Source organism: Propionispira arboris (genome assembly GCF_900109225.1).
In the GTDB taxonomy this organism is placed as follows: domain Bacteria; phylum Bacillota; class Negativicutes; order Selenomonadales; family Selenomonadaceae; genus Propionispira; species Propionispira arboris.
The window spans coordinates 57,672-162,816 of the sequence record NZ_FNZK01000008.1 but is presented as its reverse complement, the minus strand read 5'-3'; the positions used below and the strand labels follow the sequence as shown (position 1 = coordinate 162,816).

Below are 105,145 nucleotides of genomic sequence, written 5' to 3'. Positions count from 1 at the left end.
TAACCTGGAAAGTATTCAAGGAGCGCTTCTTCGTATGAATCGCTCCATTCAATCCGAAGGTACTTTTGGCATCATGAAAAATAACCGCTGGTACAAAAGAATCGTTCGAAAAGGCATGGAACAAGTACGTTTAGAGATTTTCCTGGTTTCTATCGGGCATAATCTTTATAAATACCACAATAAAAGACTACGTTTGAAGAAAGCCGCATAAACTGTAGAAAAACAGTTTTTATGGGGAAAGGGGTTGTGTACCCTTTTTAAGGTAATTGCCCGCTTGTTTACTCAATATGCATAGAAAAAGAGGATGTGGACAAAATGATTTCTCATTTTGTCACATCCCCTTTTTTTGTATAGAGATCATCCAGACTATTTTTTAAGCCAACTTACTTTGGCTATCTTCTTGATTTTTTTCTTTTTCTTTCATAATCTTATAAATCACCCCAAGCACCATAAACCATACCGGCGTTACAAAGAGAGCTACCCTTGTTTCTTCATTGAATGCCAATACAACAAGCACAAAAGCAAAAAAAGCTAAGATAATATAGTTGATGACGGGATAGAGCGGCATTTTGAATTTACTTTTAGCCGCAAGCGCTGGATTCTTTTTACGATATTTCAAATGGCAGATAACAATCATTGCCCATATAAAAATAAAGCAAAAGGTTGATATACTCGTAATGAGGACAAATACACCTTCCGGCATAATATAGTTCAAAATAACAGAAATCAAAATAACAATCGCTGAAAAAATTGTTGCATTCGCCGGCACATGATTCACAGTTAAATTTCTCATGGCTGCTGGTGCATTATTTTCTTTAGCCAATGAATAAACCATGCGGCTCGTGCTGAAAATACCGCTGTTACAAGCCGACGCCGCGGATGTCAGTACAACAAAATTTACAATCGTTGCGGCAGCGCCAATTCCGACTGCAGCAAAGACCTGGACAAAAGGGCTTTTATCCGGACTGATTGAATTCCATGGATAAATACTCATAATAACAAAAAGTGCTCCAATATAGAAAAGAATAATACGAATTGGAATATTGTTAATCGCTTGTGGAACAACATGTTCTGGATTTTCCGTTTCCCCAGCTGTTAAACCTACTAATTCAATCCCTGTAAACGCAAATACAACCATTTGAAACGAAAGAACAAAACCACCCGCCCCGTTTGGGAACCAGCCGCCATGAGTCCAAAGATTTGTAAAGCTCGATACCCCAACATCGGTAGAAAACACTTTAAAAACCATAATGAGACCGATTGCAATGAGAGATACAATCGCTATAACCTTAATCAAGGCAAACCAAAATTCCATTTCACCAAACAATTTTACGGCAGTCAGGTTCATGAGCAGTAAAATGATCAAAATGATCAAACTTGGTACCCATTGAGCGATATCAGGAAACCAATATTGTATGTAAAGCCCCGCCGCTGTTACATCAGCCATTGCCAGGGAAATCCAGCAAAACCAATAAGTCCAGCCCGTAATGAATGCCGCCCCATTGCCCAAATATTCACGAACAAAATCGACAAAAGAACGATACTGTAAATTAGAGAGCAACAGTTCTCCCAAGGCACGCATAACAAAAAAGCAAATTACCCCGGTTATCATATACGCAAATAAAATAGATGGACCTGCCAAATGAATGGACCTGCCTGAACCTAGAAATAATCCCGTACCAATGGCACCGCCAATCGCCAATAATTGTACATGACGATTTTTTAATCCTCTCGATAAATTTTCATTTTCTGCCATATATAGATTCCACCTTTCGAAATATTACCATTTTAGCTTTTTATAGCTACCCATAAAAAGCTTTATAATTCCGTTATAAATTTACAGTTAAACTACCCACATACTTCCCTCCATACATGAATGGAGACCTCTCGCAAAAATACAGAAAGAGGCCAAATATATAAATTTGGCCTCAAAAAATACAACAATTCATTTGCTCTGTCCTTTTACCTGAGAGATTCACTAATTTATTAAAATCAGCTTGCTCCTTCGGTGCTCTATTGAGGCTCTCCAGAGTTTCGTCCAATAACGGTCCTTTTGCCTGAAAGCATAACATCTTCGGCGGATTCTAAAATCGCTCTCCCATTATCTTCATACGAAATTCAATATTCAATTTGTGATATACTCACATACTTTATCATCCGTTTTAAGAAATGTCAACTTCAAACAGCTACCTGTGCCTTTTCTTTATGAGCTAAAGACACGAACCCGCCACCTAAAATCGTCGATTTGTACCATAGTAACAAATCAATCTTTTTCACTTCACCACTATCAAATACTTTTACAAAAGCCGCACTACCCTTTTCTTCATAAGAAATGGCTACAACCGTTACCCAATGCCATGAATCGAGATTTTCGACTTTTCCATTCGATAAATTCAAAAAAGCAACTGGCATATCCTGAACCAATGCATCCTCAATAAAATGAATAAGTTGCTTGATGGGCGGTCGTGAAGAAGGCACTGCTGCCACCTCAAATCGCGAAAAATCAAAAGCTAAACCCTTCGCATCAATATAATCTGCCATCAATTTACAAAAAAGCTTGCTCGACGAGATGCCTCGCACTGTCGGGGTGACATACCGCCAGCTTTCTTCCATACGCTTCAGCCAATTTTCTTTTGGCATTTTATCTTGATCCGTATTCGTCAAATAAAACATAATATTGCAAGCCACGGATGGTCCACAACCAGAGGCACGCTGCCACTGTGTTTTATACCAATCCTGGTCGCAACCATAATAAGACATTTTACTGGATTCATCTATGACCAATAGCGAATCTGGATTTAAAATCGATTTTGTAATCATATATTGCACCACCTTTTTTCTCTATAAGTTGCATTAAATATTCTATATGGCAATCGTTTCTTTACAAACCCTGCTCAATTTTATATTCTTTATAACCACCCGAAAGATTATATACCTTGGAAAAACCCAGGTTGATTAATACATTTTGCGCCGCATTCCCCGTTACACCTTTATTACAATGAACTACTATACCCTGATCTTTGGCAAACTGTCCTGCCTGATGTTTAATCTCCGCTAATGGTATATTGATAGCACCATCAATATGACCTTTAGCAAAATCTTTATTACTTCTCACATCAATGACGGTATAAGACTCCCGATCGTTCATAAGCATCTTGGCTGTAATAATTTTGCGACCACGCCGCAAAGCATTATCTAATATCATGCCTGTATAAATCACCGGATCTTTGGTCGTAGCAAACGGCGGTGCATACGCCAGATCCAGATGTGCCAAATCGCCGACTTTCGCCCCAAATGTAATAGCCGTCACAAATACATCCAGCCGTTTATCTACACCTTTTTTACCAATAATCTGCACACCCAGTAGCTTTTGCGTTTTCCTGTCGGCGACTGCCTTAATGATTAGTTCTGAACTTCCGGCAAAATACTCAGTCTGATTTGGTTTTATATTATGAATAACTTCTACATCATAGCTGGCTTTTTTAGCGGCTGTTTCTGTATAGCCTGTTTGACCACAGCTTAAATCAAAAACTTGTACAATACCAGTACCTAATACGCCACGAAATGTCAAATCACCACCGGTAATAACATCACCAGCAATCCGGCCCATTTTGTTTGCCGTTGACCCCATTGGTCGATAACACGGTGTGCCATCAATCAGTAAATAACTTTCCGCACAATCTCCCACCGCATAAATACCTGCAATTGAAGTTTCCATTCGTGCATCAACCGCAATGGCTCCCGTAACACCAAGTTTTATACCCGCTTTTTGAGCAAGTTCTACCGCTGGTTTAACACCAACTGAAAGAACGACTAAATCTGCTGGCAATATGCGACCACGATCCGTCCGCACTGTTTTAGTCAATGCATCAATCACCTGCACTCTTTCATCGGTAAATACCTGAACCTGATGTTCCTGTAATTCCTGTTTTATGCGAATCGACATTTCATCATCATAAGATGGCATAACTTTTGGCAGCGCCTCAACAACCGTAACATTCATACCTTTTCGACTCAAGTTTTCAGCGACTTCAAGTCCGATGAAACCACTACCAACGACTACCGCGGTCTTTGGCTTTTTATCTTGGATATATGTTTTGATTTTATCGGCACTCACAATATTTCGCAAATAAAATACATGATCAGCATCTTTACCCTCAATCGGCGGAGATACAGCATTCGCTCCTGTCGCTAAAACTAAAACATCATATTCATCTGAAAAAACTGCACCCGTCTGTAAATTTTCAACCTGCAATGTTTGCTCTTTTACATCTAAGCTCAAAACTTCATGCCCCGTAAAAATATCAATTGCAAAGCGTTTTTTAAACCAAAGCGGATCTCGGGGACTTAGCTGACCTCTTTCAATATAGTCTTCACCAATATAATAAGGCAGTCCACAAGCGGAATATGAAATATCTTGGTCTTTTTCATAAATGACAATCTCAGCATCTAAATTATTGCGGCGCGCTTTCGCCGCAACTGATGTTCCTGCCGCCACAGATCCTATAATAATAATCCTCATTTTAATATCACTCCCTCATATACTAAATTGCTTGTGTTTGACTTCATAACGATCACAAAAATCGGCTTTACCCATTCGCCATTTTTCCTGATTTTCTAAATCCTGCTGATAGAGACTCAAGTTTCGCAAAGTATCATAAATCAAATGATCAATAAATTTTAAATCTGTCGTTTTTAGCAAAGAATAATATGCCCACTGTGCATATTTTCGATCGGTGATCAATCCCGCATTTTTCAAATAAATTAAATGACGCGAAGCCTTCGCCTGTGAAATCTGCAAAGTTTCCATCACGTCGCAAACGCAAAGTTCTTGTTCATATAATAAATTCAAAATTCGCAGTCGCGTTTCATCCGATAATGCTTTTAAAACATCTACTAAATTTTCCATCCGCACACCTCATTGTAGTATAAGCGTATAATCGCTTATACGATTATACGCTTATACTACAATATTTATCATCACAAAGTCAACAAAAAACATCCAAACCAACCGAGAAGCTTACCGATTCACTAAAATAGAAAACGAAGCAGTAGAAAAATATCATAAAATGAACTATAATAGTACTAATGAATTTTTAATTATTATTAAATAAGAATGATTGTAAAAGAGGATACGCTATGAATTTTAACAAAAATCAACTAGAAGAAAGTCATCAATTTGAAATGATCATTGCCAAATATATCAACCACTTCATTCGGGCCCTGCATGTTCTATTTAGCATCGCACTCATGATCACAGTTATACTCACACTTGTCATTTTTGCCACTGATATCTATAATATTTTTTTCAATGGCAATTTAGCTACAGGTACAATCCATGCATTGGGTTCACTTTTAGTTTTGTGGACATTATCTGAACTGCTGCATTCCGAGGTGCGCTCTCTTATGGGAGAACGAATACAAGTTTCCATTTTTATTGAAGTTGCCATCGCGGCATTTGTTCGTAAACTACTGGTCATCAGCACAGAAGGCGTACCTTTGATGGACGCCAGTGTGTACTTAGTCAGCCTGTTAGTACTTGGTATCGTCTATTGGATTTTACACACGCCAAATTCGACTAAAAAGCTTCTTAAAACTCCTGCCAATTAAAGAAGAATGTATATAATAAACGCTCTGTAATTGAAACATTTACAGAGCGTTTATTTTTATGAAGAATAATTTTTCATTCCAAATATCTGCTATAATAAAAGAACAAAAAGTATTGGATTCGCATCACAAATAAAAGGAGGGTCCTTACCATGAAAAAAGTTATGTGTATGATTCTTATGCTGATGTTTTTACAAATCACGACTATAACACAAGCCGCTTCGCTCGATATTCCATCTGGTGCCGGCGGCTTTAACTGGGGAACAGATATCACCCTAATGCCCAGCCTTGAGCTTACTGACATTCCTAATGATTCTGGCATCAGCACCTACACGGTTCTTGATGTATACGCCTATCAATATGATGATTACCTCCCAAACAAGATGATTCCCCCATATGTCGAAATCAAAGGACTATCCTCCACAGGCTATGTAGCAATGTTCATGAGTCATTTAGCTATAGCAGACTTTGCAACGATACAGACTTATTTGACGAATCTTTATGGGCCGCCAAGTATTGTTCAAACGAAAAATCATACGACTTGTACCTGGATTGGCAAACATACAATACTATCACTTTATACAGCCACTGACCAATCCTTTGACATCAGCATTTTGTATAATTAAAAAGCAGCCACAAGACTCTTCAATCTAAGAATCCTGTGGCTGTTTTTATGTATCATTTTTTAACTATAATTGCATACATTTCTGAATTAAGTTCAAACTGTTCAACATTCTGAAACCCAGCCTGTTCGAGTACAGTAGCTAAAGCCTTACCATCAATTCGATGTTCCAGCGGTGGTCCCATTTTACTATTTTCCTGCCTAGTCCATTCAATAATGTAAAAATGCCCCCCGATTTGTAGAATCCGTTTCACTTCCTGAAAAAAAGCAATTGGGTCATCTGCTTCATGAACAACCAAGCAAGCCAAGGCGCGCTCTACCGCTGCATCCGGCAAAATAAAATCAGTTTCCTTCGTCTCAATGAATTCTATATTCTTGAAATTTTTCTCTTTGGCTTTAGCCCTGGCTATTTCAAGCATTTCTGGCATAATATCTAAAGCATAGACCTTCCCTTGCGTACCTACTACGCGAGCCGCCGATAACGTAAAATAGCCCGTGCCGCAACCAATATCGGCAATGCTGTCGCCTTCCGCTAAACCAAACCGCGACAAAGTTTCTTCCGGCGGCAGAAGTTTACGACGTTCGGGATTATCCAATTTATGCTGATTGGCTGGATTAAATTTATGGACCATATCATATCATTCCTTTAAGTTCTTTTAAAATAATTTAAAATTCCCCTAACTTCAAACAAGAATATCATATCACCTCTGGCACGCTATAGCCATACAATCCTTTGATTTTCTTTTATTTAGCAAGCGTATTTGCATACATGGTTTTCAATAAAGCAATTAGCTCCTGTTGCTGTGATTGTGATAAAGCAGCCAATGTTTGTTCACGATGCTTTGCTACAATCTGAATCAAGTCTGGATACTGCTCAAGGGCTATTGCCGTCAAATATATATTTTTCTCCCTTTTATCCGTACCTACCTTGCGTTCAATAAAACCTTTTTTTTCTAATTTAACGAGACTTTTTGAAATAGCTGCTGGTTCAATATTCAAATAACTTGATAAAGCAACTTGTGACATATTGCCCTTTTCTTTAATCATTTTAAGAATCGTCCACTCGGAACTGAAAATCCCGTACTCACCTAGCAAATAATTTAAATTTTTTGATATAGCACGTGTCGTTTGATAAAGTTGATGCATCAATCGATCCGATGTTTCTAAATTTTGCGTTTGCTCTACTGGTTGAATAATAATCACTCCCTCTTGTCTAATTTATAACAGACAAGCAAACAGAATGCAATTTTTTTGCAAAATCAATCCATATTTTCTTCCACTTCGACCACCGCTTGTTTTTTTGGTTTCAATAACCACTGCAAAATAAATAGAATCAAAAACAATACCATTGCCCCTGCCGAATACTTATACATATTGATAAAACCAACATCACCCGCAATCGCACCAAGACCAATCGCCCCCGCGCTCGTTCCCACATCCAACATATTATAAAAAGTAGCACTCGCTCCACTGCGGCGGCTTGGTCTGACTAAATTCAGCATCCAAGTCATTAATGCCGGAAGCAAAAATCCACCCCCAAGTCCATATAAAACCGCAGCACTAAGCAGCATAGTCAACGTTGTCGTCTGAATCAGGACTAACAATGCCGCAAATAACAAAACAGCCCCTGGCAGTATAATCCAGGCAGCACCTTTGCTATCAAAAATACGACCGCCAATTGGTCGTGAAATAAACACGCATAAAGTTCCCACGATAAAAAAATATCCGGCATTTGGTATCTGTGCTTCATGTGCCAACATCGCAATAAAGGTATTGATACTCCCGTAGCTAATCCCAAACAGCATCGTAAGTAAAGCTGGTATCCCCGTTCCTTTTTCAAACAGCTTATCCAGTAATGATATATTGACGACTGATTTTTTTTCATCGGGTACAAATTTGGGCACCGTACATAATTTTGTTCCCAAAATAGCCAATCCTGAAGCCAAAGCCGCAATCAAAAACATCGGCACAAAACCATAATCTGTAATCAACAGCACCCCGGCTGCCGGTGCTAAAGCCATGGCAGCGGTACTTCCCAAGCCAAAATAGCCGATACCTTCCCCGCGCCGCGAAGCTGGTATAATATCAGCGGCAATAACCGCCGAAAAAGTCGTTGTCAACCCAAAACCAAATCCATGCAAAACGCGCAAAGCAATCATTTCATTAACCGAATTAAAGAGCGCGTAACCAATTGTACAAAAGACTGATATACCCAGTCCCAAATACAAGCAATTTTTCTTTCCTACCGTACTAACCCCTAAATCCGTAAACAATCGAATAAAAATAGCTGAAAAACCAAAAACACCCGTGATAATGCCAATTTCTGCTCCAGTTGCTCCATTTGCTGCAGCGTAAAGCGGCAATGTCGGCAGTAAAATATGAAATCCACCAAATAATAATGCATTCGAACATACCAAAGCGATGAAATTTTTTGTCCATAAATTTATCTTTTCCATTTATTTCTCCTTTAACTAAGCTTTTTAAGCTTCCCTTGTTAATAATTAACTAGTTAACTATTAAATTATCATTCGACAAAAAACACATACGCAGGAAGCTGCACTCTGCTAATATTTTTTATGCTCTACTAAATAAATAGTTAACTAGTTAAGTAATGTATTTGATTATACTGCAAAAGAAATAAGCTGTCAACGACTGACGATCCTGTCTCATTGTAATGAATCGCGTCAAAAAATAAAATGAGCCCTTTTCTAAAAAGAAAAGCTCATTTTATACAAAAACCACAAATAGGCCTGCTCAAACTTCCCGATAAGCATTTTTCAACAAAAGAATTTCTGCCTGGTAACCAGATAATTCATTCGGTGTTTCCAAAAAAAATGGCAGATGTCGGCACTGCGGATGATTGATTAAAGCAAAAATTGCTTGCTCGCCAATTGATCCCTGTCCAATTTTTTCATGTCGATCTTTATGGCTGGCAAACGGATTCTTACTATCATTCAAATGAATTGCCTTGAGTTTATCCAGACCAATGATTCGATCAAATTTTTCAAGTACACCATCTAAATCATTCACAAGATCATATCCGGCATCATAGACATGACAGGTATCAAGGCAAACTCCCAGCTTGTCACTGTATTGAACCCGATCCATAATTTCGCGTAATTCTTCAAACCGGCTGCCAACTTCGCTTCCTTTCCCCGCCATGGTTTCAAGCAGCACCATCGTCTTCAGCTCCACCGTCAAAGTTTGATTGAGCATTTCTGAAATCAACTTGATACCAGCTTCTATTCCTTGCCCAATATGACTTCCTGGATGAAAGTTATAGAAACTATTGGGAATCTGTTCCATTCTCTGCAAATCATCTGCGAACATCCTCCAGGCAAATTGCCGGGTCGCTTCACTTGCCGAACACGCATTTAATGTATAAGGTGCATGTGCCAAAATCGTGGCGAATTGATTAGCTTTCGCCAATTCTTTAAATTGTTGCAAATCCTCCAAATCAAGAGCTTTGGCCTTCCCGCCGCGAGGATTACGAGTAAAAAACTGGAAGGTGTTACCACCTATCTGCAGCGCTTCCTCTCCCATATGTTTAAAACCTTTTGCCACCGACAAATGACAACCTATCTTCATCAAAAAGCTTTCCCTCCTGCTCTCCTATATAAATTGCATTATATATAATATATTCTGCATTTATTATAACAAATTCAACCGCAAATCTACTGGTTTATGATAAAATAAATATACTATTCTTTTTAACATCGGACGAACGTCATTACATTTGGCGATTTAAATCATACTGAAGGTGGTATTTCATGCGTAAATTTATCAGAACCCTCATTATCATCCTGATTCTTGCTTCTTTAGGAAGTTTTGCTTATCGCAGCTCCTACGACAACCGTTCCGCCAGCAATCTGTCAGCCTACTGCAATATTGATTTCCGCAGTATCATTGATCCATCCACAAACAAGATCAGTCAAGTAACTTTGTCGCTGCTTGATTTTAGATTCTCAAAACAGCCACTCGAAAGTTTTTGTCGAATTGACATTGATGGGAAAGAATACCAGCTTGATGCCTTCGAAACAGCATCGCAAGCACCTACTTATTCCCTCCAAGATTTCAGTAATGTGAATAGCTTCAAATATACCAACCATCTAATCGTCGACTTCCCACCGCAAATCCAAAAAGAAATTGCGGCAGCAAAACAAATAAAAATATCCTTCCAGTACAAAGGCAATCCCACCCCCATTGAGCTTCCCCTTAGTGATGTAGATTTAACCTATTGGAAAAAACAATTACTCTTATTATAAAAAACAAAAAACCGTACCAGCGAAAAACTGCTACGGTTTTTTTAGTGCCCACAACCAATATTTATCCATGTAAATGAACTAATTCAATCTGATTTTACTCTCTTCTTAATAAGTAATCTAAAATCAAACTTTATTCTGTATTGATCCTGTGCAATTACCAACTTTATCCTGACCATTTCATTCTTTATTCCCTAATTACTAAACAATGCACTATAATTCAATTGTAAAATCATTGTAATGTTTGTGTTACAACTCTTTTAATATTTCCTTAATTCCATCTGCCATAGCTGCCAGGATCAGATAACAAGAGACCGATCCAGTGTCAAGTACGCCTCTGCTTCTTTCACCTAGTCTGCTTGAGCGACCATATCTAGCGACCATATCTTTTGTTGACTCGCTGCCTTGTTTTGCAGCGGCTTTCATTTTGTCCAGTGCGACAACAAAATCTACGCCTAACACCACATCTGTTTTTAGACTTTTTAATGTTGGAAAAAGCGTATCGACCAAGGTTTTATCGCCAGCTCTCGCTTCAACAATTTCCATAAGTCCATTATACCCAGCTTCCAAAATCTTACTAAAATCCTCCAATGATATCGTTTCCAAATTTTCGCCAGCTTCAGCCATTCCTATAAAAACAGTTCCATAAATTGGTCCCATAGACCCGCCGATTTCATTCATAAGAAGCATTCCCAGATTTTTCAGTCCATCCGTGAAGCTAAAATCATTCTTACAATATCTTTTTTCGAAGAGCGAAAACCCTTTATTCATATTCATCCCATGATCTCCGTCACCGATAAGCCCATCCAGATCACCCAAATACACTTTATTTTCCTGAATAGTTTTTACCATTTTAAGCAAAATGATTTTGCCTTTTTTATTTTCAAATACATTCATCATCTTTACCCCTATTTCTGCTTGAGCCCCATAGTGTAAGCTGGCATATCAATAAGTTTTTTTAATTCTTGATCTAATTTCATTATAGTCAAAGTAGCTCCCTTCATCTCAAGTGATGTAAAGTAGTTACCCACATAAGCTTTATAAATTATAATATTTTTTGTCTTAATGAGTTTTTCGATTTCATTGTATAAAACATAGAGTTCCATGACTGGCGTAGCACCAAGACCAGATACAAGAACAACGACCTCATCCTGTTCTTTAAACGGATAGTCTGGTATAACAATATTGATCATTTTTTCAGCAATTTCCTTCGCTGTTTTCAATGAACATATCTCCATCCCTGGTTCCCCATGATGACCAATACCCATTTCCATCATACCTGGTTTTATTTCGAAATTAGGATGTCCCGCTGCTGGTAAAGTACAAGGAGAAAGACCAATTCCTACACTTCGCGTTGAATCGATCGCCTTTTGCGCTGCCGCTATCACTTCATCTAAATTGCCACCCTGTGCCGCTTTAGCACCACCTATTTTCCACATCAAGATTTCGCCTGCTACCCCCCGGCGCTTTTCTCTCTGGTTCTTTGGGGCAGAAGCAACATCGTCATTCGCTATAACACTTTTTATTGTTATGCCCTGTTTTATAGCCATTTTTATAGCCATTTTTACATTCATATTATCACCTGAATAATTTCCATATAAACAGGCGACGCCTTTTTTCTGATCTACGGCTTTCGCCGCATCTAAAAAAGCCATTGCAGTCGGTGACGAAAAGACCTCCCCTACTGCAACTGCATCACACATATTTTTTCCGACATAACCAATAAAAGCAGGTTTATGACCACTGCCACCTCCGGTGATAATACCCACCTTATCCTTCGGAATATTTTTTGCTTTGATTACTCGGTTATTCTCCGTTGCTTCCACGATGTCTTTATGTGTCTTCAAAAAACCGGATATCATTTCATCGACAATGTTATCAGGATCATTTAATATTCTCTGCACCATATTTCCTCCTCTCCTTTAAATTTTACCTGATAGTTCAAGCTCCTACTTGCTTAGCAATTTTCTTCAAATTAGCCAAACCTTTAATTGCTAATTCCTCGCCAGTATCTGCAAATTTTCGCCAAATTGCACATTGCGCATTTAATTCTTCAAATCCGGGATCAAAAGATTCAATTACACACGGTCCTGTATAACCTATTTTTTTTAATGCTGTAAAAAATTCCGCAAACGGCACAAGTCCTGTACCTGGAATTCCCCTATTATTTTCACAAACATGTACATAGCCCAAGTATTCTTTTCCACAAGTTTCTACAGCTTCAGTATAGCTTGTCTCTTCTCTAATCATATGGAAACAGTCCAAATGTACCCCCATATTTCCAGTTCCTACTGCTTTGCAATATCTTACACCATCTTCTGCCGTATTGATAAAATGCGTCTCAAAACGGTTGACGGGCTCTACGCAAATTTTCATTTTAGGATGTACTTGAATAGCATATTCAGCAATTTCGCGCATAGCACTTACTGAATGATTCCATTCTTCTTCTGTACGCGGCTTTCCTGTAAGGCAGCCCCAACCCGCATAGTTTACACCACCAAGAATTTCAGACCCAATTAGCTTATTTATATCGACCAGCCGCTTCAATGACTCAATCCCTTTTCTCCGTACTGCAGGATCAGATGAAATAAGGCTATTTTCTGCATTTAGGGTTGTCGACGTTACAGGTTTGAGTTTTGTCTTTTTTAATTCTGCTATTACTTGTTCTGTAGGAAACGTTTCTGGATGAGCAATAGCAAAATCAATTGCCTCAAATCCCAATTTTTCACTTTTTTCTATAATCCACAAATCTTTTTCAGTAAATACTTCCGTCCAAATAAATGTATCTACTCCTATTTGCATATTCATTCCTCCTTATATGATAAAAGCATAGCCATGTGATATAAGTTTTTTCAAAGCTCATACTACATGGCAGGTACTTAAAATAAGTAAATTTTAAAATTGGACATATTTCTTATAATCATCAAAAACCAAATATTGAATAGGTTCATCCTCCTCTACATGTGGAACCCAAGGTGTTTTATCATAAAAATGATTATCAAGATTATCATCGTTTGCCTTCGATACTTCAAATACAGCGATATCACCAGTCCCCGCAATACCCTTCCACGAATGATATTGACGCGGCAAAAGAGTAACGCTTTGCCCTGGTTCAAGCGTTATTTTAGAACCAGCCTTAACCGTTATTTGTTTACCATCTAAAGTAACCGTAACATCGGTTTTAGCAAAATCTTCTTTTTCATCGGAGTTATACAATGTAATCTCCAATGTGCCACCACCACGATTAATGATATCTTCCATCTTTGAATAATGGAAATGATATGGTAACATCTGCCCATCCAGGACAAATAATAATTTTTCGCAATAAACCTTTGAATATGTCTCAGGATCTGACTGACTGCCATTTCTAAAAGTAAAGATTCCCAATCCACATTTATTGTAATCACCTTTACCAAAATCAGTAATGCCCCATCCTAACATCGTATCTACAAGCTCACGTTCATCTTTCGTTAAATTCTTCCAATTTTCCGATGAGTAGAATGCAAATGGTGGTAATGGAATCTTAAAGTCCCGCACTTTTTGTATAATATATGCAATACTATGGTTAATTTCTGACCGTTTCATAAAAAAATCCCCCTAAAATTTATGATTAAATTAATGAAAATGTATAGGTTGTCTGACTATCATAGGGCTTGTCAGGATAAACAATAATCAGCCCCGGTTTATCACTATGGATTCTATCTGGCAGTGCTTGCGTTTCCAGAGTTATCGCACCATAGCGACGTGCTTCTCCGTTTTCCAGCTGTACAGTTGGATCGACATTGTTACATGTATAAACAACGACGGCTTCTTCCGTAGTTCTTACGCTGATTTCTATCCGACTTTTTAAAGAATAACACCTAATTTCATCTTTTCCCTTTTTATTTAACTGAAACGCATGGTCATATCCTCCTCCAACCAGCGAAAGTTGTGAATGACCTGTAGAAAAATATGTTCCGATCTCTCTGGGAAACAAAAAATCAAAAGCAGGATCTGTTTTAGCATAAAGATATTTTCCTGTAGCCATTGTTTCTTTATCGACTTCCAGAGCTTGATCCGCATCAATATATAATAGATGTTTGTCAATCGTATCATCATCATCAAGATGAAAATAGCTGTGATTTGTCATATTACATAAGCTAATTTCATCAGATTCAACATGATAGTTTATAGTCCATGTGTTTCGATCATCTAAAGTATAACTAACACAAACTATCAAATTGCCCGGATAACCGTCATGAGCCTTTTCGTTGCGAGTAAAAATAATATGGTCTCTTCCATTCTCACTCTTTGTTTGTACATTCCAAAATTGATGATAAAAGCCGTTTTCTCCACCATGAAGATGCTGATTTCCATCATTTTTTTCAAAAATACATTTTTTGCCATTTGGTAAAATACATTCCGCATTTTTTATTCTGCCCGCAACACGGCCTATAGTCGCTCCTAAAAACATTGGATTTTTTTCATACATTTCAAAGTCTTTATAGCTGAGTACACAATTTTTCTTTTTTTTGTTTTTATCCATAAAAAGAATTTCTTTTACTACACAGCCATAGTTTAATGCTGTTAATGACATGCCATTTTGATTTGTCAAAGTATATGCATATACATCTTTCCCTTTAAATTGTCCAATCTTCTGATTCGTTATCAATCCGTTTCACCACTTTTACTATTTTTACTACTCGGCAAAATAGTTAGAACTTTTACCAATAGAGTTAAACAATTGCATTTTCTGTCTAACTACATGCTTAGTAGCTTCAATACATTTTGGATAAATCTGATTAGGTTCACGCAATTCTTGATTTTTTAATACTTCACGACACTTTACATAAAATGCATGCTTAATATCGCTGGAAATATTAATTTTTTGGATGCCTATCGTAACCGCTTGTGCGATTTCATTGTCTGGATTCGCTGAACCTCCATGAAGAACAAGCGGTGAATCCGTACGTTCTACAATGTCTCGTAAAATATTCATTTGCAGCGCAGGCTTAAACCCTTTTGGATAAATACCATGTGCCGTGCCGATTGCAACGGCCAAAGAGTCAGCACCTGTTTTTTCAATAAAATTTACGGCCTGTTCCGGGTTTGTATAAATTACTTTCGTCGCACCACCTTCAATAGAGTTGCCTGTATCGCCAATCGTTCCAAGTTCTCCTTCAACCGCTACACCAATTGGATGCATCAAATCAACAACTTGCTTAACTAAAGCAATATTTTTCTCATATGGTAGTTTTGAACCATCAATCATTACCGAATTAAAGCCAGCATGTACCGCCCGTTCCACATCTGCAAGCGACCCACCATGATCCAGATGCAAAACGAAGGGAATTGGACTTCTATGAATTTTTTCCAATACATAAGCAATAAATTCATTGGTAATAAATTGCAGCTCATCTGGATGAATTGCAATGATTGCCGGTGTTTGCGTAGCTTCTGCTTCTTCAACCACAGCACGCATGAGCATGCTGGAAGAAACATTAAATGCCCCTACCGCAAAATGACCTTTTTTGGCAACCTTAAGCATTTTTGACATAGATATTAACATAATTAAAATCCCCTTTCGGATTTCACATAAGAAGAGACCAGCTCCATTCTTTATATGAAATCACTATATAATAATATTGAATATTGATTAACCCGAAATCTTAACATTTGATAAATTCAATTCCTGCTCATCGTCATTTTCTTTTGTTACCGGTTTTCTCTTTAGCAAAAGGCAAATTATAGAAAATACCAATGAACCAATAAGCAGTGCTGCAACCCAAAGTCCCGGATGATTTTGCCCTGGAAGCGTAAAGAATCCTCCCCAAACAATGGGGTTAGTGCAATCCCAATAGAATACCAGTGCTCCATTTACCGCAGCACCAATCGCTGTACAAATTGTAATTCGTATTAAATCATTAAGAATAATCGGGTAAGATCCTTCTGTAATTTGGCAGCATCCCATAATAAATGCACTTTTCAAAGCATTGGCTTCTTCATCAGAAAATATGTCGCGTTTAAACAGCCGACTCAAAAAATAACAAATAGTAAGACCTAATGGTGCAATCATGGAAGCAGAAATCAAAGCATTCATCGGCGTCGTGTAGCCTTCTGAAACTAAACCTAAGCAAAAAACAAATACAACCTTATTAATTGGTCCACCATAATCAACAGCTGACAATATACCAACAACAATTCCAAGTACAATGATAGAGCCGCCCTGCATGCTAGTGAGCGTATAACCTATGAAATCCTGTAAAGCATGAATTGGAATTCCCACCACATAGCGCATAAGAAGCGCAACGATTAATGTCGTAAGAAACGGCAGTATAAGCATTGGTTTAATTCCTTCAAACCAAGCAGGCAGCCTAATTGCATTTTTAAGATAATTTGCTAAATAGCCTGTCATAAACCCTGCAAAAAGCCCACCTAAAAATCCATAACCATATTCCTTACATAAGATACCAAGTAAAAACCCTGGTACAATACCTGCTCTATCAGCTATAGCATAAGAGATAAACATCGAAATAAATACCGCTAAAAGGCCTAATCCATCTCCACCTAACGTAAATAAAACATCTGCGACCGACATACTTCCATTAAAATCCTTGATGCCCTGTCCTCCACTAATGTTACCGATAACCATCAGCATACCAGAACAACAAACAAATGGAATCAAATAAGATATTGCTGTCATTAGATTTTTCTTTATATTTAGATTTTTCAAAATAATATCATCCTTTCAACTTTTCTTACTAAACTAAGCTTTAATATTCTCTTCAATATGCTTAATCAAATTTCCGGCTGAATGAATTACTACCTCTGTGGAAACCTCGACTATTTTTTTTCCTGCAAAACGATCACGTCCTTTAATCGATGTATCTACTGCTAAAATAACCACATCTGATATTTTTATCTGTTCAGCAGTAAGTTCATCTTCTGTGCCAATCTGTCCCTGCGTTTCTATATGAATTGTATGGCCTCTTTTCTCAGCAGCCTTTGTCAGTTTTTCTTTGGCAATATACGTGTGAGCAATTCCCGCAACACATGCCGCAATTCCAATAATATTCATGGTTTCATCTGTCCTTTCCTACTTTTTTAGTCTGCAACTTCTAAACATTTGATCATACGAATCCAGGTATAAGCATACGTATTGCTCCTTTCATTTTTTACTGTATTTTATTGGATAGTAAATAAATCACTTCGCCCTTATCATTTGTAGTAAGTAATTTATCAAATATCTCTTCATCCGATAACGCAATTGCAACTTGTGACAACAACTTTAAGTGCACTGTAGTTTTGTCAACATTTCTTACTGCAAATAAAATAACTACATGCACCGGTAAATTATCATAAGATTCCCATATCAAATCATTCTTGGTCCTTCCAACTGCAATTGATGTAACATTGACTGCATCCGACTTACCATGTGGAATAGCAATATGATTGCCTAAACCAGTCTTTCCTTCCGCTTCGCGGTTATAAACATCTTTTATAAAGGCATCTTCATCTTTCACATTCCCAGCTTTGTATAGTAAATCCGTAAGTTCCTTTATAGCTTCATCTTTCGTATTTGCTTGCATGTTTAGATTAATTAAATTTTTATTCAAAATTGTTTCAATGTTCATAATTCATTCCTCCTAAATTAGATTTAAAGCTTGCTTTACTTTGACTGCATCGATTGTATTAAATATAGAACTCACAAGAATGGACGGAATATTCTGTTTTTCAAGTTTTACCGTAGTAAGAATAATATCAACCTGATGGGGGCTAAATTTTTGTACTCTGCTTGCCGAAACAATATCAACAATTTTCCAGTCGGGAAAGGTGCGTTTTACACGTGCCGCCAATAAATGTGATGTTCCGACACCGCTGGAGCAAACAATTACAACTCGCTTCTGTTGCGCTTTTTTTTCTAAAGCAGACTGAAAATATACTACGATATAACTTATTTCGTTATCGCTTAAATTTCGAAAAGCAAGCTTTAAGTTTTGTTTTTCCAAGGCTTGTTTTACTGCCTTGAATACTTGGGGGAAATCTCTTTTTATATCATCTTTAAGGGGATTCGAAATAAATATTTTACTTTCTATACGTTTTGTAAGCGGTCTAATATGAAGCAATAATGCCTGTTGTAAACTAAAATCATTTGAAAAATCGTTTTTCACTTCCGTCGACACGCGTTTTAATAAATCCTTCACAAAGCCTTTCTCTTCATCATTATTTTCTTCCAATTTTAATGGATTATTGTCATTTTCAGGATCTATACGTGATGAATAAAAATACTGGTAAATGTAAAAAAATTCATTTGTAGGTATGGTATGATTCATATACTTTCCTATTTCCTGAACAACCATCGATGTGCAATTAAATATAACTTTATCTTTATAATTTCCATTCTCGTCATTTCCCTTATTTACCGTATGTTCATTATTTTCCAAACGCTTAATAAGAATTAAAACATGTGTAAATATATTGATATAATATGGATCCTTTATTTTGCCGCATAAAATCTGTTCTACACGATCCAGCAATAATTTAACAAAACTTATATCCTTATGTGAAAAAAACGTATATAAATCATGATCCATTGCTGTATCTGTATTCTCATATAGCAGGGGCTGTGCACTATTCATCGGAAATTGATTAAACATTTGCATCAACAGGTTACGAATGTTATACTCACTGCCATCTATATGAGTTCCATTGTGTGATCGTACAAGAGATAAGCTATATTGTTTCAACTCAGCTTCTATAATGCTTAAATCATTTACAATTGATGCATTGCTAATGAAATAAATCTCAGCTAATTTATTGATTGATGTTTCTATTGGTGCCTGTAACAATAACAAAATCATAATATTTCTGCGCCTCATCTCAACATCAATACCAAAAAAACCTGCCTGCTGTTTGGACAAACCCAAAACAGTGTTTATGTCACTAATAGGATCTATACAATACCCTTTACCACGCTTGTACTGCACTATACTTTGGCAGCCAAATTTATACCTTATTGATTGCAAATCACGATGTATTGTTTTATCAGAAACATTCAATATTTCTGATAATTCAATACTAGTGAGATAACCATTGACCTTTAATAAGGCTGTCAAAATTTTTTTCTCACGTGTCGACAAGAATTCTTGTACCATATTTATATCCTCCATATACGATATGCCGACTATATGCTCTTTCTAACTTACAAGGTTATTATAATTTATTTTTAAAATTTCAGAAATACTAAACCATGTCTAATATAAGGGACATTTTAGTATGCAAGTGTGCTAGATATATACCCATTTAATGCTAAAATTTTTGTATCACGCGTTAAAAAAAAACACCATAAATTTTTAGCTAGAATATTTTCCCTCGTTATTTTCTATTTTTAGGTAAAAAAATATGTTGGAATAAGTAATTTGTTTTTTACTTATCCCAACATTTATTATCAAAACTTTGCTCTCTTTATTTAGATTTAGAAAGTCCCCATGGACAAACTAAAATACAATGACCACAGGCACTCTTTCGACCATATTCCATAAAAAATCCACTGCGTTTTAAATTGCATAATTTATAATCGATAAGATCTTCCCGGGTTAGACCAGGTTTCCAGTCAATTCCATAAAGTGCTTGATCTGGACAAGCTTTTATGCAGACCTGACAATCCCCGCAAAAACTTTTTTTTATGGGTTTTGCACAAGTCAAAAAAGGATAATCCAAAAGAATTGCCCCCAGGCGAACCCTTGGTCCAAATTTTTTTGTAACTAAAACATCACTTTTCCCAATCCAGCCAAGTCCAGCATGGACAGCCGCTTCTTTAAATGAAAAAGGGACCCGAAGGTTTATTTCATCATTTTGCACCGCTGCAGGCACATAATTTTTTATTTGATATGAGTCCAATAAAATTTTTAAACTGCCGATTTTTTTATTCAGATTTCTGGTTGTTTCAAGTAATATAGTATTATATTTTTCTTCGTCATATTCCGCTTCCGTTAAAAAATAACTATATCTTTGCGCTATCACAATTGCACATGAAAAATCATTTTTATAATCAGAATAAGCTATATCTGCAACAGACCAAACCGCATCCGCCTTGCATGAAACAATCTCACTAATTTTAGCGCGAATGCTCATAAATACATCCTTCCTCTCCAACTTGCAAATATCTCTCTTTACTCCGACTTCAGTCCATACCCAATATTCCCACTTCCAAGGAAATTGTTGGGACTTTAGTCTTTTAATAATATGATACATCATATTGCAAAAAAGTAAAAGCCTTTATTTTTCCAATTCTTTTGGAATATCATATTTTCTAACGTTTAAAATAATGATTTCGAGCATAAAAAAATAGACAAGATGCTTAAATACAACTTGTCTATTGTGTACTACATTTATCAAATAGTTAATTAGTCCCATCTTATTGTTTCGGACATAATTTCCCTATAAACTCCCCGACATCTTTTGCCTGATTGAGCTGCTGAACAGCATCTTTATTTTTGAGACTAAAAAATAAATCATTGATCGTAGCAACATCATCTTTTTTAACAGCAGGCAGACAGATCATCGTAACGAAATGGTCAAAAGAATCCCAGACAATTGGTTTTTTCAGCCGAATAAAAACAATCGCAGTTTCTTTAACAAAAGCTGGCAATCCATGGGGAATGCCTACACCATTTTTAAAAATAGTACTGCCCATTTCTTCACGAGCAAACAATGAGGTGATAAATTCATTTTTTATATAACCACGATTAAACAAGAGACTGCCGATTGTTTCCAGCAAACATTTTTTATCCGCATATTCCTGGTCGAGAAAAATTAACTCAGCCTTCAAAAAAGACTTTAATGTATTGCTTTGATACTGCCGGACCAGACAATCTAGAAATTGTTTTTTATCTGAACTAAAACCACTCTCAAACGGGATAAAATTCACGCCATTAATGTGTGGATTGATGGTTCCAACCGCAGCAATAATATTATATTGCTGCTTTATTTTATTGATCTGAAGTGTAAAGTCTTCATCCATAATCCCTAATAATAAAATTTTTAATTTAGGATAATATTCTATTAACAGCTCTTTTATTTTAACCGCAACACCATGACCCGTCAAGCACAGACAAAGCAGCAACGATGGTTTATTGGACTCATTAACCGATAACATCGGATAAGAATATCTTGTACTTACAATGTCATAGTAAATATCATCTAACGTTTCTTCAGCATTTTGATCCGCTATATAAATTTTCCGAACCGCTTCCATAACCGAAACCATATCAACGCGATCAATCGTTCTGGTCTTAATCCCCGTTCGTTTGGTTACAATGTCGCCAACGTTTACCAAAGACCCCATATCAACAAAAAACAAGATACCACTATCACTTTTAATCGTTTGGGCAATATTGATGACTTTTTCAAAAATTTCAATAGGATTTGTATTAAATGGCATATCAATCGCAATTGGAAAATCTACCCCCATCAGTTGATTAACAACTGCAATCATTTCCGAAGCAACTTTCCCATGACACACTGTAATGATGGCAACTTTATTTTTTTTATCGGTAATCTGTAACAGCTCTTTGATATACATGGCAATAAAACCGATTTCCCCATCTGGAATTATCACATTTTCCTTTTGTTCAATCGTTCGAACCAAATGCCTCGCTAAATCATATTCGTGAGCAAAATTTTCTTTAATATACACAAGGTTTGGATTAATTATTTCCTGTCCATATTTAATACGCTTCACAGCTTCACTAAGATGAATAGCCAAATAAATTAATACTTTTTTATTGATTTCGATAGCAGCATGCACTTGTGTTATTTCATCAAAAAAGGATTTGATCGTCTGACTGATATTTTCGCCCACTAAATATTTCAATTCATCAAGCGATAATAATTGATTTTCGGCATGACCTTCGGATCGAATCAAATCAAATTTATTTAAAACAAAAGTCCACATGATTTTTTCGATTTCACCCGGATCAATCCCCATTTTTTTGAGTTCATAATATTTCAATTCTACTTTTTTGTAAATATCTTCAAAAATCGGATAGGTATGACTGACCTTAGCCGCTGTTATATGCGGCACAAAGAGCATATCTTGAAAGACAATCGAACGGCTGTGTTGGTTATCCGTTCCCTGATTGTTCTGAAACAAAGTGTTATAAATGAGTTCATTAAAATCGATATGAATTTCCGTCTTATCACTATTCATTTTTTCAACATAAGCATTGGCACAGGTAACTTGAATTTCACTCCGCAGCTGCCCAACATTACCTTGGTATTCTTTGAGAACAAAGGCCGACAATATTTTATTTTTTACTAATATTTTGCATTGAGTTCTATTTGCTTCTTCCTGAAAAAAGTCATAAACTAACTGGGCTTTTTCTTGAATGGATCGGTTACGCAAATTCGGGAGTTCAATAATCATGGGAATACGTCTGCGAAAGGTTAACAATAAAGATGATTCGATATTTTCCGTTGTGGCACCAATAAAATAAACGGAGGCTTCGTGTTCTACATTTGTTTCCCCTAACCGTCTAAATTTTCCTTTGTCCAAAATAGAAAACAACATTTCTTGTCCTTTTGCGGGAAGGCGATGAATTTCATCCAAAAATAAAACACCACCCTGTGCTGCATCTACCATACCTTCTGTATTTTGATCAGCTCCCGTGAAAGCACCTTTTTTATAACCATATAAAATAGAAAGTAAGAGCTGTGGATTATCTGCATAATCAGCGCAGTTCAACGATACAAAGGGAGCATCTTCTTTAAGTACTTTTTTATTCAAAGCGTATTGATACATGCACTCGGCAAAAAGTGATTTTCCAGTTCCGCTTTCGCCTACAATCAAAGTTGGCAAACCAGCTGGTGGGTATAAGATCGCAGCTTTTGCCTGTTGAATATTTTTAACCAAACTATAATCAAAACCTACTAGTTTCGAAAAATCCTGTTTGGGATCTTCTACTGTCAATTCTTTAACTGTTTCGACGACCAGTTCACTTGTTTTTTCATCGGCTAAAATACTTGTTGTGTATTTTCTCGACAAATCAATTCCTTGCATTGAAAAATTCATGATAATTTGTGAAATCGTAATTTCCGGATTTTTTTCCTGCATCTTCAAAATTGCGTCTTGGATATTTTTCTTTTTCCGTTCCCGCGAATTGATGATGCGTAAAGATTTTCTGGTCTCGGTAACAGTTTCGCGCAAAATAGACAGAGTATTGGCAATTTTTTCATCAGATAAAGGCTCAAATGGTTTTTCATTTAGAATCAACTTTTTTATTTCTTCTTTATTGTTCTTTACCATTTGTATATCCTCCTTTCGACGAGTTTTGTAAATCAGCCTACAGTAAAAAGGGAATATGCTTACCGTTTAGATTTAGCATATTCCCTCTCTATTATTTACAACACTATAACGGTCAAACCCGAGCGGCTGAGCCAAACAACTGCATATAATAGCCGAGTTTTTCACGGTAACCACGAAGCATATCATCCAGACTAGAGAACATACTTGTTTTTGCAGACTCGGCAAAAGCTGCTTTCGCCGCGGCAAGCCCTGCTTGGTCCAAATCGGTATATAAATTCAATTTTCGAATTCCTAATTTAATTGCTTTTTGCAAATTTTCATCCCCTGTACCTGAGCAGCCATGCAAAACAAGCGGCACAGGTACAATTTCATTAAGCTGTTTTAACAAATCGAAATGCAACTCGGGTGTACCTGCATATTGTCCGTGCGAAGTTCCGACCGCTACAGCCAAACAGTCTACATCCGTTGCCTGAACAAATTTCTTAGCTTCTTCCGTATTGGTAAGACCGATATTCTTTGTTTCTTCATATTCCGTGCCTTTTCCAACATGACCTAATTCGGCTTCGACACTAATATCCAGCGAATGAGCAAATTTTACAATTTCCCGTACTTCAAACACATTTTGTTCAAACGATGCCATGGAGCGATCTACCATAAGTGATGTAAAGCCTGCTCTTACAGCTTTAACCGCATCCACAAATTCCTGTCCATGATCCAGATGAACAACGACCGGAACAGCTGCCCGTGCAGCCAATGGCACGGCAACCTCACCAAACGCAAGAATGTCTGCCATCTCCGGATATAGAGCTAAAATAACAGGAGAATGCTTTTCCTCTGCGGCAGCAATAACGGCTTTGATTGTCGATTCATTCCATGCATTTGCCGCTGGAACACCATAACCTTTTTTCTTTGCATCATATAATATTTCCTTCATATTTACAAGCATTTTCCGTCTCATCCTCCCAAAGTTTTAATTTGCTTTCCTTATTTGTTCAATTGGTCGATATTAAAACAATGATCTTTTTTACCAGTTTGGAAAAATGGTCCCATCATTTCTTCAAGTAGTTCTGCTGATCCCGTGGAAAGATCCGTTCTTTGTCCTGCCAAATGCGGCGTTATAATAACATTGTCCAGTTGTGTGAGCGGGCTGGTTTTTGGCAATGGTTCTGTGTAGTATACGTCCAAAGCCGCACCCGCGATTTTTTTCTTTTGCAAAACATCGATGAGCGCTTCTTCATCAATGATTTCTCCACGAGCTATATTTATAAAGTATGCCGTTGGTTTCATCATTTCAAATAATTTTTTGCTAATGAGACCTTTATTTACGGCAAGCGGTGGTACATGAATCGATACAAAATCACATTGCGTAAAAATTTCCTCTAGTTTTTCTGCCTTGCTGTATTTTTGTATTAGTGCCGCTTCAACAAACGGATCGTACACGACCACTTTCATACCAAGCGCTGCCGCTTTTTCGGCGACACGTTTACCGATTTTGCCAAAGCCAACCAAGCCGAATTTTTTATTTTTGAAGGTCAACCCACGGAATGTTGTAAACTCATCCCATATTGGTGTTTTGCGATTGATGTCTTCATCCCATTTGCCAGACTTCACATAACGATCAGCTCTTAAGATATTACGTCCGAGCATAAGGGTAAACGCCATCGTTAAATCGGATACAGGCTCCACTGAGCGTCCTGGTGCATTGAAAAAATAAATGCCTTTATCCGTAGCCGCTTTGATGTTAACGCTTACTGCATCCGAGCGACAGCAGCCAATCGCGATTAAATTTTTACCGGCTTCAATAACCTGTTTTGTAACCGGTGCGGTATGCACTACAAGCAGGTTGACATCGGCGATGCGATCAATCAAATCCTGCGGTTTCCCACAATATTCGGTAATACTGTCGTCACCAATATTTTCACTGCGGTCACGGCTCATTGGTTTATCCATTATTACATCAAAAGAATCAATTTCGTAGTCATAGCCTTGCAGCATTCTTTTCGTCACCGTTACCAAGTCTTCTGTATGAACCCATTCATCACCAACTACAAGCACTTTAATTTTTTTATCTTTTTCCATTTTTTTACCCCTTTCAATGATAAAATACCTGACGAAAAATTTTTATTCACATAAAATTTCTGTTGCTAAAACATTGTAGGCTTCTTGTTCTGATTTTGACTGATAAAGCCGTATGATATTCTCTTCAATTTTGCAAAAATTCACTATATTTCGCAAGTAGTTTAAATGGGCATTTTCTTTTTTGAGAGCAAGCAAAAATACGACACCTACATCAATTTCCGAATCCGCATTGCCCATTTCATGAAAGGCAACCTGATTTTTGGATATACCCATGATAATTGCCGGCCGCTTCACATTTTCAGCCTGCGAATGTGGGACAGCAACACCAATCGGTTTGGTAGCCAGACCAGTCGGATAGAGCTCCTCGCGTTCAAGCGTAGCTGATTGATACTGCTCCGTTACATACCCTTTTTCTAACAAATATGCCGATAAGGAACGAATTATATCTTCCCGATTCTTCATATTTTCCAAAATAACAGCATGATAATAGACTTCCGTTGTTTGTTGATCCATCGTGATCCTCCTTCTACACGCAATATGCTGCTAAAATTTAAAAACCAAAAACTACTGAAAAGAGTTTATATACCAAAACCAATGCTGGTGTACCTGCGGCATCCCAGTTTGAAATCATCCCTTTGCTGGCTTCATATCCCATTGACCCTGCCAATGCCGTCATTGGTGATGCCATTAAGGTCGCGCCCCAGCAAAACAGGCAGACAATAAAGCACAAAATAATAATATTATGCAGGATATTTCCGCCCGTAATCGCGTTCACAGCAGCACTTTCCCATAAAACAATAATCAAACTGACAGAAGCAATCATTTGATTTCCTGGAAGCAGTAAAGAAATTAATAACGCAATCGGATACATAATAAGAGTTGTAGGAATGACGGCGGCATGCCCGATAACGGTTGAACAATCTAAGGCAATTCGGACATCATCACGTTTTAACTTGCTCACCAAAATACTTCGGGATGCTTTAATGATTGGAAACCAGCCTTCTACCAAAATAGCAGCCATACGAGGAAGTAAGAGAAAGGCTGCGGCCATTTTTACGCCTAAAAGTAACGAAGGCATTAGACCGATTTGGCTGAATAATCCGACTAGTGTACCCAGCGTAGCTCCCATGACGGTACTTTCCCCAAATACGCCAAATTTTTCCTGAATGGTTTCCGCATCGAAATGAATATCTTTAATAATCGGTGTACGGCGTAAAACCCATTCTAAAGGAATTGCAATACAAGCCTGAAAAGAAAAATGTGTACCATGCGGCCAAGATCCGCCTGGAGGAAAATTATTGATCTTCTCGATATAAGGCGCCGCAATATCCGCTGCTTTTACATCGATAATCAAAAACACAACCACCGCTAACGTAGCCAGCCAAAAGCTCCCTGAAACAACACCGACGAATCCAGCCAGCAGCATCGCCCGCCATGTATTAAAAACATCGACGTAGATGGTCTGCGTAAACCGGATCGATACCAGCAATACATTGACAATCAAAAAGACAAATACGCCAAAGTATCCATAAGTATTACCAAAAGCATAACCAACAGAGCCCCAGCCTATATCAATAATGTTTTTGTCCAAGCCATAAACAAGAACGATATTTGTGATTGGTTTTACCATTGCCTCCTGAATTAAATTAACAACCATAAACAAACCGGTTAAACCAATGGATACTTTCAATGCACCAAGAATCGCTTTTTTAACTGTAACTTGGACCAATAGCGACACGATTAGAATAATTCCTATGATTGTAACCGTAGAATCAAATTTAAAAAAAGCCGATAAAACATCTGTAATTGAAGTAATAAAATCCATTTGTGAATTCGCCTCCTCAAAATATAGTAAAATCTCTTATATTCTGGGGGTACTATTTAAAATCATAGCCACTATTTTTATTAAATTAACACCCCCGGACTCCTTATGCCTGTTTTATCTTGTTTACCGTATCAACAATTTCATCCAGAGCTTTTTTTGCTGCTTTATCATCGAGCATAATCCCCAATGCTCTGATCATCGGAATGTCATAGCTTGATTTGATTTCTACCGTTGTCACAAGCAGATCCGCATCATTAATAGCTTCTTCCAAATCACTTACACGGCAAAGATTCACGTTCACCTGTTTGAGTCCCTCTGCTTTAATTCGATCTTCAATTTCTTCTTTTAAATAATTCGAAGTACAAATCCCCGCACCACAGCAACATAAAATCGTAACTTTTTCTTGCATCTTTCTCACCCCCACTTTATAAAACTTGGTCTACGCTCTTAAATATATGCAAGTCCTATGCCAATTACAAAAAGATCTTTTTCACCCCTGCTATTGCTGGAATTTTTACCGACAATCTTTTTGTAGGTTCAAATGATCGAATATTCACCTTACACTGGAGTATCCATTTCTTACAAAACAACGTCTGCATCAAAAAAGGCATGCCCATAAAGCGGCATGCCTTCTCCCTGTAATTGTACGTTTTAATGCACTCCATCTTGAACCTCATGAATCTTATGATTATCAATCAGCCATTTTTCTTGATAAGATCGTCTGGCAGCCCAGCCAACTTCTTTGATATACCAGCCATTGACAGAAGCACCCACTAAAGCCCCTAATGCCGGAATAACCTGCAAGGCTTTCCGCTTTGTCAAATTGATTCCTAATTGATTTGCTAAAACTTTCGTAGTAAGAAGAGTCGTTTGCCCGCCAAACTGCTGCTTAACCAATTGATCGAATGTGTTATTCATAACATGAATTTGGATGTTCCGCAGCACTGCGAGAGCAGCCTGCTTTTCTTGAATCGAATTTGATCCCGAAGCTGACATGATTCCGAAAATAAACTCCTGATCACCTTTTGTTTTCGCTTCATACCCATAACACAAACCTATTTTATGGATTGTTCTAAGCGCCAGCGTGATAATAGCTGGTACATCGGCAGCTATTCCAATCGCACCGGCAGCTCCTGTCAGGCCGCCTTCCCCGCCGGCCATACCAATTCCCCAATTATGAACCTCATTCGCCAGTCGGTCAGACAAGGCAAGATCTTTTTGTTTAAGCTCTGAAATACTGCGGACACCTGCATCTCTTTTCAGATCACTTTCATCCGCTAATAATTTACCAATAAGGTTTGCAAAATCTAAAGCCCCTTTTATGGCAGCTTGCGGAATCATTTTTTCAGCAATCCAAGTTACCGGTTTTAAAACGGTGCTCGTAACATGATTTGCCATGCCAGGAGACTCTTTTTTCCATTGTTCGATCAATGACAGCTGTTCTTGTTCGTAAAAGCTTAGTGGATTAAAATCAGCTTCCATTTCAGCACCCCATCCATTCTCAAAATTTACCAAGCATAAGAAATAGTAGAAAAGCCTATCCTGTATACATCAATGATAACAGGACAGGCTTTTCCTCGTGATGCAGCTAAAAATAATGATTCTTAATTTTACATTTTATTTGCAGTGACAAGCAATGCACTGAATGAATCAATAAAATATTGCTGGCTGTCGATTCGTTTTGCATGTCCCATTCGTTTTCTATAAGTTCCATCATTTTGCAGCTGTCGACCTTTTACAGTGTCCATTAACATAATTTTAAGGGTTGCATAAATTTTTCGTTTCACTTGTTTGTCAAAAATCGGGCAGGCAATTTCAACTCGATGTTCTGTATTACGTGTCATTAAATCCGCTGAGGATATGTACATTCGCATATTTACCCCAACGCCAAAACAAAAAATCCTTGAATGTTCTAAAAAACGTCCTACAATACTAATTACTGTAACGTTTTCCGTCTTATTTAAAACGTTCGGCAACAAACAGCAAATTCCTCTTACAATCAATTTAACTTTCACGCCAGCTTGCGCCGCCAAAACTAATTGCTCAATGAGATCACGATCTGTCAGGGAATTCATCTTAAGCAAAATAGAACTTTTTTTACCCGATTGTGCTTTTTGCATTTCCTGGTTGATCAATCCGATAATTTGCTGCTTCAAATTTACCGGTGCAACAAGCAATGTATCATAATTACCATTCAAATTGGCAATACACATGTTTTTAAAAAAAGTTACCGCATCTTTGCCAATTTCCTGGTTGGCCGTGATCAGGGCGAGATCCGTATAGATCGCAGCGGTCTGGGCATTATAATTTCCCGTACCAATCTGCGTAATATATTGTACTTTTTCTGCTTCATAACGTGTAATCAGACAAATTTTAGAATGAATTTTATAGCCCGTGAACCCATAAAGAATATTACAGCCTGCTTCGCTCAAATTTTCGGCCCAGTTCATGTTGTTCTGCTCATCAAATCTAGCCCGAACTTCCATTACGACTGTAACCTCTTTCCCCATTTCAGCCGCAATAATCAAATAATTCATCAATTTTGCCTTATGATTTCCCATGCGATAAATCGTAATTTTTATGGAAACTACTTTTTCATCGTATGCTGCTTCTTTAATCAATCGCAAAAACAGGTCAAAATTTTGATACGGATATTCAAGCAAAACATCTTTATGCAAGACATAATCTAACATGCGCATATTAACATCGACCTCGCAAATAGGACTTGGCTTAAATTTTTTATACTGCAAATCCTGTTGCTGCTGATAGGTGAATTTATCCCCTAACGAAAACACATATGACAAACTAATCGGCGTCTTTGTCTTATAAATTTGTATTGGATCAATATGAAGCCTATTACAAAGATACGTAATCATCAGGGAATCTCCCATCGTTTCCATTTCTAAACGAACAGGTTCAAGCCGCAGACGTTTTTTTAGCGTTTTTTTAACATGGTGCAGATAATCCTCGCCTACTTCACTTGCTTCATCATCAGGACTGATATCAGCATTGCGTGTCACACAAATAATCGACTTATCGATGACAGAATACATATCAAATATCTTCGCTACAAAAGCCAGCATAATTTCTGCCACTAATATATAGCGAATTTTTTCACCTGGCAAAAAAATCAATCTTGGCAGTGAAACTGGCACGGGAATAATCCCTAACGTCGCCTTACGATTATGCTTTAAAAGTACAGCAATATGAAGCAGCTGATTAGTTAAATGTGGAAAGGGATGCTGAAAATCAATAATTTGCGGTGACAATAAAGGTGCAATATAATTTTCAAAGTATTTCTCCATCTCAGATTGTTCAGCCGCTGTCAATTGATTCATTTTCAGTCTTTCAATGTTGGCTGTGCGCAATTCTTCTTCAATCGTGGCAAAAACAAGATCCCGTTTCGCATACAGCTTTTCTGTTGCCACAAAGATTTTATCTAGTTGTTCCCGGGGTGTCAACAAACTCTTATTATCACGATTTTCCCTTTTAAGTAAAGTTAAATCAAATAAGCTGCCCACCCGAATCATAAAAAACTCATCAAGATTATTCGTAAAAATTGCCACAAACTTCAGCCGTTCATATAAGGGTACCTGTTCATCGGCAGCCTCATCTAAAACACGTTCATTAAAATTCAGCCATGATAACTCACGGTTTTGTGTATAACTAATATCAGGATTCTTTTGATTGACCATCTTGTACCTCTGCAACGATTTTTTCCTGTTCTATTTTTTCCGGTTTCGTTTTATCTGCCATTTCTTTTGCTATTTTGGGTGCTCGAGGCGTTTTGGCGGCTTTCGGCATTTTACGAACTTTTTGAGCATCAGTTGGTTGACTTGCGGGTTCCCCTTTTGCTTGCCCTTTTGTTTTGTTGGTTGGAATTGATTTATCGGAAGTTTTCTTTGGGAAAATTATATTTTTATATAAATATCCTTCGCGCACACCTGATTTACTAACCACAATCGTTTCGCTTTTAAAATATTTTATCAACGTATGTAATATAATCATGCCCGGCAAAATCGTTTCAATCCGATCTGGTACTGTTTTTAATAAAATATTTAAGGTTTCACTCGAAATCAGATCGTCTTCTTCATCATTTTCTAAAAGTTTAATCATTTTTTTTACATTTGGTGCTTTAATTTCATCCGTATCCAAAGGTAAATTAAATAGATAATTGTTAATCTTCCCCGCTGCACGAATCGATCCGCCTACACCACAAACAAAAGCTTGTTTGGCTGAATCCAGATCCGTAATTTTTGACAATTCCGCCAAAACGGCTTCTTTTATCGCTTTTCTTTCACTTTTATTTGGTAATAAATAATGAACATATTGCCCGTATGCATTTAATGAACCAATTGGCAGACTCACGGCATTGACGATCAAGCCATCTTCATATAAAACCAGCTCTGTGCTCGCACCACCGATATCGAGCAATAAACCGGTTTTGGTCTGTGTTGCATGTGTGGCTCCAATAAAATCAAGTGTAGCCTCTTCCGTCCCCGAAAGAACTGTAACGACTACACCTGTTTTTTTCGTAATTTGTTCAATAGCTGCAGCACTATTCGAAATATTGCGCAAAGCAGCCGTTGCAAAAGCTGATACATTCGTAATATGGAATGCATCTAGTAAAACTTTAAATTCATCTAAGACCTCACAAGTTTTATCGATACCAACTTGTGTCATTTCTTCATTTTTAACATAAGCGGCCAGACCAGCTGTATATTTTTTATTCAATAAGATTGTTAATTGATCTTCATCCACTTTATATATAGCTAAACGGATAGAATTTGAACCAATATCAATAATTGCATGAACCATAACGAACCACTCCATCTATTCATATTTTCTACAACTAAACTGCATGTCCCTTAAATGTAATAAACCTTCGCTTATGTGCACAGAAACTCCTGCACTATATTTTAGTATATTTTTGGTGGAGTTATGTTAAATTGCCGTTAATTTTCTGTTAATTCTTTTATTTTACTAGAAACTAAAAAATATAAATCAGACCAACGCCCCCAGAACCATTATCCTGCCGCAATGAGCAGTCTATTAGCGAGTCTGACTATACAAGTAAGTAATGTACTATTATTTAATATTGCATTACTTACTGTATATGATATATTATACATAAGTGCTATACAATTGCTATATAATACACAAATGTTTTGTACAATATATTTAAAAATATTTTATACAAAGGAGTGATTTGATGAATGATTTAACTGCAATCATTGCTAATAATCTTGCTGAAATTCGCCACCAACGGAAATTAAGTCTAGATAAATTATCAGAAGTTTCTGGCGTTAGCAAAGCACTGCTTGGACAAATTGAACGATCCGAATCCAACCCTACCGTCAATACCTTATGGAAAATAGCCTCCGGTCTGCAAATCCCTTTTAACCGACTCATCGCCATCAATAAGTCAGCAGTCGAAGTCATTCGCCTTTGCGAAATCGAATCTGTTATTGATGCGGATGGCATGACGATATTCCCCCAATTTTCTTTTAACCAGGACAAACATATTGAAATATTTTTCGTCACACTAGCACCACACTGCCAGCATAGTTCCGATCCCCACGATGTGAATTCTGAAGAATATATATTTGTCATTGCCGGAATTTTGGAAATAACACTGAGTGATCAAATATATGAGCTAAATCCAGGGGATGCCATCCGTTTCCAAAGTGATCAACCTCATTCCTATCGTAATGTAACGGATAGTGTCGTGAAATTTCAAAATTATTATCAACTAGCTAGCGGGGGACAAGGTTTTCGTACAAAATAACCAAACTCCATAAAAAGAAAAAACCTACCCTGGCCATCTCTATATAATGCATTAAAAAAATTCAGCTTATCAGGCTGCCATATAGAATATTTAATGCAACTTATATAAAACGTGACCTTGATAGGTTTTTTTTATAGATTTTTATCCTCAACGCTTATCTAAAACATGTCGTAATTTCGGTGCGATAAGCATAGCAACAATTAACCCAATACCTGAAGTAATAACTGAACTAGGGCTGTTGCCAAGAGCCACTGTAACACTGCCAAGCACTGCCCACCAAGCAAGAATATAACCTCCTAATGTACAAAAGGATGCCAAAACCATACCAAGTACAGCCTTAAAAATCCAGCGATCACCGGAAATCATTTCTGGCCACAAACCTCTGGCCATCATCCCCACAGTAAAACCTGCAGCACCTTTAATAAAAAAAGACCAAATTGTATAGGGAGAAAATCCCATTAACAAATCAAAAAAGGCAGACCCGATGGCTGCTGCCAGTCCGGCATAAACACCGCCAAACAAAATTCCCGTAATAAAAATTGCTGCTGTTCCTAAATGTACCATCCCGCCTGTAGGAAGCGGAATCTTAATCGATGTAGCCAGTACGCATACTGCTGCCAACATTCCGATCATAATTAAATCACGTGTCGTTAATTTTCGCTTATTCACCATCACGTAAGCCTCCAAAGTCTATTTATTAGTTGGTATGAATCATTTCCAGCCAACTATAACTTACTATCATAAAATCGTAAGATATCTATTTATTATAGCGGGAAGTTCCACACTAAGCAATCGCTTTTCCATTTCAAATGGAACGATTAAGAAAAATCAACGCTCTATACTGTAATATTTACACAAGAAAGTATGAAAAAACAGCAAAACTCACATTGCAAAAAAGTTGAATTTGCTCTAAAATGAATTTAAATGAATAGTTGTTAAGCATCGAGGCTGTTGGAAACAAGAATATTGTTTTCAATGGTCTTTTTCTGTTACAAAATATACTCATATATATTTCAAGGAGGCTGTTTTATGCGTATTAAAATCTTAAATATCGATCGCTGCGGTTTAGTTTTTGATATTTCCCGAGTATTATTTGAGTATCAATTAAACATCCTGTATATGCAGGTAGAAAAAAATGTAATTCACCTTGAAACAAAAGCTATTTCCCCTGAAAGTGAATTACTCGTCCTTGAGGCCATTCGGCAAATCGCATCCATCACTGATGTCCTTCCCTTGAATGATGCCTCGGCTAAAAATAAAACAACCAAGTCTACTGTTATCTTCGATGAAATCTTACACGCCAGTACAACCATGCAACAGGCAATCACTATGGCAAAACGTTGTGCAGTTACTGAATCCACGGTTTTGATCCGCGGTGAAACCGGTACAGGCAAAGAACTATTTGCCAAAGCATTACATGCTGGATCACCACGAGCTGCAAAAAGTTTTTTGGCCCTAAATTGTGCCGCCCTCCCCGAAAATTTACTAGAAAGTGAATTGTTCGGCTATGAAGATGGTGCTTTTACTGGAGCCAGTCGTGGTGGCAAGGCCGGACTTTTTGAATTGAGTAATGGTGGAACCTTATTTTTAGATGAAATCGGTGAAATTTCACCCCATGTACAGGCAAAATTGCTCCGGGTCCTACAAGAACACAAAATCCGTCGAATCGGCAGTAAAAAAGAAATTTCCTTAGATGTCCGTATCATCGCTGCAACAAATCAGGATTTGGAGAAAATGCTGCATGATGGCAGGTTTCGTGCCGACTTATATTATCGTTTAAATGTTGTCCCACTCTTTTTACCACCGTTAAGAGAACGTCGTGAAGATATTTCAATATTAGTTCCTGCTTTTTTACAACAATACGCCAAACGCTTAAATCGTGATACCTTGACCATCTCCAGCGAAGCCATGACTGCTTTAATGCAATATGACTGGCCCGGCAATATTCGTGAACTGGAAAACCGTATTGAAAGAGCTGTCAATCTAGTCGAAGGTCGTTGTATACAAACAGAAGATATTGTAATGGATTCTAAAAAGCCATTTTCCCCCATAGTCACCGAATGTGCCGAAAGCAAAAAAACATTGCGAGAAATACTCGACGAAACCGAGAAAAAAATTCTCTGCCAGGCACTCTGCCATTATCATACATCCCGCAAACTGGCACGTGCTCTAGGAATATCACATACGGGAGTCCTCCAAAAGCTCCATAAATACGGTCTTGATTTCGCTAGCTCGCAAGCCTAAAAGTTAAGAATTACAAAAAAGCCCATCTATGAATAATTTTCACAGATGGGCTTTTCACGATGCATAGCAAAACTACATTTTCTCAGATTCACAAGTCTCTGGTCTTTTATATTCTACCTTGTGATAACTATCCCGTGGCATAAACAAAGCTACTACTGCTAAAAGCAATAAGATAACAGCCATAAAGTTATAGGCATCGCGATAGGCAAGCAAACTTGCCTGTAAGGCAACCTGCTGATAGATCTTTGCCAAGGCAGCATGTTGTGCAGCATCAAAAGTCATCAGGGAAGGCACTCCCATTTGCATAAACTGATGCGTATAAGCTGCCAGTGTAGATTGAAAAACCGTACTTGCCGAGTTCAAATGATCCACCAGATAAGATTGTTCAATTTGCTGACTTTGAATCAGTTTATTGGTTACTATAGCAATCCCGACACTTCCGCCAAGATTTCTCATAAGAGCAATAATCGCTGAGGCATTGCTGCTGTGCTCCTCCGTAATTTTTGAAAAAGCCATCGTACTGGCTGGTACAAATAAAAAGGGTAGCCCAACAATCTGCAAAATACGTACCCACATAAACGTATTATAATCCGTTTGCGGGGTTACCATTCCCGTAGCCCACATACCGCCAGCCGTCAACAGCATGCCAAAGGAAATGAGGTATTTTCCCTGAATGCGATTGACCAAGCGGCCGACAACCGGCATCATCAATAAAGTAGCCAGCCCACTAGGCGAAAGTACAAGCCCTGATAAAGTTGCATCATAGCCAAAATTAGCCTGAACCTCCATTGGCAAAAGCATAGCACTCGAATAAAGAGCAAATCCAACAAAAAATATCATGATACATGGCATCGTAAAGCTTGGAATTTTAAATAACTTCAATTCAATAATCGGATGTTTTTGCCGTAAAATCCAAATCACCGATGCGATTAAACTCACAATAGAAATGGCCGCAAAAATTAGAATAAAATTACTCGAAAACCAATCCTCTTGCTGCCCTTTATCTAATACAACCTGCAGTGTACCAAGCCCGAGTGCAATGAGACCTAATCCGATATAATCCACAGATTCCACTTTCTGCTTTTTAGCACTTGGCGGATCTTGAACCAGTGCCTTTACCAAAAACAAGGCTAGCATACCAACTGGAATATTGATAAAAAATATCCAACGCCAACTAAAATTATCGGTGATATAGCCGCCTGTAACAGGTCCTAAAATCGGTGCCAGTACAGTTGTAATACCAGTGATAGCAAAAGCCATTCCCAGTTTTTCCGGTGGAAAACTGTCTTTGATAATTGCCTGTTGACTCGGCTGCAACCCGCCCCCAGCCAAACCTTGCAACATACGAAACACAATGAGCATTGGCAGAGACGTCGCAATACCACACAAAAACGAAGTGATGGTAAATCCTAATATACATAACAAAAAGAAATTCTTCCGACCAAAAACACTCGACAGCCATCCCGATAATGGTAAAATAATCCCATTCGCCACAAGATAAGAAGTTAAAACCCAAGTGCTTTCCTCAGATGTTGCTCCCAGAGATCCCGATATATGCGACAAGGCAACATTGGCAATCGTTGTATCCAATACTTCCATAAAAGCAGCCAAACTAACTGCACCAGCAATTAGCATCGGACTTCTGCTTTTGGAAGTAACTGCCTCAGACATGATTGGTTCCTGTATGGACAACTGGAACAACGGACATGCCCGGTCCCAGTAATGTCATGATATCTTCTGAAAGTTGGTCAAATGTAATTTTCACCGGCACACGTTGTACGGTTTTAACAAAATTTCCCGTTGCATTTTCAGCAGGAAAAAGCGAAAAATGTGCCCCCGTACCCGCTTGAAAGCTATCCAGGCGTCCATGCAATTTTATATTTGGAAAAGCATCAACTTCAATATCAACTGTATCGCCCGGACGCATATCCGCCAGTTGATTTTCTTTAAAATTGGCAGTTACCCAAAGTTCACTGCCAACAAGAGATCCTAGCTGTGTACCAGCCTCTACATAACTACCTACCTCAACACTTCGTTTGGCGATTCTTCCATCCATTGGTGCAAAGATCTTTGTATTAGCAAGATCATTTTCCGCCTGTTCTAAATCCGTTTGGGCCTGCTGCACTTGTGATTGTAACTGTTCTACTGTATTTTGCGATGCCGCAATAGCACTTGGTGCCGAATTTGCTGAGGTCAGCGTTGCTCGCATATGATCCAAGACCCCGTGCAGAGACTTTTCGTTGGCTGCTGCTTGATCAAATTGTTGTTGCGAACAAGCGCCTACTGCCAGCAGTGTTTCCATTCGTTGGCGATCTGCCAATGCTTTTTCCCAATCAGCCTGAGCTGAAACTACTTGAGAATTTGCCGCATCAATAGCCGCAGGTTCAGTAACTGCTGTTTTCGCAGAATTATTTTGTGCATTGGTAGCAGCATATTTTGCCGCTGCCAATGTCGCTTGTGCCCGTTTCACTTTTATTTCATAATCTGTTGGATCAATTTCCATTAATAAATCACCGGCTTTGACTACTTGATTGTCCTGCACAGCAATGGACTTGATATAACCTTGAACTTTTGGACTCAAGAGCACCGTTCTACCATCAATAGCAGCATCGTCCGTTGAAATTTCTTGATGGTGCTGGTAAAAATAAAATACTCCTCCACCCAAAACTAAAAACCCAATAAGAATAATACCCATTAATTTTATATTTTTTTTCATATCTTGTCCTTTCTTACACCTGCATGTTGTAAGAGCATCCACAATGTTTACCTGGTAAACATTGTGGATGCTCAAATTTATTTCATTTTATCAATGTAACTTTCTATGTCGTGCATGATGTCTTTAAATTGTTGACACTCTTTTTCGGGCATCACGTCAAATTTTTGAATAATATTTTGATCCAACTCTTCATGAAATGCTGCATGTGCCTGAAAAGCAATTTCACCTTTATCCGTCAGGTTAAATAAAACCATTTTTTTATTTTCCATTGCCTGATAGCGATAAATCATATCTTTGTGTAGAAGCTTACGAATAATCTTCGGCACTGCACCTTTTGTAATATCCAGTTTATTAGCAATTTCGGTGACACAAATACCTGGCTGTCTGCCAATGACATCAATCATATGAATCTCCGAAGAATACAACAAATCATCCGTGCCAAATGGTCGTGGCTGTGCCATTAAAATTGATGATTTATGAATAATTCTATGTAATATGTTAAAAATCTGTTCACTTTGTCGCATCGCAGAAAGCTCCTTCTATTGCTTTACGTATTTGAGATTTTTATTATATACCTGGTAAACTATAAAGTCAACGAAAAAGCATCTCCTCCATGTTTTTACATTTTGAAGATGCTTAATGTAAGCAAATTTTATTTGGCGGAAGACTTTTTCTGCCATATATTGTCTAAAGCGAAAAGATGACTACCCGAAATAATCAAGGCAATGGCAACCGCCAATAACATAACTTCTGATTCATAGCCACCAATAAAACCTTTATCCAGTTTCACGGTAAATATGGCACCAAGCATCACGGCACTAATACCAGCCGCTGCTAGTCTCGTCAAAAACCCCAAAAGTAAGAACAACCCACCACCGGTTTCAATCGCGGTTACAAAGTAAGGTAAAAATGGCGGTAAACCAAGCGATCCAAAAAATTGGGCAATCCCATCAAAGCCAGAAATTTTTTGTAAACCATGGGCAAAAAATGTAATTCCTAAAATCAAACGCAAGAGCAGCATACTCCATTCATTATATTTATTTGTCATAAGAAACACCTCTTTTTTTTATTTATAAAATTTAAATTACTTTTTATAATCTAGTTACTTTATGTAACATATAATACAATACCATACTTACTTTTGTCAAGTAAGTATGGTAAAATAAAATTAGGAGTTGAATATATTATGATTAAATTTTCATTATGTCCTCGTTATGAAATTGCTTTTGAATTATTAGGCAAAAAATGGACAGGACTCATCATCCGCTCGCTCTTAGATGGTCCAAAACGTTTCTCTGCTTTATCAGAAATCATTCCACATATGAGTGCCAAAGTTTTGGCGGATCGGTTTAAAGAATTAGAACGTTTAGGCATTATTGTCCGCAATGTCTATCCTGAAACACCCGTAAGGATTGAGTATTGCCTCACGGAAAAAGGAAAAGCGCTGCAACCCGCACTAGATGAAATCCAAAAATGGGCAGAAAATTGGATCACTTTAGATCCACCTTAATATTTGTAAAAAAAATTCCTATTCGCTACATGAAAACTTCATGTCAGTCGAATAGGAATTTTTTCGTACTATATAAAATAGAAATACACCTCACAAAAATTCTGACTTTTGTCTTTCAAAGCCTGACGCAAGAAGCTTTTTTTCCAGCCAACACCAAGAACGTTTACTGAAGATAGCCGGTATCCCTTGTGCTTTCGCTACGGCTTTCGCTCGTCTTGCTGTGCCATGGTTCACACAGTCCGTAAGAATAACCACCAGTCCTGCTGTCTGGGGAATGGCAATTTTTTGATCCAATGTTGCACGACCACTTACATGGCTGATTTTCGCTGCACTATACGTCGCTAAATTTTTCTCAATATTACCTAGATGATCCGCACCAATTACCATAATATTCAACATCGCTTATCCCTCCTATTCTTATAAAAGATCCTGCTTTATGAAAACGAAAAAGACTAAGCGTATTCCGTAAGAACACGTTTAGTCTTCAGTTATACTGATCAACTATTAGATTTAGTATATTACATAGTATGTCACCTTGTCAACATGGTTTTTCCGGAAATATTTATCCCGTAAAATTCACAAAGGCACCAGAGCATCTTTAGATATGAAATTTTGTCAAAGTTTCTTCCAGCTTTTGTGCTAAAGTGGCCAGCCCCTGGCTTGATGTAGAAATTTCTGCAATAGCCGCCGACTGTTCTTCCATCGCGGAGGTAACAGTTTGACTATGTTCGGAAGTATTGCGGCTAAATGTATCAATTTCACGCATCAATCCAACAATTTGTTGACTTCCTGTCGCCATTTGTTGAATCGAATTGGACGTTTCTTTCACTTGTAAGGTAACCTGCTGAATCAGCTGCTCAATTTCTTTAAATGTTTTACCAGCCGTTGTCACAACTTCTGTCCCAAGATTGACTTCTTTCGTACCTGTATTCATTGCGCTTACAGCCTGTGCTGTTTCGTTTTGTATCTCACCAATCAATATTTCAATCTGCTTTGAAGCCTGTTGTGATTGTTCAGCTAGTTTTCTTACTTCTTCAGCTACAACAGCAAAACCACGTCCCTGTTCGCCAGCACGAGCTGCTTCAATCGCTGCATTTAATGCCAATAGATTGGTTTGACTGGCAATTCCGCTGATTGTATCAATAATTTGCCCTACTTCTTTAGAACGATCTCCCAAATTTGTGACAACCTTTGCCGATTCATACACCGTATTTTCAATATTCTTCATTTGGGTAATGGCCGTATCAATTGCCTTACTGCCATTTTGCGCAGCCAATGTTGTCTCATTCGACATTTCTGTTACTTTTTGTGAATTATTGGCTACTTGTTGAATATTTGTTGAAATCTGTTCAACTGCTACCGTGGTTCTTTTTACAGAAGTGACTTCCTTTTCACTTTCATTCGCAACCTCAAGCGATGCCGCCGAAACCTGACTGGCTGCCTGGGCTGAATATTCCGCATTTGCATTGAGCTCTTCCGCCGCGGCAGAAACCGCTTTGGCATTATCTTCAATCTGATGGATTAATCCTTTAAGGTTTCCGACCATCGCCCGAAAAGAATTCGCCAATTGCCCCACTTCATCATCTGTATTCATGGTAATTTCATGACTCAAATCGCCTTGCGCCACACGCTCAGCTTCTGCGGCCAAATCTTTAATCGGCGTAATCAAGCGGCGCCGAATCATCACTAAACCGATAAAGCCAAATACTGCCCCTAAAACCAAAGCAGTAAGCCCCGTAGAATAAATAACCGTCGTCCGTAGTTTACCAATTGTTTCCAGTGCTTCTTCTTTCTTTTGCTCTGATAAAATAGACCACCCTGTATTTCCTACAGGCGTATACGATATATAAAGATTCTCATTTCCGTCTTTGCTGTCAAAAACTTTCTTTTCTCCTGCTTTAATAATTGGCAAAATGGCTTCATTATCAAACGGATCATGTTTTTTCCCTTTCGCTTCATCACGACTATCCGTTAGATAAAAAAAATTTTTATCAAGAACAATACCTTTGCCTGTATTACCATCATTGAGCTGTTGCGCCAATGTCGTAACATTTTCCAGTTTCAAATTTCCGAGCACATAACCAACTGTTGTTCCATTTTTATCCATGACCGGAGCAACAATTGGTGCGGTTGCCTGGTTGGTAAAAGCAGAAACATATGTATCCGAAATCAATGGTTTCTTTTGTGTTGAAACATCTCGCCACCACTGCCGGTCCGTAAAATCTTTTTTACCGCCAAAATCTGTATATGGAAATGTCTGCCCATCCACAAAACCTTTTTCGTCTGCCCAGAGGACTAATTCAAACATGCCCGTACCTTCATAAATCGACTTTAAAACTTCAATGCGATCTTGAGGATTTTTTCCTGCTTGAAAAACAGGATTTTTAGCGGCTGAAGCAATCACAGCCACCCCATCCGTAAGATATTGATCCAGTTTATCAGCGGCTTGACCAACTTGATATTGTTTTGCTGTAGCATTTTCTGCTTCTAAAGCTTCCGCTGCCTTAAAATAAGACCCGATTCCAACTAGAATTCCTGGCACAAAAGCAATCAATAAGATAACTGTAACCAAACTTTTTTCCACGCTTTTTGTCTTACGAAAATTTTTTAACATAAAATACGCCCCCCGTAACTCACCTGCCTTATCGCTTCAAAACAAGCCTCCTTCTTTTGAATTTTTATAAAATTATACTATATATTCCAAAAATTCTGTCTAATATCTACCAATAAAAACCAATTTACGAAAATAATTTTGATATGATACGACAAAATTCCCATTATACATTATTTATTTTTCTACAAAACAAGAAAATTTCCTGCTTATAAATAGTAAATATTAAAAAGTTTTTGTCCTCCATTAAAACTTTCACGTTAGTATTTAGTATCTGCCACAGCGAAATGTAAAACAGCCACAGAGTCGTTGCAAAAGATTCTTGCCGCAACGGCTTTATGGCTGTTTCTGTTATATTTTTTCGTGATCAGGCTGCTGAACTTGCACTCGTTCCTGCCAGCATAACTGAATGTTGATGAGAATTCCCAACGATAAAATACCAGTAATCAATATCACAACACCAGTCCAGCCTCGCCACAACAAAAAGCTGCCGCCAGTGGCTCCTAAGATGCTAGATCCAATATAATAAAAAAGTAAATATAACGCCGATGCCTGCGAACGGTTTGTTGTTACGGATTTTGCCACCCAGCTGCTCGCCACAGAATGAGCTCCGAAAAACCCGAACGTAAAGACCGCTAACCCCACTGCTTTCGTATAAATACTGACTGCTAAAGTCAAAGAAGCGCCAAGCAGCATGCAGCATAAGCCAATACCCAAAATCATCCCATTTCCATAACGGTCTGCCAGATTCCCCATAAAAGTGGAACTAAACGTTCCGATTAAGTAAACAAAAAACAAACAGCCGACAACCGTCTGGCTAAAATTATAGGGTGGTGCCATAAGTGGATAGCTGATGTAATTATATAAAGCCACAAAAGACCCCATAATAATAAAACCAATGCTGTATAGCGAAACTAATCTTTTATTGCTCAAATGACTTTTAAGTGAAACGATCATATGGGAAAAAGACTGTTGCCTTACGGTAAAATGTTTAGATTCCGGTAGATTCAAAAAAAACCAGCCGCTAATGAGCAAACTAAGTACACTTAAAAACGCAATCGCAACCTGCCAATAAAAAAAATCCGTAAGAACGCTTGTAAGCAATCTTCCCAGCAATCCCCCCACTGAATTTCCGCTCACATAGATTCCCATAACCAGTCCCACATGACCAGGCTCAAATTCTTCGTTAATATAAGCCATCGCAATAGCCGGAAAACCAGCTAGCATAATACCCGCAAGCGTTCGCATCAACAATAAGAAATAAAAATTTGGCATCAGCACCGATAAAAACGTGCAAAAACTCGCTCCAGTAAGCGCAATTGTCATAATAAATTTTCTGCCTTTTTTATCGGATAGCCATGACATAAACAGCATTGAAATGGCGAGTCCTGCGGTTGCAACAGAAACCGTCAGACTCGCCTGTGCTGGTGAAATCATAAATTCCTGCGAAAAAATCGGTATCAGCGGCTGTACGCAATACAATAAAGCAAATGTAACAAAACTCCCTAAAAATAAAGCAATATTCGTTTTCCAGTATTGCCGACTATTTGTTACAATATATTGACTCATTTACTTATCATCTTCAATCCATAATTTATATTTACTATACTATCAGCTAATCATTAATATTTCAAATGCATTATCTGTATAAAATTGATGTCCATTGGTTATGAGTATTCTTTATCATTGCGTAAATTATTGCAAAGTTTCACCTGTTTCATCATAGCCTGTAATCAGATCGTAAAAAAAATATTATTCAAATTGTATCAATACAATCCTTGTTTACACATTGACAGTCTGTCTTTTCCTCCCTAAAATAAAAACAGTATCCGCAAAACAATAGTATGTCTTTAGGAGGAAAGTGAATTATGTTAAAACAAAAACGCGTAGCCGCTATTCATGATATTTCTTGTTTCGGTAAATGCTCTTTGACCGTGGCATTACCGATTATCTCAGCAGCCGGTGTGGAATGCAGTGTTATTCCAACTGCAGTATTATCAACCCACACAGGTGGATTTACCGGATTTACATATCGAGATTTAACAACGGATGTTCAACCCATTGCTGATCATTGGAAAACGTTAAACATAGAATTTGATTCAATCTATACCGGTTATTTAGGCTCTTTTGAACAACTAGAACTTGTTTCCACTTTTTTTGATGATTTCAAAAATGACCATAGTCTCATTTTAGTAGACCCTGTAATGGCAGATAATGGCGTTTTGTATCAGTCTTTTCCAAAAACTTTTCCTGCCGGCATGAAAAAACTATGTTCAAAAGCTGACGTTATTGTACCAAATATTACAGAAGCTGTTTTAATGTTGAATGAAGACTATAAAGAAGGTCCTTATACGAAAGAATATATTGAAAATCTATTGAAAAAACTGGCAAAAATCGGACCAAAGCAAGTTGTATTAACCGGTGTTTATTTTGATGATACTGCACTGGGTGCAGCGACTTACGATAGTGAAACGGGTGTAATCAGTTATGCTTTAGCAGAGCGAGTTGAAGGATATTATCACGGAACGGGCGACATCTTTGGCAGTGCCTTATTATCAGGACTCTTGAATGATATTCCACTCGCCAAGGCTGCACAAATTGCCGTAGACTTTACTGTGAAAAGTATTGCCTGGACAAAAGAAGCCGGGACAGACCTTCGTTTTGGCGTTAATTTTGAAACCAATATCCCGTCTTTAACTCAAGCATTAGGGTTAAAATAAAATAAATTTGAGAAAAGGTCAGTTCACTCTATCAATAGTGAATTGACCTTTTTATTCGCAACCAGCTTTTCTTCCAATAAATCTTCTTTATTTAGTATTTTTGTCTATTGTCAGAATACATAGTGAACATTATTGTATTGACTTTTTACAATAAAAATATTATAGTTGGATTTATTACAATAGATAGGTTTTACATGGCACAAAAAATATAACGTTAGGTGGTATAAATGATGAACATTGAAACGAAATATGGTTCCTTACTGGATATCTGTGCACCAAGCTATTATAAAGCAGGTCAGCTTGAAAGCTGTATCGTACAGCAAAAAACTACAATTCATACCGCCTATGGTGATCTTGTTCCGCAATATCATTATGATGATGTTCGTCATAAACACATTCCGTCCGTTATTTTCTATCCAGATGGCACACTAAAAAATATCGCTTTAGATCAAATAACAAAAATAAAAACGCCGCTGGGTATTTTCCCTGCCGAATTGCTTTTATTTCATCCCAATGGTACGCTAAAAAAACTATTTCCCTTAAATGGAAAATTATCTGCCTACTGGAGTGAAGAAATGGAAAGCGAATTAACCCGACCGCTCAAATTTAACTTTGCTTTTGGTGCCTTCATAAAAAAAATTATCAGTTTAACATTCTATAATGACAGCAAACTCAAAAGCTTAACCTTGTTCCCTGGTGAAACGGTAACGCTTACCACGGCCTTAGGTACGTTTGTCGTCAAAACTGGCTTCTCACTTTATCCTGATGGAACGTTAAAATCAATTGAACCGGCAAAACCATCAAAAATCAAAACTCCAATCGGTGAGGTTCGTGCGTTTGATCCTTTAAGCATCGGCATTCACGCAGATACGAATTCACTTGAATTCACTGAAAATCATCAATTAAAAAAATTAAAAACATTAAATCAAATTGATGTATTCAATGCGAACGGCGATAAAATCGATACATTTTCACCACTAAAAAAACGCAGTGAACTGGATGATGATATTTATTTTTCGGTTCCACTATCCTTGGAATTCAAAGATGGCTGTTTGCATATTGAGCATCAGCTAAAACACTCTTATAAACTAGCAAACCATACCTTCGCTATTTCCGCTTAAAAATATTTCAAAGTCCTGCGCATCCTTCTATATGGGTGTTGCAGGACTTTTTTGCTGTTTTAAGTTCAGTTGACAATATTTTCATTAATGCTATAATATAATAAAGTTAATACATATTTAACATATATGTATTAACTTTATTATGTTATGATTGCAGCAAGGAGAAACAATGATTGAATTAAAAAATATACAAAAAATATTTTATAAAAATAGCAGTGAAATTCAAGCTTTAAAAAACATCAATTTAAAAATCAACGAAGGTGATATTTTTGGTGTAATCGGCTTTAGCGGTGCCGGAAAAAGCACCTTGATCCGCATGGTAAATTATCTGGAACAACCCACCTTCGGTGAAGTTATCGTAAACGACCAGAACCTTTCTAACTTATCACCCCAAAAACTTCGTTTGCTGCGCAAGCAAATCGGGATGATCTTTCAGCATTTTAATCTGCTGGAGTCAAAGACAGTTTTTGAAAATGTTTCTATTCCACTTTTATTGGAGGGAACGGATAAAAACACCATCTATACACGGATTACAGAACTGCTTAATTTTGTCGGTCTTGCCAGCAAGGCAGATGCCTATCCAGATGAACTATCGGGCGGACAAAAGCAGCGTGTCGGCATTGCCAGAGCCTTAGCAACAAACCCATTTATTCTCTTATGTGATGAAGCAACCTCGGCACTTGATCCACAAACGACAGGCTCCATTTTACAACTATTAAAAGAAATCAATAAAAAATACAAGATTACGATTTTAATCATCACCCATGAAATGAATGTTATTCGAGAAATCTGTAATCGTGTTGCTGTTATGGAAAAAGGTGAAATTATCGAAGAAGGTTCTTTGCTTGATATTTTTGAAAACCCACAGCAACAAACAACCAAAAATTTCATTCGTACAATCGTACATGATGAAATTCCACCAGTAATATTAAACACACTTGATTTCAGCAATAAAAATAAACTGGTCTTAAAACTAAAATTCATTGGTGAAAATTCTCAGCAGGCTTTATTAAGTGAAGCTTGTTATCAATATAGTGTACAGCCCAATATTTTATTTGCAAATGTAACGGAATTGCAGGGTGATATATTAGGGCATTTAACAGTTGAATTAAATGGTACCCCAGAAAACATTGAGAAAACACATCAATATTTATTACAAAAAAACGTAGGAATCGAGGTGGTAGAAAATGGCAACCATAACAACTGCACAAATAATCAAAGCGATTCTTGAAACACTACAAATGGTTAGCATCTCCCTGCTGCTCGGGGCTCTCGGCGGAATACCCCTGGGTGTTTTATTAGTTTTGACAAAAGCAGGCGGCATACGTAAAAACACATTTATGTTTCGCTCTTTGAACAATTTGGTCAACATCGTACGTTCCTTGCCTTTTATCATTTTATTGGTAGCTATCGTGCCCTTCACAAAATTGATTGTTGGTACATCAATTGGGACAAAAGCTGCTATTGTTCCTTTGATTATCTATATCATTCCTTTTATTGCTCGCTTAGTGGAAAATTCTTTGTTAGAAGTCAATCAAGGGATCATCGAAGCTGCCCAAGCCATGGGAGCAACTACGATACAAATCATTCGTTATTTTTTGCTTCCCGAAGCTTTAGGATCTATCATATTATCATTAACTACTGCCACAATCGGTTTAATCGGTGCTACCGCAATGGCTGGAACCATTGGTGGCGGCGGAATTGGCGACATTGCTATTTCCTATGGATATCAACGTTTTAACACAGAAGTTATTGTGTTCACTGTATTTATTTTAATTATTTTTGTCCAGTGTATTCAAAATTTCGGCAACCATTTGGCACAAAAAGCCAGAAGACATTAATTACAAAAACAAACGAAAGCAGGTTATTTTTATGAAAAGATTTTTTACCGGATTATTACTGATAACATTACTATTTACCATACTGGGCTGTGGAGATTCCAATCAAGCCGAAAACACAAAAGAAAAAAAAGAAATCACCATTGGTGTATCGCCGGGTCCTTATAATGAACTTTTTGATAAAGCCATCAAACCAATCTTAGAAAAAAAAGGTTATACCGTCAAATCTATTGATTTTTCCGATTTATTGCAATCTGAAGTAGCTCTTTCTGAAGGCAGCGTTGATTTAAATGTAGCACAACATACGGCCTATGCTGACAATTACAACAAAGAAAAAGGCGGGAAATTAACACCTATCGTGCCAATCCCAACTGTGCCAGCTGCCATTTTCTCCAACAAATACAAATCTTTAGATCAGGTTGCCCCAGGTCAAAAAGTCGGAATTCCGATGGACCCTTCCAATGCAGCCAGAGCATTCAGACTTCTGGCAAAAGCAGGGTGGATTACACTGAATGATGCGGCAAATCCAACAACATTAACTAAAAATGACATCAAAGATAATATTCATAACATTGAAATCATGGAAATGGATTCCGCACAACTGCCTCGTTCACTCGATGATTTAGATTTTGCTGTCATTCCGGGCAGTATTGTCTATTCAGCTAAAATGGATGCGGCAAAAGGATTATTACAAGAAAATGTTAGTCGCGAATTGGAACTGGTTGTCGTCGTCGACGAAAAAAATAAAGATTCCCAATGGGCAAAAGATATCGTAGCTGCTTACAAATCAGCAGAATTTAAAGACTATATGAAAGAAAACAACAAAAACAACTACTGGTTTATTCCTGAAGAATTAAAATAAAATTGCCGAGATAAAGGAAATGATGCCATATGGATAAAATAGAAGAAAAAATTCTTAAAATTATTGATGAACACAGACAACAAATCATTGATTTTGCGGAAGATATTTATCAACATCCTGAACTAGGCTATAAAGAAACAAGAACTGCCAGTAAGGTTTTTGACCTCCTGCAAAAAAACACCGCAAAAGCAGAAAAAAGTCTTGCCATCACTGGCGTAAAAGCTTATTTGAAAGACCCGCAAGAAAATGAAATTAACCTAGCTTTAATTGGGGAACTTGATGCCGTATCTTCACCACATCACGCTTATGCTGACAAAACAACCGGTGCCTGTCATGCTTGTGGTCACCATTGTCAATTAGCCGGAATGATTGGTGCAGCGCTTGCATTAACGGATGAAGAAATTAAAAATTCACTGGCGGGAAATGTTACATTTTTCGCCGTGCCTTCGGAAGAATATGGTGAAGTTGAATTCAAACTTAACTTAAAAGAAAAAACCCTGATTAAATATGGCGGTGGAAAATCAGAACTGCTTCGAATCGGTGCTTTCAATGATATTGATATCGCCATAACCCATCATTCCAGACCTGGCACCGCTGACGTGGTTGTCGGTGATCGCCTTAGTAATGGTTTCGTTTCAAAAGTAATTCGCTACAAAGGACGCGCCGCTCATGCCGCAGCCAATCCGCATCTAGGTGTCAATGCACTAAATGCCGCAGCATTAGGGCTAAACGCCTTAGCGATGCAGCGGGAAACCTTTCAAGATAAAGATATGGTAAGAGTGCATACCATTCTTACGAAAGGCGGCAGCCTCGTTAATGTGATTCCTGAAGAAGTGGTCATCGAAAGCCTCGTACGCGCTAACAATGTCCAAGCAATCGAAGATGCCAGCCAAAAAACGGATCGGGCTTTTGAAGCAGGTGCTCTGGCGTTGGGTGCTAATCTCGAAATCTATACTTCACCGGGATATTTACCAACCATTCCGCGAGCACCGTCCAGTGATATTTTAGACATTGCCAAAATGATTTTACCGCAGGGATCAATACGTACCGCCCAGCCTCATGAATCCAGTGCTGGCTCAAGTGATGTTGGTGATTTAACACACGTAATGCCAGTCTTAACGTTTGAAACAGGCGGTGTCAGCGGCGATCTCCATTCAAAAGACTTTAAAATTATCAACAAAGATATCGCCTATATTGCTACCGCAAAAATCATGGCATTAACCGCCTATCGTTTATTAAAAGAAAATGGAGAAAAAGCAAAAAACATCAAAAAAGATTTCAAACCAATCTTCAGCATCGAAGAATATAAAAAACATATGGACCAATTCGAAAGTGTTTTAAAGAAAAATTTCTCAAATTAACAAAATTCTTAATAAATCTTATATAATTGTATTGCAGACTATTATATGAAAAAGGAGCGATATGATGAAAGCAAAAAATTATTTTTTCTGTATGACGACTATCTTGGCTCTGACAATCTTCACCTTCACCGGGACCTCTGCCCAAGCAAGTAACAAGGTAATTTCCTATCCACCAGACTATAACCTTACCAGCGAAGGTGCATCCGCTTATAATGGAATCGGCAATGTAAAGCACTCACCTTACTATTCAGTTCTAGATTTTTATGATCTAAAGTCTACAAAAAACTTAACTATTTTAAGCAATTATAAAACCTATCAGCAAACGACTGAAATAAGCTGCGGTCCATCTGCTGCTTTAACGGTACTATACCATTTTGGCAACACGACTTGGGATGAGAAAAAACTAATGGCTAGTATGGATACAAAACCAGCCATTGGCACCGATACCGCTGGCATGGTTAAATTTTTCAAACAAATTGGCTGGAATGTTTCATCCAGTCTTGATCAGCCTAAATTTTCAAACCCGCAGGATGTAAAAAATTTCATTTTGAAAAATCTCAAAAACAATACACCTATTATGGTTGAAAATATTGAATGGGGCGGACATTGGCGTGTCATTATTGGCTATGATACAATGGGAACTGATACGATAGCCGATGATGTACTGATTTTAGCGGACTCTTATGATACAGCTGATCACCAGCAAGACGGCTATACAATTAATCCGGCTGAAAAGTTTTTTTACATGTGGTTTGATGCCCATATGCTGCCACAAGGTCAACAAGATCAACAATGGGTTGTTGCAAGTCCTCAATAAAACTCTGATAAATATTTATTTTTCGATAATCACATACAAAAGAATGTCTATGACTCAAAGCGTAGACATTCTTTTTTAGTTCACACAAAAAAGCTGCGTCATAATAAAACGCAGCTTTTGATTGCTCTTTATATAATTTATTCACTGGCTGTTTTCCCTAATCCAGCTAATTTAATACTTAACCAGCCAAAAACTAAACCCAAGAAATTTGCTCCGGTAATCCACAGTACTGCATACCCCAAATTATATACATATACAGTTTGCACTGGAAAAGATGCAGCATAATAACCGGCAAACATACAAGAATAAGAATTAAACGATGCCAAGGAGCAATCGAGTCCCTTGATTTTCAATGTCAGCATCAATAAAAACACTGTGATAAATACGGCAAAGATCATTGCCCCCAACGGTGATAACATGCCGCTCAAACTATCGATCAGGACAATTGCCAGCACCGCCAGCATAGAACCAGCAAGCATCGGTGGTATTGCCTGTTTAAAACCAGCAACCGTTGCCCCTAATGTGAAATACCAAGCCCAGCCAATAAACAAAGCCCAAATAGGCAAACCAGCTAAAGCACCTAAACAAGACAGAGCTGCCAATACAGCCACCGATATATCTAAAGAATTAATTTTCTTCATAGGTCACCGCCTTATTCTAAATTTCCCACTATAAAGTAGAATGCAAACTTCACCTGACTGTCTATTACATACTCTTATCCAGCGCAGCAAGTTCAACGCCCGCCCCTTCCAATGCCTGTCGAACTGCTTTGGCTACAGAAACAGCATTCGGTGCATCTCCGTGGATACATATAGTACGCCCTTCTACTGGGATCAGATCTCCAGCGACGGTATCGATTTTGTGATCGCATACTGCTCGCAAAGCTCGTGCAGCCACTTCCTGTGGTGATCTTTCTTTTTTAATTCTTTCTAAAATCCAGTTTCCCTCAGCATCATAGCCCAAATCAATCAAGATTTCTGGTGCCGTTTTCAAACCTCGCTTTTGTGCACGTTTTAACGCTTCGCAGCCCGTATGCAGCATAATATACAAATCTTTATTATACAATTCCACGGTGTCGAGAAAAGCATCAATATATATTTCCTGTTCACCAACCATACGATATAAAATCCCATGCGGCTTTATATGTTGTAATTTCATATTGTGTATCTTCAAAAAAGCATCGATCGCTCCTAATTGATATAAAATATCACTTTTCAGTTCCTCTACCGATATATTGATCTGCCTGCGACCAAACCCCTGCCGATCATTTAACCCCACATGCGCGCCAACAGCAACGTTATATTTTTTCGCCCAGGCAATCGTTCGTTCCATCACCAGTGGATCACCTGCATGAAACCCTGTAGCAATATTCGCTGAGCTTACCCAGGGCATTAGGGCTTCATCATCACCCAAAATATAGCGACCAAAGCTTTCGCCCATATCGACATTTACATCAATTTTCATCGGGACTGCCTCCTTCAACTCAATTTTGCCTGTGCCAAACAATGTTCTTTACTCAGAAAAGCCGTATTGATATCACCTGCGACAAATTTGGGATGATTTAATATTGCCAAATCGGCACGAATGGTTGTTTTAATTCCCTCTACAACAAAAGACATTAAGCCTGTTTTTAAAATTTCAATCGCTGCCTCTCGATCCGCGCCCCAGCTGATTACCTTCGCAAACAAAGGATCATAATATGGTGGTACATTTCCACCCTCTTCAGCCACGGAATCAATTCGCAAACTGGTATTTATGATTGTATCTGGTAAAGATAGTTTCCTGATTATCCCGGGAGACGGCATGAATGTCTCTGGATCTTCGGCATAAATGCGGCACTCAATCGCATGTCCACAAAAACTGACATCCTGTTGCTGCATCGCCAATTTCTCACCAGCAGCAATGCGAATTTGCTGTTCAACAATATCGATCTTAGTAATATATTCAGTAACAGGATGTTCCACCTGGAGCCGAGCATTAATTTCCATAAAATAATAAGATCCCTCTATATCTCTAAGATATTCAATGGTGCCGGCACCCGTATAACGCATTGTCTGAATTAATTTTTTTGTATAGGCAAACAATCTTTGCCGCTCCGTTTCACTAACAACCACCGATGGTGATTCTTCAATGATTTTCTGATAACGCCTTTGGATTGAACACTCTCGTTCCCCCAAACAAATTACCTGCTGATCCTGATCCGCCAAGAATTGTACTTCAATATGCCTTGCTCGCTCAATGACTTTTTCTACATACACATCCCCCGAAGCAAATGCCATCACACCGACCCGCTGCAAACTATCCAGCATCGCTTGCATTTTTTTTGAATCCTGTATTTCATCAATGCGTTGGATGCCCTTGCCGCCACCGCCCTTATCGAGCTTCAGCATCAGTGGAACCCCCACGGATTCAGCAATATTATAAATATCACGAATCGTTTCAATCGGCTGAATCGTTCCCGGTGTAACCGGCAAGTCCAATTCACTGGCCAGTTTACGACAGTAGCATTTTGATTCGATATTTTCCAAAACCTTAGGATCCGGACCAATCCAGATTGCTCCAGATGCTACAACAGCTTTTGCAAAACCAGCGTTTTCCGATAAAAATCCATACCCGGGATGAACCGCATCTGCTTTCGATTTTTTCAGTACAGTTACTATAGATTCAATATTTAAATAACTTTTTATTGGACTTGGTGCCCCAATGCAATAACTCTCATTCGCCTGTTTAACATAAGAAGCATCTTTATCAGCTTCTGAATATACAACAACCGTTGCAATCCCCATAAGATTGCAGGTCTTTATAATTCGACTTACGATTTCACCACGATTTGCTATCAGTATTTTTTTTATCATAAACGCATTTCCGCCTCTCTATCTAGTAATTATTTAAACTTCCAGAAGGATCATCGGCGTATCAACGTCCATTTCATCCCATTCACCAACGAGAATTTTCTTCACCGTACCACGTTTTCCGGTTGGGCAGCTAATTTCTATTTTCATGCAGTTAATAACTGCTAATTCTTGTCCCTCTGTTACGCTTTCACCTTCCACTACCACAACTCTTGCAACCAATCCTGGCATCGGCGCTTTTAATGTATATTCCATTTTTCATTCCTCCATTGCCTTTTTTTCATTACATATTATCTGTTTGTAATAACAAGATCTTCCGCTGCCAGCATAGCGATACGGTCCCGGCGGGCTGACACAGCCTCTTCCACCGTCGTCAACTTGAATTTTACTTTATCGCGCGAGGGAATTCCTTGCCCAATTTTCCATAAATCAGCATAAATTACATTTGCAACACAGACAAAACCACCCAGTGTCGGTCCATCCGCTATAAGCAATGAAGGTGTGTTGCCTGTCACATTAATGGCCCCGCGCATATTGTACCCATGATCTACGATATTAGAAGGATGGCTGCCACCTTTCCCACCATCTTCTCGTGCCCAAAAATAATCCGGTACTTCTGCTAACCGATAGGCCGCCCGATTGGCATTATGTGAAATTTTCATTGTTGTCGAAAATAAATAATCCATACCGGCTTCGCTTACATAATCTGGTGCCGAATTTGGTCCGGGAATAGCACGTAATTCCCATTCATTCGTATATTGAGGAATATATTTAGGGTTAAGTTTTCGCCCAGCAAGACTGTCTTTGACTTTTGCCGCTGCCTCAATCACATCACCCACTTGAAGTTTTCTGCCCTGAAATCCACCATAAGAACCAAATAAACAGGTTGATTTGCTGCCAAGATAAACTGGCACATCAATACCGCCAGCAATACATAAGTATGCTCGAAAACCCGTTGTCCCAAAATGATCAAATTCTAGCTGATCCCCTATTTTCACAGGAATAGCTTCCCATAAAGCAATCGGCTCACCATTCAATTTCACCGCCATATCTGCACCACAAATCGCAATAACACCGGCTTGGATAAATTCAAATTGGCAGTATCCACCAGCTATTTCAAGCCCAGCTTCACCGATTTCATTCTGCAAAACTGCATTTCCTAACTGTAATGCCAAATTATCCATAGCACCGGCTGCCGCCATTCCTAAACCCATGTACCCCAAGCGGCCAGGCCAATCTTCTACCAAAACTTCGATTCCCGCTTTTATAACTTTTAACATATACTTCAAACCTCCTCACAGTTTACGATTAAAGTTTCGGTGCTTTTGCTGCCCCTTTAGCTTGCCGTTTCGCAAAATCTTCCGCGCCTTTTTGTACTTCGGGTGCAGCCAAAAACTCTAAATATTCTTTTACAACAATTTTACTTTCTTCTATTTCATATTTGTAATCCGTTTTATCGTGAACATGTGCATAAATGTGATCAATTTCCGCCTCTGAGACCTCAACAAATTTCAAGCGATCTCCTGACGGATGATACAAAAACGGTTTTTCTTTGAATTGCGGATGGTTCATCGCCAATTGGAATGTCGGAATGGTTCGACCAAACAGCTGATAACCGCCACCAGTTGCGGTGGTATACGTAAACAAGCAGGCACCACCAATTCCAACAGCTCCCTCTGGTGTCCAAATCCTCGGTGGGTTATATTTCGGTACAATCATTTTGCAGCGAGGATCCATCGGCCAAAAAAATCCACCCCCAGGCCAAAATCCACAACCACTGTTATACCAGTACGTATCTAAAAGCATATGTTTTATATCATCAACCGAGCAGCCATTACACTGTGCCATATATTCAAGATTATAGCCATCAACACAATTTGGTGCATCAGGACGAACCTGTTTTTGATACAATGCCACTGCTTTTTTTGTTTGGCTGTCTTCAAAAGCAATCGGCAATGTAATGATTCTAGAGTCAATCACCATCTCTTCAACACTCGTAATAGATTCTTCGGCTTTTTTTATTTCTGCAATCAATTTTCCAGGAGAGATAACCAATGGATCAAAGTGAAACAAATTTGCTCGTAAACTTGGTACGGTTTCGATCAATCCCTGAATATTAACCTGCTTAATTTTACTGTCTACCGCCAAAATTCTAAATGAATCCAACAATTCCACTCGTTGTTCATGTCCATATTCAACTTGGATAAATCCATCACCCGCCTGACGGAATAAAATTTCAGTTCTCTCCTGTGTCGCTGGTAATGTATCGAGAATAACCTCATATTTACTCATTTAAAAGCCCCTCCCTTTTCTATAAAAAAAGACAAGCGTCCTGATTCCATAAATGGAAATATCAGCACCCTTGCCTTGATTTTCTTACCTGTTAAGTTTATATTTTCATTATAAGTTAGCTGCAACTCAAATTCAATTACTCCGATTGACCATCTATCCTTTGTGATCTTTGCATTTATGGTAAAAAAGTAGTAGAAATCCATTAAAACATGTTATAATCTAACCAATATACGATATAACTTATTTTTCATAATAAATTCCAGCCTTCAAAGAAGCGATTTATTTATATAATTAGGTATGGTGGTGATATTTTGGACTATCTTGGTAATAATGTTTGGATGGTACTCACAGATATAATCTATAAAATCCATAGTATTCACAACATTGATAAAATGCGCTCCATTTTACTCAAACAACTGCAATGGGTCATTCCATTTGATCGTGCAACCTCATATCTCGCCTCTGGTGAACAAGATCTTTCGCTGTGCTCACCAATCACCTTAAATTTTCCTGACGAATACGTAAAACAATATTTAGAACACTACTACCAGTATGACTATTCTCGTGGCATTAAAATCAGTGCCAATAATATTGTATATTTAGATTCTGACATTTGTGACGAAAAAGTATGGTTAAAATCTACCTACTATGAACAAATATGTCAACCAAATTCCATTCGGCATATTATCCATATCAATTTAGCCTTTGATAATACTTTTTTAGGAGTTCTGTCACTCTATCGCAGTGAAACATCCATCAATTTTTCGTACCGGGATTCTTTTATTTTAAACCAGCTAAAAGATCATCTCGCCTTGAGGCTGCATACGGCATACCTCGCCAAAGAACAAACCAGCACGAAATTATCGACATTCGACTGTAGTATCAAATTTCAATTGACAGCTCGCGAAGAGCGGGTTCTTTCACTTATGGCAAAAGGATTTTCCACCGAGGAAATGTGCAGTGCATTAATTATCACTCCCAATACACTCAAAAAGCACATTATGAGCATCTATAAAAAACTCGGCATTAAAAACCGAATACAATTACTAAAAATGATTCAAGAATAAAATTAAACGAGCCAAGCATTCAAGTATTGAACACCGAATGTTTGGCTCGTTTTTTCATTACAAATACATAAAACTGCTTTTTCGAAGATCATTCATTGAACTATACAAATTTGCACCCGGACAAAGCGTAGCACATAAGTCGCGATGACCTTGGACTGTATATTTATTAGGACCAAATTGGTATTTCGTACATAGCGAAGCAATCAAACGCGAAGCCGATTCCATTTGCTCTGGTTTAGGGGTCGCAACTTCAAAATTCCCCACAATATTAATACCAATTGAATTTTTATTATACCCATAAGTATGTGCCCCAACGGTATCCATTGGACGACCGCGTTCAATCGTTCCATCTTTGCGTATCAGAAAATGATACCCAATTCCCGCCCAGCCATTTGCCAAATGCCATTTATGTACTTCAGCAGCCGATACATCTTCATCCGTATTCCCAATATGATGAACTACGATCAAGTTCGTTGATACTCTTTTCGTTAGCGGGCCAAATATTAAATTTGTTTCTTTGATTTTTACAGGTTCCTTATTTAGGGAAGCAGCATTTGCAAATACCTGACCAGCTTGAACCAAATTCGGCGCTAGCCACATTGCACTGCAAATATAAAAAGTTTTTAATAAAAAAGTTTTACGATCCATCTTAACACTTTCACCTTCAGAAAATATTCATAAATTTGCAATACAATTGGGACAATCAAAACTAGCCCCGACAACATCGCCTTAATAATATTACTACTTAAGAATGAAATTGAAAAGCCCTACTTTGAAAAACGGGCGAAATAGTATAAATTATTTTCATTTTAGCTTAAACAAGAAAAGTTCATATTATAATTTAACACAATCATAATATGAACATAATAAATCCTGACTCGCTTTCAAATATAATGGAAGCAGAAAGTATTACGGAGGTGTTTACAATGCATAATGTGTTGATTTTAACTGTTTCTGTCGGCAACGGTCATAATCAGGCTGCCTTCAATATGCAGCAAAATTTGCAGGCATCTGGTTACACCGTAACAACCATCGATTTTCTGCAATTACAGCGTTATAGTCTGCCTAACCTGTTAAGCAAAGCTTACAAGACACTCATTGAATACAAGCCGTCATTTTTTCGGCAAATTTGCAAAATCAGTGAAATTGAAACATTCGACAATGTCAAATACATGCTTGCCAAAACAAACCAACGGACCATGGGTCGTTTAGTGCAAAAATACCAACCAGACACGATTCTTTGTACACATTTTTTCCCGCTGGCTGCAGCAGCCGCTTACAAAAAAAAATATCATTCATCGTTTAAACTGGTTGGCATTGTAACGGACTATATTGTCCACCCCATTTGGGATGTTGCATATGTCGACCAGTATTTTGTTGCCCATCCCACATTGGTCAATCAGTTAAAAAGTTCCCTTCATCCAAGCGGGAGTATCATTCCGAGCGGTATCCCCGTTGGCCCTAATTTCACTCCAGTTGCTCATTCCGCCAGTCTCAATAATATTCTGATCATGACAAGCTGGCAGACCGATGAAACGATGTTGATGATCCTCAATGTATTGCAAGCTTTGCCTAGGACAATCCATTTTACTTTTGTTACCGGCAATGATCTGCCGCGACAAAAACAATTAGAAAAAATTGCCATTCATCAACCAAACTACACCGTTATTGGCTTTACGAATCAAGTTGCCTCGTTAATGAAAAAATCGGATTTAATCATTACCAAACCAGGCGGGCTTACCATTACCGAAGCTTTAGCGACAGCCACGCCAATCCTTGTATTTTCCCCAATCCCCGGTATTGAAGAGGACAATGCCCGTTTCTTAGAGCAAGAGAATTTAGGCTGTTGGGCTAAATGCGAAAACGACCTTAGAGCCTATATAAACACTTTCATGGAAAACCCTGAACAACTAAGCTCACTATCACAAAACATGTTGATTCAACAAAGTTCTTTAGCCTCACGTAAAATTCTAGATCACTTGATTTCACCAATAGAGCTGGTGGCATTATGACGATGACATCCGCCCGTTATTTCAGTCAAGGATTATCTATTCTCAGCACGCTTTCAGCCCCGCTTCAATACATCTTAGATATGCCTCATGATTCCACACTATGCCACACACATAAAGTCTGTAATGCCGAAGCTTTGCAGATCATCCGAGAAAATGGGTACCCTGAAGTTGCTTGCGTCCTAGAAAAAAATCTTAACGCTTTGCAGCTTGGTGTTACGTGGGCTGATTTAGAATTCAAAAACATCAATCATTTTTTTAATCCAATCACGCGCAAAGGCTTATGGCGATTTTCACCGGCAGTATATGATTTTTCTGTTTATCTGACCAAAGCCTGCCGTTTCGTGAAAAATAAAGATTTGGCAAATAGTTTTTTTTACCTGGGTGCAGCTGCACATTTATTACAAGATATGGCTGTTCCGCATCACGTTTGTGGTCATTTATTTAATGGACATAAAAAATTTGAACATTGGGTACAAACACATAACGACGAATTTAACGCACTGCAAGTCGAACTAATCCCGATAAAAAAGCCGCTTGAATTATTGCTCAATAATGCGATAATAGCAACGGATTTCATGCCATGGGTTGATGAAAATGCCACTATTACCCAATACCGCTTTGCCGCACAAACATTGCTGCCTATCGCTCAATCCAGTTCCGCCACCTTATTTGAATGGTTTATTTCAACAAAAATCTTATCGCAGCATTGATGCTTTATGTAAATTCGCCATCACTCTTGTATTAGCTGAAAATTTTTAACTTATTTTTAACATCGCCTTAACACCCTGCTGCTAAAAACAAGTTACACTTGAATACATAATACATTGTGTATGTATATGTAGGAGGTATCTGTTTTGAAACAATTCACAAAAATAATTTCCTTTTTATGTCTTAGCCTTTTTCTCATTACACTTACTGGTTGTGGTAACACAACAAAAACCAGTGAAAAAGTAACCATTGAGTATTGGCATGTAAATGCCGAAAGTTTTGGCGGAGCTACGGTCAAGCAACTTATTGAAACATTTAATAAAGAAAATCCTGATATTGAAGTCGTCGAAAAATTTAATCCTGATATGTATAAGGGATTAACACAAAATCTTCAAGCCGCCATGGCCTCAGGTAAAAATCCTGATGTTGTGCAAATGGGCTACAGTTACTTAAATTATGCCGGCGAAAACTTAAAATATGATGATATTCAAGAACTTATTAGTACACAAATGCCTGAAGATAAAAACTTCATACAAGATAATTTTTTGCCGAATATTATTTCTTTGGCAACAACCGATGATGGCAAACAAATCGGTGTGCCGTATTCCGTGAGTGTCCCAGTATTATATTATAATCCCGAGATATTTAAACAAGCGGGCCTTGACCCTAATAAACCGCCACGTACTTGGCAGGAAGTAACACAATACGCACAAATCATCAAAGAAAAAACTAGCAACGTTGGATTTTTCATGCAGGAATATGCCGATAACTGGGCTCAACAAGCTTTAATTGAATCCAATGGGGGCAAAATGCTCACTAAAAAAGATAATAAAACCGTTGCAGCTTTTGACTCACCGGAAGCTGCTCAGGCATATCAGGTTATTGCTGATATGGTGAAAGTCGGCACAGGGCTTCATTCCAGCAATGACGAAGCTTTCCAGGCTTTTCTAAGTGGCAAAGTAGGCATGGTTTGTACAACAATTGGGAAACGAGAAAACTTTGAAAAAAGTGCAAAATTCACGGTTATGAGTACACTATTTCCAACTTTTGAAAATAAACCTAGAAAGGTCCCTGCGGGCGGAAATATGCTGATGATTTTCTCTAAAGATCCAGAAAAACAAAAAGCTGCTTGGCGTTTTGTTAAATTTCTTGAATCGCCTTCAGCACTCGCTCTTTGGACAAAAGGTACCGGTTACCTTCCCCCACGCAAAGGTGTGACGGAAGATCCTAACGGATTAAAAGATTTTGTTGCCGAAAATAAAAACATGCAATCCGCTATGTCACAAATGCCGGATGTTGTAAAATGGGCAAGTTTTCCTGGTGCAAATGGACTTCAGGCTGAACAAGCATTGATTGATGTCCGTGATGTAATTTTAAGCGGTCAGCAGACTGCTGCCGCTGCCTTAAAACAAGCAGCCGATAAAGTAAATACTTTACTTCAATAACCCTGCCAAATAAAAGAATGCCGAATGAGCCCACGGCTTATTCGGCATTCTTTGTTTATTTCGCACCTGAAAGGATTGATTTTATGAACCGTCATTATTGGCAGCCCGGGCTTTTCTTAACTCCCGCAATTTTCTTGTCTTTGTTATTTTCGTACTGGCCTTTACTACAAGACCTTTGGCTGAGTTTCCACTCCTGGAATATGGTCAATCCCACAATGAAATTTGTTGGTTTTGATAATTATCGGCAATTGATGTCTGGTGATGAACTGTTTAAAATTCTTGCAAACACGCTTTTTTATATCATATTACTCGTCATCATCAATTTTCTGCTGCCCTATCTGTTATCTTTTGTTATGGCTCATTGTATTCACCATTTCAAGTTTTTCTACCGTTCTATCTTATTTATCCCCAGTACATTATCGCTGGCAGTAGCCAGTATCATTTTTCTTTGGATCTTTAATCCACTCGCTGGGCCGATCAGTTTACTGTTATCCAGTATAGGTTTAACTTCCCCCAGTTGGTTTAAAGAGCCAGGATTTGTCATTGCTGCAATCAGTTTCATCATTGGTTGGAAAATATTCGGTTACAATCTCCTTGTTCTCCTAGCCGCCATGGTTGATGTCCCCAAAGATTTAATTGAAGCCGCAAAACTCGAAAATGCCTCCAACTGGCATATTTTTCGTTATATCGTTGTACCAATGACATCACCAACAGCTATCTACGTTCTCATCATTACCATCGTCTTTGGCTTACAATATGTATTGGTCCCACTTAACATGCTTACACAAGGCGGTCCCAATCAAAGCAGCACGAACTTAGTATATATTGTATATCAATATGGTTTTGTCTTTTTCCAAACCGGAAAAGCCGCTGCCTTAGCCATACTTACAATGATTGTCTACGCTGGTTTTTTAGTAATAAAAAGCAAGGCTTTAAACAAGAAGGTGCATTATGAAAATTAACAAAAAAAGAAGTGTGCTGTGGCATTTTTTATTGATTGTTGTCATTCTTATAGAAGTTTGGCCCCTGCTATTTATGGTGTCGACTTCTTTTAAAACTATGGATCAAATATTCACAGCTACCTTAAATCCTTTTCCCGCCCCCTTTGTTTTAGATAACTACCTGCATGTATTAGAAACATTGCCCCTCCTAAACTATATCAGCAACACATTTATAATCGCCAGTGTCATTACCCTAGCAAAAATCTGCACAAGCCTTTTAGCTGCTTTTGCCTTTGTATATTATGATTTTCGCCATAAAGAAAAAATATTCAACGCCCTGCTGTTTACCTTTTTTATTCCCATTACAGTGGTAATTATGCCAAACTATTTGCTGATCGCTAAACTCGGCTTATTAAATAATCCCCTAGGGGTCATATTGCCTCAGTTAATGGATGGTATGGGCATTTTTCTGATGCGACAAACAATGCGTGGCATTCCAAAACCGCTTATTGAAGCCGCAAAACTCGAAAATGCCAGTGCCTGGCTTATTTTGCATCGTATTATGCTGCCCCTTATCAAACCGGCCATCTTCGCCATGGGGATTATCTTTTTTATTGATTCCTGGAATCAGTACTTTTGGCCATTATTGATACTCAATGACAAGGCAAGCTATACACTGCCTATTGCCCTACAAATGTTTATCAGCGCCGAAGGCGGCAGTGAATGGGGCATCGCGATGACATTAGCCACCCTGACCTCCTTACCGCCATTATTTTTGTACCTGCTTTTCCAACGTTTTATCATGAACTCATTTATACAATCTGGCGTGAAAGGATAGATCAACGAATGAATGGAATTATCTTTGAAAACATCTGCAAATCTTATAACGATACCAATGCCATTAAAAATTTAAACTTAGAAGTAAAACAAGGCGAACGTTTAATCCTGTTAGGGCCTTCTGGCTGTGGCAAGACCACAACCCTCCGCATGGTTGCCGGATTGGAAAGCATTAGTTCTGGCATTTTAAAAATGGGTGGAAAAATCGTTACGAATGTTGAACCTGGTGAGCGTAATGTTGCTATGGTATTTCAAAACTATGCCCTCTATCCGCATATGAGTGTATGGGAAAATATTACGTTTGGCTTGAGACTGCAAAAAGTTTCTAAAGAAGAAATTCAAAGCCGAACAAAAAAAGTCCTCTCGATCTTAAATCTATCCGGCTTTGAAAATCGAAAACCAAAAGAACTCTCTGGCGGACAAAAACAGCGTGTTGCATTAGGACGGGCTTTGGTAAAACAAGCACCATTTTTCCTATTAGACGAGCCCCTATCAAATCTGGATGCAAAACTCAGACAGCAAGCCCGAACCGAACTTGTCAAAATCCATGAACTCTATCAACCCACTATGATGTATGTGACACACGACCAGGTAGAAGCCATGACGGTGGGACAACGGGTTGCGATTATGAAACAGGGGCTCTTACAGCAATTGAATACGCCTGACATGATTTATAGCAGACCCGCCAATACTTTCGTCGCTTCTTTTATTGGCATTCCGGCGATGAATCTGCTCCCGGTTGAATGTAATGATAGTGCTTTGTGGATTGATGGCACACGTCTTGAACTGCCTGCTAAATGGCTGCCGCTGGCAGCAAAAAAAACAAATTTAATGCTAGGGATCAGGCCTGAACATATTGTAGTTACCGATTCATGTATGCTTGCCGGAACTGCCGACTTCATCGAAAATCTGGGCAGCCAGCATTGCATTCACATATCACTTCCCCATAATGGTCAAAATATTTTATGTATCGTACCAGCTGAGCAAATCGTAGCAAAAGGCCCCATCCAGCTTTCTTTTTCCTGGAAACATATAAGTTTATTTGATGCGATTAGCGGCGAAAATATTGGTTATCCAGAATAAATATCAAAGGAGGAATTTACAATGAAACTGGCACTCAGTAATTTGTCTTTTGCGGGGTTTGAATACCCGAACCTAAAAAAGCTGCCTATATCAATGGGACTTGAAATATTTTATGAATTCGGTTCGGATGATTATTGGAGCCAAGTTTTGACTGACTTGTATCCAGCTGGTTCTGTCAAAGGATTCAGCATTCATGCACCATGTATCAGCATCAATTTAGCAGATATAAAAAAACAAAACTATTTAGCCATCTACAAAAATCTTTTCATTTTCGCCCAAAAGTGGCAAGCAGACTACGTTGTTGTTCACACCAATGAATCTTTATCTGGTGAAAAATATACGCTGCAAAATCTTGTTAAAAAACGTCTGCTCAAAATTTTAAATCTCGCCGCTCTATATAATGTACCGATATTGATTGAAAATGTTGGTCTCTATAATAAAAAGACTTTGCTTTATGATCAGCAAGATTTTTTCGACTTAATTATCAATCTAAATGCCAATGCCTTGCTGGACATTGGTCATGCCGCCGTCAATGATTGGTCTTTCCCTGAACTAATCCAATCACTAGGCAGCCGCTTAAAAGCTTTTCATTTACATGACAATCATGGCATTATCGATGAACATCTGGCAATCGGGCAGGGAACCGTTGACTGGCAAAATATTTTCACCAATATTAAAACCGCTGCCCCTACAGCTGTCATGGTCTTTGAATATGCCCATGTAACGATGGAACAAGCTTTGCATAATATTGATATAGTCAAAACAAAATGGCTTGATGATTGACAACCAGCGACTAAACCCCTTATTTTTTAACCAATACTAAAAAAAGGAAGCAGCCCGAACTTCTCTCCGTTGAGAAATTCGGGCTGCTTTTTTATACTCCAAACTATAGATATATTACAAATCTTCCAGCTTTGTTCTCGCCAGTTTTGCCCCAAGTGCAAATGCTCTTTCACAATCTTGCGGAAAAACTTCTTTATGGCGTTTCGCTTTCGCTTCGCTGTCAAATAAAGACGTATCATATTTCTTATAATCGGAGAACTGATAGGTGTCAGTCGACAGGAAACTTTCCGCATAACCAAATACATGCTTTAAATATCGTTCATTCATTTTATAAATATAATCATAATCCTGCGCTCTTTCGTCATTTACATTCATCGTGTAAATAAAAGCCACCGGTTTCTTTTTTTCAACTAATGAAGAATGGTCTTTATCATATAACATGGATTGAAAAATCATGCGTTCCAGAAGTGACTTCATTTGACCAGTAATATTCGCCAAATAAATGGGTGATCCCAAAACAACAACGTCTGCTTTTTTTATTTTCGCTAAAACAGCGGTAAGATCATCATCCATTACGCATTGTCCATAACTTTTTCCATCTTTTTTCTTACAAGCAAAACAGCTGATGCAGCCTCTATATTTTAGATCATACAGATGGATCAATTTTGTGTCTGCGCCTTCTGATGCAGCACCTTCCAGTACTTTATTCAATAAATCAGCTGTATTCCATTTTTTTCGTGGACTGCCATTAATAGCTACTACTTTCATCAAAACTACCTCCTCATGTGAATTTCAAATTATGTTTCTATGTTCATTATATAGAATTAAAAGAAAAATAATAGCCTGCATTTTATTATAAATAACATTTTGATTATGAATCTTACTCACAATCAAATCAGGCAAATATGGCAGATATTATATAGTGTGGGATTCCGATCGAGTATTTAAGTACTGATCCCCCCAGTTTCGTATAGTCGCTAGCACTGGCATGAAACTTTCACCAAGCGTTGTTAATGAATATTCAACTTTAGGCGGAACTTCTCTGTAAATTTCTCGATGGACCAGCCCATCCTGTTCCAGTTCCCGCAATTGCTGCGTGAGTATACCCTGTGAAATTTCAGACAATAGCTTTTGCAGTTGATTAAATCGTTTGGTGCCTTGACTGAGCTGCCACAATATAGAAAGCTTCCATTTACCAGCAATGATTTTTTGCACAGCCAATACCGAACAACTCCCTTCCCGATAGAGTGATTTTGTCATAAATGACCCTCCAATAGCTAATAGTACTATTTTTAATAGTATATATTAAAAATATGCGTACTTGCAACAAAAAGTATACAATGATAATATTTTGTTTATATAACGATGATAGAAGGAGGAAAAATGAAAATGACTAAATATTTACGCTCAGCCGTATTACTTATATCGAGCCTATTGCTACTAAATATTTTCACTTTATCTGCGTCCGCGGAGATAAATAATAATTTGATTCCCCCCGGAGAAAAGCTTGAAGTAATTTATAACCAAGGAACTCATTTAGAAGGACCTGCCGTGGCTCCAGACGGTCAAGTATATTTTTGTGATCTTACACCCTCTTCATTGGCTAAAGGTGCATTATTGGGAGGGCACATCATGAAGTACGATCCAAAAGCCAAAAAAATTACAGTTTTTCGATCTCCCAGCGGTCAAGCAGACGGTCTGGCTTTTGATGCTGTGGGACGCTTAATTGCGGCAGAAGCCGCAGACTACGGTGGTCGACGTATAACTGCAACTGATTTTGAAACAGGTAAGGCAGTTATTCTTGCAGCCGAGTTTAATGGTCAACCTTTAAATTCGCCAAATGATGTTGTGACAGACAACACTGGTAGAATTTATTTTACCGATCCAAGGTATTTTGGTAAAGAAGCTATGAATCAAGCTGTCCAAGGAGTATATCGGATTGATAGAGATGGAAAAATCCGTCTTATTATAGGAAATGCCGGAAAGCCTAATGGGATTGCACTCTCACCAGACCAAAAGACATTGTATGTAGATTCTAACGATAACGGCTTGTTTGACTACAGATCATCAACTGCCGGCTTAGCAACCCGTCGCGGATTCGATGGCATTCTTGCTTATGATTTGCTCGAGGATGGAACTGCAAAATTCCGAGAAATAGTTTATCAGTCTCCGGGCTTTCGACCGGACGGAATGAGAATAGATTCCGACGGAAATATTTTTGTCGCTAACTATGACCCATCTCATCCAGGAATTTTAGTACTTTCTCCTAAAGGTGAGGAAATGGGGTATATTCAAACTCCTGAAACTGTGACCAATTGTGAGTTTGGCATCGGAGCTGAAAGCAATGTTTTATTCATTACGGGCAATAAATCACTATACAAGGTTGTTACAACTCATCACGGCGAGAAAAAAGCATACCAAGAGTGAATATCTAAAAACAATGAAAGTCGTCGGGTTCAACATGATACATTTTGATAATTTGTTTTCATGTCTTTTCATCGAAAAAAGCCGTTATCCCCTGATATCTGGAGAAACGGCTTTTCTTTATTTCAAAATTCGTGTACGTTATTCGCATTTAATTGATCATAATCAATCCTCAAAACGGATTGCAGGGGGCAAACTTGTTCATGTGTTCTTCTATATTATGTTATAATCAGAAAAGAAAAACCTGTACTTTAGCCAGAGCTAAGATCTAAAATTTAATTCATTACATACTGCAATCGAGAATTTCTGGCCAGTTCACGCTTAAAAAAATCTACATGGAATAGAAGGAACACACCCAATGAAACCAACTTTATGGACACAAGAATTTTTAGGAATGAGTTTTAGTAGCTTTTTCCAATACATGACCCACTATGCTTTAATTACGGCACTCCCAATTTTTGTTATAGAAAATCTGAATGGCAATGACTGGTCCGCTGGTCTAGCCATGACTTTTTTCCAGATAGGGGCTGTTTTGTGCCGCCCGCTGGCTGGTAAATGGATTGATGAATTCAATAAAAAGAAAATTCTTTTACTCTCATCTATTATATTTTTAATCACCAGCATCCTGTATTTATGTATCGATAATCTAGCTTTTTTATTAGCAATCCGCCTTATACATGGAGCTGTTTTTGCTATAGGAACTACAACTGCTGCAACTGTCGCAGCCTTAGTTCTTCCTCCGCAGCGTAAAGGAGAAGGCATTGGTTATTTTGCTGTATTTTCCAATTTAGCCATGGTTGTGGGGCCTTTTTTTAGTTTGCTGATTATTTCTTATTACCAGTTCAACATCTTATTTACCTGCTGTACGCTCTTAGCTATTGCATCATTTTGGTGCAGCAACCGAAAAAAATTACCAAATAACATTATTCTACCAGTAACTAAAAAAGATCAAACTTTTAAATGGACAAATTTTATTGAACCAAATGCTTTGCCTATGGCCTTACTGGGTGGTTTAGTTTTTTTTGCTTATGCTGGCGTTTTAGTTTTCATGCCGCTTTATGCGAAAATGCTTGATCTAACCAATTACACAAGTATGTTTTTTGCGATTTTTGCGATCGTCATCGTAATAACTCGTCCCATTGTTGGCAAACTGTTTGATCAAGCTGGTCCAAACTTCGTAGTATATCCAGGTTTTCTCGTTTTTCTGATAGGGCTCGTAATTTTGAGCCAAATCTCTACATTAGGTGGCTTATTGTTAGCCGGTGGAGTTCTCGGAATTGGCTTTGGGGCACTGAGTCCCGCATTTCAAACATTAGCGATACAGCACTCACCCGTAGCACGTTCAGGCGTCGCTACCGCTACATATTTTTTGGCATTGGATATCAGTGTAGGTCTGGGATCTTTTATCCTCAGTCTGGCCGCTGCGCAGCTTGGCTATCGATCCATGTACCTGGCAAGTGCCTGTATACTCATTCTTGCTTCCGTACTGTATTATCTATTAGCAACGCAAAGTAAAAAGACTCATTTATAAGTCTAGAGGTAATAAAAAAACATTCTATGTGATAACATGTTACCACATAGAATGTTTTTTTATACTTTATATTTCCACAAAGGATGCGCCAAAAAGAACAAAAATAGTGTCACCGCCAATAAGTCAGCACAACCACCGGGGCTAATATTTTTGTTGATAAAATCATCATCCATTTCTTCAAGCAAAACCATATTTTTCTGTTCTAAGGCACCACCAAGCGCTAAAATTCGCTTCGTTTCCGATTTAACATAGTTTGACATTTCCATATCATGGCGTCCCAAAACATTGGTATCATCTACATTTCCCGCCAAATGCAAATAGGCTTGCAGCATGCTTGTGTTACCGGATTGTTTCTGTAATAAGCACCGTTTAAGCACTGGATACGAATATTTCATAACATTGGGAAATCCAGCTTGTGCTTCGCCGCGTACACCCCTTAAACCGTATTTCAAATAGATCTGTTCGCCCTTGGTTGGATTTTGTTTGACTTCCACACCTTGATATTCATGTTCACAAATTCCCATCGTCATGTCGCTTACATAATCGACAATAGTCTGCGGTTCAAGATCTATGTCCGCAGTGGCAAGACTGCCTGCTGCCGCACAGATCAACCCCAGTGAAAAAATAGCCCCTTTATGCGTGTTAACACCAGCTGTCGCCCCCAGCATTGCCTGTTCCGCTTCGATACCAACTTTTCGAATTGCCCGCAATAAAGTTTTCGGATCTTGGTTTACATGCTCCATACCGATTTGGGCAAACTGGACAAAATAGGGTGACAATGCCGCAGCACTAGCTAAAAAGGTAAAAACATCCATATCTTTATGTGCCCCGGCATTACGTCGATCAACAAGGCCTGGTTTGGGCGACACGGCAGCTTCATATAAAATAGCCTGTGTTGCCAGACGGCCAATCTCTTGTGGTAGTATAATCATTTATTTGCTCCTTTCAGCCGTCTATACCTTTTAATTTTTCAATCACCATTCGCCCTTCTGGTGTTGAAAAATAAGCTGCTGTAGTTGCCGGTACAAACTGACTGGCTCCGACAATATCACCTTTGGTCAGAAATCCCCTCACACTTGATGCCGATATGGGCTGCTTTTCTTTTATTTTACGATCAAATATCACCGATTCAATCGCAAATTTTGGCAATTCACTCTGCATGATTTCATTATAAGCACAAGTCAAAGCATCGGTTGGTTCACTGCCAACAAAACGTTTTGTAATCGATAAAGCTGGTGCAATATACCGGGCAAAAACATTGATATCAAGCTGCGCATAGGTTTTAGCAACATCTGATAATTCTTTGATAAAATAGGCGGGAAAAGTTGCACTTGAGATAATGTATTGACCACCACTATGCACGGTCACATTAGCAAGGTCTTTTGTACCTTCCTCAACTAGCTTTTTTCGTACAGCAAAGGGAAAAATCGATTTTTCCTCGGCCACAACAAAAATATGCAAATGGTCGCAATTTGAAATAGCACGCTCCACTAAATAACGATGCCCTAAGGTAAATGGATTCGCATTCATCACGATTGCTCCCTGTACACCACTGTGGCGATACGGCAAAAGTGCTGCCGCAAAATCTGCCACACCATTTTTACTGCTTTCCAGTAAAATCGCCGCATCGGCACTGCCAATCAAATGAAAGCCCATTCCGGTAAACTGACTACTATTATTTGGTTTGGTAAATACAAAAAGATTGGCTAATCCCTTCGCCCAAAGTTCACTGCATAAATAGGAGATAACCTTATTGGCTAAACCACATTGCTGGTAAATAGGATCTACGGCAATACATTTGATTACGGATCCCTGATAACCACCACCCGCCACCATTTTATCATCAACAAACAAACCAACATAAGCATCCAGTTTATCATACGTTAAATCAAATTTCGCCAAAAAATCTTTTACCAGCTTACGGCTGCTCCGTAAAGATTGGGGCAGTTCCTGTAATTCAAATGTGTCTTCCGAAAAAGATTCCATCTTCCGTGCTCCTTTGCGCATAATTTATCCTTGCACAGCCATAATAATTTGTTTAATTTTAGCCAATAGCTCTGCTGAAGTATGACGGCGTGACCGCGCACAAACTGCAGCGACCTGCTCACAAATAAAACATTTTCGCTGGGGCAATTTTAAAGTGGTACGACTGATTGGCACACCATCCATAGCCAATACATCCATATCAAATAAACGCCCCACTTCATCTTCATCTTCAACCTGACAGGCAATTTTTTTCAAAAGCCGAGCCTCTGCCGCAACAGAAAAAAAGGCTTCCGGGCCAGTATTATTTTCTACGGTCTGGATAGCATGAATGGACAAACCTGCAGCTTCTAAGGATTTTTTTAGCCGTTCCAGACCCGTTTTATGTAAAAACCGACTTGCCGGGCTAAGTTTCACTTGGCCCGGCATATTAATCGTAAAAGAAATAATTGGCGCCTTATATTGAGCAAGAAGCTCACGCTGCAACGCAGCGCGGGCTTCTTTATTTTTTAAAACTTCCTGTAAAGTTATCTCAATTCCCGAAAATAATGTATCCATATTGGTTACTTCACTTCATGGATCACATCTAAGACACGACCATCGGGATGCGTAACAACGCCAACGACTTTATCTTTAAACTGCAAAGCATCCGGTTTACCAACAACTTTTTCAGCACTTTCTTTAAGTTCTTCAATTGTTGTTATTTTCAAGCCAGCTTTTATCAATCTTGCTTTGATTTCCGGACGGCTAGGATTTACAGCAACGCCCTGATCCGTAACCAGTACATCACAAACAGAACCAGGTGTAACAAGCGTATTTACCTTGTCTAAGATACAAGGAATACGGCCACGAATAACAGGCGACACCAATACGGTTAATGCTGCTTTACTAGCTGTGTCTGGATGTCCACCGATCGCACCGCGAATAACCCCATCTGAACCAGTCAACACATTGACATTAAAGTTCACATCAACTTCTAAGGCCGATAAAATAACAATATCAAGCTGATGGATTGCCGAACCTTCATTAAATGGATTTGCATACTGATTGCCATCAATTTCAATATGGTCTTTATTATCGCGCAAGGATTCAGCAGCAATTGTATCAAAGCCTTGTACATCAAGAATTTTCCCAATCAAACCTTCTTCATATAATTTCACAATCTGACCGGTAATCCCGCCAAGTGCAAAACGAGCCTTGATATTACGTTTGATCATCTCATCGGTAATAAAACGTGTAACCGCAAGTGCGGCTCCGCCGGAACCGGTTTGTATGGAAAAGCCATCTTTAAAATAGCCGGATTCTTGAATAACTTTTGCGGCATTTTCCGCAATCAGTAGATCACGTGGGTTTTTGGTAAAGCGAGTAGCTCCTGAAGAAATTTTACTGGAATCGCCAAGTGCATCCACTTTCACAACATAATCAACATCCGTTGCCGGAATTGATGCTGGAGAATTTGGAAACGGAACCACATTATCCGTAAGAATAATCGTTTTATCTGCATAACGTGCATCCACTTTGGCATAACCCAAAGAACCACAGATTGATTTACCTTCTTCATTTGTATAAACACCACTGGAATTGCCTACTACATCCGCAGATGGAGCCCCGAGAAAAGCAACATCAATATGCAAACTCCCATTCGCAATCGCTGCGGCACGGCCACCGTGACTGCGGAAAATAACTGGTTCTTTCATTAATCCATGCGAAATTGCATCGGCTAAATCGCCGCGCATCCCGGAACTTTCAATTTTGCTTACAACACCACTTTTGATATGCTCAATCAACGGTGCATGCGCAGTCGAAAGACTTGATGAGGCAACCGTTAAATGTTTGAGACCCATTTTAGCCAATGTATCCAAAACCATGTTTAAAATATAGTCACCATTGCGAAAATGATGATGAAATGAAATCGTCATGCCATCTTGCAAGCCTGATTTTTTAATTGCTTCTTCTAAAGAAGTAAGAAATTTACCATTTTTCAGAAGGCGTTCATTTAATGTAGAGCAATCTTTGCCCTGTTCGGGTTCGCTATAAAATTCTAAGCCTAAATGCTTGAGTAAGTCTGCTGAAACTTCATGATTGATTTCGTTTTTCATTACTCTACCTCCTCTGGTAATAAAACACCAGATGCAATTGCCAGTTCAATTGTGCGTTCGGCACGAATTACAACTGGTCTGTCGACCATTTTACCATTTAAGCTGATAACACCTGAGCCTTTTGCTTCAGCTTCTTTGATCGCGGCAATAATACGTTTTGCTTTTTCAATTGCTTTTTCCGTCGGAGCAAAAACCTTATGTACCGGTCCGATCTGACGAGGATTTATAACAGATTTTCCGTCAAATCCCATGTCTTTTACCAATTGTGCTTCATAAATCAACTGTTCTTCATCATTTACATCGGAGAACACGGTATCGAGTGCATCAATTCCGGCAGCACGAGCAGCAACCAGAATTGTTTCACGAGCTAATTGCAGTTCAATACCCGATTTCGTTCTATTTGCCTTTAAGTTCGCACAATAATCTTCTGCACCTAAAGCAATACCAATTAAACGATCTGAAGCGGTAGCAATTTTATACGCATTAATAACACCAAGCGCACCTTCAATCGCTGCCATCATCAGTGTTCTGCCTACTGGAATACCATGTTTCACTTCCATTTCAGCGATATAAGCTTCACATTCGGTAATATCTTCTGCTGTTTCCGTTTTTGGCATACGCAGTACATGCGCACCAGCAACCACCATTGCTTCAATATCAGCTTTACCATAAGGCGTATTGAGTGGATTTATCCGAACAACAATTTCCATGTCGCCATAATCAATTGTCTTCAGTGCATTAAACACCAACAGCCGAGCCGCATCTTTTTCCGCCATAGATACTGCATCTTCCAAGTCAAACATCAATGAATCTGAACCATATATATGTGCATCACGCATCATACCCGGATTATTCCCGGGAATAAACATCATCGTTCTGCGCAATCTCTGTTTAATAGCCATCTTGTGATCATTCCTTCCTTTATCTGCTGTTTATTTCCAGCTAAATTCAGTACTTTCCGCCGCCCGATATACAGCTGCTGTTATTCTAGCTGCAATTGTGCAATTTAGTGCACCCTTATCCGTGGCTGTAACCTTAACTCCACTTGTAAAGCCAAGATCTTGGATGGTTTTCGTAATTACTGCTTTGATTTCTCTGCCAAATAAACTAGCAACGGAACTGTCTAAGTCAATCAAAATGCCCTTATCACTGCATTTTTCAACAACAACACAAATATCACCAGATTCTAACGTCCCGGCTCTTCCCTTCGAGATTAACTCCATCTCTATTCACCTTCTTTTCCGTAAGTACAATCATTGCCGATTGCCAAATTCTTTGCCCTAAAATATGCATCAGACCATAATCAGATCAATCATAAAAGATCATAGCTGAGATTTAATTGATTCTCCTTGCAAGTTATGAAATAACTTATATTTTTATTATAGCCAAATTATCAGAATAAAAAAAATAAAGATTTGTTATTGTTTACAATAGAAAATTCAGATAATATCATTTATCTCATTTATCGAAAAATAAAAAAATCTAAACAAAGTGCCCCTTCACTGCAACATATATAGAACGCATTAAACATTTTATATGACAATCGTCAAGAATGGGGTATAGGGCTCCGTGGCGTTACGCAGAAAGCAAACGATGCCCTGTACCCCATTCCTGGCAGACTGATCGACTGGATGCAATTTATTTAATGCGTTCTATATAGTTTATTTTAAAATTGCATATTTTTTACAAATTCAATGAAAATCGGCAGTATTGGCAGGCTAAAATCTGCTTCGTTGTAAATCATCCAAGTCTTGCGTGTAATTTTAACACCGTTCTTATCAAATAAATAAGCCTTATGAATATCTGGAATATCACGGATAATAAACTCTGGCAATATACCATAACCAAGACCATATGATACCATTTCCCGACATGTTGTGATTTTATCGACATACATGCTAATGAGTGGTGGGGCTGAAAAATTATTACGCCACCATTTATCGATCTGCATTTTTAATATATAGTCACGCTTATATTCAATACGCGGCAATTGAACCAGTTCTTTTAATTCAAATGGTTCCATGGCTGTAACACACACGGACTCTTCATACAACATATGCATTTGCTCACATCCGCCATAATCAATATTTACAAACCCGATATGTGCTTTTTTACTATTGACAATACTAAATAAATTTTTAGACCAATCCGTCATCACTTTAAAATCGGCATCTGGATATTTTTGCTTGAATAATTTCAATATTTTTGGCAGGCGATACATTGTAAAATAATGCGATGCACAAATTTCAATCGTTCCCGAAAGCTCATTGGAAAATCCGCTGAGCTCATTTTTGATTATTTCAAACTGAGCTACCATTTCCGTTGCTTTTTTAACCATATAGTTACCTTCCGGGGTAAAACGGATACCTCGCGCATCGCGAAAAATCAGCTGCACACCCAATTCCTGCTCGATATGTTTGATTTTTGAAGTAAGAGCTGGTTGTGACATATATAAAATCTGTGCCGCTTTTGTTATATTTTTTTCATCATATAAAGTTAAAAGAATACCCCAATCTTTATTTTCCATAAAACACCCAGCCGAATCATTTTTCTTCGGCAATCCTTTCATTACCCTTCAATATATATAAGTTGAATTAAATATTTTATATGGCAATCGTCAGGAATGGGGTATAGGGTTGAGTGGCGTTACGGAGGAAGCAAACGATGCCCCATTCCTGGCAGCCTAATAGGCTAGATGCAATTTCTTTAATGCATTATATATAGATCTATTTCAGTTTGATTTCGTACTCAAACTGAAATATCCTGCTCAAGCAAAGTGTAAAAACTACCAACTGCCATATTACCAGCATAAATACGCAGCAACGCATTCTAAATATTTATGCTTAGAAATAACTTATCTCTATTGGTTGAACATCCATTTACTCTTTATACTTAAAGACAGAATAAAATTAACTATCTAACAATTTAAAATATACAACAATTTGGAGGTATACTTTATGATCAAATTATTCGATACAGGCGCCTATCTATTGCGTGGTCAACTATTAATTAAAGAAAATAACCGCCTGGATCTAGATAACTTAAACCAGCGATTAACTACCGATGGTTTAAAACCACTCCAAGCTTCACCCCAAAAAGAAAAAGCACTTGCCGGAACAATGTCTTATCAAATTTTAAAACAACACAATACCAGCAGCAACATCCAGAATTTGCAAATTAAATTTGATGCCTTAGCTTCTCACGATATTACATTTGTCGGTATTTTACAAACAGCCATTTCCAGCGGTCTGAAAAAATTTCCCGTACCCTATGTACTAACCAATTGCCATAACACCCTGTGTGCTGTCGGTGGAACCATCAATGAAGATGATCATGTTTTTGGTTATTCCGCAGCGAAAAAATTTGGTGGGATTTTTGTACCGCCGCATCAGGCTGTTATCCATCAATTTATGCGTGAAACGATGGCCAGCTGCGGCAAAATGATACTTGGTTCTGACAGCCATACCCGTTATGGAGCTTTAGGAACAATGGCGATTGGCGAAGGCGGTGGAGAAATTGTCAAGCAGCTCCTGAGCCATACCTATGATATAAAATATCCGGAAATCATCGCCATTTATTTAAAAGGAACTCCAGCGGCGAATGTCGGTCCGCAGGACATTGCCCTAACCATCATCAAAGCTGTGTTCAATAAAGGATATGTAAAAAACAAAGTCATGGAATTTGTCGGTCCTGGTATTTACAATCTCAGCATGGATTTCCGTAACGGCATCGATGTCATGACAACGGAAACCACTTGTTTAAGTTCTATTTGGTGTACTGATGAAAAAACTGAATCATATTATAAAATTCATGGACGCTCTGAAGACTACCAACCAATGCAGCCAAATGACATAACGTATTATAACGGTGTTGTGGAAGTAGATTTAGCTGAAATCGAACCGGTTATTGCTATGCCATTTCATCCAAGCAACGTTTATACAATTGCCGAAGTCAATGCCAACGCCGCTGATATTTTACGCCAAATCGAAATACAAGTTAAGCAGCAAATCGAAAATCCCCATATTAAAGTCAATTTATTGGATAAACTACAAAATGGCAGGTTAAAAGTTGATCAAGGAATTATTGCTGGTTGTGCTGGTGGTTCCTATGAAAATCTAGTATCCGCCGCCAAAATTCTGGGTCAAACTCCATTAAACAGCTTTGATCTCAACGTCTATCCTGCCAGTCAGCCAATTTTCTTCGAATTGATGAAAATTGGTACTATTTCTGATTTGACACTGGCTGGAACGACCATCCGCTCGGCCTTCTGCGGTCCATGTTTTGGTGCTGGTGATGTACCTGCTAACAACGCTTTCAGTATCCGCCATACAACGCGTAATTTCCCGCATCGTGAAGGTTCAAAACCAGCGGACGATCAAATATCCTATGTAGCTTTAATGGATGCACGTTCTATTGCTGCCACCGCTAAAAATGGTGGTCTGCTCACAGCTGCTTCCGAGGAAACAATCACGATTCCTGAGTATACGTATACGAACCAAATCTATGAAAATCGTGTATATCAGGGATTTTCTAAGGCAGATGAACAAGAAGAACTTATCACTGGACCGAATATCATTGCTTGGCCCAAAATACGGTCTCTGCCTGATAACCTGCTGCTTAAAGTCTGCGCTGTTATCCATGATGCTGTCACAACAACCGATGAACTGATTCCATCCGGCGAAACCTCATCCTACCGCTCCAATCCATTGAGACTAGCGGAATTTACCTTGTCACGTAAAATACCAGAATATGTAAATCGGGCCAAAGCTGTACAAAAAGAAGAAATACAGCGTCAACAAGTACTAGAAGAAAAAACAACGGTCAGTGATATAATCCCGCTGTTTAACAAAGCTTTTCCGAATAATACACGTGAACAGATGCTTTCAACTGGCATTGGCAGTGTTATCGTAGCTATCAAACCAGGTGATGGTTCTGCCAGAGAACAAGCTGCTTCTTGTCAACGTGTTTTAGGCGGTGATGCCAATATCGCTGTAGAATATGCCACCAAACGTTATCGCAGCAATTTAATCAATTGGGGGATGATTCCATTTACGATGGATCAAAAAGACCTCCTACTTTTAGAAGATGACGATTTAATTTATATCGCCGGTATTCGCGAAGCGATCAACAGCGAAAAAACAACCATACAAGGCGAAATCGTCAAACACAGTCAGCGAATTCCAATAACCTTAAAGCTGGAAAATTTATCAGCCGGGGAACGACAAATTATTGCCGATGGCTGCCTAATCAATTACTACAATAAAAAACAATGAACCAGCTTTTTTTCTACGGTATTAAGCTATAAAAAAACTGTCACTTATGAATATTCTAAGTGACAGTTTTTTACGCAAGGGCCCGCCTGCCCAAACTATAGCTGATCGGGTGTTTGATTTAAATTAATATGACAATACCCTTTCGGGTTTTTTTGCAAATATTTTTGATGATATTCTTCCGCCACATAATAATTGAGCAGTGGCAAAACTTCCGTGACAATCGGTATCTTATATTTTAGTTGTTCTTGGCAAATAAGCTGTTCGATAACAGCTTTATCCGCTATATCCTTGTAATAGATACCCGTTCGATATTGTGTGCCTACGTCATAACCTTGTTGATTTAAAGTAGTTGGATTGATAACGGTAAAAAAATAATGTAACAAAGTTGAAAGTGCAAGCTGCTGACGGTCATATTCAACATAGACCGTTTCCGCATGACCAGTATTTCCTGAGCAAACTTCCTCATAAGTAGGATTTTTCGTATGACCATTCGCATAACCAACATTCGTTTTTAGCACACCACTTATTTTGCCGATATATGCTTCTACACCCCAGAAGCATCCACCAGCCAGCCATAAAAGCCCTTTAGTTTCTTGATCCATCTGGATTCACGCTCCCCTTTTCGCCTTAGATATAATAATATCCACTCTATCAGTCTGCCAGAAATGGGATATAGGGCATCGTTTGCTTCCTCCGTAACGCCACGGAGCCCTATACCCCATTCCTGACGATTGTCTTATAGAGTATTTCATGCAACTTATATAATATATATCGCGTTAACAGCCATGAATATAAAAATCTGTCAATGAACAGTGCCCTTGATATTAAGCAAAGCAACACCACTAATGATTAAAACAATTCCGATCGCTGTATAAATATTGATTGACTCTTTCCAAATCAACACCGCAATCACTGCCGTTAGCGCGGTTCCCGCCCCTGACCAGATTGCATAGGCAATACTGAGTGGAATGAGTTGCAATGCCTGTGAAAAAGCATAAAATGACAATCCCATACCAGCCGCAAAAACAAAGCTGGGAAGCATTTTGGTAAACCCATCTGAAGCTTTTAACATTGAGGTTGAAAAAATTTCCAGCAAAATTGCCAGACCTAAAAAAACATATCCATTCATGGTATTTCCTCCCGATTTAACGCTCCTAAAAACGTACACTTTCATTCGCTTAAATCGTATAACGTTCAGGCATTAAAGTAAAGCATAAACTTCAATCCGTTTACTTTAATTTATTCCAATCTGCTTCTTTAAAACCAACCACTACCTGTTCCTCACCAATCAAAATTGGTCGCTTAACCAGCATCCCATTTGTTGCGAGTAAAGCCAGCTGCTCGACTTCCGTCATCGTCGGCAATTTGTTTTTTAGCCCCAGTGATTTATAAACAAGACCACTCGTATTAAAAAACTTACGTAATGGTAGTTGACTTTTCTGCCACCAAATTTTCAGTTCCTCCGCTGTAGGGTTCTGCTCTTTTATATCTCGTTTTTCGTAACTAAAACTATTGTCATCGAGCCACTTTTTCGCTTTTTGGCAAGTGCCGCATTTGGGATATTCTACAAACAAATAATTTTGTTTCATGATGAAAAACCTCCTATACTAAATCAAGTCTATCTCTGCATTCTCTATTTCCTCTTTACATAAAAAAATCCCTGCTAAATTTTTAAAAATCAGCAGGGAATATATTGCTTGTACTATTTTATTTACGAATGAAAAATCAGAGAACCAGTGCCTTTCGAATCGTATCGGCTAGTGCCTGCCCTTTTAAAACAGCTACAATCGTAAGGGCAAAATCTAATGAAGTCCCCGGACCGCGCGAAGTAATGATCTTGCCATCCACAATTGTCTTGCCTGGCGCACTTATATCCGCACCAATTAAATATTTTTCATTACCAGGATAACATGTTGCCATTTTCCCTTTCAAAAGTCCCAAACGCCCTAAAACCTTTGGTGCCGCACATACAGCTGCGATATATTTATCTTGTTCAGCCGCTTTCAATAGTTGTACATTGACCCCGCCATGCTGATCGAGATTTTTCGTGCCTTGTCCACCACCAGGCAAAATGATCATAGATACTTTAGAATGATCTACATCCTCATAAATCATATCTGCGAAAATGGAAATGCCGTGTGCTCCAGCTACTTCTTTTTTCCCCATGATTGAAACGGTTTGAAGCTCAATATCAGCTCTGCGTAAAACATCAATTACACTAATTGCTTCGACTTCTTCAAAACCATCCGCTAAATATAAAATCACCATATGCCTTACATCCTCTCTTACTTCTAAAGAAACTTAGCACCTGTAATTTGCTATACTTCCATTATAATACTCTGGCATACTATAAACAAATCAATCCTTTGCGCAATGTCGAAACAAACTCGTTTTTCCGCTGGCGATCATCCCATGACGGCACCGATCACAACGGCAAATAGCAAAATAAGATTGATCGATACCCGGCGAGTAACCGCGAGTATTGCACTCACACTGGCAATGACCACCGTCAAAGCATCCAGACCACTGCTTTGAAACATTCCCATAAGAACAATTATACTAAAACTGGCGATAACGAGCACTACGCCATCCAATAAACCTTGTGTTGCCGGAAGATGTGCAATCCGATTGTAACACTGCTGAACAAACAAAACAAACAGCGGCGGTACGAGCAAAGCAATACAAGATAAGACTGCTCCCGGAATTCCTGCTACTAAATAGCATAAGCTAACCACCCAAAGGCCATTGGGGCCCGGTGTTATCTGCCCAATTGACAAAGCTTCCGCAAACTGCGTTTCCGTCGCCCAGCCATTTGCTAAAAAATCCGTATGTAGACTCGGCAGCGGACCAAAGCCGCCTGTTGAAAATAAAATTGCTTTAAAAACAACCCAAAAGAACAAAAACCAATTCATCTATCAATTCACCTTTTTTCTGGCAGCATACCAATAAATAAAAGCACCGCTTAATCCACCTAAAAGATATAAAACGATGACCGATGGATTGAAGAATACATAAATTAAACCGCTGCCAATCAAAATCACCAAAGACACGCTGAATACCAAAAGACCTTGCTGGCGATTATTCTGTAAAATTGGTCTGATGTTGCGCCAATTTGTTGCCAGCGAAATACCAAAAATTGCTGCAAATACCGTATGTAACGCCGATTGTACCCGATGGAATTGACTGAGACTCACATAAATAGCCGAGATGCCAACGGTAATAGCGGCACTTGGCAAAATAAGTCCTAGGACTGAAACAAGAATGCCCGGCCAACCAGCCAGCTGCTTACCAATAAGTATGGTATAAGCGATTATATTAATCCCCGGCGTAATTTGGCACATGCCAATAATATTCGCATATGATTCAGCCGTAATCCATTTATGTTTATAAATAAAATTCTCTTGAATCAGATACTGCGTAATCGCACCACCCCCAAACGAAGTAAAACCTATTTTAAGCCACGTTAAAAACAATTTTAGAATTGTTAAATCCTCTCGTTCAAGACCCGCCAAAGAATCCATTTCAATCGTTGCGATGTCTCCAGTACAGGCTGTTTTTTCCTCTGTTTCCATTTTCATCCCTCCAGTCGCTATAAAACCAAGTGGCATAATATTAATCTCGCTTTGCGATTAATATTATGCCACTACAAATAACTTGTCAAATAAAAAGCAAGACGATACCTTGATGATATAATCTTGCGTTTTATTGGCAAATTTTTATTTTTTCCCTAATGCAAATTCAACAGCAGCTACAGCATGGATGTTGGTTGTATTAAACAGTGGCACCATACAGTCTTTTTCTTGAATTAAAGATGGGATTTCCGTACAGCCTAAAACAATACCTTCCGCCCCACTTGCTATCAGACGATTGATAATTTTCTGGTATTCTTCTCTAGAGGACGCCTTTATAATACCCTGGCAAAGTTCATTATAAATAACAGCATGAATAATATTTCGTTCCTGTTCATTCGGGATTACAACTTCAATATGATAATCTTCCGTTAATATCTTTTTATAAAAATCCTGTTCCATCGTAAATTTCGTACCAAGCAGTGCCACTTTTTTCATTTTTTGAGCAACAATTTGCTGAGCTGTTACTTCAGCAATATGTAGAACTTTAATACCAGCACGTTTTTCAATATCGCCTGCCATTTTATGCATCGTATTAGTGCAAATTACAATAAAATCGGCACCGCTTTTTTTTAATTTTTCTGCTGCATCGACCATAATATTCGTAAGTTCCTGCCAATTTTCCTGATGCTGCAACGATTCGATTTGATCAAATTCAAACGAATATAAAATACATTTTGCTGAATGAAGTCCCCCCAGTTTAGCTTTGACTGTTTCATTGATTATTTTATAATAATCTACCGAAGATTCCCAGCTCATACCACCTATTAAACCAATTGTTTTCAAAGGTATCGCCCCTTCATTTTATTGAAATTTCAAATATAATCATTTTATCCAACAACTCTTTTTTTCGAGTCAGTTTGATATTCAAGAATAGCCTGTACCAGCCGTTTTATCCCCTCACGAATATTCAGCTCAGCCATATTGGAATAATTGAGCCGAAATGTATTTTTCCCACCACCATTAGGGAAAAAAGACTCGCCTGGTATAAAAGCAACTTTCTTTTTTAAACAATCTTGCAACAATTCGCTGGCATCTATATCTTCTGGCAGCTGCACCCAAAGGAACAGGCCCCCTTGTGGGTGCGTGAATGTCACATTTTGAGGGAGTTTTTTTTCTAACATTTCAATCATAACATCGCGCCGGACTCGATACAATTGAATTAATTTTTCCACATTTTCTTCAAAATCATAATCGTCCATATATGTTGCAATTTCCATTTGACCGCGGATTGAAGTGCATAAATCTGCACCTTGTTTAATCAATACATATTTTTCAATGAATTTTTCTTCGGCAGCAATCCAACCGATACGTAGTCCCGGACAAAATGTTTTGGAAAAAGTGCTGGTAAAAATAACCAAACCATTCGTATCCATTGACTTTAAAGCTGGAATAATTTTGTTTTCAAAACGCAATTCACCATATGGGTTATCTTCAATCACCGGAATATGATATCGATTGATAATTTCCATAAAACCGCGGCGCCGTTCTAAAGGCCATGAATTGCCTGTTGGATTTTGAAAATCCGGTATTACATAAATCAATTTCACATTTTTCTGTGAAGCTAATGTTTTCTCGAGTTCGGCCAGCACCATTCCCTGCGCATCGGTTGGTATCGCAATAAAGCGCGGTTGATAAGCTTTCAAGGCACTAATTGCCGCCAAATAGGTTGGACTTTCACATAATACAATGTCGCCTTCGTTCAAAAACAATTTTCCTGAAAAATCCAAGGCCTGCTGTGAACCACAAGTGATTAAAACATTGTTCGCCTGAACACTTGTCGCAAATTTACGATTCATTCGCTCAGCGATTTTTTCCCGCAACGGCTCATAGCCCTCTGTAGTCGAATATTGAAGCGCTTGACTGCCCTGTTGTTCTAAAACTTTCTGAGCAACTTTTTGCATTGCTTCAACTGGAAAAGATTCTGGCGCTGGCAGCCCTCCAGCAAAAGATATCATATCTTTTTGTTGAGTAAGTTTTAATATTTCACGTATTTCGGATGCTTTGAGCCCATCCATTCTTCTGGCAAAAGTAACCGTCATAACTTTTCCACTCCTTATCATCTTGTTTCCATGTGAACCGTTTTTCGGCTATCAATAAATTCCCACAGAAGTTTTTTTATTTTATTTATACTAACAAAGATAGTATTCTTCGTAAATATCCAATATAATATAAATAAAGTACCAATTCGAATAATTCTAAATAAAAATGGGGTTTTATGCACAATGGATATCACTAAAATAATAATTGGTCTTCATATTTCCACTTCACATGATGCACCGCTCTATGTACAATTAGCAAATTGTTTAGCCGCTAAAATTAAAGATTCTACATTGCCTCGAGGTACGAAACTACCGCCTGAACGAGAACTGGCAAAAATGTTAAAGATAAGCCGTACAACTACACTCAGTTCCTACCGTTTGTTGGAAGAACGTGGTCTTATCCAATCAAAAATGGGCAGTGGCACCTATGTGAACGATAGTACAAAACCAACTGTTGATGGTTCCATGGCCTGGGATCAATTGTTTTCTCCTCAATATAAATCGCCAATGGCTTCACTCTTACGAACATTAATTGCAGCGCCAACCGCCGAGGAAACCATTTCACTGGCGGCTGGTATGCCAGATCCAAGCTTTTACCCGCTTGACCTGATTGAATTGGCTTTCACGAAAAGAAAAGATGATTTCACTCGCACGGACTACGGCTATATAGCCACTGAAGGTTATTTTCCCTTACGACAAGCCATAGCAAAATGGCAGTCACAATTTGGCAGTCAGGCAACACCAGATCAAATCCTCATTGTATCCGGCTCACAGCAAGGTCTTTATTTGACTGTAAAAGCTTTTATTGAACAGCAGGACTACGTCATCGTCGAATCACCAACTTATTTAGGTGCCATTCAAGCTTTAGAAGCCGCCGGTGCCCGCATCTTAACATTACCGGATTCTGACCATTTAGATCTGGAACTTTTGGAAGATTACTTGATCCGTTATCGTCCCAAATTAATGTATACGATTCCGACTTTTCAAAATCCAACTGGTCGTGTGATGTCATTAGATGACCGGCAGGCTTTAATTGAACTTGCCACACGTTATCGCTTAGTCATCATCGAAGATGACCCCTATAGTTTATTATATTATGAAAAGCCAGCACCACCTTCTTTAAAAAGTCTTGATACCTATGGCGGTGTCATCTATATTGGTACGTTTTCAAAAACACTGCTGCCAGGACTCCGAACTGGCTGGGTAACAGCGGCACAACCAGTAATAAATCGCTTAGCCCAAGAAAAACAACATGTTGACCTGCACAGCAATAATCTGGCACAATTCATTCTTTTGGTCTGTATCGAAGAAAATATTCTTGCCGATCATCTGACCAAAGTTCGCAGTGAATATAAAAAACGCCGGGATGCAATGGTTCATGCACTCCGACGTTATTGTAAGGAAACGATTGATTTTTCCGTACCAGCTGGCGGCTTTTACATTTGGTGTAAAATAAAACATCCGATATCGGTTACTGAACTCATGCACCGTGCCGCTGTCAGCAGAGTTGCTTTTGTTCCCGGTATCGCCTTTTACACGAACGGCACGCACAGCAATGAGATCAGACTCTGTTTTGCAACACACAATGAAGAACTTCTTAAAGAAGGCATACGCCGTATCGGTCAGTTACTTATGACCTTATCGACAAACAAAATACAGCCCTGTCCGGCAGCAGGACTTCCTCTGATTTGAGTTGCACTTTAAAATTTTTTCAAATCAACACTATGGTAACAGAAAAAGCAAAGTATATCCCTATTGAGAATACTTTGCTTTTTGTGTTATTTCCCTAAAACTTTTTTCATAGTTTCTGTAACATTTTCTACCATAAAGCCATATTTTTCAAATAAAATATTTGCTGGTGCTGATGCACCAAATTCGTGCATCGTAATAACTGCACCATCTAAACCAACATATTTTCCCCAACCAAAATCAGAACCAGCTTCAATGGCAACTCTCGATCTAATATGAGCTGGCAATACACTTTCTTTATATTCCAGCGATTGTTGTTCAAATAATTCCATAGATGGCATACTAACAACATTAACTGCTATATTTTCTTTTGCTAGCTCTTTTTTTGCTGCTACTGCCAGTGCAACTTCCGAACCACTGGCAATTAAAATACCATCGAGTTTTTTCTGGTCTGTTTGGTCTATAATATAAGCACCTGCTAACGCTTTTTTGCCCGATCCAGCGTATTGCGGTAAATTTTGTCGAGTCAAGACTAATGCAAATGGTGTTTTTTCACTATTCATGGCACAATACCATCCTGCCACCGTTTCAGCTGCATCGGCTGGTCTAAAGACTGTAAAATTTGGCATTGCCCGAAGCATAGCGAGTTGCTCTATAGGTTCATGTGTCGCCCCGTCTTCCCCTACACCTATACTATCATGTGTCAAGATATAGATTAATGGCAACTGCATAATCGCTGCTAAACGAGCCATGGGTTTGATATAATCACTAAAAACAAAAAAAGTTGCTACATACGCTCGCAGACCACCATGCAATAAAATACCATTGCCAATACCAGCCATAGCTAGTTCCCTTACGCCAAAATGTAGATTGCGCCCTTTATATTCAATTGCACTAAAATCACCGCTGTCTTTCATTACACTTTTATTCGACGACCCCAGATCTGCGCTGCCACCAATTAAATTAGGAAAAATATCTTTTAAATAATTGATACACCGCCCGGAAATATTTCTTGTTGCATCCGGTTTATTTTCACACGCCCAAAATTGTTCATCATGTAACAACGATTTTGCATTTCCTTTTTGATGATAAACCTCCCACTGTTTCGCAGCTTCGGGATAAAGTTTTTTATAAGACTGAAACATTTCAGCCCAAGCTTCTTCCTCTTTCACTTTAATCTGTGTGATATCTTGATAATGCTGATAAACAGCCGCTGGTATTTTAAAGGCTTCAAAATCAGCCCAACCCAATGTTTGGCGCAAAATTTTTATATTTTCCGCCCCTAATGGTGCTCCATGCACACTTGGTGTCCCTTGTTTTGGCGGACAACCATAACCAATTTCAGTGTTTATTTTTATAAAAGATGGTTTGTCTTTTTCGGCTTTTGCTGCTATAAGAGCTTGGCTAATTTGATCTAAATTCGTTCCATCTTCAATGGTGATGGTTTGAAACCCAAAAGCCTCCATACGTTTACATACATCTTCTGTAAATGCCAGATTTGTACTGCCTTCAATCGTAATTGAATTACTGTCATACAAAACAATCAATTTAGAAAGTCCCAACGTTCCGGCTAGAGAAAATGCTTCTGATGAAATTCCTTCCATTAAGCAGCCATCTCCACCTAAAACATAGGTATAATGATCGACAATCGGAAACTGCGGTTTATTAAAGATTGCTCCCAAATGCGCTTCAGCAATAGCCATCCCAACAGCCATTGCCATACCCGCTCCCAACGGACCCGTTGTTGCTTCAACTCCCATCGTATGTCCATATTCAGGATGTCCTGGTGTCAAAGACCCATCCTGACGGAAATTTTTCAAATCATCAATCGTAAGACCATAGCCAAAAAGGTGCAACAAACTATATAAAAGTGCCGACCCATGACCTGCTGACAAAACAAAACGATCTCGATTGACCCATTCTGGATTTTTAGGATTATGCCGCATATGCTTTGCCCACAATTCATAAACTGCCGGAGCACTGCCAAGCGGCATTCCAGGATGACCAGATTGTGCTTTTTCAACTTGATCTGCGGACAAAATTCGTAATGCATTCACACATGATTCTTCTATTTTTCCCATTTTACCTTTATTCCCCTTTCTCTTCAATCCATCCACTCCAGCTATAGATTTTTCTGTTCATAATTTGTAATAAATGCAATACGATTGTGGTGTTTTCCTCCTATAAATGGCGTTGACAGCCAGACGTTAACTATCTCCCATGCCATCGACGCGGCAATGACTCTTGCACCCATACATAAAACATTTGAGTCATTATGTTCTCTTGTTAATTTCGCCGAAAATAAATCATGAATCAGTGCCGCCCGAACACCTTTTACTTTATTTGCCATAATAGACATTCCCACACCAGTTCCGCATAATAAAATTCCTTTTTTCCCCCCTCGCGCATTAGCTATGTTCTCAGCAACGGCTTGCGCAAATTGCGGATAATCCACTGATTCTTGGTTATACGTTCCCACATCTTCCACAATAAATCCACTTGTCTGAAGCTGCTTGGTTAAAAATGTTTTTAATTCAAACGCTGCATGGTCACTACCAATTACAATAATTTGCTGCATATTATGACTCCTTTCAAGACGCATAACCTTTTATCTTTTTAAAATTCTTTTTTTATTTCTTCAGCAAAACGATCCAATAAACCAAGATCATCCAAAACCCCTAAAATAGTATATTTGGATCGCACTTCTTTTGCCATACGAATTGAATCTACCGCATCTTGAACCGTTATTCCAATTTCTTCTGGTGTTGTTGGTGCACCTGCAGATTTGAGCATATTACTAATTTGTTGCGAAGATGGAATCGTATTTAAAATGACTTGAATCTCCTTCCAATGATCTTTCAAACGTTGAATACGTATTAATCTGTTTTGTACTGAATATCTTTGCTCCGTTTTTATTTCTTCAATTATTTCTTTTGCACTGTCATGGTAGTAACTCGTTACATCTTTTTCCCATGAAACTTCATTGAATGTTTTTGCTTTCGCTTTAGCATCGTCAAAATTCACAGAGATGTTTGCCAACTTTTTGTATAAATTCGTGATGATTGTTGTCGCTACACCAACTTGTACCCCATGCGGTGCCAAATTAGTATGGTCTGCTAATGAACGCATTTCCCAACAATGCGATAAATGATGTTCTGAACCAGAAGCAGGTCGCGAATTTCCTAAAAAGCTCATTGCGATTCCCGTTAAGACAAGCCCTTCCATAACATATTGAATAGCCTCTGGATCTCGTTGTTTAATTTTTTCGATATTATCCCGGCATGTTTGTACCGATTTATGCACCATTTCATAAATAACATCGCAATAATACTCATCATTTACAATGCGGCTGATTTTCCAATCACTAAGTGCCGAATATTTTCCCATAATATCGCTCCAGCCACCCATAATCATTGGCATCGGTGCCGCTTTTAAAATATCAACATCACCAATAATAACTTTTGGACAAGCTGTATTATAGGATGTTTTAAGATTACCAATTACCAGTGCGGCATGCTGTGAAGCAAATCCATCAACGGACGGTGCCGTAGCAACTACAATATTATCAATACCCATTTTAAAACTGACAAATTTGCCAAGGTCATTTAAAACACCAGTACCAACCGTAACAATAACATCAAAATCTTTTTCAGTATGGATCAAAATATTCCCCACCGTTTTTTCATCGGGAATAATGCGTCCTTCTAAAATGTAGATTTTATAATCAAAGTGATCTCTTTTTAAAACATCTGCCACTTTTTCAGCAGCAATATTCCACGTAATTGAATCAGAAATTAATAGAGCTTTTTTATATCCAAGTTCTCTTAAAACGGTTGCTGTTTTTTGAATAGCTCCAGGCTCAATGATCACTTTTTTCATAGTAATCTGATGTTTTTGTCCACATTGGCATTCCATCGTTTCTCCTAATAAATCAGACAAAGAACATTGATCTATATTTTCTAAAGTTAATTTCATAATAACTAATACACCTTTCTACGCATTCACTATTTTAAAAAATTCCTAATGCACCCGTAATCGCTCCAAACAAAATCAAAATACCCATTAATTTAATTGGAGAAACACCGGCCTTTACCATTTTTAAAACCACCAGTGTCAAAACGAGAGGTATCATGCCGGGAAATAGTTTATCCAATAAATCTGTCTGTAAACTAAAGATCGAACCTGCACCCAAATCAAATGTAAAAGCAAACTGAAGTGGAATAAATCGTCCTACCAGACCACCCATAACCAAAGTTCCTAGAATAGACGCCGCTTCAATCACACGGTTTATCTTCCCACCTGACATAATTTGTTCTACTGCTAAACGTCCATATTTATAACCATTCATCCACATACTAAAAGAAATTGTTGTCATTATGATAAACTGAGCCAAAATAAAAATAATCGGTCCGGCAATATTATTATTATTCGTAATTCCGATACAAATAGCCAGCATAATCGGTGTGATAACACCTTGTGTTAATGTATCACCAATACCAGCAAGGGGTCCCATTAAACCCGTTTTGATACCATTAAACGCCTGATCAGTAATTGGTTTTCCGTTGGCACGTTCTTCTTCCATAGCAACAGTAACACCATGAATTACAGACCCACAAATAGGTTCTGTGTTAAAAAAAGATAAATGACGCTGCATCGCTGCTTTTTGTTCTGCCGGTTCTTTATAGAGCTTCTTGATAACCGGTAACATGGCGTGTGCAAATGCTGTCGCTTGCAAACGTTCATAATTATAATTCGATTGAGCAAACATAAACCAATTGAACCAAGATTTTATGACATCACTTTTAACTAATTTTTGATTTGACATAATTACATCCTCCCTTCGCCGGATTGTGAACTATTTTTCATTGCACTAATTGTTAAAGCAATAACTACACCTATAATTGATATAATAATGATATCCATTTTAAACTGAACAGCCAAAAGTATCCCTAAGACAAAAAATGGCATAGTAAAAGAATTTCCAATCAATTTCAGATTCATAGCAATACCTAAAGCAGGTAACATGGCTCCAATTACATTAAAAACATGTAAAACATTATCCGTTAAAATACTTAACATGCCATTCACAGCACTTGGTCCATAATATACAACCAAGGTTGCCGGAATAAAACTAACAACAAACAATAATATTTGTGGCGGTACAACATTGATAAATGCCACCCTATTAATATTCCCTTTTTCTACTTCTCGATCTGCCCAATGAACAAAAAAGGAATTGACAGTCATTTTTGCAATCCATAAAACCGTGGCAATTGTCCCGAGTGGAACCGAAATAGCCATCGCTGTACTGACATCAAGATTTGAAATAATTGCTAGTGCTGTCCCAGCATAACCCGCAAATGATGGATCTCCCATTTGGGCACCACCAGCTGAAATAAACCCTAAATAAATAACATTAATACCGGCTCCAATCAATGCGCCTTCCATTGGATGTCCTAAAATGATACCAGTAATAAACCCCGCTACCAGTGGACGATTCAATGTGAAAAAACCTACATACGTACACCAAGGACTCCATGAAAGATAATAGAAAAATCCAATCAATGCTGCCTGGAAAAATGATACTTCCATCTCTTATTCCCCCTCAAAATATTTTATTAAAATAATGTTTCAATGTTTTTGGCTGAAGCATCTGGTACGATCTGTACATAAACATGAATTCCACGTAAGATCAATCTCTTAAAGCATTCTTTTTCCGCTTCAGAAATAGAAATATTGCGATACAATTGTTTTCTTCCGACAACAGCCCCCATACCACCAAGATTTAATGTTTTGATATCAACTCCGCCCTCGATAAGTGCTTCAACCGTTTTGGGTGTTTTCACCAAAACCATAACGCGTTCGCCGATATCTTCGCCTTTTAAAATTTCAGCGGCCACTTCAATGGTATGAATACCAATTTTAAAGGCATTCGGTGCAGCCATTTGTAAAATTTTAATCATAAATTCATCTTGAGCAACTTCATCATCCACAACAATGATACGGTTTGCTTTTGTTGTTTTCGACCAGGCGGTAACAACTTGACCATGAATTAATCGATCATCAATGCGCGTTAATACAATATTCAACATATAAAACATCCTTTTTTGACTAAATTTATAACAAACCCATTTCAGAAAATAATTCTTTTACACCATCGATACCAACCTGCATGCAATGTGTAGTTAACTCCACCAATTCATAATTGCCACGCATCGTCAGAGCCTCTAATAACATTGGAAAACTCAGTCCTGTGATACAACGGAATTTGGGTTTAATATTCTGACTTGCCATAGCTGTTGCATTATATGGGCTTGCACCAAATAAATCTACAAAGACAAGTACACCACCTCCTTCATCGAGCTCCATAATTGCGGTTTGTACTTTAAGTTTAAATGTTGCAATATCATCACCACGATGCAAGCCAAGCGACAGCGTATGTTGTACATTCCCAACAATCAATTCAGCACTTTTTATCATTCCTGCCCCAAAATCTTCATGTGTTAATAGCAAAATACCAATCATCTTATCACCTCCTATCTCTGTATTCCAATATAACTTTACAATCTTTATTAATGCAAATATTATGCCAATACAGATGATTATGTGTATTAAGAGTAAAATGGCCTTTCTATATAACATTTCATAAATGTATTTCACCAATATTTTTCCTGATTTAATAAAAATCTGTCTCAGTATAGATAAAGTATTATGTGTATTACTGTTCTTTGTTAATGTGTATCACAATGTGTATTAAAAAGGATTCAACCTCATGTGCATTTTGAGGTTGAATCCTTTTGTCGGAGACTAAACTATGTATGTTTATTTGCCTTGCGAAAAATTTCAATAAAAATGTAAGTATAGCATTTCAACAACATAAGTAACTTCTGTATTGGGAATCGAAATACCAAATGACTCTTCTGCCAGCACGAAATCCAATTTCACAATATGAAATAAATGTTCTTTTTCTTTTTGAACCTTTATAAAATTTTTATAAGGCAATGGTTCTTTCCGAATAACACGCTCTAACATACAAGAGCAATGGAAAAAAAATTTAAGGCGAATAACTTCATCCGCAGCTTGTTCGTAGTCGGCAAGTATATGGTTTAAAACAGCCTCTAAAATTTTATACGTCTTTTTCACATTTAAAAAAACTAATATATTTTCCAACATTTTAAATACGTTATTGGTAAATGCCGGCTGGATCGGAAATTTCTGTTCACGATATTCTTCCTCATGCAGCGACATATCCGTAATTTTAATTCTTTCACCTATAAACGGACTCATTGTAATTACACTTTTAACCAGCTCATCAAGAACCATATTGGGCATCATTGCTTTACGTGCCGCCTCAATTACCATCGGTGTACTAACCATCCGAATTGTTTTAGTTGGTATCCCTGTCTTTTTTGTAATAATCTCAGAAAATGTAGTCAGCGATCCCATATCAACTAAAATTAAAACACCACTGCCACGATGAATTCTCTTAACAAATTCAACTGCTTTTTGCAAAGTAACCTCAACTTTTGATTCCATTGGCATATCTAAAGCATGAAGACAATCATACCCCAATAAAGTTTTTGCAACTTCTACCATATTACTTGCAGTTGACTGACCATGTGCCATGACCAGGACCTGTATATTACCATCCACTTTACTATGCCGTATCGAATACAAGAATGCACCAATAAAAGCAACCTCATCTTCCGGTATGTTAATAGAGAGCACTTCTCCTACTGCGGTTTTTATTTTTTTTGCAACATGGTATTCATCTGGATATTTATTGCTAATTTCAGATATATTAGGATATATGGTGATTTCTCCCTGTCGAATTCTTTCAACCAAAGTCTCCATATGCAGTGCCAAACTATAAATAAGTTTTGTATCAACAACCGGACCAAATAACTTTGGAGCTGCATTTAACTGTTCTTCAATAATATGAACAATTTCTGGTGTTGCAAGTTTAGACAGTACTTCTTTATCAACTTGTAAGTTACATTTCAAAGCTTTTGGTACAATCTCATGCATGCGCTTTTGCATCTTTGTCCTGATGCTTTTTTTTATTTCCGGTATAGAACATCCTTTTTTATATAATTTTTGCGCATTTTCCAAAATAAACTCATAAAATGTATCATCCATTTGATAGTCATCATAGAGTAAAATATCATGCAGATTTTCATTCAAATCATTTTCACTACCATTAAAGGTAATGGTCTCGCAATCGTTCAAATTAAAATTTTGCATAATTTCCTGTCGTTTTTCATCCAAAGAGAAAAATCCTTCTTTTAACTGATCTGTTAATTGTGATAATTTGATCTGCACTCCTTCTGTTCCAGCTGTAACATATTCAATAAATGCATTAGCACAAATGAGTTGAATGTCATTGCGTAATTGACCAATATTACCTGGACATTTATATAGCAGCAACACTTTTAAAACTTCCTTGGCTACCGTGAGTGGAACTTTAATTTTCATAGATTCTTCACGAAAAAACTGACAAATCAAAAGCATTCTTACTTTTAGCGGTCTTTCATTAATCCCAGGAAGTGCAATAGTTAAAGGAATTCTCCGTAAAAAAGTTCGTAAAATTGCCGATTCAGGGTTTTCCGTAGTAGCAGCAATAATCAGTACATTAGCAAAATGAGTTTGATCGGTTTCACCAAGTCTTTGATATGTTCCCCTGTCAATGAGAGAAAATAACATTTCTTGCCCTTCCGGAGGCAAACGATGAATTTCATCTAAAAATAAAATACCACCATTCGCTTTATCCACTAAACCACGTCGTTCTTGTCCTGCGCCTGTATAAGCACCTTTAATACAGCCAAACAATTGTGAAATCAACAATTGTTTATTTTCAGCATAATCTGCACAATTAAAGATTACATAAGGCGCTTCTTTTGGTAATTTCCCAGATTCAATGGCATATTGATGCATAACACCAGCAAATGTCGTTTTCCCACTTCCGGTCGGACCAATAAGCAATGTATGTAATCCGTTTGGCGGATATAAAATAGCTGCTTTTGCCTGTTTGATTTGCGTTTGTAGATCATCATGTACACCGATAATTTTCTCCAGTATGCCTTCCGCTGGATCTAATTTATGTTTATTTTTCACTTTCGCCATAAGCGGCTGCTTTATCTCTACCACTTTTTGTGATATTTTATCTAAAGACAGCAACGCTCCAGCTTCAAATCCCAAAGCAGATTTAAAAGCCTCTACATTTGGAAAAGCAACACTTTCAAAATGTATCTGAACAGCTTTTTCTACTGAACAAACTGCTAGATATAAAACTGGTTTTCCTGCTACTTTAATAGCCTTTTTTTCCCTTACCAAAATATTTAATTCCATACTTACATTGTTTCGCAATAAATTCAGTTGCAAAGCAATATCTTTGGTGGAAAAACCAACTTGTAACGAGGTATTAAGCTGATTTACTATAAGATCCGTCATTTGAATCAATTGATTTAAAACACGATTTTTTCTTATTTCACTACATTCTTGTTGCAACTATATACACACTCCTTACATTTTCTCTATCACAGGACAGAAAAGTTCATATTCCTAAATAAAGCACGCTTATATATGTATTCATAAATATGCGAATACAAATTTGTAATTTATATTCTACCATACTTATTAAAAGAAAAATAAATATTTTCAGATTGTTCAATCTTTAATATTGGATTGAATTTAATGAACCCCTTTCTCAAACCATCAGACTATGTTATCGTATATATAGTTAATTGTATTTACATACCATAATCGAGGTGTATTCTCTTATGCAAGAAAACGACCTATCCAGTCTAAAAAAGTCCTTACCTGAGGTTCCTGGTATTCAGGGAATCGATGAATATATGCCTGCGGCTGTACTCGTTTTATTACTGCCAATAGAAAATGAATACCATTTTCTGCTGCAAAAAAGAAGTGCCTTTATTTCGCAAGCTGGTGAAATTTGTTTTCCTGGCGGCAAATACGACCCCCAAAAAGACATATCACTAAGGCAAACTGCTTTACGCGAAACAGAAGAGGAACTCGGACTTTGCCCTGACAAAATTTCTATCATTGGTCAACTCGATACGCTGGTTGTCCCCCTGGGAAAAACGATCGATACCTTTATCGCTACGGCAGACTACACGCTTGCCGATATAAAATCAAACCCGGCCGAGGTAGAGCACGCCTTCACACTGCCCATATCCTTTTTTGAAAAAAATCCCCCCTCTACCTATAACGTTATCTTAAAAAACCATCCATCCTATATCAATCATCTGAACGAAGAAGTCCAGTTATTACCAGCAAGGAAATTAGGCTTGCCGGAACAATATCAAAAACCCTGGGGACAATTTCGCCAGCGTATTTTCACCTATCAAACAAACGAAGGTGTTATCTGGGGCTTAACCGCACGAATTATTCGTGATATCTGCTGCAAACTGCGGCCTTAAGCTTGTTTAAAATCACTGAATTTTCACCGATGAAATGTGTGTATTGGTGAATGAAAAATTTATGCATGGGACAATCGTAAAGTAAAACAAGCTGGATACCGCATTGGTATCCAGCTTGTTTTACTTATTTTTATTTCAATTCTGGCCAGTAATCTTTATTAGCTTCAATTAGATCATCTAAAATTTGTTTTGCAACACGAGCACTAGGAACCGTCTTCGACATGGTAATTGCTTGCCAGAGTTTCAGATAAGATCCTTCCGCCCAGGCTTCTACTGCTAATTTTTCGACAGATACCTGTTGCTCCATCAAACCTTTTTGAAATTGTGGAATAGCACCCACCGTCAAAGGTTCTGGTCCGTTACAGCCAACAATGCAAGGAATTTCAACCATAGCTGTCGGATCGAAATTTGAAATTGCACCTTTATTTTCAACAATCAATAACATTCTTTCTTTGCTATTGTAAGCAATCGCACGAGCCAAATCAACAATATAGGACGCATGCTCATCCACCTCAAAACCACAGTTTTTAGCTGTACCAACCTCTGCAATCCGTCGGCATTCCGTAAAGACGGTTTTTTCTCTTCCCGCCATGACTTCATTGGCTCTTGTATATTCACGATTGGCATGTTCAACCACTTCATCCTGACAGAGATAATATTTCAAATACGTATTCGGCAAAGTATTAGGGTCCAGCTGATAAAATTCTTTAACCATATCGTACGTAACGCTCCAGCTTGGATCCGCTTTAAATTCTGGGTCATCAAGATTATACCCTTTTTGTCCTACATATTCGCGAATTTTCGGCATCAGATCATTACCTTGGTGATCCATTATACTCGTCCACCAACCAAAATGATTTAATCCATAGTAACGAATTTCCATATCTTTACGCGATTTCAACCCGGCAATAGCCGCCATACGACGTTCAATACCAATGGGCATATCACAGATATTCAAAATTTTAGCTTTAGGTCTAAGCTTACGAGTTGCTTCAGCAACAATGGCAGCAGGATTCGAATAATTGAGCATCCAAGCATTCGGAGAATATTTTTCCATATAATCAATGATTTCTATTATACCGCCAATCGAACGCATACCATATGAAATGCCGCCAGGTCCGCAAGTTTCCTGCCCAAGCACATCGTATTTCAACGGAATTTTTTCATCAAGCTCCCGCATTGCATATTTACCAACACGAATATGAGCCATAATAAAATCAATATCACTAAATGCTGTCTGTGGATCTGTTGTTGCTTCAAACTCAATATCCGGTGCTTTTTCTCGCAAAATAATTCCACAGGCTTTGGCTACTATTTCCTGCCGTTTTGCATCATTATCATAAAATTTCAATTTACGAATTGGAAAACGATCCAAATTCGCCAAAAGCATCATCACAATTCCCGGGGTAAATGTACTGCCCCCGCCTGCTACAACTACCGAAAATTTCTTATCCATACTATATACGCCTCCAGAATATTTTATCCATTTTTTTATTTTTTCTAATAACACATTGCCAAAAGAGCCCTATTTATTTAGCAGCATTCTGGCTTTTAAGGTACCGAGTTCAAGTGTCAGCCTGCCATTTTGCACCGAAACTATATAGTTATCATCCAGTGCATCTTTGAAGAGAGTCCCTTCAGCAAAATTCGATGCATCCAAAACAATTTCTTTGGAGTTACCGCGATTCATGGCTATGATAGCGTCTTCACCTTGATTCGAGCGTCCATAAACATAAACATCACCATCTGCTTTTAAGGTAAATACATCACCATGCGCAAAGAGCTGCTTGTGATCATTCCTGACTTTAATAATTTTTTTGTAATAGCTTAATAACTCTTGATCTTCATGTCCCCAAGGATAAGTTCTACGACAATCCGGATCTGAGCTTCCATATACACCGACTTCATCACCATAATAAATTGTCGGCATTCCCGGATAACCCATAAGGAAAGTCGCTGCCAGCTTAAGTTTAGCCTTACCTTCTTCATAGTTAAAATCTTTCAAAGAAGCTTGCGTGACACTATCCTGGCCGCCGCCAAATTTAAAAATAGCGCGAACCACATCATGTGAATCCACGATGTTCATCAAATCATACAGAGCTTCTTTCGGATAATTTTGCTGTAAAGTTTTGAGTTCAGCATCCGCTGCGGCTGCATCGCCTTTATTCAAAAACAGATCGCCTACGGCAAAGCTGAGTTTATAGTTCATGACGGAATCAAACTGATCCCCCGTAAGGAACTGTGATCCATCCTGCCATATTTCGCCAAGCAGCAAGGGTTCATCACCCTGTATGGTTTTAATTGTCTTCACCTTAGCTCTCACAGCTTCCCAAAATTCCGCCGGAACTTCTTTGGCCACATCAAATCGCCAACCAGCCAACCCTTTTTTAAACCAGGTTGTAATGACAGCATTATCATCATCGATAAAATATTTATCAAGGTCGATATTGTTTAGCTGATTTGGCTCATCTTTCACAGGTGAATCCGCGGTTGGCGGAAAATCTTTAAACGGAACAAGATTTGAATAACCCTGCCATGAATGATATTTATATGTCGTTCCCATTTCATCGATAGTTTTTTCATTTGATATGTCAAACCAATTCTGCCAATTGTAGGAACTGAACACTTGACCTTCCGCCACCAAAGATTTTTTTGCAGCCGCTTCAGCTTGAGACTGTTTCATATGTTTCGTATTCATAAAATCATAAACTCTTGACCAGTATTCATAGGCACCCACCGTTTTATACTTACCATAGCGGTCAAAATAGATTGAATCATCGCCGACATGATTGAACACACCATCCATAATTAAGTGCATCCCACGTTTGTCCATCTCTTTAATCAAATTATCAAAATCTTTTTGTGTGCCAAGGAAGGGATCAATCTTTTCATAATTCACTGTATCGTAACGATGGTTTGATGCTGCTTCCATGATTGGATTCACATAGATTGCAGTAATGCCAAGATCTTGTAAATAATCTAATTTTTTCGTAATCCCGACTAGATCACCACCAAAAAAATCATTACATTCATAGGAATCCCCATCAAGTTGTGGTGTTCTGGAATGATTTGTTGGTAATTCATTCCAGTTTTTATGTTGAATCGGCTGCAGACCTCGAGCAGTTGTCTTCGCATTATCATTACTCGGATCACCATTAAAGAAACGATCCGGGAAAATCTGGTAAGTTACCGCTTCTTTCGCCCAATTCGGTGTCTTATAATCGGCTCGGTAAACAGTCAGTTGAAATGGTTTTGCATCCCGCAATGTAACCATTCCCGTCTGTCCTGGTTTTGCATCATCACCATATTCTTTAATTCCATTAAGAATAAATTTATAGCCATAAACTCCATTATCGTTAATTTGAATTTTTTTGGACCAAATATCTTGATTGTTTTGACTGCCAACAAAATCCAGATCATAAACCGTCCTCGTACCAGCACTGTAGTCAATATTATATTCATCGCCACCTCTGGCTACAATTCTTGATTTGAATAACATGAGCTGTGCTTTTTTGATATCGCCTTTTTGTCCTCTGATAGCCAAAGTCACACTATCACCCGCTTTAATTGCTTCAAATGGCTGCCGACTCGAAAGTTCCCAAGTATTATGATAAAGTTTATCTTCATGAATACTGCCATCGTCAACCAGCAGTTTGCCACTTTTTGCATCAAAATAAAGTGTCAGCTTACTGTCTTTCGTTACGATAACGGGCTGCTCTGCCAGCTGCTTGCCTTTTTGCCTGATCGTCACATGATAGGTTCCGGCTTTTGCCTCAAGACTTGTCGTATAAAATTCATCAAGAATTGTATCTCGCATCAAAAGATCACCTTTGGCCATCTTTGCAAAATCGCCGCTGACGATAGGTAAATCCTGATCCGGTAACAACTTGTAACTGTTGCTGTCTTTTATTTTGTGTGTTGTATCATTGTAGTAAAATGTCACTGTCTGCGGCTTAGTCAAAGTCATCTGGATATTAGAACCATCCGCATTGCCATTCAAACCATAGTTTTCATTCCAGCTTCCATTGACGGCAATTTTATAGCTGTAAGACCCTGCAAGCAAATTTGTCGTATAGCTGTAAAAGCCATGCCCCAAATCTTTCATCTGCGTTTTCATATCGCCGGGATCCCAATCCTTAGCTGCACCAAGCTGACGCTGCAAATTTCCTGCAACCATTATTTTTCTTTGCTGCTCAACTACAGTAGTTTCTTTTTTTCCGGCTGGTGGCTCAGCCATCCCAGCATAGCTATACGTAACAATATGTGTAATCCCATCATAATCAAATGTCACGTTTTGTGCAGATTTAAGATGTAGTGTTATATTTGCTCCATCAGGCTGCCCTTTATCACCGTAGTTTTCGCTCCAACTACCACCAATCGCAATTTTAAATTCATAATCGCCGGCAGGGAGTTTGCCTTGAAGTTCATATTTTCCATTTCCAATATATTTCATCCGCGTTTTTTGATCATTCGGATTCCAGACTTTGCTGCCTCCCAGTTCACCTTGCAAACTACCAGCAAGTATAACCATTTGTTCCTCTGACTGTGATGCTTCTGCTTTTGTAATAAAGTTGATATCCACTTGGGGTAATTCAATCAGTGGAGCTGCAAACAAACCAAGTGTAACTGCTAAAACAATAGCACGCATTCCATTCTTTCTATGTGCCATAGATTTCGCTCCTCTACAAATTTTTACCTATATAAGTTGCATTAAATATTCTATATGGCAATCGTCAGGAATGAGATATTCCCTATGTACCATCCCTGGCAGACTGATAGGCTAGATGTAATTTTTTTTAATGATGATATATAGATCCCTGTTATTTAGAAATGAAAATCCAATTCTGTCCGGAACAATTTTCTATCATCATTTGTACTATTCGCATTTATTTTTTGTTTAGAATATAATGTTTCCCATTCTACATTTTGCCATGGCACATATTTTACGCCCCAAATCCAGCCTTTCATATTACTTGGCAAAGAACCCCATTCATCATCATGCCCAATATCGCCATTCGCGCCATAATTTACATACCGAGTATAGGCACCAAATGATCCAACATGCTTCATATCTGCTCCTTTATAATCTAATCGTACCGCCTTATCCGTATTATCTTTATCTGCACCAGTCCATACATAAGTCCCCGTCAATTTCACCGTAGGTGTAAACTGCGTCCGCAAATCAACGGCGGCATATTTATCACCAAACCATTTTTCTTTATTCGCCTGGCCATACGCAACATTGGCTTCAAGATTTTTTGCAATCTTACCAAAAACGTTAACACCATAAAGATCATAATCCGCACCATCCCAGGTTGGTGCAAAATACCAACCACTCAGTGTCAAATCTTTCGAAATTGGATGCCAGAATTGCACGCCATCTGTTTCGCTGCCTTGAAGCATATTCTGATAGCCAATTCCGCTCCATTTACGTCCAATGTTTACATACCAATTATTCGCAATCGTTCCATCGACCCAAATTCTTTGAAATGTTCCTGTATCACTATCATCTTGCCCCTTATGCGTTTTATTCGTACTATCATTATGTGAATAATGACGATTTGTTTCTGACTGAAATTTTGCTGTCCATTGATCGGAAACTTTCATTTGGCCTTCCAAATCCATATAGAATCTTTTATTGCCATTGTTATTGGCTCCTGCCGATTTATCACTATCCCACTGGGTTCGAACAAATCCTGTTATTTTCACATTATCAACCCGCGCATTTACAGCATCAATTTTTTTATCCAAAGCTTCCAGTTCACTACCATACTCTTTTTCTAGTTTTTCCACTAAGGCTTGATCGCCCAATGAACCTGTCTTGGATTTATCCATTGCTTTAGCAATAATTGTTGCCATTTCATAACGGCTCATTGTTCGATTCCCCTGAAATGATCCATCAGCATAGCCTTCAATAATTCCATCTTTTGCTAATTCGTCCAGTGCCGCATAACTCCAATGATCCTTCGGTACATCATTGAAGCTACTTGCCGATGCCGCAAATGCGCTTGTCGTTGCCCCCAATGTTAACGTAATCATCCATACCAATAAGCCTTTTTTCATTTTCATGCTATAATCAACGTCCTTTATTTTTATTTGTGTTACAACTCATGATCAAGATTTATCCTATTTACCTATATTCTCTCAACATACTTCCCACAGAAATAAAACTTTTTTTGCTTGCCGTTGAATAAGCTCACGTGCGGATGCCATTGCATACCCGCCAAACTTACAAATCATCGATAAATCATTGCTTTCATCACCAATAACATACACATCGGCCTGCTCCCATTGTTTCATTTGCAAAAGCATTTCAATCCCGGTACTCTTGTCAATCCCCAACGGCGTAATATCAACACTGCCACGATTTTGGCAGGCTTGTACTTTGTCTCCAAACAACAAGTTCAACTGTAAAACAGCCTGTGCGGCCTGCTCTAGCTGCGAAAAACCTAAAGAAATCTGTTGAACATCCCGCAACGAAGAAATTTTATCAGCCTCTATCATTTGTACAGGAAAATTCCATTGTCGGCCTTCGCGGACAATCCAGGAACCGGCTTTCGCTTGATACACGAAGGTTCGATCTGCTTGTGAAAATGCAACATGCAAGCTGTCGGCCAAACATTGATGCGTGGCTAAATCATATAATATCGATGGTTGTATTTTCGCCTGATACAAAACCGTACCATTTTTCGAAAAGATAATTGCCCCATTATTACATATGGAAAAATCTGCTTCAACACCAAAAAATTTGAGTTGTGGTAATAACATCCCATAATCACGACCAGTTATTACGCCAAATTTATGACCTGCTTGACGCCACGAAAGAATCGCTTCAACCGTTTCTTTCGCAATTTCATGCTCAATAAAAAGCGTCCCATCAAAATCACTTGCTGCCAGTTTCAAAGGACATCGCTCCCTTCACAGAGATAGATCCTCGCTTCATAAGAACGCAGTCTATTTTCTGGTGCATCGTCATAGGTACCCATCAACAATTTATTTATGATGAGATCTCTTGGCAATTCATACGCGGTCTGCTTGTCCGAAAAATTACAAATTATTAATATCGTTTGCTCTGACAGTATCCTCAAATAAGCATAAATTGCTTCATTGCTTTTCAATAGTTCCTGATATCTGCCTTGTAATAAAGCTTCATAGTTTTTACGAAGCTCCGCCAATTTTTTATAATAATTAAAAACAGAATTTTCTTTCATTTGTTCACACGCAACATTGATGTTTCGATAGTTTTCATTTACTGGCAGCCATGGTTTCCCTGTGGTAAAACCAGCATTTTTTTGATTGTTCCATTGCATAGGTGTCCGAGCATTATCGCGACTGTATTTTTGAATAAACCTCAATGCCTCTTGATCCGACAAACCCGCTTGCCGCGCAAGTTGATATTGTCCATGCGATGAAATGTCATCATAGCATTGGATCGATGGCCAGGCCGTATTCGTCATCCCCAATTCTTGTCCTTCATAAATAAACGGCGTTCCTTTTAATGTGAGTAAAACGGTAGCTAACACTTTAGCTGCCAACTCTGCATCAACCGCCTCAGGGAAAAAGTGATTGATCGAACGCGGCTGATCATGATTTTCAAAAAATGCTGGATACCAGCCATTATTTGACGTCGCCCGCTGGCTTTCCGACAAGGCCCGTTTCAATTGTGTGAGTTTCCAGGGAATTGGTTGATACCATAAGCTGGACTCTTCCATATCTAAAGAAATGTGACTGAACTCAAACAACATATCAAATATACCTGTTTCACCAACCCAATACTTTAATTCCTCAGCTTTGACACCATTGGCCTCTGCTACCGTTACAATATCTTTGCCAGTAAAAACCGCTTGTTTAAATTCCTGTAAAAAGTCCAAAATACCTGACTGATTTGCTGTTGCCTGATGCACATTTCCCATACGGTCAGGTCCATCGATTGGTAAGTCATCATACACAGCCGGCTTTTTTATATAGGTTATCGCATCAATGCGGAACCCGCCAACGCCCTTGTCGAGCCAAAATTCAGCTATATCATACATTGCTTGGCGCACCTTCACGTTTTCCCAGTTGAGATCCGGCTGCTTTGCCGCAAACGTATGCAAATAATATTGTCCGGTACATTCATCCAAAGTCCAGGCTGATCCACCGAAAATACCACGCCAATTTGTTGGTGGTGAACCGTCCGGTTTAGCATCACGCCAGATATACCAGTCACGTTTGTCATTTTCGAGACTCTTACGAGATTCCTGAAACCAGACATGTTCATCCGAGGTATGATTAAACACCAAATCCAGCAAAATACGAATATCATATTTTTTTGCTTCATGAATCAGCGCTTCCATATCAGCCATCGTGCCATATTCCGGTGCAATATTCCTGTAATCAGAAACATCATAGCCATTATCAATCATGGAGGAACTATACATCGGTGTCAGCCAAATTGCGCCAGCGCCCAAATTATGGATATAGCTTAATTTTTGAGTAATACCCGTCAAGTCACCGATTCCATCACCATTACTGTCATAGAAGCTCTTCGGATAAATTTGATATACCATCGTCTTCTGCCACCATTTTAATTTATCCATCGCGCTTCCCTCCTTTTAAAATGTAGCTATAACGGTTTCATTCACTTTTGCCGTCATACCCGCTGATAATTTCATAAATGGATATTCTGTAGAATTTGTAACCGCTAAAATAACAAGCGACGAATATCCTTCCTGCTCAATAAGATTTTTATCAAATTTAACCAATTCT

101 protein-coding genes and 2 riboswitches (1 of these 103 running past the window's edge) are annotated in these 105,145 nt (G+C 38.3%); of the genes, 27 read left to right on the top strand and 74 right to left on the bottom strand.

Annotation, left to right across the window (positions count from 1 at the left end):
* The coding region (locus BMY14_RS09890) for a transposase (protein WP_177177541.1) at nt 1-211 on the top strand (211 nt) is incomplete at its 5' end.
* Nucleotides 212-373: 162 nt separating this feature from the next.
* On the opposite strand, the gene BMY14_RS09885 is transcribed toward BMY14_RS09890, so the two are convergent.
* From BMY14_RS09885 to BMY14_RS09870, 4 genes are all read right to left on the bottom strand, one after another.
* Nucleotides 374-1,756, bottom strand: coding sequence for an amino acid permease (locus tag BMY14_RS09885; RefSeq protein ID WP_091831316.1), 1,383 nt, complete (start codon nt 1,754-1,756; stop codon nt 374-376).
* A 196-nt stretch (nt 1,757-1,952) separates the two neighbouring features.
* A riboswitch (glycine riboswitch) is annotated at nt 1,953-2,032 on the bottom strand.
* 3 nt (nt 2,033-2,035) lie between these two features.
* Nucleotides 2,036-2,111: riboswitch (glycine riboswitch) on the bottom strand.
* Between the two features lie 67 nt (nt 2,112-2,178).
* A complete protein-coding gene (locus BMY14_RS09880; protein ID WP_091831314.1) occupies nt 2,179-2,820 on the bottom strand; it encodes a hypothetical protein in 642 nt (213 codons plus the stop codon).
* Between the two features lie 61 nt (nt 2,821-2,881).
* A complete protein-coding gene (locus tag BMY14_RS09875) occupies nt 2,882-4,522 on the bottom strand; it encodes an FAD-dependent oxidoreductase (RefSeq protein WP_091831312.1) in 1,641 nt (546 codons plus the stop codon).
* Between the two features lie 15 nt (nt 4,523-4,537).
* Entirely contained in the window at nt 4,538-4,909 is a 372-nt protein-coding gene (locus tag BMY14_RS09870; RefSeq protein ID WP_091831310.1) for an ArsR/SmtB family transcription factor, read from the bottom strand.
* A gap of 230 nt (nt 4,910-5,139) precedes the next feature.
* Here BMY14_RS09870 and BMY14_RS09865 point away from each other — a divergent pair, with 230 nt between their 5' ends.
* Both BMY14_RS09865 and BMY14_RS09860 read left to right on the top strand, forming a co-directional pair.
* On the top strand, nt 5,140-5,610 hold the full coding sequence (locus BMY14_RS09865; RefSeq protein ID WP_091831308.1) for a phosphate-starvation-inducible PsiE family protein: 471 nt from the start codon (nt 5,140-5,142) through the stop codon (nt 5,608-5,610).
* A gap of 149 nt (nt 5,611-5,759) precedes the next feature.
* Entirely contained in the window at nt 5,760-6,233 is a 474-nt protein-coding gene (locus tag BMY14_RS09860; RefSeq protein ID WP_091831305.1) for a hypothetical protein, read from the top strand.
* Between the two features lie 52 nt (nt 6,234-6,285).
* Here BMY14_RS09860 and BMY14_RS09855 read toward each other — a convergent pair whose 3' ends face one another.
* The 4 genes from BMY14_RS09855 to BMY14_RS09840 all read right to left on the bottom strand — a co-directional run bounded on the left by BMY14_RS09855 (nt 6,286) and on the right by BMY14_RS09840 (nt 9,817).
* Nucleotides 6,286-6,861 carry a class I SAM-dependent methyltransferase gene (locus tag BMY14_RS09855; RefSeq protein WP_091831303.1) on the bottom strand — a complete coding sequence of 192 codons (576 nt, stop codon included), beginning with the start codon at nt 6,859-6,861 and terminating at the stop codon, nt 6,286-6,288.
* Between the two features lie 112 nt (nt 6,862-6,973).
* Entirely contained in the window at nt 6,974-7,432 is a 459-nt protein-coding gene (locus tag BMY14_RS09850) for a MarR family winged helix-turn-helix transcriptional regulator (protein ID WP_245741357.1), read from the bottom strand.
* Nucleotides 7,433-7,488: 56 nt separating this feature from the next.
* Nucleotides 7,489-8,685 carry an MFS transporter gene (locus BMY14_RS09845; RefSeq protein WP_091831301.1) on the bottom strand — a complete coding sequence of 399 codons (1,197 nt, stop codon included), beginning with the start codon at nt 8,683-8,685 and terminating at the stop codon, nt 7,489-7,491.
* Between the two features lie 298 nt (nt 8,686-8,983).
* Complete coding sequence (locus BMY14_RS09840; protein WP_218144894.1) at nt 8,984-9,817, bottom strand: deoxyribonuclease IV; 834 nt, start codon at nt 9,815-9,817, stop codon at nt 8,984-8,986.
* 182 nt (nt 9,818-9,999) lie between these two features.
* Here BMY14_RS09840 and BMY14_RS09835 point away from each other — a divergent pair, with 182 nt between their 5' ends.
* A complete protein-coding gene (locus BMY14_RS09835; RefSeq protein ID WP_091831297.1) occupies nt 10,000-10,494 on the top strand; it encodes a hypothetical protein in 495 nt (164 codons plus the stop codon).
* A 246-nt stretch (nt 10,495-10,740) separates the two neighbouring features.
* On the opposite strand, the gene dhaL is transcribed toward BMY14_RS09835, so the two are convergent.
* From dhaL to BMY14_RS09730, 20 genes are all read right to left on the bottom strand, one after another.
* Nucleotides 10,741-11,391: a dihydroxyacetone kinase subunit DhaL gene (gene dhaL / locus BMY14_RS09830; protein WP_245741356.1), complete on the bottom strand. Its 651-nt coding sequence runs from the start codon at nt 11,389-11,391 to the stop codon at nt 10,741-10,743.
* 8 nt (nt 11,392-11,399) lie between these two features.
* The gene (locus BMY14_RS09825; protein WP_218144893.1) at nt 11,400-12,398 is read right to left on the bottom strand and encodes a dihydroxyacetone kinase subunit DhaK; all 999 of its coding nucleotides are present in this window, start codon (nt 12,396-12,398) and stop codon (nt 11,400-11,402) included.
* A 34-nt stretch (nt 12,399-12,432) separates the two neighbouring features.
* Complete coding sequence (locus BMY14_RS09820) at nt 12,433-13,293, bottom strand: sugar phosphate isomerase/epimerase family protein (RefSeq protein ID WP_019552299.1); 861 nt, start codon at nt 13,291-13,293, stop codon at nt 12,433-12,435.
* 93 nt (nt 13,294-13,386) lie between these two features.
* Nucleotides 13,387-14,076 carry a D-lyxose/D-mannose family sugar isomerase gene (locus BMY14_RS09815; RefSeq protein ID WP_091831293.1) on the bottom strand — a complete coding sequence of 230 codons (690 nt, stop codon included), beginning with the start codon at nt 14,074-14,076 and terminating at the stop codon, nt 13,387-13,389.
* A 25-nt stretch (nt 14,077-14,101) separates the two neighbouring features.
* The gene (locus tag BMY14_RS09810) at nt 14,102-15,142 is read right to left on the bottom strand and encodes an aldose epimerase family protein (RefSeq protein ID WP_091831291.1); all 1,041 of its coding nucleotides are present in this window, start codon (nt 15,140-15,142) and stop codon (nt 14,102-14,104) included.
* A 27-nt stretch (nt 15,143-15,169) separates the two neighbouring features.
* Nucleotides 15,170-16,039 (bottom strand): ketose-bisphosphate aldolase, encoded by an 870-nt coding sequence (locus BMY14_RS09805; RefSeq protein ID WP_091831289.1) that lies wholly within the window; start codon nt 16,037-16,039, stop codon nt 15,170-15,172.
* An 87-nt stretch (nt 16,040-16,126) separates the two neighbouring features.
* Entirely contained in the window at nt 16,127-17,203 is a 1,077-nt protein-coding gene (locus BMY14_RS09800; protein ID WP_091831287.1) for a PTS fructose transporter subunit IIC, read from the bottom strand.
* A gap of 33 nt (nt 17,204-17,236) precedes the next feature.
* Nucleotides 17,237-17,548, bottom strand: a complete 312-nt coding sequence (locus tag BMY14_RS09795; RefSeq protein ID WP_026329205.1) for a PTS fructose transporter subunit IIB — start codon at nt 17,546-17,548, stop codon at nt 17,237-17,239.
* 97 nt (nt 17,549-17,645) lie between these two features.
* A complete protein-coding gene (locus BMY14_RS09790) occupies nt 17,646-18,104 on the bottom strand; it encodes a PTS sugar transporter subunit IIA (RefSeq protein WP_091831285.1) in 459 nt (152 codons plus the stop codon).
* Between the two features lie 12 nt (nt 18,105-18,116).
* Nucleotides 18,117-19,625, bottom strand: coding sequence for a BglG family transcription antiterminator (locus BMY14_RS09785; RefSeq protein ID WP_177177540.1), 1,509 nt, complete (start codon nt 19,623-19,625; stop codon nt 18,117-18,119).
* Nucleotides 19,626-19,935: 310 nt separating this feature from the next.
* A complete protein-coding gene (locus BMY14_RS09780; protein ID WP_091831281.1) occupies nt 19,936-20,604 on the bottom strand; it encodes a 4Fe-4S double cluster binding domain-containing protein in 669 nt (222 codons plus the stop codon).
* A gap of 283 nt (nt 20,605-20,887) precedes the next feature.
* The gene (locus tag BMY14_RS09775; RefSeq protein ID WP_091831279.1) at nt 20,888-23,776 is read right to left on the bottom strand and encodes a sigma 54-interacting transcriptional regulator; all 2,889 of its coding nucleotides are present in this window, start codon (nt 23,774-23,776) and stop codon (nt 20,888-20,890) included.
* Nucleotides 23,777-23,888: 112 nt separating this feature from the next.
* Nucleotides 23,889-24,710: a class II fructose-bisphosphate aldolase gene (locus tag BMY14_RS09770; protein WP_245741355.1), complete on the bottom strand. Its 822-nt coding sequence runs from the start codon at nt 24,708-24,710 to the stop codon at nt 23,889-23,891.
* Between the two features lie 50 nt (nt 24,711-24,760).
* On the bottom strand, nt 24,761-25,855 hold the full coding sequence (locus BMY14_RS09765) for an NAD(P)-dependent oxidoreductase (protein WP_091831275.1): 1,095 nt from the start codon (nt 25,853-25,855) through the stop codon (nt 24,761-24,763).
* Nucleotides 25,856-25,897: 42 nt separating this feature from the next.
* Nucleotides 25,898-26,368: a PTS sugar transporter subunit IIA gene (locus tag BMY14_RS09760; RefSeq protein WP_091831273.1), complete on the bottom strand. Its 471-nt coding sequence runs from the start codon at nt 26,366-26,368 to the stop codon at nt 25,898-25,900.
* Nucleotides 26,369-26,405: 37 nt separating this feature from the next.
* On the bottom strand, nt 26,406-27,680 hold the full coding sequence (locus BMY14_RS09755; RefSeq protein ID WP_091831271.1) for a PTS transporter subunit IIC: 1,275 nt from the start codon (nt 27,678-27,680) through the stop codon (nt 26,406-26,408).
* A gap of 103 nt (nt 27,681-27,783) precedes the next feature.
* The gene (locus BMY14_RS09750) at nt 27,784-28,089 is read right to left on the bottom strand and encodes a PTS sugar transporter subunit IIB (RefSeq protein WP_091831269.1); all 306 of its coding nucleotides are present in this window, start codon (nt 28,087-28,089) and stop codon (nt 27,784-27,786) included.
* Nucleotides 28,090-28,331: 242 nt separating this feature from the next.
* Nucleotides 28,332-29,195, bottom strand: coding sequence for an EcsC family protein (locus BMY14_RS09740; protein ID WP_245741354.1), 864 nt, complete (start codon nt 29,193-29,195; stop codon nt 28,332-28,334).
* Nucleotides 29,196-29,290: 95 nt separating this feature from the next.
* Complete coding sequence (ppk1, locus tag BMY14_RS09735) at nt 29,291-31,375, bottom strand: polyphosphate kinase 1 (protein ID WP_091831263.1); 2,085 nt, start codon at nt 31,373-31,375, stop codon at nt 29,291-29,293.
* Entirely contained in the window at nt 31,353-32,513 is a 1,161-nt protein-coding gene (locus BMY14_RS09730; RefSeq protein WP_245741353.1) for a Ppx/GppA phosphatase family protein, read from the bottom strand. The genes ppk1 and BMY14_RS09730 overlap by 23 nt, the downstream gene beginning before the upstream one ends.
* A gap of 379 nt (nt 32,514-32,892) precedes the next feature.
* Here BMY14_RS09730 and BMY14_RS09725 point away from each other — a divergent pair, with 379 nt between their 5' ends.
* Nucleotides 32,893-33,468: a helix-turn-helix domain-containing protein gene (locus BMY14_RS09725; RefSeq protein WP_019552281.1), complete on the top strand. Its 576-nt coding sequence runs from the start codon at nt 32,893-32,895 to the stop codon at nt 33,466-33,468.
* Between the two features lie 147 nt (nt 33,469-33,615).
* Here BMY14_RS09725 and BMY14_RS09720 read toward each other — a convergent pair whose 3' ends face one another.
* Nucleotides 33,616-34,140 (bottom strand): ECF transporter S component, encoded by a 525-nt coding sequence (locus tag BMY14_RS09720; protein WP_091831260.1) that lies wholly within the window; start codon nt 34,138-34,140, stop codon nt 33,616-33,618.
* Nucleotides 34,141-34,497: 357 nt separating this feature from the next.
* Between BMY14_RS09720 and BMY14_RS09715 the strand changes: the two genes are divergently transcribed.
* Nucleotides 34,498-35,712 carry a sigma-54 interaction domain-containing protein gene (locus tag BMY14_RS09715; protein ID WP_091831258.1) on the top strand — a complete coding sequence of 405 codons (1,215 nt, stop codon included), beginning with the start codon at nt 34,498-34,500 and terminating at the stop codon, nt 35,710-35,712.
* Nucleotides 35,713-35,784: 72 nt separating this feature from the next.
* Here the strand turns inward: BMY14_RS09715 and BMY14_RS09710 are convergent, their stop codons facing one another.
* The 4 genes from BMY14_RS09710 to BMY14_RS09695 form a co-directional block, all read right to left on the bottom strand.
* On the bottom strand, nt 35,785-37,347 hold the full coding sequence (locus tag BMY14_RS09710) for a DHA2 family efflux MFS transporter permease subunit (protein WP_245741352.1): 1,563 nt from the start codon (nt 37,345-37,347) through the stop codon (nt 35,785-35,787).
* Between the two features lie 28 nt (nt 37,348-37,375).
* Entirely contained in the window at nt 37,376-38,428 is a 1,053-nt protein-coding gene (locus tag BMY14_RS09705) for an HlyD family secretion protein (protein ID WP_091831254.1), read from the bottom strand.
* A 77-nt stretch (nt 38,429-38,505) separates the two neighbouring features.
* Nucleotides 38,506-38,952 carry a MarR family transcriptional regulator gene (locus BMY14_RS09700; RefSeq protein WP_091831252.1) on the bottom strand — a complete coding sequence of 149 codons (447 nt, stop codon included), beginning with the start codon at nt 38,950-38,952 and terminating at the stop codon, nt 38,506-38,508.
* 128 nt (nt 38,953-39,080) lie between these two features.
* The gene (locus BMY14_RS09695; RefSeq protein ID WP_091831250.1) at nt 39,081-39,476 is read right to left on the bottom strand and encodes a DoxX family protein; all 396 of its coding nucleotides are present in this window, start codon (nt 39,474-39,476) and stop codon (nt 39,081-39,083) included.
* 138 nt (nt 39,477-39,614) lie between these two features.
* Between BMY14_RS09695 and BMY14_RS09690 the strand changes: the two genes are divergently transcribed.
* Complete coding sequence (locus BMY14_RS09690; RefSeq protein ID WP_091831248.1) at nt 39,615-39,938, top strand: winged helix-turn-helix transcriptional regulator; 324 nt, start codon at nt 39,615-39,617, stop codon at nt 39,936-39,938.
* A 90-nt stretch (nt 39,939-40,028) separates the two neighbouring features.
* Here the strand turns inward: BMY14_RS09690 and BMY14_RS09685 are convergent, their stop codons facing one another.
* The 3 genes from BMY14_RS09685 to BMY14_RS09675 form a co-directional block, all read right to left on the bottom strand.
* Complete coding sequence (locus BMY14_RS09685; protein ID WP_091831246.1) at nt 40,029-40,337, bottom strand: DUF2325 domain-containing protein; 309 nt, start codon at nt 40,335-40,337, stop codon at nt 40,029-40,031.
* 199 nt (nt 40,338-40,536) lie between these two features.
* The gene (locus BMY14_RS09680; protein WP_091831244.1) at nt 40,537-42,552 is read right to left on the bottom strand and encodes a methyl-accepting chemotaxis protein; all 2,016 of its coding nucleotides are present in this window, start codon (nt 42,550-42,552) and stop codon (nt 40,537-40,539) included.
* Nucleotides 42,553-42,900: 348 nt separating this feature from the next.
* Entirely contained in the window at nt 42,901-44,118 is a 1,218-nt protein-coding gene (locus BMY14_RS09675; RefSeq protein WP_091831242.1) for an MFS transporter, read from the bottom strand.
* Nucleotides 44,119-44,417: 299 nt separating this feature from the next.
* On the opposite strand from BMY14_RS09675, the gene BMY14_RS09670 reads away from it, so the two are divergent.
* The 7 genes from BMY14_RS09670 to BMY14_RS09640 all read left to right on the top strand — a co-directional run bounded on the left by BMY14_RS09670 (nt 44,418) and on the right by BMY14_RS09640 (nt 51,268).
* Entirely contained in the window at nt 44,418-45,269 is an 852-nt protein-coding gene (locus BMY14_RS09670; protein ID WP_091831240.1) for a pyridoxamine kinase, read from the top strand.
* A 227-nt stretch (nt 45,270-45,496) separates the two neighbouring features.
* Nucleotides 45,497-46,390, top strand: coding sequence for a hypothetical protein (locus BMY14_RS09665; RefSeq protein ID WP_143063154.1), 894 nt, complete (start codon nt 45,497-45,499; stop codon nt 46,388-46,390).
* A gap of 169 nt (nt 46,391-46,559) precedes the next feature.
* Nucleotides 46,560-47,621, top strand: coding sequence for a methionine ABC transporter ATP-binding protein (locus BMY14_RS09660; RefSeq protein WP_091831236.1), 1,062 nt, complete (start codon nt 46,560-46,562; stop codon nt 47,619-47,621).
* Nucleotides 47,578-48,231 carry a methionine ABC transporter permease gene (locus BMY14_RS09655; RefSeq protein ID WP_091831234.1) on the top strand — a complete coding sequence of 218 codons (654 nt, stop codon included), beginning with the start codon at nt 47,578-47,580 and terminating at the stop codon, nt 48,229-48,231. Before BMY14_RS09660 ends, BMY14_RS09655 begins: the two co-directional genes overlap by 44 nt.
* 31 nt (nt 48,232-48,262) lie before the next feature.
* Nucleotides 48,263-49,090: a MetQ/NlpA family ABC transporter substrate-binding protein gene (locus tag BMY14_RS09650; RefSeq protein ID WP_091831232.1), complete on the top strand. Its 828-nt coding sequence runs from the start codon at nt 48,263-48,265 to the stop codon at nt 49,088-49,090.
* 29 nt (nt 49,091-49,119) lie between these two features.
* Nucleotides 49,120-50,451 carry an amidohydrolase gene (locus BMY14_RS09645; protein ID WP_091831230.1) on the top strand — a complete coding sequence of 444 codons (1,332 nt, stop codon included), beginning with the start codon at nt 49,120-49,122 and terminating at the stop codon, nt 50,449-50,451.
* Nucleotides 50,452-50,512: 61 nt separating this feature from the next.
* Nucleotides 50,513-51,268: a C39 family peptidase gene (locus tag BMY14_RS09640; protein ID WP_245741351.1), complete on the top strand. Its 756-nt coding sequence runs from the start codon at nt 50,513-50,515 to the stop codon at nt 51,266-51,268.
* 137 nt (nt 51,269-51,405) lie between these two features.
* Here the strand turns inward: BMY14_RS09640 and BMY14_RS09635 are convergent, their stop codons facing one another.
* From BMY14_RS09635 to BMY14_RS09610, 6 genes are all read right to left on the bottom strand, one after another.
* Entirely contained in the window at nt 51,406-51,909 is a 504-nt protein-coding gene (locus BMY14_RS09635; protein WP_091831226.1) for a DUF1097 domain-containing protein, read from the bottom strand.
* A 64-nt stretch (nt 51,910-51,973) separates the two neighbouring features.
* Nucleotides 51,974-52,732 carry a 5-oxoprolinase subunit PxpA gene (locus BMY14_RS09630; RefSeq protein WP_091831224.1) on the bottom strand — a complete coding sequence of 253 codons (759 nt, stop codon included), beginning with the start codon at nt 52,730-52,732 and terminating at the stop codon, nt 51,974-51,976.
* Nucleotides 52,733-52,746: 14 nt separating this feature from the next.
* Nucleotides 52,747-54,123, bottom strand: coding sequence for an acetyl-CoA carboxylase biotin carboxylase subunit (locus tag BMY14_RS09625; protein ID WP_091831222.1), 1,377 nt, complete (start codon nt 54,121-54,123; stop codon nt 52,747-52,749).
* 33 nt (nt 54,124-54,156) lie between these two features.
* Nucleotides 54,157-54,375, bottom strand: a complete 219-nt coding sequence (locus BMY14_RS09620) for a biotin/lipoyl-containing protein (RefSeq protein WP_019552259.1) — start codon at nt 54,373-54,375, stop codon at nt 54,157-54,159.
* Nucleotides 54,376-54,410: 35 nt separating this feature from the next.
* Entirely contained in the window at nt 54,411-55,400 is a 990-nt protein-coding gene (locus BMY14_RS09615) for a 5-oxoprolinase subunit C family protein (RefSeq protein WP_091831220.1), read from the bottom strand.
* A gap of 28 nt (nt 55,401-55,428) precedes the next feature.
* Nucleotides 55,429-56,412 (bottom strand): 5-oxoprolinase subunit B family protein, encoded by a 984-nt coding sequence (locus BMY14_RS09610; protein WP_091831218.1) that lies wholly within the window; start codon nt 56,410-56,412, stop codon nt 55,429-55,431.
* A 311-nt stretch (nt 56,413-56,723) separates the two neighbouring features.
* Here BMY14_RS09610 and BMY14_RS09600 point away from each other — a divergent pair, with 311 nt between their 5' ends.
* Complete coding sequence (locus BMY14_RS09600; protein WP_019552256.1) at nt 56,724-57,479, top strand: response regulator transcription factor; 756 nt, start codon at nt 56,724-56,726, stop codon at nt 57,477-57,479.
* 57 nt (nt 57,480-57,536) lie between these two features.
* On the opposite strand, the gene BMY14_RS09595 is transcribed toward BMY14_RS09600, so the two are convergent.
* A complete protein-coding gene (locus BMY14_RS09595; protein ID WP_091831214.1) occupies nt 57,537-58,127 on the bottom strand; it encodes an N-acetylmuramoyl-L-alanine amidase in 591 nt (196 codons plus the stop codon).
* A 245-nt stretch (nt 58,128-58,372) separates the two neighbouring features.
* Here BMY14_RS09595 and BMY14_RS09590 point away from each other — a divergent pair, with 245 nt between their 5' ends.
* The 7 genes from BMY14_RS09590 to BMY14_RS09560 all read left to right on the top strand — a co-directional run bounded on the left by BMY14_RS09590 (nt 58,373) and on the right by BMY14_RS09560 (nt 65,288).
* The gene (locus BMY14_RS09590; protein WP_177177539.1) at nt 58,373-59,491 is read left to right on the top strand and encodes an MGDG synthase family glycosyltransferase; all 1,119 of its coding nucleotides are present in this window, start codon (nt 58,373-58,375) and stop codon (nt 59,489-59,491) included.
* Nucleotides 59,488-60,201, top strand: a complete 714-nt coding sequence (locus BMY14_RS09585; protein ID WP_091831210.1) for a zinc dependent phospholipase C family protein — start codon at nt 59,488-59,490, stop codon at nt 60,199-60,201. The genes BMY14_RS09590 and BMY14_RS09585 overlap by 4 nt, the downstream gene beginning before the upstream one ends.
* 144 nt (nt 60,202-60,345) lie before the next feature.
* Nucleotides 60,346-61,644, top strand: a complete 1,299-nt coding sequence (locus tag BMY14_RS09580; RefSeq protein WP_091831208.1) for an ABC transporter substrate-binding protein — start codon at nt 60,346-60,348, stop codon at nt 61,642-61,644.
* A 200-nt stretch (nt 61,645-61,844) separates the two neighbouring features.
* Nucleotides 61,845-62,606 carry a carbohydrate ABC transporter permease gene (locus BMY14_RS09575; RefSeq protein ID WP_245741350.1) on the top strand — a complete coding sequence of 254 codons (762 nt, stop codon included), beginning with the start codon at nt 61,845-61,847 and terminating at the stop codon, nt 62,604-62,606.
* A complete protein-coding gene (locus tag BMY14_RS09570; protein WP_091831204.1) occupies nt 62,596-63,423 on the top strand; it encodes a carbohydrate ABC transporter permease in 828 nt (275 codons plus the stop codon). The genes BMY14_RS09575 and BMY14_RS09570 overlap by 11 nt, the downstream gene beginning before the upstream one ends.
* An 8-nt stretch (nt 63,424-63,431) precedes the next feature.
* Nucleotides 63,432-64,505, top strand: a complete 1,074-nt coding sequence (locus BMY14_RS09565; RefSeq protein ID WP_091831202.1) for an ABC transporter ATP-binding protein — start codon at nt 63,432-63,434, stop codon at nt 64,503-64,505.
* 21 nt (nt 64,506-64,526) lie between these two features.
* Nucleotides 64,527-65,288, top strand: a complete 762-nt coding sequence (locus BMY14_RS09560; RefSeq protein ID WP_091831200.1) for a sugar phosphate isomerase/epimerase family protein — start codon at nt 64,527-64,529, stop codon at nt 65,286-65,288.
* Nucleotides 65,289-65,402: 114 nt separating this feature from the next.
* Here the strand turns inward: BMY14_RS09560 and BMY14_RS09555 are convergent, their stop codons facing one another.
* Nucleotides 65,403-66,056: a flavodoxin family protein gene (locus BMY14_RS09555; RefSeq protein ID WP_091831198.1), complete on the bottom strand. Its 654-nt coding sequence runs from the start codon at nt 66,054-66,056 to the stop codon at nt 65,403-65,405.
* A 147-nt stretch (nt 66,057-66,203) separates the two neighbouring features.
* Complete coding sequence (locus BMY14_RS09550) at nt 66,204-66,548, bottom strand: winged helix-turn-helix transcriptional regulator (protein WP_091831196.1); 345 nt, start codon at nt 66,546-66,548, stop codon at nt 66,204-66,206.
* A gap of 123 nt (nt 66,549-66,671) precedes the next feature.
* On the opposite strand from BMY14_RS09550, the gene BMY14_RS09545 reads away from it, so the two are divergent.
* Entirely contained in the window at nt 66,672-67,715 is a 1,044-nt protein-coding gene (locus tag BMY14_RS09545; protein ID WP_177177538.1) for an SMP-30/gluconolactonase/LRE family protein, read from the top strand.
* A gap of 355 nt (nt 67,716-68,070) precedes the next feature.
* Complete coding sequence (locus BMY14_RS09540; protein WP_091831192.1) at nt 68,071-69,243, top strand: MFS transporter; 1,173 nt, start codon at nt 68,071-68,073, stop codon at nt 69,241-69,243.
* 59 nt (nt 69,244-69,302) lie between these two features.
* Here the strand turns inward: BMY14_RS09540 and citG are convergent, their stop codons facing one another.
* The 7 genes from citG to BMY14_RS09505 all read right to left on the bottom strand — a co-directional run bounded on the left by citG (nt 69,303) and on the right by BMY14_RS09505 (nt 75,852).
* A complete protein-coding gene (gene citG, locus BMY14_RS09535) occupies nt 69,303-70,175 on the bottom strand; it encodes a triphosphoribosyl-dephospho-CoA synthase CitG (protein WP_091831190.1) in 873 nt (290 codons plus the stop codon).
* 13 nt (nt 70,176-70,188) lie between these two features.
* On the bottom strand, nt 70,189-71,229 hold the full coding sequence (gene citC / locus BMY14_RS09530; RefSeq protein WP_177177537.1) for a [citrate (pro-3S)-lyase] ligase: 1,041 nt from the start codon (nt 71,227-71,229) through the stop codon (nt 70,189-70,191).
* Between the two features lie 24 nt (nt 71,230-71,253).
* Nucleotides 71,254-71,784, bottom strand: a complete 531-nt coding sequence (gene citX / locus BMY14_RS09525) for a citrate lyase holo-[acyl-carrier protein] synthase (RefSeq protein WP_091831186.1) — start codon at nt 71,782-71,784, stop codon at nt 71,254-71,256.
* Between the two features lie 5 nt (nt 71,785-71,789).
* Nucleotides 71,790-73,325 (bottom strand): citrate lyase subunit alpha, encoded by a 1,536-nt coding sequence (gene citF, locus BMY14_RS09520; protein WP_091831184.1) that lies wholly within the window; start codon nt 73,323-73,325, stop codon nt 71,790-71,792.
* Nucleotides 73,325-74,227, bottom strand: a complete 903-nt coding sequence (gene citE, locus BMY14_RS09515) for a citrate (pro-3S)-lyase subunit beta (protein WP_019552239.1) — start codon at nt 74,225-74,227, stop codon at nt 73,325-73,327. Before citE ends, citF begins: the two co-directional genes overlap by 1 nt.
* A gap of 30 nt (nt 74,228-74,257) precedes the next feature.
* Entirely contained in the window at nt 74,258-74,548 is a 291-nt protein-coding gene (gene citD, locus BMY14_RS09510; RefSeq protein WP_019552238.1) for a citrate lyase acyl carrier protein, read from the bottom strand.
* A gap of 443 nt (nt 74,549-74,991) precedes the next feature.
* Nucleotides 74,992-75,852: a LysR family transcriptional regulator gene (locus BMY14_RS09505; RefSeq protein WP_245741348.1), complete on the bottom strand. Its 861-nt coding sequence runs from the start codon at nt 75,850-75,852 to the stop codon at nt 74,992-74,994.
* 430 nt (nt 75,853-76,282) lie between these two features.
* Here BMY14_RS09505 and BMY14_RS09500 point away from each other — a divergent pair, with 430 nt between their 5' ends.
* On the top strand, nt 76,283-78,598 hold the full coding sequence (locus tag BMY14_RS09500; RefSeq protein ID WP_091831180.1) for a hydratase: 2,316 nt from the start codon (nt 76,283-76,285) through the stop codon (nt 78,596-78,598).
* A gap of 95 nt (nt 78,599-78,693) precedes the next feature.
* Here BMY14_RS09500 and msrA read toward each other — a convergent pair whose 3' ends face one another.
* The 8 genes from msrA to BMY14_RS09460 all read right to left on the bottom strand — a co-directional run bounded on the left by msrA (nt 78,694) and on the right by BMY14_RS09460 (nt 84,269).
* Nucleotides 78,694-79,200: a peptide-methionine (S)-S-oxide reductase MsrA gene (msrA, locus tag BMY14_RS09495; protein WP_091831178.1), complete on the bottom strand. Its 507-nt coding sequence runs from the start codon at nt 79,198-79,200 to the stop codon at nt 78,694-78,696.
* A 200-nt stretch (nt 79,201-79,400) separates the two neighbouring features.
* Nucleotides 79,401-79,727: a DMT family transporter gene (locus BMY14_RS09490; RefSeq protein ID WP_019552233.1), complete on the bottom strand. Its 327-nt coding sequence runs from the start codon at nt 79,725-79,727 to the stop codon at nt 79,401-79,403.
* 100 nt (nt 79,728-79,827) lie between these two features.
* On the bottom strand, nt 79,828-80,187 hold the full coding sequence (locus BMY14_RS09485) for an arsenate reductase family protein (RefSeq protein WP_091831177.1): 360 nt from the start codon (nt 80,185-80,187) through the stop codon (nt 79,828-79,830).
* Nucleotides 80,188-80,323: 136 nt separating this feature from the next.
* On the bottom strand, nt 80,324-80,866 hold the full coding sequence (locus BMY14_RS09480; RefSeq protein ID WP_091831175.1) for a DJ-1 family glyoxalase III: 543 nt from the start codon (nt 80,864-80,866) through the stop codon (nt 80,324-80,326).
* A gap of 137 nt (nt 80,867-81,003) precedes the next feature.
* Nucleotides 81,004-81,510, bottom strand: a complete 507-nt coding sequence (locus tag BMY14_RS09475; RefSeq protein WP_091831173.1) for a chromate transporter — start codon at nt 81,508-81,510, stop codon at nt 81,004-81,006.
* 3 nt (nt 81,511-81,513) lie between these two features.
* Nucleotides 81,514-82,170, bottom strand: coding sequence for a chromate transporter (locus tag BMY14_RS09470; RefSeq protein WP_245741346.1), 657 nt, complete (start codon nt 82,168-82,170; stop codon nt 81,514-81,516).
* 144 nt (nt 82,171-82,314) lie between these two features.
* The gene (locus tag BMY14_RS09465; protein ID WP_091831171.1) at nt 82,315-83,013 is read right to left on the bottom strand and encodes an aspartate/glutamate racemase family protein; all 699 of its coding nucleotides are present in this window, start codon (nt 83,011-83,013) and stop codon (nt 82,315-82,317) included.
* A gap of 44 nt (nt 83,014-83,057) precedes the next feature.
* Nucleotides 83,058-84,269: an aminotransferase-like domain-containing protein gene (locus tag BMY14_RS09460; protein WP_091831170.1), complete on the bottom strand. Its 1,212-nt coding sequence runs from the start codon at nt 84,267-84,269 to the stop codon at nt 83,058-83,060.
* 183 nt (nt 84,270-84,452) lie between these two features.
* Between BMY14_RS09460 and pdxR the strand changes: the two genes are divergently transcribed.
* The gene (gene pdxR / locus BMY14_RS09455) at nt 84,453-85,961 is read left to right on the top strand and encodes a MocR-like pyridoxine biosynthesis transcription factor PdxR (protein ID WP_091831168.1); all 1,509 of its coding nucleotides are present in this window, start codon (nt 84,453-84,455) and stop codon (nt 85,959-85,961) included.
* An 86-nt stretch (nt 85,962-86,047) separates the two neighbouring features.
* On the opposite strand, the gene tkt is transcribed toward pdxR, so the two are convergent.
* From tkt to BMY14_RS09415, 8 genes are all read right to left on the bottom strand, one after another.
* Nucleotides 86,048-88,039, bottom strand: coding sequence for a transketolase (tkt, locus tag BMY14_RS09450; protein ID WP_091831166.1), 1,992 nt, complete (start codon nt 88,037-88,039; stop codon nt 86,048-86,050).
* 41 nt (nt 88,040-88,080) lie between these two features.
* The gene (gene rpiB, locus BMY14_RS09445) at nt 88,081-88,536 is read right to left on the bottom strand and encodes a ribose 5-phosphate isomerase B (protein WP_091831164.1); all 456 of its coding nucleotides are present in this window, start codon (nt 88,534-88,536) and stop codon (nt 88,081-88,083) included.
* A gap of 38 nt (nt 88,537-88,574) precedes the next feature.
* Nucleotides 88,575-89,933, bottom strand: coding sequence for a sn-glycerol-1-phosphate dehydrogenase (locus BMY14_RS09440; protein ID WP_091831162.1), 1,359 nt, complete (start codon nt 89,931-89,933; stop codon nt 88,575-88,577).
* A gap of 34 nt (nt 89,934-89,967) precedes the next feature.
* Nucleotides 89,968-90,783, bottom strand: coding sequence for a PTS system mannose/fructose/sorbose family transporter subunit IID (locus BMY14_RS09435; RefSeq protein WP_177177536.1), 816 nt, complete (start codon nt 90,781-90,783; stop codon nt 89,968-89,970).
* 2 nt (nt 90,784-90,785) lie between these two features.
* Nucleotides 90,786-91,550: a PTS mannose/fructose/sorbose/N-acetylgalactosamine transporter subunit IIC gene (locus tag BMY14_RS09430; protein WP_091831158.1), complete on the bottom strand. Its 765-nt coding sequence runs from the start codon at nt 91,548-91,550 to the stop codon at nt 90,786-90,788.
* Nucleotides 91,551-91,576: 26 nt separating this feature from the next.
* Nucleotides 91,577-92,050 carry a PTS sugar transporter subunit IIB gene (locus tag BMY14_RS09425; protein ID WP_091831156.1) on the bottom strand — a complete coding sequence of 158 codons (474 nt, stop codon included), beginning with the start codon at nt 92,048-92,050 and terminating at the stop codon, nt 91,577-91,579.
* A gap of 25 nt (nt 92,051-92,075) precedes the next feature.
* Nucleotides 92,076-92,483 carry a PTS sugar transporter subunit IIA gene (locus BMY14_RS09420; protein ID WP_091831154.1) on the bottom strand — a complete coding sequence of 136 codons (408 nt, stop codon included), beginning with the start codon at nt 92,481-92,483 and terminating at the stop codon, nt 92,076-92,078.
* A gap of 318 nt (nt 92,484-92,801) precedes the next feature.
* Entirely contained in the window at nt 92,802-95,465 is a 2,664-nt protein-coding gene (locus BMY14_RS09415; RefSeq protein ID WP_245741345.1) for a sigma-54-dependent transcriptional regulator, read from the bottom strand.
* A 272-nt stretch (nt 95,466-95,737) separates the two neighbouring features.
* Here BMY14_RS09415 and BMY14_RS09410 point away from each other — a divergent pair, with 272 nt between their 5' ends.
* The gene (locus tag BMY14_RS09410; protein WP_091831152.1) at nt 95,738-96,397 is read left to right on the top strand and encodes an NUDIX hydrolase; all 660 of its coding nucleotides are present in this window, start codon (nt 95,738-95,740) and stop codon (nt 96,395-96,397) included.
* Nucleotides 96,398-96,527: 130 nt separating this feature from the next.
* Here BMY14_RS09410 and BMY14_RS09405 read toward each other — a convergent pair whose 3' ends face one another.
* The 6 genes from BMY14_RS09405 to BMY14_RS09380 form a co-directional block, all read right to left on the bottom strand.
* Nucleotides 96,528-97,853, bottom strand: coding sequence for a 6-phospho-alpha-glucosidase (locus tag BMY14_RS09405; RefSeq protein WP_091831150.1), 1,326 nt, complete (start codon nt 97,851-97,853; stop codon nt 96,528-96,530).
* A gap of 69 nt (nt 97,854-97,922) precedes the next feature.
* Nucleotides 97,923-101,066, bottom strand: coding sequence for a pullulanase X25 domain-containing protein (locus BMY14_RS09400; protein ID WP_091831148.1), 3,144 nt, complete (start codon nt 101,064-101,066; stop codon nt 97,923-97,925).
* 155 nt (nt 101,067-101,221) lie between these two features.
* The gene (locus BMY14_RS09395; protein WP_091831146.1) at nt 101,222-102,466 is read right to left on the bottom strand and encodes an S-layer homology domain-containing protein; all 1,245 of its coding nucleotides are present in this window, start codon (nt 102,464-102,466) and stop codon (nt 101,222-101,224) included.
* A gap of 75 nt (nt 102,467-102,541) precedes the next feature.
* Nucleotides 102,542-103,300: an HAD-IIB family hydrolase gene (locus BMY14_RS09390; RefSeq protein WP_245741344.1), complete on the bottom strand. Its 759-nt coding sequence runs from the start codon at nt 103,298-103,300 to the stop codon at nt 102,542-102,544.
* Nucleotides 103,297-104,976 (bottom strand): glycoside hydrolase family 13 protein, encoded by a 1,680-nt coding sequence (locus BMY14_RS09385; RefSeq protein WP_091831143.1) that lies wholly within the window; start codon nt 104,974-104,976, stop codon nt 103,297-103,299. The genes BMY14_RS09390 and BMY14_RS09385 overlap by 4 nt, the downstream gene beginning before the upstream one ends.
* 15 nt (nt 104,977-104,991) lie before the next feature.
* Nucleotides 104,992-105,145, bottom strand: partial view of an alpha-glucoside-specific PTS transporter subunit IIBC gene (locus tag BMY14_RS09380; protein ID WP_091831141.1) — the 3' end only. It continues 1,937 nt past the right edge of the window; 154 of the gene's 2,091 nt are visible here — the last part of the coding sequence; the start codon falls outside the window, past its right edge; the stop codon is at nt 104,992-104,994.

Bases quoted from the DNA above. Each gene is read 5' to 3' on its own strand.
- BMY14_RS09885 (WP_091831316.1), bottom strand. From the start codon at position 1,756: ATGGCAGAAAATGAAAATTTATCGAGAGGATTAAAAAATCGTCATGTA.
- BMY14_RS09880 (WP_091831314.1), bottom strand. From the start codon at position 2,820: ATGATTACAAAATCGATTTTAAATCCAGATTCGCTATTGGTCATAGAT.
- BMY14_RS09875 (WP_091831312.1), bottom strand. From the start codon at position 4,522: ATGAGGATTATTATTATAGGATCTGTGGCGGCAGGAACATCAGTTGCG.
- BMY14_RS09870 (WP_091831310.1), bottom strand. From the start codon at position 4,909: ATGGAAAATTTAGTAGATGTTTTAAAAGCATTATCGGATGAAACGCGA.
- BMY14_RS09865 (WP_091831308.1), top strand. From the start codon at position 5,140: ATGAATTTTAACAAAAATCAACTAGAAGAAAGTCATCAATTTGAAATG.
- BMY14_RS09860 (WP_091831305.1), top strand. From the start codon at position 5,760: ATGAAAAAAGTTATGTGTATGATTCTTATGCTGATGTTTTTACAAATC.
- BMY14_RS09855 (WP_091831303.1), bottom strand. From the start codon at position 6,861: ATGGTCCATAAATTTAATCCAGCCAATCAGCATAAATTGGATAATCCC.
- BMY14_RS09845 (WP_091831301.1), bottom strand. From the start codon at position 8,685: ATGGAAAAGATAAATTTATGGACAAAAAATTTCATCGCTTTGGTATGT.
- BMY14_RS09840 (WP_218144894.1), bottom strand. From the start codon at position 9,817: ATGAAGATAGGTTGTCATTTGTCGGTGGCAAAAGGTTTTAAACATATG.
- BMY14_RS09835 (WP_091831297.1), top strand. From the start codon at position 10,000: ATGCGTAAATTTATCAGAACCCTCATTATCATCCTGATTCTTGCTTCT.
- dhaL (WP_245741356.1), bottom strand. From the start codon at position 11,391: ATGATGAATGTATTTGAAAATAAAAAAGGCAAAATCATTTTGCTTAAA.
- BMY14_RS09825 (WP_218144893.1), bottom strand. From the start codon at position 12,398: ATGGTGCAGAGAATATTAAATGATCCTGATAACATTGTCGATGAAATG.
- BMY14_RS09820 (WP_019552299.1), bottom strand. From the start codon at position 13,293: ATGCAAATAGGAGTAGATACATTTATTTGGACGGAAGTATTTACTGAA.
- BMY14_RS09815 (WP_091831293.1), bottom strand. From the start codon at position 14,076: ATGAAACGGTCAGAAATTAACCATAGTATTGCATATATTATACAAAAA.
- BMY14_RS09805 (WP_091831289.1), bottom strand. From the start codon at position 16,039: ATGTTAATATCTATGTCAAAAATGCTTAAGGTTGCCAAAAAAGGTCAT.
- BMY14_RS09795 (WP_026329205.1), bottom strand. From the start codon at position 17,548: ATGAATATTATTGGAATTGCGGCATGTGTTGCGGGAATTGCTCACACG.
- BMY14_RS09790 (WP_091831285.1), bottom strand. From the start codon at position 18,104: ATGAACATTGAAACAATTTTGAATAAAAATTTAATTAATCTAAACATG.
- BMY14_RS09785 (WP_177177540.1), bottom strand. From the start codon at position 19,625: ATGGTACAAGAATTCTTGTCGACACGTGAGAAAAAAATTTTGACAGCC.
- BMY14_RS09780 (WP_091831281.1), bottom strand. From the start codon at position 20,604: ATGAGCATTCGCGCTAAAATTAGTGAGATTGTTTCATGCAAGGCGGAT.
- BMY14_RS09775 (WP_091831279.1), bottom strand. From the start codon at position 23,776: ATGGTAAAGAACAATAAAGAAGAAATAAAAAAGTTGATTCTAAATGAA.
- BMY14_RS09770 (WP_245741355.1), bottom strand. From the start codon at position 24,710: ATGAAGGAAATATTATATGATGCAAAGAAAAAAGGTTATGGTGTTCCA.
- BMY14_RS09765 (WP_091831275.1), bottom strand. From the start codon at position 25,855: ATGGAAAAAGATAAAAAAATTAAAGTGCTTGTAGTTGGTGATGAATGG.
- BMY14_RS09760 (WP_091831273.1), bottom strand. From the start codon at position 26,368: ATGGATCAACAAACAACGGAAGTCTATTATCATGCTGTTATTTTGGAA.
- BMY14_RS09755 (WP_091831271.1), bottom strand. From the start codon at position 27,680: ATGGATTTTATTACTTCAATTACAGATGTTTTATCGGCTTTTTTTAAA.
- BMY14_RS09750 (WP_091831269.1), bottom strand. From the start codon at position 28,089: ATGCAAGAAAAAGTTACGATTTTATGTTGCTGTGGTGCGGGGATTTGT.
- ppk1 (WP_091831263.1), bottom strand. From the start codon at position 31,375: ATGGTCAATCAAAAGAATCCTGATATTAGTTATACACAAAACCGTGAG.
- BMY14_RS09730 (WP_245741353.1), bottom strand. From the start codon at position 32,513: ATGGAGTGGTTCGTTATGGTTCATGCAATTATTGATATTGGTTCAAAT.
- BMY14_RS09725 (WP_019552281.1), top strand. From the start codon at position 32,893: ATGAATGATTTAACTGCAATCATTGCTAATAATCTTGCTGAAATTCGC.
- BMY14_RS09720 (WP_091831260.1), bottom strand. From the start codon at position 34,140: ATGGTGAATAAGCGAAAATTAACGACACGTGATTTAATTATGATCGGA.
- BMY14_RS09715 (WP_091831258.1), top strand. From the start codon at position 34,498: ATGCGTATTAAAATCTTAAATATCGATCGCTGCGGTTTAGTTTTTGAT.
- BMY14_RS09710 (WP_245741352.1), bottom strand. From the start codon at position 37,347: ATGCTAATTGCTGGTGCAGTTAGTTTGGCTGCTTTTATGGAAGTATTG.
- BMY14_RS09705 (WP_091831254.1), bottom strand. From the start codon at position 38,428: ATGAAAAAAAATATAAAATTAATGGGTATTATTCTTATTGGGTTTTTA.
- BMY14_RS09700 (WP_091831252.1), bottom strand. From the start codon at position 38,952: ATGCGACAAAGTGAACAGATTTTTAACATATTACATAGAATTATTCAT.
- BMY14_RS09695 (WP_091831250.1), bottom strand. From the start codon at position 39,476: ATGACAAATAAATATAATGAATGGAGTATGCTGCTCTTGCGTTTGATT.
- BMY14_RS09690 (WP_091831248.1), top strand. From the start codon at position 39,615: ATGATTAAATTTTCATTATGTCCTCGTTATGAAATTGCTTTTGAATTA.
- BMY14_RS09685 (WP_091831246.1), bottom strand. From the start codon at position 40,337: ATGTTGAATATTATGGTAATTGGTGCGGATCATCTAGGTAATATTGAG.
- BMY14_RS09680 (WP_091831244.1), bottom strand. From the start codon at position 42,552: ATGTTAAAAAATTTTCGTAAGACAAAAAGCGTGGAAAAAAGTTTGGTT.
- BMY14_RS09675 (WP_091831242.1), bottom strand. From the start codon at position 44,118: ATGAGTCAATATATTGTAACAAATAGTCGGCAATACTGGAAAACGAAT.
- BMY14_RS09670 (WP_091831240.1), top strand. From the start codon at position 44,418: ATGTTAAAACAAAAACGCGTAGCCGCTATTCATGATATTTCTTGTTTC.
- BMY14_RS09665 (WP_143063154.1), top strand. From the start codon at position 45,497: ATGATGAACATTGAAACGAAATATGGTTCCTTACTGGATATCTGTGCA.
- BMY14_RS09660 (WP_091831236.1), top strand. From the start codon at position 46,560: ATGATTGAATTAAAAAATATACAAAAAATATTTTATAAAAATAGCAGT.
- BMY14_RS09655 (WP_091831234.1), top strand. From the start codon at position 47,578: ATGGCAACCATAACAACTGCACAAATAATCAAAGCGATTCTTGAAACA.
- BMY14_RS09650 (WP_091831232.1), top strand. From the start codon at position 48,263: ATGAAAAGATTTTTTACCGGATTATTACTGATAACATTACTATTTACC.
- BMY14_RS09645 (WP_091831230.1), top strand. From the start codon at position 49,120: ATGGATAAAATAGAAGAAAAAATTCTTAAAATTATTGATGAACACAGA.
- BMY14_RS09640 (WP_245741351.1), top strand. From the start codon at position 50,513: ATGATGAAAGCAAAAAATTATTTTTTCTGTATGACGACTATCTTGGCT.
- BMY14_RS09635 (WP_091831226.1), bottom strand. From the start codon at position 51,909: ATGAAGAAAATTAATTCTTTAGATATATCGGTGGCTGTATTGGCAGCT.
- BMY14_RS09630 (WP_091831224.1), bottom strand. From the start codon at position 52,732: ATGAAAATTGATGTAAATGTCGATATGGGCGAAAGCTTTGGTCGCTAT.
- BMY14_RS09625 (WP_091831222.1), bottom strand. From the start codon at position 54,123: ATGATAAAAAAAATACTGATAGCAAATCGTGGTGAAATCGTAAGTCGA.
- BMY14_RS09620 (WP_019552259.1), bottom strand. From the start codon at position 54,375: ATGGAATATACATTAAAAGCGCCGATGCCAGGATTGGTTGCAAGAGTT.
- BMY14_RS09615 (WP_091831220.1), bottom strand. From the start codon at position 55,400: ATGTTAAAAGTTATAAAAGCGGGAATCGAAGTTTTGGTAGAAGATTGG.
- BMY14_RS09610 (WP_091831218.1), bottom strand. From the start codon at position 56,412: ATGAGTAAATATGAGGTTATTCTCGATACATTACCAGCGACACAGGAG.
- BMY14_RS09595 (WP_091831214.1), bottom strand. From the start codon at position 58,127: ATGGATCGTAAAACTTTTTTATTAAAAACTTTTTATATTTGCAGTGCA.
- BMY14_RS09590 (WP_177177539.1), top strand. From the start codon at position 58,373: ATGGAAGCAGAAAGTATTACGGAGGTGTTTACAATGCATAATGTGTTG.
- BMY14_RS09585 (WP_091831210.1), top strand. From the start codon at position 59,488: ATGACGATGACATCCGCCCGTTATTTCAGTCAAGGATTATCTATTCTC.
- BMY14_RS09575 (WP_245741350.1), top strand. From the start codon at position 61,845: ATGGTCAATCCCACAATGAAATTTGTTGGTTTTGATAATTATCGGCAA.
- BMY14_RS09570 (WP_091831204.1), top strand. From the start codon at position 62,596: ATGAAAATTAACAAAAAAAGAAGTGTGCTGTGGCATTTTTTATTGATT.
- BMY14_RS09565 (WP_091831202.1), top strand. From the start codon at position 63,432: ATGAATGGAATTATCTTTGAAAACATCTGCAAATCTTATAACGATACC.
- BMY14_RS09560 (WP_091831200.1), top strand. From the start codon at position 64,527: ATGAAACTGGCACTCAGTAATTTGTCTTTTGCGGGGTTTGAATACCCG.
- BMY14_RS09555 (WP_091831198.1), bottom strand. From the start codon at position 66,056: ATGAAAGTAGTAGCTATTAATGGCAGTCCACGAAAAAAATGGAATACA.
- BMY14_RS09550 (WP_091831196.1), bottom strand. From the start codon at position 66,548: ATGACAAAATCACTCTATCGGGAAGGGAGTTGTTCGGTATTGGCTGTG.
- BMY14_RS09545 (WP_177177538.1), top strand. From the start codon at position 66,672: ATGAAAATGACTAAATATTTACGCTCAGCCGTATTACTTATATCGAGC.
- BMY14_RS09540 (WP_091831192.1), top strand. From the start codon at position 68,071: ATGAAACCAACTTTATGGACACAAGAATTTTTAGGAATGAGTTTTAGT.
- citG (WP_091831190.1), bottom strand. From the start codon at position 70,175: ATGATTATACTACCACAAGAGATTGGCCGTCTGGCAACACAGGCTATT.
- citC (WP_177177537.1), bottom strand. From the start codon at position 71,229: ATGGAATCTTTTTCGGAAGACACATTTGAATTACAGGAACTGCCCCAA.
- citX (WP_091831186.1), bottom strand. From the start codon at position 71,784: ATGGATACATTATTTTCGGGAATTGAGATAACTTTACAGGAAGTTTTA.
- citF (WP_091831184.1), bottom strand. From the start codon at position 73,325: ATGAAAAACGAAATCAATCATGAAGTTTCAGCAGACTTACTCAAGCAT.
- citE (WP_019552239.1), bottom strand. From the start codon at position 74,227: ATGGCTATTAAACAGAGATTGCGCAGAACGATGATGTTTATTCCCGGG.
- citD (WP_019552238.1), bottom strand. From the start codon at position 74,548: ATGGAGTTAATCTCGAAGGGAAGAGCCGGGACGTTAGAATCTGGTGAT.
- BMY14_RS09505 (WP_245741348.1), bottom strand. From the start codon at position 75,852: ATGGAAAATAAAGATTGGGGTATTCTTTTAACTTTATATGATGAAAAA.
- BMY14_RS09500 (WP_091831180.1), top strand. From the start codon at position 76,283: ATGATCAAATTATTCGATACAGGCGCCTATCTATTGCGTGGTCAACTA.
- msrA (WP_091831178.1), bottom strand. From the start codon at position 79,200: ATGGATCAAGAAACTAAAGGGCTTTTATGGCTGGCTGGTGGATGCTTC.
- BMY14_RS09490 (WP_019552233.1), bottom strand. From the start codon at position 79,727: ATGAATGGATATGTTTTTTTAGGTCTGGCAATTTTGCTGGAAATTTTT.
- BMY14_RS09485 (WP_091831177.1), bottom strand. From the start codon at position 80,187: ATGAAACAAAATTATTTGTTTGTAGAATATCCCAAATGCGGCACTTGC.
- BMY14_RS09480 (WP_091831175.1), bottom strand. From the start codon at position 80,866: ATGGTGATTTTATATTTAGCGGATGGTTTTGAAGAAGTCGAAGCAATT.
- BMY14_RS09475 (WP_091831173.1), bottom strand. From the start codon at position 81,510: ATGAATTGGTTTTTGTTCTTTTGGGTTGTTTTTAAAGCAATTTTATTT.
- BMY14_RS09470 (WP_245741346.1), bottom strand. From the start codon at position 82,170: ATGGAAACAGAGGAAAAAACAGCCTGTACTGGAGACATCGCAACGATT.
- BMY14_RS09460 (WP_091831170.1), bottom strand. From the start codon at position 84,269: ATGACGGTTACTTTTGCCAGAAGAATGGATGGGCTCAAAGCATCCGAA.
- pdxR (WP_091831168.1), top strand. From the start codon at position 84,453: ATGGATATCACTAAAATAATAATTGGTCTTCATATTTCCACTTCACAT.
- tkt (WP_091831166.1), bottom strand. From the start codon at position 88,039: ATGGGAAAAATAGAAGAATCATGTGTGAATGCATTACGAATTTTGTCC.
- rpiB (WP_091831164.1), bottom strand. From the start codon at position 88,536: ATGCAGCAAATTATTGTAATTGGTAGTGACCATGCAGCGTTTGAATTA.
- BMY14_RS09440 (WP_091831162.1), bottom strand. From the start codon at position 89,933: ATGAAATTAACTTTAGAAAATATAGATCAATGTTCTTTGTCTGATTTA.
- BMY14_RS09435 (WP_177177536.1), bottom strand. From the start codon at position 90,783: ATGTCAAATCAAAAATTAGTTAAAAGTGATGTCATAAAATCTTGGTTC.
- BMY14_RS09430 (WP_091831158.1), bottom strand. From the start codon at position 91,550: ATGGAAGTATCATTTTTCCAGGCAGCATTGATTGGATTTTTCTATTAT.
- BMY14_RS09425 (WP_091831156.1), bottom strand. From the start codon at position 92,050: ATGTTGAATATTGTATTAACGCGCATTGATGATCGATTAATTCATGGT.
- BMY14_RS09420 (WP_091831154.1), bottom strand. From the start codon at position 92,483: ATGATTGGTATTTTGCTATTAACACATGAAGATTTTGGGGCAGGAATG.
- BMY14_RS09410 (WP_091831152.1), top strand. From the start codon at position 95,738: ATGCAAGAAAACGACCTATCCAGTCTAAAAAAGTCCTTACCTGAGGTT.
- BMY14_RS09405 (WP_091831150.1), bottom strand. From the start codon at position 97,853: ATGGATAAGAAATTTTCGGTAGTTGTAGCAGGCGGGGGCAGTACATTT.
- BMY14_RS09400 (WP_091831148.1), bottom strand. From the start codon at position 101,066: ATGGCACATAGAAAGAATGGAATGCGTGCTATTGTTTTAGCAGTTACA.
- BMY14_RS09395 (WP_091831146.1), bottom strand. From the start codon at position 102,466: ATGAAAATGAAAAAAGGCTTATTGGTATGGATGATTACGTTAACATTG.
- BMY14_RS09385 (WP_091831143.1), bottom strand. From the start codon at position 104,976: ATGGATAAATTAAAATGGTGGCAGAAGACGATGGTATATCAAATTTAT.